General features: G+C 58.5%; 100 protein-coding genes, 1 tRNA gene and 2 pseudogenes (1 of these 103 running past the window's edge). 39 read left to right on the top strand and 64 right to left on the bottom strand.

The genetic code is table 11. From position 1 onward, the window contains the following. Positions 1-950, top strand: partial view of an FMN-binding glutamate synthase family protein gene (locus ACMXYH_RS06445; RefSeq protein WP_415766633.1) — the 3' portion only. Its footprint begins 670 nt before the window's first position; 950 of the gene's 1,620 nt are visible here — the last part of the coding sequence; its start codon lies off the left edge, out of view; the stop codon is at positions 948-950. A 25-nt stretch (positions 951-975) separates the two neighbouring features. Here the strand turns inward: ACMXYH_RS06445 and ACMXYH_RS06440 are convergent, their stop codons facing one another. The 3 genes from ACMXYH_RS06440 to ACMXYH_RS06430 are packed head-to-tail and all read right to left on the bottom strand — an operon-like array spanning position 976 to position 3,798. Beyond that, positions 976-2,484, bottom strand: a complete 1,509-nt coding sequence (locus tag ACMXYH_RS06440; protein WP_415766632.1) for a glucosyltransferase domain-containing protein — start codon at positions 2,482-2,484, stop codon at positions 976-978. A gap of 1 nt (position 2,485) precedes the next feature. Continuing rightward, positions 2,486-3,427 carry a glycosyltransferase family 2 protein gene (locus tag ACMXYH_RS06435; protein ID WP_415766631.1) on the bottom strand — a complete coding sequence of 314 codons (942 nt, stop codon included), beginning with the start codon at positions 3,425-3,427 and terminating at the stop codon, positions 2,486-2,488. Further along, positions 3,424-3,798, bottom strand: coding sequence for a GtrA family protein (locus ACMXYH_RS06430; protein WP_415766630.1), 375 nt, complete (start codon positions 3,796-3,798; stop codon positions 3,424-3,426). The genes ACMXYH_RS06435 and ACMXYH_RS06430 overlap by 4 nt, the downstream gene beginning before the upstream one ends. Before the next feature lie 240 nt (positions 3,799-4,038). Between ACMXYH_RS06430 and ACMXYH_RS06425 the strand changes: the two genes are divergently transcribed. After that, positions 4,039-5,163, top strand: coding sequence for an OpgC family protein (locus tag ACMXYH_RS06425; RefSeq protein WP_415766629.1), 1,125 nt, complete (start codon positions 4,039-4,041; stop codon positions 5,161-5,163). Positions 5,164-5,356: 193 nt separating this feature from the next. On the opposite strand, the gene ACMXYH_RS06420 is transcribed toward ACMXYH_RS06425, so the two are convergent. Then, positions 5,357-6,775 carry an amino acid permease gene (locus ACMXYH_RS06420; protein ID WP_129438101.1) on the bottom strand — a complete coding sequence of 473 codons (1,419 nt, stop codon included), beginning with the start codon at positions 6,773-6,775 and terminating at the stop codon, positions 5,357-5,359. Positions 6,776-7,408: 633 nt separating this feature from the next. On the opposite strand from ACMXYH_RS06420, the gene ACMXYH_RS06415 reads away from it, so the two are divergent. Next, positions 7,409-10,525, top strand: coding sequence for a transglycosylase domain-containing protein (locus tag ACMXYH_RS06415; protein ID WP_415766628.1), 3,117 nt, complete (start codon positions 7,409-7,411; stop codon positions 10,523-10,525). A 155-nt stretch (positions 10,526-10,680) separates the two neighbouring features. Continuing rightward, entirely contained in the window at positions 10,681-15,801 is a 5,121-nt protein-coding gene (locus ACMXYH_RS06410) for an NEL-type E3 ubiquitin ligase domain-containing protein (RefSeq protein WP_415766627.1), read from the top strand. Positions 15,802-15,933: 132 nt separating this feature from the next. Here the strand turns inward: ACMXYH_RS06410 and ACMXYH_RS06405 are convergent, their stop codons facing one another. The 5 genes from ACMXYH_RS06405 to ACMXYH_RS06385 form a co-directional block, all read right to left on the bottom strand. Beyond that, positions 15,934-16,434, bottom strand: a complete 501-nt coding sequence (locus ACMXYH_RS06405) for a CS1 type fimbrial major subunit (RefSeq protein ID WP_415766626.1) — start codon at positions 16,432-16,434, stop codon at positions 15,934-15,936. A gap of 33 nt (positions 16,435-16,467) precedes the next feature. Next, positions 16,468-17,211, bottom strand: coding sequence for a molecular chaperone (locus ACMXYH_RS06400; RefSeq protein WP_415766625.1), 744 nt, complete (start codon positions 17,209-17,211; stop codon positions 16,468-16,470). 43 nt (positions 17,212-17,254) lie between these two features. Next, positions 17,255-18,469: a hypothetical protein gene (locus ACMXYH_RS06395; RefSeq protein ID WP_415766624.1), complete on the bottom strand. Its 1,215-nt coding sequence runs from the start codon at positions 18,467-18,469 to the stop codon at positions 17,255-17,257. Between the two features lie 4 nt (positions 18,470-18,473). Continuing rightward, the gene (locus ACMXYH_RS06390) at positions 18,474-20,999 is read right to left on the bottom strand and encodes a CS1-pili formation C-terminal domain-containing protein (RefSeq protein ID WP_415766623.1); all 2,526 of its coding nucleotides are present in this window, start codon (positions 20,997-20,999) and stop codon (positions 18,474-18,476) included. Between the two features lie 85 nt (positions 21,000-21,084). Next, complete coding sequence (locus ACMXYH_RS06385; protein ID WP_415766622.1) at positions 21,085-21,579, bottom strand: CS1 type fimbrial major subunit; 495 nt, start codon at positions 21,577-21,579, stop codon at positions 21,085-21,087. Between the two features lie 514 nt (positions 21,580-22,093). Between ACMXYH_RS06385 and ACMXYH_RS06380 the strand changes: the two genes are divergently transcribed. Further along, a complete protein-coding gene (locus ACMXYH_RS06380) occupies positions 22,094-22,675 on the top strand; it encodes a PadR family transcriptional regulator (protein WP_415766621.1) in 582 nt (193 codons plus the stop codon). After that, complete coding sequence (locus tag ACMXYH_RS06375; RefSeq protein ID WP_415766620.1) at positions 22,672-23,457, top strand: siderophore-interacting protein; 786 nt, start codon at positions 22,672-22,674, stop codon at positions 23,455-23,457. The genes ACMXYH_RS06380 and ACMXYH_RS06375 overlap by 4 nt, the downstream gene beginning before the upstream one ends. Positions 23,458-23,546: 89 nt before the next feature. Here the strand turns inward: ACMXYH_RS06375 and ACMXYH_RS06370 are convergent, their stop codons facing one another. Both ACMXYH_RS06370 and ACMXYH_RS06365 read right to left on the bottom strand, forming a co-directional pair. Next, positions 23,547-24,197: a Pr6Pr family membrane protein gene (locus tag ACMXYH_RS06370; RefSeq protein ID WP_415766619.1), complete on the bottom strand. Its 651-nt coding sequence runs from the start codon at positions 24,195-24,197 to the stop codon at positions 23,547-23,549. 2 nt (positions 24,198-24,199) lie between these two features. Further along, positions 24,200-24,430 carry a VF530 family DNA-binding protein gene (locus ACMXYH_RS06365; RefSeq protein ID WP_007944895.1) on the bottom strand — a complete coding sequence of 77 codons (231 nt, stop codon included), beginning with the start codon at positions 24,428-24,430 and terminating at the stop codon, positions 24,200-24,202. A 361-nt stretch (positions 24,431-24,791) separates the two neighbouring features. Between ACMXYH_RS06365 and ACMXYH_RS06360 the strand changes: the two genes are divergently transcribed. From ACMXYH_RS06360 to cmoB, 7 genes are all read left to right on the top strand, one after another. Beyond that, entirely contained in the window at positions 24,792-26,174 is a 1,383-nt protein-coding gene (locus ACMXYH_RS06360; protein ID WP_415766618.1) for a carbohydrate porin, read from the top strand. A 211-nt stretch (positions 26,175-26,385) separates the two neighbouring features. After that, on the top strand, positions 26,386-28,797 hold the full coding sequence (locus ACMXYH_RS06355) for a glucose/quinate/shikimate family membrane-bound PQQ-dependent dehydrogenase (RefSeq protein ID WP_415766617.1): 2,412 nt from the start codon (positions 26,386-26,388) through the stop codon (positions 28,795-28,797). A 295-nt stretch (positions 28,798-29,092) separates the two neighbouring features. Then, positions 29,093-31,510 (top strand): endopeptidase La, encoded by a 2,418-nt coding sequence (gene lon, locus ACMXYH_RS06350; RefSeq protein ID WP_415766616.1) that lies wholly within the window; start codon positions 29,093-29,095, stop codon positions 31,508-31,510. 205 nt (positions 31,511-31,715) lie between these two features. Further along, a complete protein-coding gene (locus ACMXYH_RS06345) occupies positions 31,716-32,108 on the top strand; it encodes a protease inhibitor I42 family protein (RefSeq protein ID WP_415766615.1) in 393 nt (130 codons plus the stop codon). Between the two features lie 2 nt (positions 32,109-32,110). Beyond that, positions 32,111-32,746 carry a lysoplasmalogenase gene (locus ACMXYH_RS06340; protein WP_415766614.1) on the top strand — a complete coding sequence of 212 codons (636 nt, stop codon included), beginning with the start codon at positions 32,111-32,113 and terminating at the stop codon, positions 32,744-32,746. Between the two features lie 189 nt (positions 32,747-32,935). After that, a complete protein-coding gene (gene cmoA, locus ACMXYH_RS06335) occupies positions 32,936-33,679 on the top strand; it encodes a carboxy-S-adenosyl-L-methionine synthase CmoA (RefSeq protein WP_054613634.1) in 744 nt (247 codons plus the stop codon). Then, on the top strand, positions 33,676-34,632 hold the full coding sequence (gene cmoB, locus ACMXYH_RS06330) for a tRNA 5-methoxyuridine(34)/uridine 5-oxyacetic acid(34) synthase CmoB (RefSeq protein WP_415766613.1): 957 nt from the start codon (positions 33,676-33,678) through the stop codon (positions 34,630-34,632). The genes cmoA and cmoB overlap by 4 nt, the downstream gene beginning before the upstream one ends. 144 nt (positions 34,633-34,776) lie before the next feature. Here cmoB and tadA read toward each other — a convergent pair whose 3' ends face one another. Next, positions 34,777-35,274, bottom strand: a complete 498-nt coding sequence (tadA, locus tag ACMXYH_RS06325; RefSeq protein WP_415766612.1) for a tRNA adenosine(34) deaminase TadA — start codon at positions 35,272-35,274, stop codon at positions 34,777-34,779. Further along, a complete protein-coding gene (locus ACMXYH_RS06320; protein ID WP_129438138.1) occupies positions 35,274-36,650 on the bottom strand; it encodes a multicopper oxidase family protein in 1,377 nt (458 codons plus the stop codon). Before ACMXYH_RS06320 ends, tadA begins: the two co-directional genes overlap by 1 nt. Positions 36,651-36,897: 247 nt before the next feature. On the opposite strand from ACMXYH_RS06320, the gene ACMXYH_RS06315 reads away from it, so the two are divergent. The 3 genes from ACMXYH_RS06315 to ACMXYH_RS06305 are packed head-to-tail and all read left to right on the top strand — an operon-like array spanning position 36,898 to position 43,153. Next, entirely contained in the window at positions 36,898-40,023 is a 3,126-nt protein-coding gene (locus ACMXYH_RS06315) for a membrane-targeted effector domain-containing toxin (protein WP_415766611.1), read from the top strand. Between the two features lie 47 nt (positions 40,024-40,070). Continuing rightward, on the top strand, positions 40,071-42,572 hold the full coding sequence (locus ACMXYH_RS06310; RefSeq protein ID WP_415766610.1) for a membrane-targeted effector domain-containing toxin: 2,502 nt from the start codon (positions 40,071-40,073) through the stop codon (positions 42,570-42,572). Beyond that, the gene (locus ACMXYH_RS06305; RefSeq protein ID WP_415766609.1) at positions 42,569-43,153 is read left to right on the top strand and encodes a hypothetical protein; all 585 of its coding nucleotides are present in this window, start codon (positions 42,569-42,571) and stop codon (positions 43,151-43,153) included. The genes ACMXYH_RS06310 and ACMXYH_RS06305 overlap by 4 nt, the downstream gene beginning before the upstream one ends. 79 nt (positions 43,154-43,232) lie before the next feature. Here ACMXYH_RS06305 and guaA read toward each other — a convergent pair whose 3' ends face one another. The 4 genes from guaA to ACMXYH_RS06285 all read right to left on the bottom strand — a co-directional run bounded on the left by guaA (position 43,233) and on the right by ACMXYH_RS06285 (position 48,077). Further along, positions 43,233-44,810 carry a glutamine-hydrolyzing GMP synthase gene (gene guaA / locus ACMXYH_RS06300; RefSeq protein ID WP_046054681.1) on the bottom strand — a complete coding sequence of 526 codons (1,578 nt, stop codon included), beginning with the start codon at positions 44,808-44,810 and terminating at the stop codon, positions 43,233-43,235. A 93-nt stretch (positions 44,811-44,903) separates the two neighbouring features. After that, on the bottom strand, positions 44,904-46,373 hold the full coding sequence (guaB, locus tag ACMXYH_RS06295; protein WP_123368331.1) for an IMP dehydrogenase: 1,470 nt from the start codon (positions 46,371-46,373) through the stop codon (positions 44,904-44,906). Positions 46,374-46,598: 225 nt separating this feature from the next. Further along, complete coding sequence (locus ACMXYH_RS06290) at positions 46,599-47,147, bottom strand: sugar ABC transporter ATPase (protein WP_129438159.1); 549 nt, start codon at positions 47,145-47,147, stop codon at positions 46,599-46,601. A 162-nt stretch (positions 47,148-47,309) separates the two neighbouring features. Next, positions 47,310-48,077 (bottom strand): sulfite exporter TauE/SafE family protein, encoded by a 768-nt coding sequence (locus tag ACMXYH_RS06285; RefSeq protein ID WP_415766608.1) that lies wholly within the window; start codon positions 48,075-48,077, stop codon positions 47,310-47,312. A 157-nt stretch (positions 48,078-48,234) separates the two neighbouring features. On the opposite strand from ACMXYH_RS06285, the gene xseA reads away from it, so the two are divergent. Together xseA and ACMXYH_RS06275 are read left to right on the top strand one after the other, a co-directional pair. Then, positions 48,235-49,614, top strand: coding sequence for an exodeoxyribonuclease VII large subunit (xseA, locus tag ACMXYH_RS06280; protein WP_033061484.1), 1,380 nt, complete (start codon positions 48,235-48,237; stop codon positions 49,612-49,614). Between the two features lie 3 nt (positions 49,615-49,617). Continuing rightward, positions 49,618-50,439, top strand: coding sequence for a peptidoglycan DD-metalloendopeptidase family protein (locus ACMXYH_RS06275; RefSeq protein WP_415766607.1), 822 nt, complete (start codon positions 49,618-49,620; stop codon positions 50,437-50,439). Between the two features lie 136 nt (positions 50,440-50,575). Here the strand turns inward: ACMXYH_RS06275 and ACMXYH_RS06270 are convergent, their stop codons facing one another. Next, positions 50,576-50,932 (bottom strand): hypothetical protein, encoded by a 357-nt coding sequence (locus tag ACMXYH_RS06270; protein WP_129438172.1) that lies wholly within the window; start codon positions 50,930-50,932, stop codon positions 50,576-50,578. Positions 50,933-51,330: 398 nt separating this feature from the next. Between ACMXYH_RS06270 and leuA the strand changes: the two genes are divergently transcribed. Continuing rightward, entirely contained in the window at positions 51,331-53,010 is a 1,680-nt protein-coding gene (gene leuA, locus ACMXYH_RS06265) for a 2-isopropylmalate synthase (RefSeq protein WP_008147766.1), read from the top strand. Positions 53,011-53,215: 205 nt separating this feature from the next. On the opposite strand, the gene ACMXYH_RS06260 is transcribed toward leuA, so the two are convergent. The 21 genes from ACMXYH_RS06260 to trmJ form a co-directional block, all read right to left on the bottom strand. Continuing rightward, positions 53,216-54,007: an amidohydrolase gene (locus ACMXYH_RS06260; protein WP_095131624.1), complete on the bottom strand. Its 792-nt coding sequence runs from the start codon at positions 54,005-54,007 to the stop codon at positions 53,216-53,218. Then, the gene (locus ACMXYH_RS06255) at positions 53,995-55,143 is read right to left on the bottom strand and encodes a pyridoxal phosphate-dependent aminotransferase (RefSeq protein WP_415766606.1); all 1,149 of its coding nucleotides are present in this window, start codon (positions 55,141-55,143) and stop codon (positions 53,995-53,997) included. Before ACMXYH_RS06255 ends, ACMXYH_RS06260 begins: the two co-directional genes overlap by 13 nt. A gap of 113 nt (positions 55,144-55,256) precedes the next feature. Further along, a complete protein-coding gene (gene der / locus ACMXYH_RS06250) occupies positions 55,257-56,726 on the bottom strand; it encodes a ribosome biogenesis GTPase Der (protein ID WP_129438180.1) in 1,470 nt (489 codons plus the stop codon). 140 nt (positions 56,727-56,866) lie between these two features. After that, complete coding sequence (gene bamB, locus ACMXYH_RS06245) at positions 56,867-58,018, bottom strand: outer membrane protein assembly factor BamB (RefSeq protein WP_134417307.1); 1,152 nt, start codon at positions 58,016-58,018, stop codon at positions 56,867-56,869. After that, positions 58,011-58,652: a tetratricopeptide repeat protein gene (locus tag ACMXYH_RS06240; protein WP_129438184.1), complete on the bottom strand. Its 642-nt coding sequence runs from the start codon at positions 58,650-58,652 to the stop codon at positions 58,011-58,013. Before ACMXYH_RS06240 ends, bamB begins: the two co-directional genes overlap by 8 nt. Positions 58,653-58,692: 40 nt before the next feature. Beyond that, positions 58,693-59,982: a histidine--tRNA ligase gene (gene hisS, locus ACMXYH_RS06235; protein WP_282375262.1), complete on the bottom strand. Its 1,290-nt coding sequence runs from the start codon at positions 59,980-59,982 to the stop codon at positions 58,693-58,695. A 24-nt stretch (positions 59,983-60,006) separates the two neighbouring features. Continuing rightward, the gene (ispG, locus tag ACMXYH_RS06230; protein ID WP_008147751.1) at positions 60,007-61,116 is read right to left on the bottom strand and encodes a flavodoxin-dependent (E)-4-hydroxy-3-methylbut-2-enyl-diphosphate synthase; all 1,110 of its coding nucleotides are present in this window, start codon (positions 61,114-61,116) and stop codon (positions 60,007-60,009) included. 3 nt (positions 61,117-61,119) lie between these two features. Continuing rightward, entirely contained in the window at positions 61,120-62,145 is a 1,026-nt protein-coding gene (locus ACMXYH_RS06225) for a RodZ domain-containing protein (RefSeq protein ID WP_415766605.1), read from the bottom strand. Continuing rightward, positions 62,145-62,903 carry a type IV pilus biogenesis/stability protein PilW gene (gene pilW, locus ACMXYH_RS06220; protein ID WP_129438191.1) on the bottom strand — a complete coding sequence of 253 codons (759 nt, stop codon included), beginning with the start codon at positions 62,901-62,903 and terminating at the stop codon, positions 62,145-62,147. Before pilW ends, ACMXYH_RS06225 begins: the two co-directional genes overlap by 1 nt. A 12-nt stretch (positions 62,904-62,915) precedes the next feature. Further along, on the bottom strand, positions 62,916-64,064 hold the full coding sequence (gene rlmN / locus ACMXYH_RS06215; RefSeq protein WP_033061468.1) for a 23S rRNA (adenine(2503)-C(2))-methyltransferase RlmN: 1,149 nt from the start codon (positions 64,062-64,064) through the stop codon (positions 62,916-62,918). Between the two features lie 28 nt (positions 64,065-64,092). Continuing rightward, positions 64,093-64,518 carry a nucleoside-diphosphate kinase gene (ndk, locus tag ACMXYH_RS06210; RefSeq protein WP_007916882.1) on the bottom strand — a complete coding sequence of 142 codons (426 nt, stop codon included), beginning with the start codon at positions 64,516-64,518 and terminating at the stop codon, positions 64,093-64,095. 204 nt (positions 64,519-64,722) lie between these two features. Next, positions 64,723-64,923, bottom strand: a complete 201-nt coding sequence (gene iscX / locus ACMXYH_RS06205) for a Fe-S cluster assembly protein IscX (RefSeq protein ID WP_116581898.1) — start codon at positions 64,921-64,923, stop codon at positions 64,723-64,725. A gap of 14 nt (positions 64,924-64,937) precedes the next feature. Then, positions 64,938-65,279 carry an ISC system 2Fe-2S type ferredoxin gene (gene fdx, locus ACMXYH_RS06200; protein ID WP_033061467.1) on the bottom strand — a complete coding sequence of 114 codons (342 nt, stop codon included), beginning with the start codon at positions 65,277-65,279 and terminating at the stop codon, positions 64,938-64,940. Positions 65,280-65,281: 2 nt separating this feature from the next. Then, a complete protein-coding gene (gene hscA, locus ACMXYH_RS06195) occupies positions 65,282-67,144 on the bottom strand; it encodes a Fe-S protein assembly chaperone HscA (protein ID WP_415766604.1) in 1,863 nt (620 codons plus the stop codon). Between the two features lie 51 nt (positions 67,145-67,195). Next, on the bottom strand, positions 67,196-67,717 hold the full coding sequence (hscB, locus tag ACMXYH_RS06190; RefSeq protein ID WP_008070981.1) for a co-chaperone HscB: 522 nt from the start codon (positions 67,715-67,717) through the stop codon (positions 67,196-67,198). 8 nt (positions 67,718-67,725) lie between these two features. After that, positions 67,726-68,049: an iron-sulfur cluster assembly protein IscA gene (gene iscA / locus ACMXYH_RS06185; protein WP_007903589.1), complete on the bottom strand. Its 324-nt coding sequence runs from the start codon at positions 68,047-68,049 to the stop codon at positions 67,726-67,728. Positions 68,050-68,083: 34 nt separating this feature from the next. Continuing rightward, a complete protein-coding gene (iscU, locus tag ACMXYH_RS06180; protein ID WP_003443374.1) occupies positions 68,084-68,470 on the bottom strand; it encodes a Fe-S cluster assembly scaffold IscU in 387 nt (128 codons plus the stop codon). An 84-nt stretch (positions 68,471-68,554) separates the two neighbouring features. Next, complete coding sequence (locus ACMXYH_RS06175; protein ID WP_074873944.1) at positions 68,555-69,769, bottom strand: IscS subfamily cysteine desulfurase; 1,215 nt, start codon at positions 69,767-69,769, stop codon at positions 68,555-68,557. A 50-nt stretch (positions 69,770-69,819) separates the two neighbouring features. Further along, the gene (gene iscR, locus ACMXYH_RS06170) at positions 69,820-70,311 is read right to left on the bottom strand and encodes a Fe-S cluster assembly transcriptional regulator IscR (protein ID WP_007903581.1); all 492 of its coding nucleotides are present in this window, start codon (positions 70,309-70,311) and stop codon (positions 69,820-69,822) included. A 237-nt stretch (positions 70,312-70,548) separates the two neighbouring features. Then, positions 70,549-71,325, bottom strand: a complete 777-nt coding sequence (cysE, locus tag ACMXYH_RS06165; RefSeq protein ID WP_033061461.1) for a serine O-acetyltransferase — start codon at positions 71,323-71,325, stop codon at positions 70,549-70,551. A 2-nt stretch (positions 71,326-71,327) separates the two neighbouring features. Beyond that, complete coding sequence (gene trmJ / locus ACMXYH_RS06160; protein ID WP_415766603.1) at positions 71,328-72,098, bottom strand: tRNA (cytosine(32)/uridine(32)-2'-O)-methyltransferase TrmJ; 771 nt, start codon at positions 72,096-72,098, stop codon at positions 71,328-71,330. 146 nt (positions 72,099-72,244) lie between these two features. Here trmJ and suhB point away from each other — a divergent pair, with 146 nt between their 5' ends. After that, entirely contained in the window at positions 72,245-73,060 is an 816-nt protein-coding gene (gene suhB / locus ACMXYH_RS06155) for a type III secretion system regulator SuhB (protein ID WP_008147729.1), read from the top strand. Positions 73,061-73,346: 286 nt separating this feature from the next. Here suhB and ACMXYH_RS06150 read toward each other — a convergent pair. Further along, positions 73,347-73,847 (bottom strand): annotated as a pseudogene (locus ACMXYH_RS06150) (group II intron maturase-specific domain-containing protein); the annotation flags it as partial. Between ACMXYH_RS06150 and tnpC the strand changes: the two are divergent. Together tnpC and ACMXYH_RS06140 are read left to right on the top strand one after the other, a co-directional pair. Next, a pseudogene (gene tnpC / locus ACMXYH_RS06145) lies at positions 73,839-74,414 on the top strand (IS66 family transposase); the annotation flags it as partial. The pseudogenes ACMXYH_RS06150 and tnpC sit on opposite strands and share 9 nt — an antisense overlap. Next, entirely contained in the window at positions 74,411-74,725 is a 315-nt protein-coding gene (locus ACMXYH_RS06140) for a hypothetical protein (RefSeq protein ID WP_129444071.1), read from the top strand. The pseudogene tnpC and the gene ACMXYH_RS06140, both read left to right, overlap by 4 nt. A gap of 145 nt (positions 74,726-74,870) precedes the next feature. Here ACMXYH_RS06140 and ACMXYH_RS06135 read toward each other — a convergent pair whose 3' ends face one another. From ACMXYH_RS06135 to queA, 6 genes are all read right to left on the bottom strand, one after another. Next, positions 74,871-75,422: a glycine zipper 2TM domain-containing protein gene (locus ACMXYH_RS06135; RefSeq protein WP_415766602.1), complete on the bottom strand. Its 552-nt coding sequence runs from the start codon at positions 75,420-75,422 to the stop codon at positions 74,871-74,873. 120 nt (positions 75,423-75,542) lie between these two features. Further along, the gene (secF, locus tag ACMXYH_RS06130) at positions 75,543-76,457 is read right to left on the bottom strand and encodes a protein translocase subunit SecF (protein ID WP_415766601.1); all 915 of its coding nucleotides are present in this window, start codon (positions 76,455-76,457) and stop codon (positions 75,543-75,545) included. A gap of 9 nt (positions 76,458-76,466) precedes the next feature. After that, entirely contained in the window at positions 76,467-78,335 is a 1,869-nt protein-coding gene (gene secD, locus ACMXYH_RS06125; RefSeq protein ID WP_415766600.1) for a protein translocase subunit SecD, read from the bottom strand. A 63-nt stretch (positions 78,336-78,398) separates the two neighbouring features. Further along, entirely contained in the window at positions 78,399-78,737 is a 339-nt protein-coding gene (gene yajC, locus ACMXYH_RS06120; RefSeq protein WP_111450288.1) for a preprotein translocase subunit YajC, read from the bottom strand. Positions 78,738-78,780: 43 nt separating this feature from the next. After that, positions 78,781-79,896 carry a tRNA guanosine(34) transglycosylase Tgt gene (gene tgt / locus ACMXYH_RS06115; protein WP_161990833.1) on the bottom strand — a complete coding sequence of 372 codons (1,116 nt, stop codon included), beginning with the start codon at positions 79,894-79,896 and terminating at the stop codon, positions 78,781-78,783. 5 nt (positions 79,897-79,901) lie between these two features. Continuing rightward, the gene (gene queA / locus ACMXYH_RS06110; protein ID WP_064679573.1) at positions 79,902-80,951 is read right to left on the bottom strand and encodes a tRNA preQ1(34) S-adenosylmethionine ribosyltransferase-isomerase QueA; all 1,050 of its coding nucleotides are present in this window, start codon (positions 80,949-80,951) and stop codon (positions 79,902-79,904) included. 107 nt (positions 80,952-81,058) lie between these two features. On the opposite strand from queA, the gene ACMXYH_RS06105 reads away from it, so the two are divergent. From ACMXYH_RS06105 to ACMXYH_RS06095, 3 genes are all read left to right on the top strand, one after another. Further along, positions 81,059-81,143: transfer RNA gene (locus ACMXYH_RS06105), tRNA-Leu, on the top strand. 155 nt (positions 81,144-81,298) lie between these two features. Beyond that, positions 81,299-81,628 carry a hypothetical protein gene (locus tag ACMXYH_RS06100; protein WP_415766599.1) on the top strand — a complete coding sequence of 110 codons (330 nt, stop codon included), beginning with the start codon at positions 81,299-81,301 and terminating at the stop codon, positions 81,626-81,628. Between the two features lie 147 nt (positions 81,629-81,775). Then, a complete protein-coding gene (locus ACMXYH_RS06095) occupies positions 81,776-82,276 on the top strand; it encodes a DUF3916 domain-containing protein (RefSeq protein ID WP_415766598.1) in 501 nt (166 codons plus the stop codon). Positions 82,277-82,387: 111 nt separating this feature from the next. Here the strand turns inward: ACMXYH_RS06095 and ACMXYH_RS06090 are convergent, their stop codons facing one another. Next, positions 82,388-83,017, bottom strand: a complete 630-nt coding sequence (locus ACMXYH_RS06090) for a hypothetical protein (RefSeq protein ID WP_415766597.1) — start codon at positions 83,015-83,017, stop codon at positions 82,388-82,390. A gap of 102 nt (positions 83,018-83,119) precedes the next feature. Continuing rightward, positions 83,120-83,833 carry a hypothetical protein gene (locus tag ACMXYH_RS06085; RefSeq protein WP_415766596.1) on the bottom strand — a complete coding sequence of 238 codons (714 nt, stop codon included), beginning with the start codon at positions 83,831-83,833 and terminating at the stop codon, positions 83,120-83,122. Positions 83,834-84,511: 678 nt separating this feature from the next. Between ACMXYH_RS06085 and ACMXYH_RS06080 the strand changes: the two genes are divergently transcribed. The 7 genes from ACMXYH_RS06080 to ACMXYH_RS06050 all read left to right on the top strand — a co-directional run bounded on the left by ACMXYH_RS06080 (position 84,512) and on the right by ACMXYH_RS06050 (position 93,365). Further along, positions 84,512-84,823: a DUF3077 domain-containing protein gene (locus tag ACMXYH_RS06080; RefSeq protein ID WP_415766595.1), complete on the top strand. Its 312-nt coding sequence runs from the start codon at positions 84,512-84,514 to the stop codon at positions 84,821-84,823. 719 nt (positions 84,824-85,542) lie between these two features. Continuing rightward, complete coding sequence (locus tag ACMXYH_RS06075) at positions 85,543-86,019, top strand: formate dehydrogenase subunit gamma (RefSeq protein WP_415766594.1); 477 nt, start codon at positions 85,543-85,545, stop codon at positions 86,017-86,019. Continuing rightward, positions 86,019-87,578 carry a formate dehydrogenase beta subunit gene (locus ACMXYH_RS06070; RefSeq protein WP_415767659.1) on the top strand — a complete coding sequence of 520 codons (1,560 nt, stop codon included), beginning with the start codon at positions 86,019-86,021 and terminating at the stop codon, positions 87,576-87,578. The genes ACMXYH_RS06075 and ACMXYH_RS06070 overlap by 1 nt, the downstream gene beginning before the upstream one ends. Further along, entirely contained in the window at positions 87,575-90,457 is a 2,883-nt protein-coding gene (gene fdhF / locus ACMXYH_RS06065; protein ID WP_415766593.1) for a formate dehydrogenase subunit alpha, read from the top strand. Before ACMXYH_RS06070 ends, fdhF begins: the two co-directional genes overlap by 4 nt. Continuing rightward, a complete protein-coding gene (locus ACMXYH_RS06060) occupies positions 90,454-90,675 on the top strand; it encodes a formate dehydrogenase subunit delta (protein ID WP_095131521.1) in 222 nt (73 codons plus the stop codon). The genes fdhF and ACMXYH_RS06060 overlap by 4 nt, the downstream gene beginning before the upstream one ends. A gap of 249 nt (positions 90,676-90,924) precedes the next feature. Further along, complete coding sequence (locus ACMXYH_RS06055) at positions 90,925-92,847, top strand: alkaline phosphatase D family protein (RefSeq protein WP_415766592.1); 1,923 nt, start codon at positions 90,925-90,927, stop codon at positions 92,845-92,847. Between the two features lie 14 nt (positions 92,848-92,861). Next, complete coding sequence (locus ACMXYH_RS06050; RefSeq protein WP_415766591.1) at positions 92,862-93,365, top strand: adenylate kinase; 504 nt, start codon at positions 92,862-92,864, stop codon at positions 93,363-93,365. Between the two features lie 50 nt (positions 93,366-93,415). Here the strand turns inward: ACMXYH_RS06050 and ACMXYH_RS06045 are convergent, their stop codons facing one another. Beyond that, positions 93,416-94,591, bottom strand: a complete 1,176-nt coding sequence (locus tag ACMXYH_RS06045; RefSeq protein ID WP_415766590.1) for an aspartate aminotransferase family protein — start codon at positions 94,589-94,591, stop codon at positions 93,416-93,418. A 101-nt stretch (positions 94,592-94,692) separates the two neighbouring features. On the opposite strand from ACMXYH_RS06045, the gene ACMXYH_RS06040 reads away from it, so the two are divergent. Together ACMXYH_RS06040 and ACMXYH_RS06035 are read left to right on the top strand one after the other, a co-directional pair. Then, positions 94,693-95,598: a LysR family transcriptional regulator gene (locus ACMXYH_RS06040; RefSeq protein WP_415766589.1), complete on the top strand. Its 906-nt coding sequence runs from the start codon at positions 94,693-94,695 to the stop codon at positions 95,596-95,598. 75 nt (positions 95,599-95,673) lie between these two features. Further along, complete coding sequence (locus tag ACMXYH_RS06035; RefSeq protein ID WP_415766588.1) at positions 95,674-96,687, top strand: sensor domain-containing diguanylate cyclase; 1,014 nt, start codon at positions 95,674-95,676, stop codon at positions 96,685-96,687. 19 nt (positions 96,688-96,706) lie between these two features. Here ACMXYH_RS06035 and msrA read toward each other — a convergent pair whose 3' ends face one another. The 3 genes from msrA to msrB are packed head-to-tail and all read right to left on the bottom strand — an operon-like array spanning position 96,707 to position 99,782. Then, positions 96,707-97,414, bottom strand: coding sequence for a peptide-methionine (S)-S-oxide reductase MsrA (gene msrA, locus ACMXYH_RS06030; protein WP_129438249.1), 708 nt, complete (start codon positions 97,412-97,414; stop codon positions 96,707-96,709). 31 nt (positions 97,415-97,445) lie between these two features. Beyond that, the gene (locus tag ACMXYH_RS06025; protein ID WP_415766587.1) at positions 97,446-99,221 is read right to left on the bottom strand and encodes a cytochrome c biogenesis protein DipZ; all 1,776 of its coding nucleotides are present in this window, start codon (positions 99,219-99,221) and stop codon (positions 97,446-97,448) included. A gap of 42 nt (positions 99,222-99,263) precedes the next feature. Further along, positions 99,264-99,782, bottom strand: a complete 519-nt coding sequence (msrB, locus tag ACMXYH_RS06020; protein ID WP_415766586.1) for a peptide-methionine (R)-S-oxide reductase MsrB — start codon at positions 99,780-99,782, stop codon at positions 99,264-99,266. Between the two features lie 151 nt (positions 99,783-99,933). Here msrB and ACMXYH_RS06015 point away from each other — a divergent pair, with 151 nt between their 5' ends. The 4 genes from ACMXYH_RS06015 to ACMXYH_RS06000 all read left to right on the top strand — a co-directional run bounded on the left by ACMXYH_RS06015 (position 99,934) and on the right by ACMXYH_RS06000 (position 103,586). Continuing rightward, positions 99,934-100,650 (top strand): response regulator transcription factor, encoded by a 717-nt coding sequence (locus tag ACMXYH_RS06015; RefSeq protein ID WP_123365373.1) that lies wholly within the window; start codon positions 99,934-99,936, stop codon positions 100,648-100,650. Then, a complete protein-coding gene (locus tag ACMXYH_RS06010) occupies positions 100,647-102,164 on the top strand; it encodes a sensor histidine kinase (protein WP_129438255.1) in 1,518 nt (505 codons plus the stop codon). Before ACMXYH_RS06015 ends, ACMXYH_RS06010 begins: the two co-directional genes overlap by 4 nt. A gap of 64 nt (positions 102,165-102,228) precedes the next feature. Beyond that, positions 102,229-102,744, top strand: a complete 516-nt coding sequence (locus ACMXYH_RS06005) for a hypothetical protein (RefSeq protein ID WP_415766585.1) — start codon at positions 102,229-102,231, stop codon at positions 102,742-102,744. Between the two features lie 137 nt (positions 102,745-102,881). Then, the gene (locus ACMXYH_RS06000) at positions 102,882-103,586 is read left to right on the top strand and encodes a hypothetical protein (RefSeq protein WP_129438257.1); all 705 of its coding nucleotides are present in this window, start codon (positions 102,882-102,884) and stop codon (positions 103,584-103,586) included. A 74-nt stretch (positions 103,587-103,660) separates the two neighbouring features. On the opposite strand, the gene ACMXYH_RS05995 is transcribed toward ACMXYH_RS06000, so the two are convergent. Together ACMXYH_RS05995 and ACMXYH_RS05990 are read right to left on the bottom strand one after the other, a co-directional pair. Further along, complete coding sequence (locus ACMXYH_RS05995; RefSeq protein ID WP_129445070.1) at positions 103,661-104,155, bottom strand: RidA family protein; 495 nt, start codon at positions 104,153-104,155, stop codon at positions 103,661-103,663. A 185-nt stretch (positions 104,156-104,340) separates the two neighbouring features. Continuing rightward, positions 104,341-104,619: a DUF3077 domain-containing protein gene (locus ACMXYH_RS05990; RefSeq protein ID WP_415766584.1), complete on the bottom strand. Its 279-nt coding sequence runs from the start codon at positions 104,617-104,619 to the stop codon at positions 104,341-104,343. A 280-nt stretch (positions 104,620-104,899) separates the two neighbouring features. Here ACMXYH_RS05990 and ACMXYH_RS05985 point away from each other — a divergent pair, with 280 nt between their 5' ends. Further along, entirely contained in the window at positions 104,900-106,309 is a 1,410-nt protein-coding gene (locus tag ACMXYH_RS05985; protein WP_415767658.1) for a PLP-dependent aminotransferase family protein, read from the top strand. Positions 106,310-106,515: 206 nt separating this feature from the next. On the opposite strand, the gene cyoE is transcribed toward ACMXYH_RS05985, so the two are convergent. From cyoE to moaC, 10 genes are all read right to left on the bottom strand, one after another. Beyond that, positions 106,516-107,403 (bottom strand): heme o synthase, encoded by an 888-nt coding sequence (gene cyoE / locus ACMXYH_RS05980; protein WP_008147631.1) that lies wholly within the window; start codon positions 107,401-107,403, stop codon positions 106,516-106,518. Positions 107,404-107,414: 11 nt separating this feature from the next. Then, positions 107,415-107,750, bottom strand: a complete 336-nt coding sequence (gene cyoD / locus ACMXYH_RS05975) for a cytochrome o ubiquinol oxidase subunit IV (RefSeq protein ID WP_033061037.1) — start codon at positions 107,748-107,750, stop codon at positions 107,415-107,417. Continuing rightward, positions 107,751-108,377 (bottom strand): cytochrome o ubiquinol oxidase subunit III, encoded by a 627-nt coding sequence (locus ACMXYH_RS05970; protein WP_008147627.1) that lies wholly within the window; start codon positions 108,375-108,377, stop codon positions 107,751-107,753. Between the two features lie 3 nt (positions 108,378-108,380). Next, the gene (gene cyoB / locus ACMXYH_RS05965; RefSeq protein WP_129438263.1) at positions 108,381-110,411 is read right to left on the bottom strand and encodes a cytochrome o ubiquinol oxidase subunit I; all 2,031 of its coding nucleotides are present in this window, start codon (positions 110,409-110,411) and stop codon (positions 108,381-108,383) included. A 3-nt stretch (positions 110,412-110,414) separates the two neighbouring features. Beyond that, a complete protein-coding gene (cyoA, locus tag ACMXYH_RS05960) occupies positions 110,415-111,359 on the bottom strand; it encodes a ubiquinol oxidase subunit II (RefSeq protein WP_008147621.1) in 945 nt (314 codons plus the stop codon). 817 nt (positions 111,360-112,176) lie between these two features. Then, complete coding sequence (locus ACMXYH_RS05955; protein ID WP_129438267.1) at positions 112,177-112,686, bottom strand: disulfide bond formation protein B; 510 nt, start codon at positions 112,684-112,686, stop codon at positions 112,177-112,179. 190 nt (positions 112,687-112,876) lie between these two features. Then, positions 112,877-113,653 carry an ABC transporter substrate-binding protein gene (locus ACMXYH_RS05950; protein ID WP_415766583.1) on the bottom strand — a complete coding sequence of 259 codons (777 nt, stop codon included), beginning with the start codon at positions 113,651-113,653 and terminating at the stop codon, positions 112,877-112,879. Positions 113,654-113,972: 319 nt separating this feature from the next. Next, positions 113,973-114,425, bottom strand: coding sequence for a molybdopterin synthase catalytic subunit MoaE (gene moaE / locus ACMXYH_RS05945; RefSeq protein WP_415766582.1), 453 nt, complete (start codon positions 114,423-114,425; stop codon positions 113,973-113,975). Between the two features lie 3 nt (positions 114,426-114,428). Continuing rightward, a complete protein-coding gene (moaD, locus tag ACMXYH_RS05940; RefSeq protein ID WP_415766581.1) occupies positions 114,429-114,671 on the bottom strand; it encodes a molybdopterin converting factor subunit 1 in 243 nt (80 codons plus the stop codon). Beyond that, positions 114,668-115,141: a cyclic pyranopterin monophosphate synthase MoaC gene (gene moaC, locus ACMXYH_RS05935; RefSeq protein WP_129438276.1), complete on the bottom strand. Its 474-nt coding sequence runs from the start codon at positions 115,139-115,141 to the stop codon at positions 114,668-114,670. Before moaC ends, moaD begins: the two co-directional genes overlap by 4 nt. Between the last annotated feature and the right edge of the window lie 202 nt (positions 115,142-115,343).

The following is a 115,343-nucleotide window of genomic DNA, read 5'->3' as shown; positions in this document are numbered from 1 at the left end:
TCGACCCGGAACGCTTCGCCGCCCAAGCGCAGACACCCCAAGTGCGAATGATCGAAATCAAGATGAGCCAAGGCGCCAAGCCCGGTCATGGCGGGATCCTGCCCAAGCACAAAGTCACCAAGGAAATCGCCGAAACCCGCGGCATTCTGATGGGCGAAGATTGCATTTCGCCGTCGCGGCACAGTGCGTTTTCCACGCCGATCGAACTGATGCACTTCATCGCTCAACTGCGTGAACTGTCCGGTGGCAAACCGGTGGGCTTCAAGTTTTGCCTGGGCCACCCATGGGAATTCATGGGCATCGCCAAGGCCATGCTGGAAACCGGCATCCTCCCCGACTTCATCGTGGTGGATGGCAAGGAAGGCGGCACCGGCGCCGCGCCCGTGGAATTCACCGATCACATCGGCGTGCCAATGCGCGAAGGTTTGCTGTTCGTCCACAACACACTGGTGGGCCTGAACCTGCGGGACAAAATCAAACTCGGCGCCAGCGGCAAGATCGTCAGCGCCTTCGACATTGCCAGCGTCCTGGCCATCGGCGCCGACTGGGCCAACTCGGCACGCGGCTTCATGTTCGCTATCGGTTGCATCCAGTCGCAAAGCTGCCACACCAACAAATGCCCGACCGGTGTCGCCACCCAGGACACCCTGCGCCAACGCGCACTGGTGGTTCCGGACAAGGCCCAGCGCGTCTTCAACTTCCACCGCAACACGCTCAAGGCCCTGGCCGAAATGCTCGCCGCTGCCGGGTTGGAACATCCTTCGCAATTGTCGGCCAAGCATTTGGTACGGCGCATGTCGGCGACCGAGATCAAGTTGTTCTCGCAGTTGCATGTGTTCTTGAAACCGGGGGAGTTACTGACCGGAGAAGTGAGCGGCGAGTTTTACTCGCGGATGTGGAAGATGGCGCGGGCGGACAGTTTTGAGCCAAATGAAGTCGTAGCGGCCTGAACCCGACGGCCCCTGTCATCGCGCTTCACCAGTGAAGCGCCTTAATCGGGGCTGGCTCTTTCATGACAATAAAACCGTAATCGCCCAGCAGATAAATCCGGTAGTACAGGGTCTCCAGCACCGGTGGATAACCCTGATAACCCACCCGGGTCGCGTTAAGTCGCTCCTGCTCTGCCACCACGTTGGTGATGCCCACTTTTGGCAGGTTCTCGGCCAGCATGAAAAAGTCGATGTTCAGCAAATAGTGCAACACCGGCATCTGCTTGAACGAGCCTGCCGCCCCCAGCAGCCAGTGATCGGAATAGGTCACTGACATGTAAATGCGCTTGGCCTCGCGCAGCTGTCGATTCGACGCGATGTCGTGCTCAAGACTCAATAGCGCACTGGACGCGAAGGTTTTCTGCACGGTCAGCACGCGCCCATAGGCGTACGACAGCGACAGCATGGCCAGCAATGGAACCATCAACAACAGCGGCAGCCGCTCGTGGATTCGTGCCAGCGCCAGATGGCTCAAATAGAACAACAGCACCAACAGGACCGCGAAGCCCATCAGTGTCCTGGCCCCTTCATTGAAGTCCCGGAAAAACAGCGCCATACCCGACACCAGTAAGGTCACCACCGGTAGTGCCAGCACACAGATCAGGCCGATCAGCATTTTGTTCGCTGTGCTGTCCTGACGCGCCACGACGTTGAGCCCCAGGCGAACCACGCCGGCAAAGGCACACAGCAACAGTGCGGCGAACACCCAGGCAAATCCGCCGTGAAACAGCAGCACGACTTTTTCCAGCACCCTGGCGATGTTGACGTGCAATTGCAGCAACGGCTCCGCGGTCCAGTTCAGCAGCAGGGTGCGATTCTGTTGCGTGAACGGATAAGCACTGACGGCGTAAATCAGGCAGCCCAGAAAGGCCTGAGCGATTTTCCAGCCGATCAACTCGCACCACTTCGGCCAGGCCAGTTTGTCATTGGCGCCCCTGAGCACTTCCAGGCAACACAACCCGATAAACACATTGAAGGTCACTTGATACAGCCCTATCGCCAAGGCAACCAGGAAGGAAGGCACCAGCCACTGCAGAATGCGCGAAGGGTGATGAAACGTGATGGCGTAGATGACCGCCACCAGGCTCAACGCCATGGCGGGGCCGTCGTATTGATAGGACAGGTTTTGCAGAAAGAACGGGTTGTACCAGAGCGGCAACAGCACCAGGCAGCAAGCAATCGTCGGTTGCGGGTAGTAATGAAACGTCAAGCTCGTCAACGCCGCGGCCATGGCCAGCGTGGCGATCAACAGCGGCAACGGAAAGATGTTTGGCGCGGCATTGCTGAAGGTGAGCAGGTTGTAGAACAGCTCGGTGAATAACCGCCCCTGCCCCGCCCAGGCCGTACCGGCCGATAGGGATCGCCAGTTGTCATCGATATACGGGTAGTCCGCGAGGATGAGCGGCACGACATACACAAAGGTTGCCAACAGAAAAAACAGCCAGACCTGCCGACGCCCGAGTTCCTTGCTGAAAAAGTCGCTGAACCTGCCCATGCTAAAACCCGAGCCGGTCTTTGCCGCCGACGACGTCTTTGACGATATAGCGCGGCCGGTGTTTGGCTTCGATGTAGATGCGGCCGACGTACTCACCGAGGATGCCGATGCCGATCAGCTGTACGCCGCCGAGAAACAGGATCGCAGTCATCAACGACGGGTAACCGGGGACGCTGTTGCCGAAGAAAATCTTGTCCAGCACCATGTAAACGGCGTAGAGCACTGCGAAAATCGAAATGCCGCCGCCGACGTAAGTCCACAAGCGCAACGGCACCGTACTGAACGAGGTCACGCCTTCCAGCGCCAGGTTCCAGAGCTTCCAGCCATTGAACTTGCTGGTGCCCGCCACTCGCTCGGCTCGCTCGTATTCCACTACCACGGTGGTGAACCCGGCCCATGACAGCACGCCCTTCATGAACAACTGATGCTCGGGAAGCGCGCGAATCACGTTGACCACCTTACGGTCCATCAGCCGGAAGTCCCCGACGTTTTCTTCGATGCGGGTGTAAGCGATACGGTTCAGCACACGGTAGAACAGCGACGCGCTGTGGCGTTTCAGGTAACTGTCGGCGGTGCGATCCCGGCGTTTGGCGAGCACCACATCCGCGCCTTTTTGCCATTCGCCAATCAGCCGCGGGATGACGCTGATCGGGTCCTGCAAATCGACATCCATGGGAATCACCGCATCGCCGGAGGCATACTCCAGGCCGGCGAACAATGCCGGCTCCTTGCCGAAATTGCGCGAGAAGTTGATCAGCAATACCTGTTCATCGGCCTGCGCCAGGGCCTTGACCTCTTCAGCCGTCCGGTCGGAACTGCCATCGTTGATGAACACGATTTCGACCTCAGCCTGGTCAAGCCTCAACTCGCGACGCACTGCCTGATAAAACAGGCTGATCGCCTGTTCTTCATTGAATACCGGAACGATCAACGAGACTTTCATGCGTTACGCTCGCGAAAGACCACGTACTTTGAAAACAGAAAGCCAAGCACCAGGCTCAATGCCGAAAACAGGGCCACCGTCAGCAGGCCGTGAAGTCTCCACACGTCGCCTGCATGGCCGACGCCCAGACTCAGCGCCCCCATGGTTCCCAAGAATAGAAGATAGCCGCCGACCGACGCCTTGGTATCGAAGGTATACAGGGCGTTCATGTAGAAGGAAAACGAGGCGGCAACGCAGAAGGCAGCCAGGTTACTGACAGCCTGACTGAAGCCAGCCCCCACGCTTAGCAGGAAAAAAATTTGCCAGTGGATCAGCGTGTTGGCGACCCCGACCACCGTGTAGCTGGAAAATCCTTTCCACAAGAGCCTCATGGTGACTCTCCTGTTTCACGTCATAAAACTTTGAACCTGTCTACTGTCAGAAATCACAGGTCTGACGGCCTTTCAGACCAGCGGTCAGGGCTTGCCTCAACGCCAGGAGACATTCCGTAATACCCCGGTTTTGCAATTGCCTGCGAATCACGCCACCCTGCGCGCCGCCGATGTGCGGCGCGCAACCTTTGGCGCCTTCGGCTACTCCTTATCTCAACACCCGTTCACGAGCCCGCCGTCATGACGTTTGAGCGCGATCACCGAATCGACTTTTTTCGCGGCCTGGCACTGATCTTCATTTTTTGGGATCACGTGCCTCACAACCCCCTTGGCCAAATCACCCTGCGCAATGTCGGTTTCAGCGATGCCGCAGAAATATTCGTATTTCTCGCCGGCTACGCGGCCGTTCTGGCCTACGGCAAAATCCTTGCACGCGATGGTTACCTGATCGCCTGCGTGAAGATTCTGCGGCGCGCCTGGGTGCTCTACGTGGTGCATATTTTCCTGCTGGCCATGCTGATGGGCATCGTGTTCTTCGCCAACAGTCATGTGGAAACCCGCGATCTGGTGGAGGAAATGGGCCTGCATCACTTCATCACCAACCCCCAGCAAGCGTTGACGGATGAATTACTGCTGCGCTTCAAGCCGAACCTGATGGACCCGCTGCCGCTGTACATCGTGCTGCTGGCGGGATTGCCACTGGTCCTGCCGTTGCTGGTGCGCAAGCCGTGGGCGGTCGTAGCGGTGTCATTGGCGGTGTACCTGCTGGCACCGCGGTTTGGCTGGAACCTTGCGGCCATCAAGGACGGTGTGTGGTACTTCAACCCCGTCACCTGGCAACTGCTGTTTATCCTCGGCGGCTTTGCGGCAATTCACGGGCAGCGGCCACGGTTGCCCGACGCTCGCCCGCTGTTGCGCCAGCCCTTGTTTGTCAGCGCGGCGGTGTACGTGGTGGTGACCGGCGTGATTACTGTCTCCTGGCGCTGGCCGGAAATACACGATGCCGTGATGCCGGCCATCCTGAGCAATCTGCTGTACCCGATCAGCAAGACCGATCTGTCGCCGGTCCGTCTGCTGCACTTCCTGGCGCTGGCCTATGTCACCGCCAGGCTCTTGCCCGGCAACGGCTGGACGCAAAACTGGCTGGCGCAGCAATGCTGTCGCATGGGGCGCTACTCACTGGAAGTTTTCTGCCTCGGCGTGCTGTTGGCGCCCTTGGCGGACATGCTCAACGCCCTGACCGATGATGCGTTTGCCATGCAGGTTTTCACCGCATTGGTGGGTGCCGGGGTGATGGCGTTGCTGGGGGCGTGGCTGGATTTCAACAAGCGGTTGAATCGGCAAATGTCGGTGGCGGCCGCTTAAGATCAAAAGATCGCAGCCTCGTTTCACTCGACAGCTCCTACAGGAATTGCAATTGACGAACGTACACGGACGATCGGCAAACACATTTCCGTGTAGGAGCTGTCGAGTGAAACGAGGCTGCGATCTTTTGATCCTCCAAACCCAAAAGCCCCGATCATCACGACCGGGGCTTTTTCATTTCAGGCGTTACGTCTTACGAAGCCGAACGCACCGCACCCTGCGACACATTGGTCGGTTGCAGCTTGAACACGTAGAACAACACCGTCAGCAGGACCAGGAACGCCGGGCCCACATAGAGCGCCACGCGAGTGTCCGGGAAGTACGCCATCAGGCCGACCACCAGCACCAAAAACGCCAGCGCCAGGTACGAGCTGACCGGGTACAACCACATCTTGTATTTCAGGCCGGCACGTTCGCTGGCGCTCAGGCCTTTGCGGAACTTGAGCTGGGCCAGCAGGATCATCACCCAGGTCCAGATCGCGCCGAAGGTGGCAATCGCCGTCACCCAGACGAACACTTTCTCAGGCACCAGGTAGTTGAGCAGCACGCCCAGCAACAAGGCACCAATCGACAGCAGCAAGGCGCGACGCGGCACACCGTTGTTCGAGGTCTTGGCGAAGCCGGCCGGGGCCTGGCCATTCTGCGCCAGGCTGTACAACATGCGCCCGGTGCTGAAGATGCCGCCGTTGCAGGACGACAGTGCCGCGGTGATCACCACGAAGTTGATGATGCCGGCGGCGGTCTTGATGCCCAGGCGCTCGAAGGTCATCACGAACGGGCTGCCCTGAGTGCCGATTTCGTTCCACGGGTAGATCGACAGGATCACGAACAGCGCGCCGACGTAGAACAGCAGAATCCGCCAGAACACCGAGCCGATCGCATTGGGAATGGTCTTCTGCGGGTTCTTCGCTTCACCGGCGGTCAGGCCGATCATCTCGACACCGAGGTAGGCGAACATCACCATTTGCAGGGACATCAACACGCCTTGCACGCCGTTGGGCATGAAGCCGCCATGCGCCCAGAGATTGGAAATCCCCAGCGCCACGCCGTCGTTACCGAAGCCGAACGCGATCACGCCGATGCCGCCGACGACCATCGCAACGATGGTCACGATCTTGATCAGGGCGAACCAGAACTCGAACTCACCGAAGGCTTTCACCGCGATCAGGTTGATCGAGCCCATGCTGATCAACGCAGCGAGTGCCCAGATCCAGCGCGGCACATCGGGGAACCAGACGCCCATGTACACCGCCACCGCGGTGATTTCCGCAACGCAGGTCACCAGCCACAGGAACCAGTAGTTCCAACCGGTCAGGAAGCCCGCCAATGGGCCGAGGTAGTCTTGAGCATACCGACTGAAGGAGCCGGCGACCGGGTTGTGCACCGCCATTTCGCCGAGGGCGCGCATGATCACCAGGATCGCCAGACCGCCGATGATGTAGGAAAGCATGATTGCCGGGCCAGCCATCTCGATGGCCTTGGCCGAACCGAGGAACAAACCGACGCCGATACAGGCGCCGAGCGCCATCAAGCGAATATGCCGTTCGCCGAGTTCGCGTTTGAGCGGGCCGCCTTGAGCGGTCTCGCCATTGGGCAGGTGATTGCCTGGCATAGGGGTACAACCTCGTCTTGTTATTGGATATGACCACCGAGTGTCGAAGCGCTGACCGGTAAGCCAATGCTTTTCTGAAACCGGGCCTGCTTCGTGGGCAAACCCGTCTTGTAGGACAACACCTGCAAGATCAGCGGGGCGTGCAGTATAAAAAGCTTCCTACAGGGTTTTTCACTCTATAAACCACAACATTTAGCGAGAACTCTCGGGAAAAGTTAGGTTTACGGAGGGGCATTACCTGCCTTACGTAGGATTATTCGCTAATGAAACGGCGCGGAGTATTGCACGGTAGTGGTGCATCGTCATGTCCCCAACTTAGGCGGCATTTACGCTCCGATGGCTCTAATCCAAGTATCTCGGGCATACACACTGCCGCCCCCTGTAGCAGCTGCCGAAGGCTGCGTTCGGCTGCGCAGCAGACGTAAATCAGACACTGCGGTATGCCAGACAGGTCAAGGTCACAGAATTAGCGACTGCTGCGCAGTCGAACGCAGCCTTCGGCAGCTGCTACAGGGACCCACTTGGATCCGGAAAAAAACCGGGAGAACCCTGTTCACAATTTTTTCACCAAGGCCAACCACCGTCTAAGCTTCAGACAAGTCCTCTCAATCTGCGTGAATGGATCAGTCGACTATGGGCGTTTTGTGGCAAACCGATTCGAGAAAAAATGTGGTTCCGACTGAACGTGTGGATGAAACGCCTTTACCTGAAAAACCCCCTCGCAGTCGTACGAAGCACGGTTGGGGGGCGTTCTGGTTGTTGTTGCTGATAATTCTGATTGTCCTGGGGCTGGCCGCGGCCAAGGAAATGCGCACGTCGAAGTTTCAATCCCGGGAGCTCAGCCAATTCGCCGCCACCCTGAGCTACGAGCTGAAACCCGGTCCCAGCGATGCCATTCACTATCCCGGCGCCGGTCCTTTCGACCTGCGTCTGGGCTACAGCTCTCTGGATGAATTCCTGCCGCGTCTGATCAAGCGTGACTACGTTGTGGCGGCACAGACCCGGTTTTCCCAAAAATTGATGGACTATACCGACAAGGGCTTTTTCGTGCCCTACGCGGAGAAGATCCAGGCTGGATTGTCGATCACCGATTGCCGTGGTGCACCGCTTTACCAGTACAAATACCCACAACAACTGTATTCAAGCTTTGCGGCGATCCCCCCTGTGGTGGTCAACAGTTTGCTGTTCATCGAAAACCGCTTTCTGCTCGATCCCCTTCAGCCACGGGCCAACCCTGCCGTGGATTGGCCTCGGTTCGGCATGGCGGCGTGGTCCCAGGTCGCCAAGTTGTTGCACCTGCCGGGCCAGTCGGCGGGCGGCAGTACCCTGGCAACGCAACTTGAGAAGTACCGGCATTCGCCCGATGGCCTGACTGTGTCGGGCGCGGAAAAAATCCGTCAGATGATTTCTGCCAGCGTGCGCGCCTATCAGGCCGGGCCGGAGACCCTCGAAGCCCGGCAGAACGTGATTCGCGATTACCTCAACAGCGTGCCCCTGTCGGCAGTACCGGGCCACGGTGAAGTGCATGGCATGGCCGAAGGTTTGCGCGTCTGGTACGGCGCCGATTTCAACCAGGCCAACGAGCGGCTGGCCAGCAAGGAGACAGATCCGAAAAGCATGTCGGAAAAAGGTCTGGCCCTGCGTGAGATGCTGTCTTTGATGATTGCCCAGCGCCGTCCTTCCCACTACCTGACCAAGGGCCACGATGAACTTTCCGAACTCACCGACAGCCACATTCGTCTGCTGGCACTCAATAGCGTGATCGATGCGCCACTCGCGGCAGCGGCATTGGCCAGCAAAGTGACCTATCGCGACTGGCAGACACAGCCAACCATTCAGCCGATCGAAACCAACAAGGGCATCAGCGTGGCGCGCAGTCGTCTGGGCGGGTTGCTCAACCGTCCGCTGTACGACCTCGATCGCCTTGACCTTTCCGCCACCAGCACCCTGCAAGGCGAGTTGCAAGCCCAGGCTACCGAGTACCTCAAGCATCTGGCCGATCCTGTGTTTGCGGCGCAGATCGGCTTGATGGGCGAACGCCTGCTGACCCCCACCAGTACCGCCCAAGTACGCTACAGCTTCACGCTGTTCGAACTGACCCCGGACGGCTCGCGGGTGCGGGTGCAGACCGACAGCACCGACCAGCCCTTCGATATCAATGAAGGCAGCAAGCTGGAACTGGGCTCCACCGCCAAGATGCGTGTGCTGACCACCTATTTGCAGATCATCGCCGAGCTGCACGATAAGTACGCAACGATGACCGTCCCGGAACTGAAGAAGGTCGACGTCCCTGAACAGGACCGCCTGAGTCGCTGGGCCGTCGATTACCTGATCCAGAACAAAGACCGCAACTTGCCAGGCATGCTCGGCGCTGCGCTGGATCGCAAATACTCGGCCAGCCCCGGCGAAGCTTTTTTCACCGGTGGCGGGCTGCACACATTCGTTAACTTTCGCAAAGAAGACAACGGCCGCCTCCCTACCCTGCGTGATGCCCTGCGTGAGTCGATCAACCTGCCGTTCATTCGGCTGATGCGTGACCTGGTGCGTTACACCACGTATTCCGGCCCCAACAGCAGCGCCGAATTGCTCAAGGACGACCGCGACCCTCGCCGCCAGGAATACCTCGCCTCGTTTGCCGACCGCGAAGGCACGTCGTTCCTGCTCAAGTTCTGGAAGAAATACAAGAACAAGGACACCCAGGCGCGGCTCGAGACCTTCCTCGACAGCATGCGCCCGACACCGATCCGCATGGCCGCGGTGCATCGTTATCTGTTGCCACAGGCCAGTCAGGAAAGCTTCAACATGTTTGTGCGCGCGCACCTCAAAGGCGCCAAGCTCACCGAAAAACTGACCGACGAACGCCTCCAACGGCTCTACGAAAGCTACGGCCCTGGCGCCTACGACCTACCGGACCAGGGCTTCATCGCCAAGGTTCACCCGCTGGATCTTTGGCTGATGGGCTACTTGTTGAACAACCCCGACGCCAAGTTCAGCCAGATCGTCAAAGCCAGCCAGTTCGAACGCCAGGAAGTCTACAGCTGGTTATTCAAAAGCCGTCACAAGGGCGCCCGCGACAGTCGCATCCGCACCATGCTGGAGATCGAAGCGTTCCTCGACATTCACCAGCGCTGGCAGAAAGTCGGCTATCCGTTCGATCACCTGGTGCCGTCGCTGGCTACCGCCATCGGCAGTTCCGGCGACCGTCCGGCAGCATTGGCGGAGCTGATCGGTACCATCCTCAACGACGGCGTGCGCATGCCCACACTGCGCATCGACAGCCTGCACTTCGCGGCGAATACGCCGTATGAAACCAAACTGATCAATGACCCGGATGTCGGCAAGCGAGTCATGCCCTCCGAGGTCGCCACGGCCATGCGCGAAGCCTTGTCGCAAGTGGTCGATGCCGGTACGGCCAAACGTGTTTCTGGCAGTTTCATCACGCCGGATGGCAAACCGTTGGCCATGGGCGGCAAAACCGGTACGGGCGATAACCGCATCGAAGCCTTCGGTTCGGGTGGGCGAATTCTGAGTTCGAAATCCATTAACCGCACCGCGACCTTCGTGTTCTACATCGGCGATCGTCACTTCGGCACGATGACTGCGTTCGTGCCCGGGCAATCGGCCGAAACGTTCAAATTCACCTCGGCGTTGCCGGTGCAGGTGCTCAAGGGGATGGCGCCAATTCTGACGCCGTACCTGCAACCGGGTAGCAGTGTCGCGTGTCAGCCGGTTCCGACATCGCGACTGTGAGCTTTTGCGCAGCAGGTGGTATTTAATTATTTTTCAGATTTGAATACTTACCTGTTTACCGGCTGGAAGCGCCGGTTAAGCACAGATCTTTAGACTGTTGTTTTTAGCCCCGACAGATAGGCTGATCATTCTTAAAACGATCAAGGATGATTGCCATGTCTGACGCTCCCACGCTCGGCCAAAACATCAACAAGGGCCGGCACTACGAGTTCATCAAAAACACCATCAGCGACAACTTCAAAGACGCCACTGTCGGCAGAGGCCGGGCACTGGCGGCTGCTGGATTGAAGATTGAGCCGTGGTACACCACATCGCCCGCCACCCATCATGACAAGCTGAAAGCGGCCAACCTCAAGGCATGGCGCTCGCAGAATACGGTCGACAAACTGTTCGAAAAACTGGACCTCCATTCGTTCGCCGCGCCCCTGCTCCAGGCAGAGCTCAAAAAGCGTTACGGAGTCGAGCATGACGTCAAGCACACCTACTTGCGCCTGTACCTTCCCAAGGATTTGCCCTGGTATGTGATCGACCTGCGGGATGGTGTCACAGCCCGAACCGTGTCCATGCTGGATGCGGCGCTGCACAACTTTGCAAAGAGTGAACAGGTTGATACCGGCTCGGACTTCATCACCGAACCCGACCATCGCGGGCACTTCGATGTCCTGTCGATCAAGCGGAAAATGACCATCAGCCAGTTCCAGGCGCTGTGCCGGGAACTGGACATTGGCGCCCGATATAGAGCCTATCTCGAAGGCTACCTGCTCCCCGGCGACCCCGTGGCCAAAGCCTTCCTTCGAAAGACTGTGACTGAAAGCCAGAAAGACGCACTCGCCGTCGCCGCGCAACTGGCGCTGATGACCGAGGATATCCAATACGACGCCTACAAACTGATACTGGCGCTGGCAAAGGGCGAATCTCTACCGCTCCTCAATGGGAAACAAATGCTGTGTTGCGATTTCTCCATGATGGGGACGCGTATGACCGGCATTGTTCTTTTGCTTCCTGTCATGCAAGACAGCGGAGGTATTCGACGGCTCATTGCCTATGTTCCCCATGACCCGGATCACCCGCTCAAGGAATACGAATCAACAGATGCCTTCATGACGGAACTGGCGCGCCAATTGCGTGAAAACAACGTCGGCCCATCATCAAGGCAAAATTACCGACAATTCTTCAGCCAGTTTGTCGATCAACAGCAGCGCGGGCATTTTTTTGCCAATCTGGATCGAGGCCTCAGCACCATCGAATGGCATGACAAAGAAGATCGGACGGATCAACGTCCAACGTGGCGCGAAGAACCTGTGCCTCACCTTCGCTTGCAGTTCCTGTCCCTGCCAGTTCATCGGGATTACTGGACATATGCCTACCAGCAGAAATTCAACAAGGTCCTCAACGACGCGCGTGAAATCGCCGTGTCCACCGCCGACACAGATACCAAGGCGCGCTGGGCCTGGTGGGACAACTTCAAGAAAATCGTATCGGACCTTTTCAACGTCGCCCTGTTGATCGCCACGCCATTCGTGCCGGGTCTGGGCGAACTGATGATGGCCTACACCGCTTATCAACTGACGAATGACGTCATTGAAGGCATTGTCGATCTGGCCGAAGGTCTGGCAGTTGAAGCAACCGAACATGTGATCAGCGTGGTGACGGACGTCATTCAACTGGTGGCGTTTGGGGCGGGTGCAGCGATTGGCAGCACGCTTAGATTCAAATTGTCGGCGCTGGTCGAGGGCATGAACCCGGTCACGTTGCCCAACGGCAAACAGTCGCTGTGGCATTCCGATCTCAAGCCTTATGAACAAGCCAGCCTGAACCTGCCCACTGATTCGAAACCCGACGCCCTCGGCCTGCACCGACACCTCAATCAGAACATCCTGCCACTTGAAGGCAAACTCTACGCCGTTGAAACCACTTCGCGCGATCCGAGCACCACACACCGCCTCAAACACCCCACCCGACCGAATGCCTACTCGCCGAAGCTCAAACACAACGGCAGCGGCGCCTGGGTGTTCGAGGGCGAAAATCCGCTCGACTGGAAAGGTGAAATCCTGATGCGCCGCCTCGGCCAAAGCGTCGAGCGCTTTACACCAGCGGAGCGCGAACGGATCCGGATCAGCAGCGGAACCGACGAAGGGGAACTGCGGCGCATGCATGCCGAGCATGCGCCACCGCCGCCACTGCTGGTCGACGCGATCAAGCGCTTCGGCGCGTTTGACGATGTACAGATCGCCAGTGCGAACATCCGTGCCGGACGACCGCTCGACCCATCGTCCGTGTGGTTCGAACCACTGCTGACAAGGCTCCAGGGCTGGCCCGCCGAACGGGCGCTGAAGGTTTATGAACGGTCTGACTTGAGTGGTCAGTCACGCACCTACGGCAACGCCCACGCAAATGACGCCAATACCCTGAGCATCGGCCTGCCAGAACTCCTGTCCGGCCGACTGCCCGAACGGGTTTCTGTCTTTTTGAACGACACCGAAATCAACACCCTGCTGGGGCGCGACGTACCACGCGCCGAACGCACCCAAGCCGTGCGTGACCGATTGGCGGATGCCGTCGATCAGCAACAGGGCGAAATGTCCAAACGTGCGTACCAGGCAGGTGAACGGTCGAACAGGGCGCAAACCCGCGTGCTGAAACAGACGTTCCCGGACATGCCGCTCACGCTCACGGAAAAAGTCCTGACTGAAGCAAAGCCAGCCGAACTGCAACGAATAGCCGATGAAAGTCGCCTGCCCCTGAGGATCAAAACCCTGGCGCGCGAAGTGAATTTCGAAGCGTCCACCGCCCGCGCCTACGACGGTTTTTATCGCGACGAAATGATGGTGCCGAACACCGAGATGCTAGCGCTGAGAACCCTGACACTTCATAACGAGAGCCTGAGCGATTTGCGCATTGAGGTGCGAGATGGCGCATTTGACGGCCCGCTACGCTGTAGTGTCGGCCCCGATGATGCCTCGACGGTACGGCTACTGATCCGCGATGGGCTGGGCCGCTACGAGGTGCTCGACGGGGACAACCGGCAGCTGCACAAACCCGGCGACTTCTACGAAGCGATACTCAATGCCCTGCCCGACGACAAGCGCACGGCATTGGGTTACTCGCGCGGTCACGGTCACCTGCTCAAACTATGGATCATGGAAACCTCCGCGCCGTCGGGCGAACGCCGAACATTGCTGGCGGAACCGCCCATTCGCGCCGTTGCCACGACTGAAACCGTCAATCTGGTGCGTGGTCCGTTCTGGTTCTTTGGCGAAAAAACCCCGGAGCAGAGGATCAAGGAGCTGCATCCGCAATTGAGCGATCAGCAAGTCACCAGGTTTCTTCAGGCATTGCGTGCCAAGGGCGATCCCAACCAGGCCATCGACCGCATCAGGGATGACTTCAAGCAATTGCGCAACACCTTACAGGCGTGGCGGGAAAACCAGCCTACTCAATTCGACAGTGTCGGGGATCCCATCGCCGGGATTAACAGGGACTTCCTGCAAAACGGCGGAAGGCATATCGAGGAACGGCTGCTTGAGTGCTTCGAACGCAAGAGCGAAGCGTTCGGCGAGCGCAATATCCATCCGGACGGTGGCTATACGCTGGATCTTTCCGCCGAAATCATGGGCCCGGATCTCGAGCGCTGGTGGAAGCAAATACGCAAGCTGGCCGACATCGGAAAGTTCCTTGACCAGATCACCGTGCTGAACCTGGACAAAGCGCGTTTTTCGGTCGACAGCAACGGTCTCTTGAACGACTTCCCGAACCTTCGTCAGCTGAGCGCCCGCAACACAGGATTGACCACGGTGCCATCCGATATCGGCAAGCTGGGTCAACTGACAACCCTGGATTTGGCTGACAACCGAATCAGTCTGAGTGCCAATTCGCTCGAGCAGTTGAGCAACCTCTCCAACCTGGAAACGCTGAGGCTGGACGGCAATCCGCTGCGCCAGCCCCCGAATGTCGGTGGCATGGGCGACTTGAAAGTATTAGGTCTGGCAAATACCGGTATCGAAGACTGGCCGCAAGGTCTTTTCAGCGACGCGGCCGGCGAGAGAAACCGCCCGCGTGGCTTTGCTCTCGACATGCGCCAATGCCCGATCAAGACCGTACCGGAGGTCGCACCAGGGTCGGATCAAGCGTTCATCCTGGCACGTGCGCGATTCGGCACCCTGCGGCTTTCCGATGCCGACCGGATCCGTTTTGGCGACTACCGCGAATCCATGGGCTTTGCCCGTCAGCAGGCCTATTCAGGAGCTGTAGAGAATGAACTGAGCCATTGGAAGCCGTCCTCGAACGCACCATCGGTTTTCGATTTGTCCGAGGGTTACAAAGTACACAGGGAAGAGTCCTGGCACGATGTGATGGCCGAACCCGGCTCCACCGATTTTTTCAGGGTCATCAGTAAACAGAGAGAGAGCCGGGATTACCGGGACGTCGGAGCTCGCCAGCAGTTGACCAAGCGCGTCTGGCAAATGATCGATGCCATGGCGCTGGACTCCGATTTGCGCGAAGAACTGTTTAAACAGGCCAGTCAACCCGAGAGCTGCGCGGATGCCGGGTCGCAGCTGTTCAACAACATGGGGCTCAAAGTACTGGTGTCGCAAGCGTACACAGAATCGGCGTCCACCACGGTGCTCGACGACAAACTGGTCAGGCTGGCCCGTAGCGCCGCTCGCCTGGAAAAGGTCGGTGATGTCGCCAGAGCCGAAATCAGCAGCCAGCAGCAAAAGTTTCTGATCAATCCGGCAAACAACACCGCTCCGGATGATGTGGAAGTGCACCTGGCGTTTGAAACGGGACTGGCGAAACGCCTGGAGTTGCCGTGGCAGTCCGAGGGCATGCTGTTTGAACCGAGATCCGGTGTAGATCGGGCGAAAATCGACACAGCCTATGACACGATCATCGAACGGGAGAAAGGCGACGGGCTGGTCAATGGGATGGTCGATTCATTCGAGAACCCGTTCTGGGAGCAACATTTGCGTAAAACCTACCCTGAACAGTTCGAGTCGAACGATCAACTTTTCAAGGAAAAACAACGGCAGCTCGAAGAGCTGCGCGAGGTTCAAAACAAGTGGGCAAATAATCAGGATAGGGCTCAGACAACACCGCTTCAGAAAAAACTGGAAGCGTTGACCCGAGCGCTGAACGTTCCAGAGAAAGACGTGTTCAGTGGTGAAAAAATGAGCACATCGTTTTATAACAGGCTGGTGCAAGACATGGGCTATGCACGGAACGAGTTGGCCAGAAACCTGACCCGGGCAGCGATGGCACGAGCCGGACTTTGAAAATGTAATGCGCCTGGGGATCTTTTGATTGACCCTACGCCAGCGCCGAGTCTTATCACTCGGCGCTGCTTCTCGATCGACACATTGCTCAGCCCACTTCCGAATCCCGGATATCGAGGCGCCTGTTTCAACTCACTCCCCCGGCGCCCTGGCGTTGAACAACAACAGGACGTTGCCGCTGTAATCCCCCGGGCGGTATCCCCCGGGCGGCATCACCGGAGCGATTTCCAGCAACACCCGCTTGCCTGCCGCCGCGTCAGCCGCCGACACCACCAGCCATGGAGAAAGGTCCCGGCTCAACTCCACCCCGTTGAAACTGACCCGCAACGCAATGTTGTCAACCGGCCTGCCGTTCGACAGGTAGGGGGCGGCCTCCAGGCGCGCTTCAATGGCGCTGGTGTCATGCCGCACATCGAAGTGCTTGCGCACGCTGCTCAGGGTCGATGTCGAGGGGTTCCAGATCAACCGCTGGGGCCGGTGAATCCAGTCCGGTTCGGCCGGGATCACGTAGAACGAGCGCGTCGGGATGGTCACGGACACCTCGAAGGTGTGCTCTTCCCGGGCAGCCCATGTCAAAGAGCCCATCAGTGCGGTCATTGCCGTCAGCGCGACGGCGGCGCATTGCTTGATCATGTTCGATACCCGTTGCGTCAATGGAAAGCCGGCCTATCGGCTGGCAATCTTCAGGACTTTTTTACTGTCGCCTTCGATCAGGATGAAACGGTATTCACGCCCCTTTTCCTTGTCGAAGCCAAATGCCTTGCCGGCCATGACGTGGTGTTTGGTGGTCGCTCCACATTCGTTTTCATTACTTACTTTGCAGCTTTTGAACTCGTCGACGATGACCACGGTGTTGCCGTTATTGCGCAACTCGTAGCGATGGTCGGTGTCGCTGATGGTGCTCTCGAAACGGGCATTTTTTGGACGAACGAAGAAGACTGTGCCGAACCCGGTCATCACGTTGACCCCCGCCGACAGATTTTTTTTGTAATCCTCGCGCTCTTCGCTGCTGACCAGAAACTCATCTTCCTTTTCCGGCACCACCGGGGTAAAACGCACGCGGAAGTAGCGCTCTCGATCCCGCTCGCCCATGTACAACAGGCGTGTACCCTGCATGCCCTGGGCCGGAACGATCAGCCGAGCCGGGCTGGCCATGACGCCATTGCGCGAAGCGCCGTCAGCAGACGTTTCGACCGGGATTTCCTTCGGCGTGCCGTCGGCCTCATAGACGATTTCCAGTACGTTGACCTTGACGAAAGCGGTGCTGTCACCGCTGTTGAACACCCGTTTCAAGTAGGTACTTTTATCGGCATCCAGATAGTCATACACGGTGCCAACGTTAATCTGTGGTCCGGCTTGAACCGCCAAGGGATACACACAGAGCACACACAGCCATAACAGACGCTTCATCCCCTCAACCTCATGAAAAATAAAAGATGACCAACCCGAAAGGTCAGACTTCGGAATCCCAGATCACGGTGATGTTGCCCTTAAAGGGCCTGCCTTTAGAGTTGACGATCATCCAATTGGTGTCCCACTCACCCATTTCGAAATGCAGCGTTCCCGGCTTTCGATCGACATAGATGCCGAGCTGAAACGGGCTTGTAGCAGTGCGATTCAAAGGCAGCCGTCTGACCGGTCGCCCGGCACTGTCGGTCAGCCCGTTAGGCAAACTGACACTGACATTCACACGCCCCGCGTAACCCGTCCCGCGGTCAACAATCCCGCAACCAGTGTCCAGATCCAGCTCACATACGAGTCTCATCGTGAACTTCGACGAAGCGGAAATATTGAAAATCTGATCGCGATAAAGACGCACAGGTTTGCGTCCGTGCTCCAGCCAGGGTTGCCAACCGCCTTGGGGTTCCAATAAAACCCGATTGCCAACGGGCGGAATATCCACCTTCAAGGTGTGCTGTACGTCGAGGACGAAATCCAGGGTCAGGTTGGCGTCGTCCGGAACCATCAACGGTCCCAGATCGAAATCGGCACCGGGGCCCATGGTGTAGGAAATGGCACCGGTGTAGAGCCCACTCGACATGTTCAAGGGTTTGGGGGTTCGTAGTTCATAGGCAAAAACGAGAGTGTCAAAGGACATGGACGGAATGCTGAAAGCGGCTACCTTGACGCAGGCAGCCTCCACTGGCGCTTTCCAGAAAAAACGGTAGGTTGTGGGTGAGTAAGTCCCCTTACCGCTGTACTGACAGGGCTCTGGTGCATAGACCCAACTGCTGCTGGTCCATAGCTTTTGATGACCTTCAAGTGAGGCGGTCACCCCCACCAGCTTGGCCGCTGAATCGCTCAAAATGAATTTGGAGCCAACACCGGTGATGCGCACTTCAACAGTCTCCGTTTCACGGGTCTCGGCATTGGTCACCGTCAGCTGTCGCCAGTTGGCCGGCACCTTCAACGCAATACCTTGGCCCGGAACGATGGCTCGAGTGGAATCGAAACGAACCGGCAACTCGATACTGAACATATTGTTGTCAACACACTCACTAGGGTACTGAGCGCAATAGCCACTGTTCGGGGTTTTGTTGAGGAATACATTTTTGTTCGGCTGAGAAGAATCGGGCTGAAACAAGGCCCGGATTTCCCGACTCGCCGCCTCCGCCGAAGGCATGCTCAGTGCCGTCAACAGTCCCAGGCACCACATAGACTTTTTCATAGGATCATCCCGCCTTCTGTTCGGTGGACGTAACGTCAGCCAAAGTGTCCGGCGTGCAGCGCAGATCACCGATCATCAACACATTGTTTTCACTGCGATGACGGCTGGCGTCAAGCCGGAACTGGCACAGCAGCTGATTGCCCTGGCGCACTTCAAGCGTCGGCGAGCCGGCGTTCATTTCCATCGAGAAGAACCCGTCGACTTCCGTCACCCCGCGACTGGCGTGGTTGATCACGTGATGGCCCTTGAGCGGCCGACCCTGTTCATCGACCAGTCGCCCGAGTACGGTCAGTGTTTTCATCACCCGCACCTTGCGGTATTCCACCCCGCCCTTGTTCAGGTGATAGCGCGTGCGCGGCGGTTCGATGGTCGCTGCCGGCACGTGATTGCCTTCAAAATCGAAGCTCACCGAACTGTTCTGGTACGCGGTAATCGGGATGAAATGGCGCCCCGGCTTCAACGCCGCACCGCCGCCGCTGTAATCGTCGGCGCGCAGGGTGATGTCGTCGATGTCTGATTCCACGTCGACAATCATTCCCGCACCACGCATTTCGTAATGGCTGGTCATGAGCATTTGCTCGCCGCCGACAACCAGGGTGCTGTCCAGGTTAAGACCGCCGGTGAAGTTGCCGTTGTAGGACGAACGCTGGACGAAACCGTCGCCATTGACTGCGTCGGTACGAAAGTTGGCAAGGCTCGACACACCCACGCCGTAGGTGTCAGTGAGTGCAGTCACCGAGACGTTTTGCAGCACGTGATCTTTGAGATCCCGGCGCCAGCCGAGGGAACTATTGTTGTCGCGACTGCCGTCACGGGCCGTGCGCGAACCGATGCTGCCAGTGATCTGCTGGCCCGGCGTGCCCAAGGCCAGGTTAAGGCTCAGGTCGATCCCGCGGTTGCGTGCGTCGCCACTGCTGAAACTGCCCGGGCGATCAAATAACGACAGACGCCAACTCGCATCGCTGCCGAACAGCGTAGCGCGCTGGGTCCAACCCAGATCCATACCGATGCCATCGATGTTGCCCTCGCTGTGGGACACCCGTCCGCTGATCGAACTTTTACTGCTGACCCGATGGTTGATCGCCAGGGATGAATTGCTGGTTTCGCCAATGAACACATTGCGTTGGCGCACCCGTGTACCGTCTGGCAGGGTTTCGTACAGGTTGGTGGTGTCCAGCCAGCTGCGGTTGTGGCTGATCACCAGGCTACCGGAGCCATAGTTGTAAAGACTTTGCAGATCGAGACCGGTGCCATGATCCTGGGTCTGATACACGTTGGCATACAGGCTGATGTGATTGGCCAGGGTCCAGTCGATGGAACTGCCGTATTGCAGTTTTTCGCGAATCTGCCGCGCCGATAGCCCGAGAATTACCCGTGGGTGCATCAGGTAATTGACCGAGGCCCCTGCCGTCGGACTGCCACTGGACTGCTGGTTCCAGTTACTGAGCAGTTTGCTTTCTTCACCGGCAAACAGGTTGTAGCGCCAGCGCTCATCGAGGTTGCGCCAGTTGCTGGGCTTGTACACCAGCTCCTGGGTAGTGGAGGTGATCTGGCCATCTTCGATCAGGCGCACTTCCACTTCGTAGATCCCGCCTGGCAGCGGCCGGGTATCGAGGGTTTGCAATCCCGCGGGCACTGACTGTGTGTTGATCAACAGACCGTCGCGATAGATCTCCACCGACCCTTGGCGATTGGCCGTGACATAAATCGGGTAGACGCTGGGCATCGGACTGTTGATCGCCAGGCTGTCAGAGCTGCCGAACATGACGCCGACAGCGGTATCGGGGCTGGTGCCAAACGTACGAGGTTGGCGGGTCAGCCCTTCAGAACTGGGGGTGAAATACCCCAGGCGCAGGAAGCTGCCCTGCAGTTCGCGCTGGGTGTAGAGCTCATGAACCGCGTGATAAAGCTTATCGTCGGGACCGCCGAGGCGGGCCAATTGCATGTTGAATGTCTGGCTCCAGTTGCCCAGGCTCGCGCTGGCTTCAAGGCCATAGCGCCCACCCAGATCCTGATCCTGGCCGCCATTGAGGTTGAGCTGGTTGCGCACCATCAGGCCGCTACTGCCGCCATCCGGCTGCTCGTAATAACGCTTGGTCTCCAGATCGCGCTCGGCGTTTTCGGTGAGGATCGAAACCAACGAGTTTTCCAGGTTGTAGTGCACGGCCAGCACCTGATCCGGACATGACCCCGTGCAATTGCCCAGCGGCACACCCGGCTTGAGATAACTTGCCCATTTTTCCCGTTCAGCGGGGCCGAAACGGTTTTCGCTGGTGTCGGTAAATTCGAGCAGGGTGACGCGATCATCGCGAGACAACACCACCATGGCCTCTCCCAGAGGCTGTTGATCGAGTTCTACCCGGACAGCCAGAGGCACATCAAAGAAATGCTCCTCGAAATCCGCCGGAAGACCTTTGGCCTGCGCCAGGAGACTTCGCGGTGTCGTACCGGCGGAAGAAACGGGAGCCGCCGCTGCGCTGGCGCAAAACAACAGCGCAAGCGCAGCCGCGATGGGGGTCATCGGGAACATGAACTCTTACTCTGATTACAATCAAGTTGAAGTCCGACGGGACAAACAATGCTGTTTGCCCTGTCGGTTTGCGCGACTTTGAAAGTTAGCGCGAGCCGCCCACGGGAGGGACAGCGTCGAAGGTCATTGCCACGACACCGGTGTAGTCGCCCGACTGGAAGGTCGTACCTACCGCACTGATTTTCAGCGGTGCGCGGAAGTTCACGTCAGACTCGGCTTCACCTGCTATTAGTTGCGGGGTCAAGTTGAGTTCCTTGTTACTGAGTTCCACTTTCAAAGCAATGGTATTGGCACCAGAGATCAGTTTTGGCGCGCTGTCTAGGCTGGCGTGAACCGAACCGGCGTTGTTACGCACATCGAAGAACCCGTTCACTTCTCCCATTTTACCGGTGGTAGGCTGGAAGCTCATATCCTGATCCTTGTTGACGAGGTCAGGATTGGTAGGCACCACGTAGAAACCGTTAGTCGGCACGTGGGCGACGATGCTGATGGAGTGAGCAGCTTCACCTGCGGCAAATGCCCCAGAGGAACCCAGCGCCAAAATAGCCAATGGGGCAGCGATTGCGATTTTCTTGAACATTGTTAAGTACCTGTTTTCTTTATGGAATCGGTTCATTGAAAGTTAAAAACTGCTTACCCGTAACAGGTCGCTTTATTTGAACTTCCAACGCCAAAACATCTTCGGCTTCTTGTTCCAGAAAGTAAGCAGGCAACTTCCCATGAGCGCGTAGTTAAATAACCTCATGACCAGAAGGAAAAAGAAACAAAAAACTCAAATACCAAACAGCGACTGTAAGTTACAGCCTACATACAGTTTTACTAAAAAAACCATACAGCGGCTTCGCCTAGACAACAATGGACTTGCAGGATTTTTAGAACATAAGCTCAACTATTATTAGAGCAATAGCTTTAACTATTAACAATTCCTGTATCGGCGACAAAATCAGCTTATGTACGGTGATATTTCCTGGTGATTTGCATCATTGACCGCGCCGACCGCCCGTCGGCACCGATCAGCCCCTTGCAAAAAACGTCTTGCCCTGCGCTTAAGATATATCTTAAGTTGTATCTAAATACGACGAGAGCAGAGAAAAATGAGAGACCATCATTCCCAACACCGCGACCATAACGACGGCCGCGACGGCTTCGAAAAACGCCCAGGCCCCGGCCGCGAACGCGGTGGCCGTGGCCCACGGGTTTTCGCCCCAGGCGATCTGAAACTGCTGCTGCTGGCGCTGATCGCCGAGCAGCCGTGCCACGGCTATGACCTGATCCGCCAGATCGAAAGCATGTTCGACGGCGCCTACAGCCCCAGCCCCGGTGTGATCTACCCGACCCTGACCTTCCTTGAAGAAAGCGAAATGATCCTGGGCGACGCCGAGGGCGGGAAAAAACGCTACACCATCACCGATGCCGGACGTCTGTCGTTAAGCGATCAGTCGATTGCACTGGATGGTGTGCGGATGCGCATCGAAGTCAGCAAGCGCTCATTGCGCGGCCATGACCGCCCCGCCGAGATTCACGAAGCAGTGCACAACTTGCGTCATGCCCTGCAGATGCATCACGGCCGCTGGAGCCCGGAAGAAATCCTGCGAGTGCGCGACCTGCTTAACAACACCGCCAAAGCCATCGTCGATGGCCCTGTCGTTCAACCCGCTCAGGAGCAAGCCGAATGACTGAAGTGATCGTGCAAACCATTCACCGTGTCAGCCACGAGATCAAACGCCGTCGTCTGGAAGTGTTGCGGGTGGTCGACCTGACGCCGCGCATGCGCCGCATAACGCTGGGCGGCCCGGAGCTGGCAGGCTTCGTCAGCCTCGGCACGGACGACCACGTCAAACTGCTGTTCCCACAGAATGAAGCGCAGCAGGCGGCGCTGGAAACCCTGGTACTCGGTGCCGGCAAAGACAACGGCCCGATGCCCGCCATGCGTGATTACACCCCTCGGCGCATTGACCTCGACGCACTGGAACTGGACATCGACTTCGTACTGCACGGTGACGGCCCCGCCTCGACCTGGGCCGAACAGGCCAAACCCGGCCAGTTCCTGCACATCGGCGGGCCACGGGGTTCGATGATCGTGCCGGACATTTTCGACAGCTACCTGCTGATCGGCGATGAGACGGCCATCCCCGCGATTGCTCGTCGACTGGAAGGCCTGGCGGCCAATCGCCGGGCACTGGTGATCATCGAAGTGGAGAACGGTGCCGAGCAGCAAAAACTCGACAGCGTGGCGCAGGTCAATGTGATCTGGGTACTGCGCGAAGGCGGCAGCAATAACCTGCTGAACACCGTGAAGCAGCTGCAGGTGCCCAGCGGCAACCTATACGCCTGGGTGGCGACCGAGAGCAAAGTGTCGCGGCAGATACGTCAGGTATTGCTGGATGAGCACGGGCTTAACGAGCAGTCCGTCAAAGCCGTCGGCTACTGGCGGGCGGATGACAGCGACGACGAGTGAAACCTTAAAAGATCGCAGCCTGCGGCATCTCCTACAGGGTGTACGACGATCCATTGTAGGAGCTGCCGCAGGCTGCGATCCTGGCGATTTTATTGGCGACGACGTCTATCCAGCCCAACCACCAACAACGCTATCGCCACAAAACCCAATAGCAGCCCTCCGGCATTCACGAACACCTGTGAATAACCCAGTTTGCCGACATCAATGAACGGATAGGGATAAACCGCCAGCAGATGCCCGCGCCACAACGAGTACGCGAAATACACCACTGGATAGATCACCCACGCAGCGATATGCCGCAGTCGCAACGTGCCTTTCGGCACACAGCACCACCAATAAGTCAGAAACAGCAGGGGCATGACGTCATGCATCAGCTCATCGGCCAGCCATTGCCAGCCTTGCGGATGCCATAGATGGCGCAACAAGACGTTGTACGCCAGGCCGACCACGGCGATGCTCACAGCAATGCCGCTGCTTACCCACGGCTGCAAAAACCAGCGTCTCGCCGCCGACTCGCGGGACGTCAGCTCACACGTCAGCACGGTCGCCACCAGCGTATTGCTCAGCACGGTGAAATAGCTGAAGAAGCTGATCAGCCCGCCGAGCAGACTGGCCGCCAGCGTCCAGCGTGAGTAGAAAATCAGGTACAACTGAATGCTCAGTCCCGCCCAGCCAAGCACTGCAGCCACGGCGACAACATGACGCCGCGCGGCAGAACCTGGCGTCGGTGGGTTGACCATGTTCAGACCGGGCGCTTGGTGCGCATCAACTTCACGTACAAGCGCTCGACCTTCTCCCGCGCCCACGGGGTTTTGCGCAGAAACGTCAGGCTCGACTTGATGCTCGGATCACTCTTGAAACAGCGGATATCGATGCGCTCGGCCAGCCCCGACCATTCGTAGTGTTCAACCAGCGCGTTGAGGATTTGCTCCAGCGTCACGCCGTGCAGCGGGTTGTTGTTCTGTTCGGTCATGCCGGGCCTTCGAGCGGTGAAAGAATGGGAAGCCGCGCACCTTAGCCGAGGGCTTCGTTGGGGGGAAGCGATCTGTGTGCGGTCAGTTAAATGTAGGTGAAACACAAAAGATCGCAGCCTCGTTTCACTCGATGCTCCTACATTGGAATGCCTTCACCTGTAGGAGCTGTCGAGTGAAACGAGGCTGCGATCTTTTCCACTGACTGTTACCAAATCCGAAACGCTCCATGTCGTTAAAAGCGCTTTCTCTATTTGTAACAGGACATTATCCTTGCGCTCGTCAAGCTGAAACGCTTCCGCTGCCCGCGACATACTGCCGCTTCAGTTCACCCCCCAGAAAAGACCAAGAATTACTTCCCCTATGCCTTATCTTCAAACTCCGCGAGACAGCGCTGTCCGCACCACTATTGCTGGTCGAAAAGCCCTGAACCTGATTGGCGGATTCACCGCGTTGGGCCTCGCCACTTGCACCCAGGCGGCTCCGGCCTTCGATAGCGAGTCGCCGTGGATGCTCGGCGACTGGAACGGCACGCGCACCGAACTTTCGGAAAAAGGCTACGACTTCAAAGTCGATTACACCGGCGAAATGGGCAGCAATCTGCACGGCGGTTACGACCATGACCGCACCGCTCGCTACAGCGACCAGTTTGGCCTCGGCACCCACATGGACTTGCAGAAGATTCTGGGCTGGGACGACGCCGAATTTCAGCTGACCATCACCGAGCGCAACGGCAATAACATCAGCAACGACCGCATCAATGATCCGCGCGTGGGCGGGTTCACCTCGGCTCAGGAAGTCTGGGGCCGCGGGCAGACATGGCGCCTGACGCAGATGTGGTATCAGCAGAAATTCTTCGATCAAAAGCTCGACATCAAGGTCGGCCGTTTCGGCGAAGGCGAAGACTTCAACAGCTTCCCCTGCGACTTCCAGAACCTCGCGTTCTGCGGCTCGCAGGTGGGCAACTGGGTCGGCGGCATCTGGTACAACTGGCCGGTCAGCCAGTGGGCGATGCGCGTCAAATATCACCTGACGCCGGAGTTGTACGCGCAAGTCGGCGCGTATGAGCAGAACCCGTCGAACCTCGATCGCGGCAACGGCTTCAAGCTCAGCGGCAGCGGTACCCAGGGCGCGATCCTGCCGGTGGAACTGGTGTGGTCGCCGAAGCTCAATGGTCTACCGGGGGAATACCGCGCTGGCTATTACTACAGCAGTGCCAACGCCACCGACGCTTACAAGGACAGCAATGGTCAGCCGGCCGCCTTGAGTGGCGAGGCTTACCGCAGCGCGTCGAGCAAACACGGTGTGTGGCTCGGTGTGCAGCAGCAATTGACCAGCCGCGCCAGCGACAACTCCCGCGGCCTGAGCGTGTTCGCCAACGGCACGATGCACGACAAGAAGACCAACGCCATCGACAACTATGTCCAGGCGGGCGTCGTCTACAAAGGCTTGTTCGATGCACGCGCCAAGGACGACATCGGTTTCGCCCTGGCCCGCGTCCACGTCAACCCGGCTTACCGCAAGAACGCCGAGGCGACCAATCAGGCCCGCGCGGTCTTCGACTACAACGACCCGTCCTTCCTGCCACCGCAGGACACCGAATACAGCGCCGAACTCTATTACGGCGTGCACCTCACGAACTGGCTGACCGTGCGCCCGAACCTGCAATACATCCGCCACCCCGGTGGCGTGGACCAGGTCGATGACGCGCTGATTGGCGGGATCAAGGTCCAGTCGTCGTTCTAAGAATCACGCAAAACCTGTGGGAGCGAGCTTGCTCGCGATGGCGGAGTGTCAGTCGACATCAATGCTGAATGCGAGGCCGCCATCGCGAGCAAGCTCGCTCCCACAGGGAATGCGGCGTCCAAACACTTTTTACATGAACCCTGCCCGCACAGGATCGTCATCTACAGTGAACTTGCGCGGAACTACTTAAAACGTCACGGAGAACCACACTATGAGCACTGATGGTGCTTTGAGTCGAAGCCGTCTGCTGCCGAGCCTGCTCGGTATCCTGCTTCTGCTAATAGGCCTGGCCATGCTGGCCGGGGGGATCAAGCTGAGCATGCTCGGCGGCTCGCTGTATTACCTGCTGGCCGGTATCGGCCTGGCGCTGACCGGGGGGCTGCTGATTGCTGCCCGCCGCTCTGCGCTGGGCCTCTACGCGCTGGTGCTGTTCGCCAGCACCGTTTGGGCTTTGTGGGAAGTCGGCCTCGATTGGTGGCAACTGGTGCCGCGTCTGGCCATGCTGTTTGCGCTGGGCATCGTCATGTTGCTGCCGTGGTGCCGCCGTCCGCTGTTGCGTGAAGGCGCTGCGCCGATGGGCACCGGCGCGCTGAGCGTGGCCGTGGTGCTGGCGGGCGTTGCTGCGCTGGCCAGCCAATTCACCAATCCGGGTGAAATCAAAGGTCAACTGGACCGCGACAGCGTGCCGGGCATGACCAACACCGCCCCGGCCATGCCCGACGGTGACTGGAATTCCTACGGCCGTAGCGCCCATGGCGACCGTTACTCGCCACTGGCACAGATCACCCCGCAGAACGCGAACAAGCTCGTTCCAGCCTGGACCTACCGCACTGGCGACCTGCCAGGGCCGAACGACCCGGGTGAAACCACTGCCGAAAACACCCCGCTGAAAGTCAACGGCATGCTCTACGTCTGCACGCCGCACAGCCAGGTGATCGCGCTGGACCCGGACACTGGCAAGGAAATCTGGCGTTTCGATCCGAAGCTCTCCACGCAAAACGCGGCGAACTTCAAGGGTTGGGCGCACATGACCTGCCGTGGCGTGACGTATCACGATGACGCCGCTTACGCCTCCGAGCAAAGCCCGACCGGCACCGCCAACCCTGCGCCGGTCAGCAGCGTCTGCCCACGCCGGATCTTCCTGCCGACGGCCGACACCCGTCTGATCGCCCTCGACGCCGACACCGGCAAAATGTGCGAAGACTTTGGCGACAAGGGCCAGGTTGATCTGCGCGCCAACATCGGCGGCTTCACTGCGGGCGGTTACTACTCCACCTCACCTCCAGCGGTCACAAAAGACCTGGTGGTGATTGGCGGCCACGTCACCGATAACGTCTCCACCGACGAGCCAAGCGGCGTGATCCGCGCGTTCGACGTGCACACCGGCAAACTGGTGTGGAACTGGGACAGCGGCAACCCGGACGACACCACGCCGATTGCCGAAGGCAAGGTCTACACCCGCAACTCGCCGAACATGTGGTCCATGTTCGCCGTCGATGAAAAACTCGGCATGCTTTACCTGCCGATGGGCAACCAGACCCCGGACCAGTTCGGTGGCGATCGCACGCCAGAATCGGAACTGCATGCCGCCGGCCTGACCGCCCTCGACATCGCCACCGGCCAAGTGCGCTGGCACATGCAGTTCACCCACCATGACCTGTGGGACATGGACGTCGGTGGCCAGCCAACCCTGATGGACCTGAAAACCGCAGACGGTGTGAAACCAGCGGTACTCGCGTCCACCAAGCAAGGCAGCATCTACGTGCTGGACCGCAGCACCGGCAAGCCGATCGTGCCGATCAACGAAGTGCCTGTACCGCAGGGCTCGGTGGAAGGTGATCACACCTCGCCAACCCAACCGAAATCCGACCTGAACCTGATGCCGCCGCCGCTGCAAGAGCGCGACATGTGGGGCGTCACCCCGTTCGACCAACTGATCTGCCGGATCGACTTCAAATCCATGCGCTACGACGGCCCGTTCACGCCGCCATCGCTGCAAGGTTCGATCGTGTATCCAGGCAACTTCGGCGTGTTCGACTGGGGCGGCATCTCGGTTGACCCGGTGCGTCAGATTGCTTTCATGAACCCGGACTACATGGCGTTCAAATCGAAAATGATCCCGGCCGCCGAAATCGCTGCCCAAGGCCCGCGTAAAAGCGAAACCGAAGGCGTGCAGCCAAACAAAGGCGCGCCATACGGCGTCATCCTCGAACCCCTGCTCTCGCCATTGGGCCTGCCGTGCCAGGCGCCAGCCTGGGGTTATGTGGCGGCGGTCGACCTGACCACCAGCAAAATCATCTGGAAACACAAAAACGGCACCGTGCGCGACAGCTCGCCGGTTCCGATCCCGTTGAGCATGGGCGTGCCTAGCCTGGGCGGCACCTTCGTCACTGCTGGCGGCGTTGGTTTCCTGAGCGGCACCCTCGACCAATACCTGCGCGCCTACGACGTGAAAAACGGCAAGCAGTTGTGGGAAGGCCGCCTGCCAGCAGGCGCGCAAACCACGCCGATGACCTACACCGGCAAGGACGGCAAGCAATACGTGCTCGTTGTTGCCGGCGGTCACGGTTCGTTGGGCACCAAGCAGGGTGACTACGTGATTGCGTACAAACTGTCCGAGTAAGTTGTAGCGGCGGTTAAAGGAAAGGCGACTCCTGTGAGGGGGTCGCCTTTTTTATGGCCGCTGTCCCGTCACACCGCACATCCCCTGTGGGAGCGAGCTTGCTCGCGATGGCTGTTTAACACTCAACATCAATGTCGGCTGACACTCCGTCATCGCGAGCAAGCTCGCTCCCACAGGCCGCCAAGTCAAACACACCTGTCCAAACCCTGAACACACACCCAGAAATATCCCAAGCCATTGAAACCACCCCCCACCTGCCCCATCTAACACCCATACCCAATTGCGCAGGTGCCCCATGAGCGACCAGCAAGAATTCCCCGAAGACCCGAGCGAATACGCCGACCCAGAGAACGCCGAACACCCCTCCACCGGCAAAGGCCTCGCCCTGCCAGGCCAGAACCTGCCGGACAAGGTCTACATCATCCCGATCCACAACCGCCCGTTCTTCCCGGCCCAAGTGCTGCCGGTCATCGTCAATGAAGAACCGTGGGCTGAAACGCTGGATCTTGTGAGCAAATCCGATCACCACTCCCTGGCCCTGTTCTACATGGACACGCCCCAGGAAGATCCGCGCCATTTCGATACCTCCGCCCTGCCGCTCTACGGCACGCTGGTCAAGGTGCATCACGCCAGTCGCGAAAACGGCAAACTGCAATTCGTCGCCCAAGGCCTGACTCGCGTGCGCATCCGCACCTGGCTCAAACACCATCGCCCGCCGTACCTGGTAGAAGTCGAATACCCGCACCAGCCCACCGAGCCGACCGACGAGGTCAAGGCTTACGGCATGGCGCTGATCAATGCGATCAAGGAACTGCTGCCGCTCAACCCGCTGTACAGCGAAGAGCTGAAGAACTACCTCAACCGCTTCAGCCCCAACGATCCGTCGCCGCTGACCGACTTCGCCGCCGCACTGACTTCGGCCACCGGCAGCGACCTGCAAGAAGTGCTCGACTGCGTGCCAATGCTCAAGCGCATGGAAAAAGTCCTGCCGATGTTGCGCAAGGAAGTCGAAGTCGCGCGTTTGCAAAAAGAGATTTCCGCCGAAGTTAACCGCAAGATCGGCGAGCATCAGCGCGAGTTCTTCCTCAAGGAACAACTCAAGGTCATCCAGCAAGAGCTGGGCTTGACCAAGGACGACCGCAGCGCTGACATCGAGCAGTTCGAACAGCGCCTGGAAGGCAAGGTTCTGCCGCCCCAGGCGCAAAAACGCGTCGAAGAGGAAATGAACAAGCTGTCGATCCTCGAGACCGGTTCGCCGGAGTACGCGGTCACCCGCAACTACCTCGACTGGGCAACCTCGGTGCCGTGGGGCGTGTACGGCGAGGACAAACTAGACCTCAAGCACGCACGCAAGGTGTTGGACAAACACCATGCCGGCCTCGACGACATCAAGGACCGCATCCTCGAGTTCCTCGCCGTCGGGGCCTACAAAGGCGAGATCAGCGGCTCCATCGTGCTGCTGGTCGGCCCGCCGGGCGTAGGTAAAACCAGTGTCGGCAAATCCATCGCCGAATCCCTCGGTCGGCCATTCTACCGCTTCAGCCTCGGTGGCATGCGCGACGAAGCCGAGATCAAGGGCCACCGCCGCACCTACATCGGCGCGCAACCGGGCAAACTCGTCCATGCGTTGAAAGATGTCGAAGTGATGAACCCGGTGATCATGCTCGACGAGATCGACAAGATGGGCCAAAGCTACCAGGGCGACCCGGCCTCGGCGCTGCTGGAAACCCTCGACCCGGAACAGAACGTCGAATTCCTCGACCACTACCTGGACTTGCGTCTGGACCTGTCGAAAGTGCTGTTCATCTGCACCGCCAACACCCTGGACTCGATCCCCGGCCCGTTGCTGGACCGGATGGAAATTATTCGCCTGTCGGGTTACATCACCGAAGAAAAAATCGCCATCGCCAAACGTCACTTGTGGCCCAAGCAACTGGAAAAGGCCGGCGTGTCCAAAGGCAGCCTGAGCATCAGCGACAGCGCCCTCAAAGCGTTGATCGACGGTTACGCCCGTGAAGCGGGGGTGCGGCAGTTGGAAAAACAACTGGGCAAACTGGTGCGCAAAGCCGTTGTGAAACTGATCGACGAGCCGAAAGCGGTGATCAAGCTCGGCCCGAAAGACCTCGAGTCCTCACTCGGCCATCCGGTGTTCCGTAACGAGCAAGTGCTGTCAGGTACCGGGGTCATCACCGGGCTCGCCTGGACCAGCATGGGCGGCGCGACCTTGCCGATCGAAGCCACGCGCATTCACACCTTGAACCGTGGTTTCAAACTCACCGGGCAATTGGGTGACGTGATGAAAGAGTCGGCAGAAATCGCCTACAGCTACGTCAGCTCCAACCTGAAGTCGTTTGGCGGTGATCCGAAGTTCTTCGACGAAGCTTTCGTTCACTTGCACGTCCCGGAAGGCGCCACCCCAAAAGACGGCCCGAGTGCCGGCGTGACCATGGCCAGCGCCCTGCTCTCGCTCGCCCGAAACCAGGCGCCTAAAAAAGGCATCGCCATGACCGGCGAACTGACGCTGACCGGGCATGTACTGCCGATTGGCGGCGTGCGCGAAAAGGTAATTGCGGCGCGGCGGCAGAAGATCTTCGAATTGATTCTGCCGGAGCCAAACCGCGGTAGCTTTGAAGAATTGCCGGATTATCTGAAGGAAGGGATTACCGTGCATTTCGCCAAGCGCTTTGCGGATGTGGCGAAGATATTGTTCTGACGGTGATGTAGCGACAATACGACCGCCATCGCGAGCAAGCTCGCCCCCACAGGTTTATCACTGTCCCCTGTGGGAGCGAGCTTGCTCGCGAAGACGTCGGCACTGACGACGCTCAACTCTCGGCCACCTCAGGCGTTGCCGTCACACTTTGTCTCATCTTCAGTTATGCTCGCCGTTCGTCGTGAATGCCGGAGCCACTGACCTTATGTCCCCCACCCGCCTGTTTGTCCCCCTCGCCCTCTCCTTGCTGGCCGCGTGCGCCACGCAACCGAAACAGAACGTGACCGTGGAAAAACAAAGCGAATGCCCGATAAAACTGAACAGCGGGCAAAACCTGATTCTGACCCTGCCGAGCAACCCGACCACGGGTTATCGCTGGGCTATCCAGGATTCGGCCGGTGGCGTATTGCGCGCGCTCAGCCCCGAGGTCTACAGCAACCCGCAAGACGCGGGGATCGTTGGCAGCGCCGGCCTCTCGACCTGGCGCTTCCAGTCCTTCGCCGCTGGCACGGGCCGTTTGCGCCTGACCTACTCACAACCCTGGGCACCGGAAGTACCGGCAGTGGAAACCTTCGACTGCGCAATCTCGGTTAACTGATCGTGGGCTGGCTGATTCTGGCGCTGATGGGCGCGGTGACGTTCCTCTACGGCGTCAGCGTGCATGCTGCGTTGCTCTGCCTGCTGGTCAAGCCATTGCCGGTTCTGGCATTGCTCGGCTGGTTGCACGACGCACCGCCCAGCGAATATCGGCGCTGGATCAGCCTTGGATTGATTTTCTCCCTGCTCGGCGATGTGTTGCTGGCGTGGCCGGTGGATTTGTTTGTGTTCGGGCTTGGGGCGTTTTTGGTTGCCCACTTGGCGTATCTGAAGGCCTATTTGAGCGATTGCCGGCGGTTGGCGCTGTTGCCATTGGTGATTGCCTTGGGTGTTGGCGCGGTACTGTTGGGGATTTTGATTTCCCACGGACTGGGCCCGTTACTGATTCCGGTGATTGTTTACGGGTTGGCCATTAGCGCGATGCTCTGGCGGGCGCTGGCTCGGCTCGGGACCGAAGTGCCCAAACGTTCGACGCTGCTGGCGGCGGCAGGTGCGGTGGCGTTTGTGTTCTCTGACAGCGTGATTGGCATCAATCGATTCGTCGCGCCGTTTCATGCCGCGCCTTACGTGATAATCCTCAGCTATTGGTTGGGGCAATGGGGCATCACGGCGTCGGCGTTCGGCCAAAAACCGCGCTGAATTCATCGCGAGCAAGCTCGCTCCCACAGGGATAGCGCTGTACTTGTGGGAGCGAGCTTGCTCGCGATAGCGGTGTCACTGAAGAAGCAGACCTTGGATCCTGTCAGGTGGTTTATCAGACAACCCGCGCATCCCCCCGTCAATTTGGCTAAAATGCCAGCCTTTTCCACCTAAGCCGCTGGAACCGCCGTGAGCAAAGAACCCGATCGCCTTTTCGCCCAGCCTTTGGCCCAGGTGCCTGACTTCGCCTTCAACGAGGACGTGGTGCGGGTGTTCCCGGACATGATCAAGCGCTCGGTGCCGGGCTATCCGACCATCGTTGAAAACCTTGGCGTGCTCGCCGCGCAGTTCGCCCAGCCAAACAGCGTGCTTTACGACCTGGGTTCGTCCCTCGGCGCCGTGACCCAGGCCTTGCGCCGACACGTACGCACCGACGGCTGCCGCGTCATCGCTGTGGATAACTCGGCGGCGATGGTCGAACGCTGCCGCGAGTACCTCAACGGTCAGGACTCGATGTTCCAGGAGTTGCTGCCCGTTGAAGTGATCGAAGGCGACATCCTCGCTCTCGACTTCCAGCCCGCCTCGGTGGTGGCGCTGAACTTCACCCTGCAATTCATCGCCCCGGAGCAGCGCACCGCATTGCTCTCGCGTATCCGCCAGTCGCTGTTGCCCGGTGGCGCGCTGATTCTGTCGGAGAAGCTGCGCTTCAACGACCTCGAAGAACATGCGCTGCTCACTGACCTGCATGTCGCGTTCAAACGCGCCAACGGCTACAGCGAACTGGAAATCGCCCAGAAGCGCAGCGCCATCGAAAACGTCATGAAGCCCGACAGCCTCGAAGAACACCGCGAGCGCCTGCTGGCCGCCGGGTTCTCGAAAGTCGTGCCGTGGTTCCAGTGTCTTAACTTTGCCTCGTTGATTGCCTTGCCATGATTGATCTGTCCCCCCTCGCCCGCCGCTTGGCTGGCACACCGCTGGCCGATTGGGCCAACACTCTGCAGCGTCAACTCGACAAGAAAATGGAAAAGGGTCACGGCGATCTGGAGCGTTGGCAGAGTGCGCTGGACGCTTTGCCGAAGATTCAGCCGAGCGAAGTTGATTTGCTCAACGGTCTGACGCTGGACACCGATTGCGACGACGAAACCCGTGCTCAGATGCGCACCGCGCTGATGGGTTTGTCACCCTGGCGCAAAGGGCCGTTCGACCTGTTTGGCGTGCACGTCGACACCGAATGGCGTTCCGACTGGAAATGGTCGCGGGTTGCACCGCATCTGGATCTGAAGGGTAAACGCATCCTCGATGTCGGCTGCGGCAATGGCTATTACATGTGGCGCATGCTCGGTGCGGGTGCCGACAGTGTGATTGGTGTTGACCCGAACTGGCTGTTCTTCTGTCAGTTCCAGGCGGTGCAGCGTTACCTGTCCGAACCCAATGCCTGGCACCTGCCGTTTCCCTTCGAAGACCTGCCGTCGAACATGGAAGGCTTCGACACCGTATTTTCCATGGGCGTGTTTTATCACCGTCGTTCACCGATCGAGCATTTGCTGGCGCTGAAGGATTGCCTGGTCAAGGGCGGTGAATTGGTGCTGGAGACGCTGGTGATCGAGGGCGATCAGCAGCAGGTGCTGGTACCGGAAGACCGTTATGCGCAGATGCGCAACGTGTGGTTCCTGCCGTCGGTACCGGCGCTGGAGCTGTGGCTGCGTCGCGCCGGGTTCACGGATGTTCGCTGTGTGGACGTGAGCGTGACGACGGTCGAGGAACAGCGCGGGACGGAGTGGATGAAGTATCAGTCGTTGAGCGATTTCCTTGACCCGGAAGATCACAGCAAGACGGTTGAAGGGCTGCCGGCGCCGATGCGTGCCGTCATCGTGGCCCGCAAGTAAAACCCGATCTTCCAGACACCAGAAAAACCTGTGGGAGCGAGCTTGGTCCGGGCGGCGATCCGACGATAGCGGACCAACATTCAACATCATCGTTGACTGACACGCCGCCATCGCGAGCAAGCTCACTCCCACAGGGGACGGTGTTTAGTCTGTTGGTTTGGCTCTTCGGGCCTTGAAGAACTCGCTCAAGACCGCCCCGCACTCCTCGGCCAACACTCCGCCTTCGTACAGCACCCGGTGATTCAAAAATCCCTGGGTAAAAAACTGCCCCTGACTCTGCACAATCCCGGCCTTCGGCTCCAGCGCCCCATACACCACCCGCGCAATCCGCGAATGCACGATCAGCCCGGCGCACATGCTGCACGGCTCAAGCGTCACGTACAGCGTGCTGCCGGGCAGACGATAGTTGCTGGCGGCCAACGCCGCCGCGCGGATCGCGACCATCTCGGCGTGAGCACTCGGGTCATTGCCGCTGATCGGGCAGTTAAAACCCCTACCGATGATTTCACCGTCCTGTACCAGCACCGCGCCCACCGGCACTTCACCCAGCGCCGCGCCTTGGGCGGCCAGGGTCAGGGCTTCGCGCATGAAGTCACGATCTCGGCTGCGGTCGATGATCACTGCGGGACGTATCTGACGCATCAGGCCACCTCGATGGCGGCCATCAGGCCGGTTTCCATGTGATCGATCACATGGCAGTGGAACATCCAGATCCCAGGGTTATCCGCCACCAGCGCCACTTGCGCGCGTTCGTTCTTGCCCAGCAAGTAGGTGTCAGTGAAGTACGGTATGACCTTGTGCCGGTTCGAGGCGATGACCTTGAAGCTCATCCCGTGCAGATGAATCGGGTGTTGATACTGAGTCATGTTTTTCAATTCGAAAATGTAGCTCTTGCCCTTCTCGAGCTTGGCAATCGGGCGGTCGGCGCAGGTTTTATCGGTGATGTCCCAGGCCTTGCCGTTGATCTGCCACAGGCTCGGCGGCTTGCCATTGTCGACATTCACCGACACCGAGCCTACCCATTCGAAATTGAAGTTGAGTTTCTCGGCATTGGCCAGGTCCGGTTCGGCCACCGGGTTGGCGGGCAGCGCGGGCGGCCATTCGGTCGGTGCATCGGTGTTCGCCACCGAACGGAACGTGCCAAGGCGAACCGGTCCGTTGCGCAGGGACAGCTCTTCACCGGCCGGCGGGGCCTTGATCGCGAGACAAATGCGCATGCCCGGGCCGAGCCAGTACTCCTTGCCGAGTGGCCGCGGCTCGATGGGGTTACCGTCCAGCGCGTAGATCTGCGCTTCGACGCCAGGGATGTTGAGTCGGTAGGTCAGGGTGTTATCGAGGTTGAGCAGGCGCACCCGGGTGATCTGCCCGGCGGGCAATTCGATCACCGCTTGCGAGACGCCATTGATGGTCGACAGGCGCCCCGCCGTGCCACCACGGGCCGCTTCGCGAGGAATACTGAACGCGACAAAAGCGCCCTCTTCATCGACGTGCCAGCTCTTGAGGCTCACAGTCTTTTCGTACTTGAAGCCGGTAGGCTCGCGCTCTTCGATGATCAACGGGCCGACCAGCCCGCGACCGAGTTCTTCGCTGCTGTTCACATGCGGGTGATACCAGTAGCTGCCGGCGTCGGGCACGCGGAATTTGTAGTCGAAGTATTCGCCCGGCAGCACTGGAAGCTGCGAGACGTAGGGCACGCCGTCCATTTCCAGCGGCAGGCGAATGCCGTGCCAGTGAATGGTGGTCGCCACCGGCAGGTGGTTGATGAAACGTACCCGCAGCCATTCGCCCTGACGCACCCGCAACTCGGTGCCCGGCGCCGACGGGCCGAACGCCCAGGCTTCGGTCTTGTGCCCGGCTACCAGCTCGACGTCCAGCGGTGCGGCGATCAGCTCGTAGTCGTGGCCCGCATCGGCGTCGGCCATCTTGCCCAACCAATACCGCGACGCGCCCCCCGCTCCGACGCCAACGACAACAAGACCGGCCAGGCCACCGAGGATTTGGCGACGGGTAAAGGACATGAACGCGACTACCTCACTTGAAAGCGGCAGGCCTGAGCCCGCAAAAGGCGAATACGATACACCTGCAACTGCGAAACAGTAAGAGCAACGCGACCATGGGCCGCAGGGCGGGGGCTACCTGACAAGGCTCGATGTCCTACTCAACGCCTGCGCAAACAGCCACGGCTATCGTCCCGACGGCCTACAGATCGAGCTGACCTTTCTTGAGATAGTGAGCGACCTTCCACCCGCTTTCAAAGAGTGAATCATGGACGATCCCAACGACACATTCGTGCCCGACGCCACCGACGTATTGGCGCTCCACGCCCTGATCCCCGGCCTGGTCGCCGACTGCCCCGATATGTACGCCATGGCGTATCAGGTTGCCAAAGACATTCTGCTCCAGCACAACATCACCGACATCGAACCCGACAAGATCTACTGGCACCGATTCCGTGCCGCGCAAAGCAGCTCGAAGACCTTCACCGGCTGGCAGCACGTATTTGAAAAACCCAGGGAGTCGATGACCTTCCCGCAACTGGTCATACAGCGTTTCAGTGTGCACGACCAGGACAACGCTGACCTTCTGGATGCTGACAGCGGCTTCTATTGCGCCGATGGCAATGCCGGAAACTACGATGAAACCAATGAAGTCCGTCTGCACGCCAGGGATGCGCTGAAAGCCTTCTGGGACATAAACTTCAGCGACCGCTACAAGACTGCCATCGCCACGTTCTGGGAACAGCACAGTGCCGATTTTCGAGCCATGGCCAAATGCACTTTCATCGCCAAAGCCATTGAAAGCTATGAGAGCGGCTATTTGTCCGGTGATCAACTCACCTTGGTCATGCGAGCCGCCGCCAGCAACGCTAGCCGGCCACTGACTCGAACAATGCTGACGGACGAGGCGCAACCGGGAAGCGGTCTGACCATCCGCAAATTCTGCATCGATCAATTCGAGTCGACCGACATCCTCAGCTTTACCGACGAGCACGACCTGAACATCCTCTACCTTCCGGGAGAACCCAGGGGGTTTTACTGCTTCAACAAGGTCGAGGAGTTGCACCAATGGCTGGTCGATGAGGTCAAGGACGCCGAAGGCCGTGAACGCATGTTCATGCACTTCAAACAGCAAGAGCGCGACATTTTGCAGGAACGGCCGACCTCGCTGGGGCACAAGCTCGCCAACTTCACCGGCATTGGCCTGATCATCCACGCGTTCGAGGAAACGCCGATTGATAACGTCGGCCTCACCCATGCCTATGACGTTTTGCCCGGCGAACATGACGTCGCGGATTATCATTTGCTGCACTACCGTGGCGAAAAAATCGTCGGTGATGCCTTCAGCCATCTCAGTCAGTCCACCCACGAGCGCATGCTCAGCGACGCCAATTTCCTCCTGCGCTCCAACGGCGAGATCAGGAAAAAACTATGGATTGGCTATCTCAACGCCTTCAACCACACCTTCGGGCCAATGGCCGCGCTCGCATGGCCGGCGGCGCTGGTGGTTATCGGTGCCGGCATCGCCAATGTCGGATTGCAGATCGACCAGGCCATCAACGCCCCCACTCCGATGGAGCGCAAGGCCGCCGTCACCGCTGCAATATTTGGCAGTGTGGATGTCCTGTTCAATTTGCCGTTCCTGTGGGGTGCCGCTGAACTGGCAGACGCGGCCGAACTGGGCGAGTCCGCCGAGACCGAAGAGGCGCTTGCTGCCAAGACAGACACCGCACTGACGCCACCGCCCAGGCTGCCTGTGCCGATTGCCAAAGCACGGCCGACCGACACCCAGATCCTCGCCCCGTTTGACACCAATGAGGTACTTGACGGTTATTTCCCGATCAGTAACGACGGTAAGTACAAGGGCATCTATCAACCCAGTAGCGGAGGTAATTACATCCTCATGGAGGACCGTTTTTTCCAGGTGAGCTACAACAATCCACTGAAGTGCTGGGCAATCATCGACCCCTCCAATCCCTATTCGTTTTACCGCAACATCCCCGTTCGCCTGAATGAACAGAACGAGTGGGAAATGATCCTGCGCGGCGGTTTGAGGGGCGGGGGTAAAAACCTCTCCAAACCGGCGACACCGAAACCCGGACCGAGCAGCGGCGATTCCGCGCAAACAGGAAACACCTCCGGGGGAGCTACGCCACAGGCAGGCACCTCGACAGGAGCCCGCGTACCGGCGCGCCTGCGCCCCGTGGTAACGCTTTACGATGCGGATCCTCACTCCAATCGCGCGCTGAGAGCCTGGGCGCTGAATCTGCAAAACACTCATGTGCGCATGGTGCGCATTAACAACATAGTGACAATAGAAGATTCCTACACCCGTTACTTCAGCCGCAAACTCGGAAATCTGCGATACAACTCCGGTCGGTTCTTCAATGAGTTGAAGTGGAGCGAACTGCCACCTCGGCCAATGTTATTTACCGTCGACGAGCCCACTAGCATTGCCGAACTGATTAGACGCGTGTTCGAGGTGAGCCCTGGGTTGGTCGTGGGTGAAACCCTGGACCGCATTACCAGCCTGCGTTTCATGATTGAAAACATGCACGAGTTCGCTCAACGAGGGGTGAACACGATTTACATGCGAGGCTTGCTCAACGATTTTGCCCAGCAGGATCTGAACAGCTTTTTCGAATCGGGGGACATGTCCGAAGATCTGAAAAACTACCTGATCAGTATCGGTCAGGACCCTGCCGGACGTTTCAACGAACTGGAACTGATCAAGAGCGCAAAACAGAACAATATCCGGGTCCAGGCAATCGATAACTCGGTAACCCTTAAAAAACCAATCCCCGACCGGCTGATTGAAGAGCAAATGATGAGCAACAGCCTGACGAACCAGATCATGCAGGCTGACACCACGTTGAACCATCCTGGGAAATGGGTGGTTTTAACGGGAGTGGAAAATACCAATACCTTCCGGGGGATGGCAGGCATCAGTGAGCTGCGCGGGGGGATCGGCTTGCGAATAGAAGAGGTCGATCCTGGCCAAAGCCTGGGCATTACCCTGGATCCCGGCATCGAGATCGATCGTGGCCCCATCCTCCAGCACGAAACAATGCGCGGTACTTCCGAGATGTTTTATGCAGACCTTCGCCTACAAATTGAAGCACCACCGGTAATCAGAACTGAGCGGCAAACGGAAAAGCTTCTCAATGTACCCGGCAAGTATCTGTTCGAGAAGAACGCAGGCGACTACACCCTGCTCCACCAAAACAGACAAAAACTGATCACCCGTACGCCCGTCCAGCGACTTGCCAATGGCGACTATGTAGTACACCGGTCAACCTGGCCGCAAAACGGTGTGCCTTTCCCCAGCATTGACGCGCTGTCGCGCTCACTCAACAACTCAGGACTGAGGCTGGCAACGCGTATTCCCACTTGACCCGTTTTGTAGCAGCAATTGCACTCACTTAATTCAAGGAAGACATCATGGACGATACTCAAGACACGCTCCTGCCCGACGCCGCCGATGCCTTGGCGCTCGCGGCCCTGATCCCCGATCTGATTACCGATTGTCCCGATATGTACGCCATGGCGTATCAGGTCGCCAAAGATATTCTGCTCCAGCACAACATCACCGACATCGAGCCCGACAAGGTCTACTGGCACCGATTCCGTGCCGCGCAAAGCAGTTCGAAGACCTTTACCGGTTGGCAACACGTGTTTGAAAAACCCAGGGAGTCGATGACCTTCCCGCAACTGGTCATGCAGCGTTTCAGTGTGCACGACCAGGACAACGCCGACCTTCTGGACGCCGACAGCGGCTTCTATTGCGCCGATGGCAATGCCGAAAACTACGACGAAACCAACGAAGTTCGCCTGCACGCCAGGGATGCGCTGAAAGCCTTCTGGGACATCAACTTCAGCGACCGTTACAAGACGGCTGTCACGGCGTTCTGGGAAAAACACAGCGCCAACTTCCGCGCACTGGCCAAGTGCACCTTCATCGCCAAGGCCATCGACGACTACGAGAAGGGACACCTGACACGCGAACACTTCACTATCGTGCTCAGGGCTGTCGTCGGAAATGTGAACCGACCGTTCACCCGCCAAATGCTGATGGACGAAGTTCCCACGGGGCACGGTTTATCCACTCGCAAGTTTTGCATTGACCACTTCGAGTCGACAGACATCCTGAGCATCACCGACGACAGTGACCTGAACATTCTTTACATTCCGGGCCAACCCAGAGGATTTTACTGCTTTAACAATGTCGAGGAGTTGCACCAATGGCTGGTCGATGAGGTCAAGGACGCTGAAGGCCGCGAACGCATGCTGATGCACTTCAAACAGGAGGAGCGCGACATTCTTCAGGAAAGGCCAACCTCACTGGGACATAAGCTCGCCAACTTTAGCGGCATCGGCCTGATCATCCACGCGTTTGAAGAAACGCCAATTGATAATGTCGGACTCACCCATGCGTATGACGTTTTGCCCAGCGAACATAACGTCGCCGACTATCATCTGTTGCACTACCGAGGCGAAAAGATTTCCGGTGATGCGTTCACCCACCTGAACCAATCGACCCATGAGCGCATGGGCAGCGACGCCGACTTCCTGCTGCACACCAATGGCGAGATCAGGAAAAAGCTGTGGATAGGCTATCTCAATGCCTTCAACCACACCTTCGGGCCGATGGCCGCCCTTGCATGGCCGGCAGCGCTTGTCGTCATCGGCGCTGGCATCGCCAATGTAGGGCTTCACATCGACCAGGCCATCAACGGCACTACTCCAATGGAACGCAAGGCGGCTGTCAAAGCTGCCATTTTTGGCAGTGTGGATGTGCTGTTTAATTTGCCATTTCTGCGTGGCGCAGCTGAACTGGCAGAGGCCGCCGAGATTGCAGAGGCCGCCGAGACAGAAGAGGCGCTTGCCTCCGGGGAAGCGTCCAAGACAGAAGTAGAAACACCCGCGATGCCCTCCCTCTCCGTCGACGCCGATGCTACCGGCCCCTCCGATATGGACATACTGGCGCCCTTTGAAACCAATGAGGTTCTCGACGGCGACTTCCCGGTGAGTGATGAAGGTAAATTTCAGGGCATTTATCAACCCGCAACCGGCGGTAACTACATTGCCATGGGTGACAGTTTCTACCTGGTGCGCTACATCAACGAACTGAAGACTTGGGTAATCATTGACCCGGGCAACCCTTACTCTTTCTACCGCAACATACCCGTGCGTCTGAACGAAGCCGGTGAATGGATCCCCGTTACACGCCCCGGTCTGGCCGGTGGTGGCTTGTTTACCGAATTGTTTTCCAGAGCCGAGCCGCCACTCCCGGACTTCGATGCACCGGCGACTGCATACGATGTTCCACCGGACATCAGGCCCGCCCTCAAACGTGCGGCCAACGGGACGGCCATGAAAGGGGACTTGAAGGACGGCTTTGTCAATCCAAACAGTACGGACGATGAACTGGAAGCCTTCAAAAAACTGCGCCGAACGCTGCACGACGACGCCGTGAGCTTCTATTCGCTACCGCAACCACAGCTGCCACCCAGGCCAAACATTCCATCCTTCCTCCCGAATGCAAAGCTCAAGGACATCATCAAGACCCTTTTCAAGCGGTCACAGAGCCTGGTCATCGGTGAAAGTCACGATAGCGTGGGCAGCAAACAGTTTCTGGTCGAGAACATGAGCGTGCTGCGCAAACAAAAAGTCAAAACCCTGTACATGGAGCATCTGTTGACCGATTTCCATCAGGCTGACCTGGATGTATTCAACAGGACCGGAGTGATGTCCGAGGATCTGGAAAGCTATCTCAAGGACCTTGACGCAGGTTTTTCGACTGACCCCAGCGAACAATTCACCTTTGAGCAAGTGGTCAGGACGGCGCAAAAAAACCATATTCGCGTTCAGGCCATCGACTGTCTGGCCAGTTACCGCAGCGCCGGCATTCAGGGGCAGCTAATAATTTTCGACAAAAAATGATGAATTTTTTCGCCCGACAAGTCATCGGCGCCGACCAGACAGCCAGAGGCGCGCATCGCTGGGTGGCGTTGGTCGGGAACAGCCACGCCAATACCTATGCCGGCGTGGAGGGTGTCAGCGAACTTGAAGGCAGCATCGGGCTGCGTATTGAAAGCGTGAGCCCGGATGAGCTCGGCAGTATCAAGGTCGACCCGGGGGTGGCCGACGAGGCGCGCCCGGGGCAAGCGGCCGGTTTTGCCAAAAATGACTTGTTGCTGCAAATCCCGACGCCGAAAAGCGTGATCCTGGCGCAAAGGCTGGAGGATGGGCTACCCAGTTCTGGCATGTACACCCTCAGCACCAGTACCGGCGAACCATTGCTGGTGCACCGCAGCAGAACCCTCACCAACAGAGTCATCACCAGTAACGGCATCATCACCCGTGGCAAACTCGTTCGAACGCCCATCAAGCATGATGCAGGTGGGTACTACGTCGAACGGGATGCCTGGCAGATCAGCGGTCGACGCTTTCCAACCACAGCGAGCTTGAGTTCAGCGCTGCACAGAATGGGCATGACCCCCGTCCGACTACCCGGCGTCTAAAACGCAAAAAGGCCGTGTGAACAGTGTTCACACGGCCTTTTCAGTTACCTGCGATCAAGCCATCAAGGCTAGCGCGGGATCACTCCCACTCAATCGTCGCTGGCGGCTTGCTCGACACGTCGTAAGTGACGCGGGAGATGCCTTCGATTTCGTTGATGATGCGGCCGCTGACGGTTTCCAGCAGTTCGTAAGGCAGGTGCGCCCAACGAGCGGTCATGAAGTCGATGGTTTCCACGGCACGCAGGGCAACTACCCAGGCGTAACGACGGCCATCGCCGACCACTCCAACCGATTTCACCGGCTGGAACACCACGAATGCCTGGCTGACTTTGTGGTACCAGTCCGCTTTACGCAGTTCTTCGATGAAGATGTGGTCAGCGCGACGCAGCAGGTCGGCGTATTCCTTCTTCACTTCACCGAGGATCCGCACGCCCAGACCCGGGCCCGGGAACGGGTGACGGTAGACCATGTCGTACGGCAGGCCGAGTTCCAGGCCCAGACGACGGACTTCGTCCTTGAACAGCTCGCGCAGGGGTTCAACCAGCTTGAGGTTCATTTCTTCCGGCAGGCCACCCACGTTGTGGTGCGACTTGATCACGTGAGCCTTGCCGCTTTTGGCGCCAGCCGACTCGATCACGTCCGGGTAGATGGTGCCTTGGGCGAGGTACTTGATGTTGTCCAGTTTGTTGGACTGGGCATCGAATACGTCGATGAAGGTACGGCCGATGATCTTGCGCTTCTTCTCTGGGTCGCTTTCGCCAGCCAGGTTGTTCAGGAACTGGTCTTCAGCGTTGGCGCGGATCACCTTGACGCCCATGTTCTCGGCGAACATGGCCATCACTTGCTCGCCTTCGTGCAGACGCAGCAGGCCGTTGTCGACGAAGACGCAGGTCAGCTGGTCGCCAATGGCTTTGTGCAGCAGCGCGGCAACCACCGAGGAGTCCACACCGCCGGACAGGCCGAGCAGTACGTTGTCGGTGCCGACCTGGGCGCGAATGTTGGCGATGGCGTCTTCAGCAATCTTCGAAGGCGTCCACAAGGCTTCGCAGCCGCAGATGTCGAGGATAAAGCGCGACAGGATGCGACCGCCCTGCTTGGTGTGGGTCACTTCCGGGTGGAACTGCACGCCGTAGTAGCCACGAGCATCGTCGAACATGCCAGCGATCGGGCAGCTTGGGGTGCTGGCCAGGATGTGGAATTCCTGAGGCATCTTGGTGACCTTGTCACCGTGACTCATCCAGACGTCGAGGCCGAACAGGCCGTCGGCGTCTATGTGGTCTTCGATGCCGTCGAGCAGGCGGCTTTTGCCGACCACGTCAACACGGGCGTAACCGAACTCACGCAGTTCGGAACCTTCAACCTTGCCACCCAGCTGTTCAGCCATGGTCTGCATGCCGTAGCAGATACCGAAGACCGGTACGCCCAGGTCGAACACCGCTTGCGGGCAGCGAGGGCTGTTGGCTTCGTGCACGGACTCGGGGCCGCCGGCGAGAATGACGCCTTTTGGAGCGAATTCGCGAATCGCGTCTTCATCCATATCGAACGGATGCAGTTCGCAGTACACGCCGATTTCACGCACGCGGCGGGCGATCAGCTGGGTGTACTGGGAACCGAAGTCGAGGATCAGGATGCGGTGAGCGTGAATGTCGAGGGCCATGTGGTCAGTCTCGTCTATGCAGTTCGGTGAAGAGAATCAGAAACAACTCGGGGCTGAAAACAGCCCCGGTTACTTAACTTATTGCTGGAAGGCTCAACCTACGCGGTAGTTTGGCGCTTCTTTGGTGATCTGTACGTCGTGAACGTGGGACTCGGCCATACCGGCGCCTGTGATCCGCACGAACTCAGGCTTGGTGCGCATTTCTTCGATGTCGGCACTGCCGGTGTAACCCATCGAGGAACGCAGGCCGCCCATCAGTTGATGGATGATGGCGCTCAGGGTGCCCTTGTAAGGAACACGCCCTTCGATACCTTCCGGAACCAGTTTCTCGGCGCCTGCCGAAGAGTCCTGGAAGTAACGGTCGGAGGAGCCTTGAGCCTGGGACATGGCGCCCAGCGAACCCATGCCACGGTAAGCCTTGTACGAACGACCCTGGAACAGTTCGATCTCGCCCGGTGCTTCTTCAGTACCGGCGAACATCGAGCCCATCATCACGCAGGAAGCACCGGCAACGATGGCCTTGGACAGGTCACCGGAGAAACGGATGCCGCCGTCGGCGATCAACGGAACGCCAGTGCCTTCAAGGGCAGCGGCGACGTTGGCGATGGCGCTGATTTGCGGGACGCCGACACCGGCGACGATACGGGTGGTGCAGATAGAGCCTGGGCCGATACCGACCTTGACTGCATCGGCGCCTGCTTCGGCCAAAGCCTTGGCGGCAGCGCCGGTGGCGATGTTGCCGCCGATGACCTGCACTTCAGGGAAATTCTGTTTGACCCAGCGAACGCGGTCGATCACACCTTTGGAGTGACCGTGAGCGGTGTCGACCACCACCACGTCAACGCCGGCATTGACCAGGGCGGCTACGCGATCACCGGTGTCTTTACCGGTACCGACAGCAGCGCCAACACGCAGACGACCTTGGTCGTCCTTGCTGGCCAGCGGGTAAGCCTTGGCTTTTTCGATGTCGTTGACGGTCATCATGCCTTTGAGGGCGAATTTGTCGTCGACGATCAGCACGCGTTCGATGCGGTTTTTGTGCAACAACTCGCGGACGTCGTTCTTGTCGGCGCCTTCCTTGACCGTGACCAGACGCTCTTTAGGCGTCATCACTTCACGGACGGTGGCGTCCAGACGGTTTTCGAAACGCACGTCACGGGAAGTGACGATGCCGACCAGGTCGCCATCGTGCAAAACCGGAACGCCGGAGATGTTGTGCATGCGGGTCAGTTCGAACAGTTCACGAACCGTGGCGTCAGCCTCGATGGTGATCGGGTCCTTGACCACGCCGGCCTCATAACGCTTGACCTTGCGCACTTCGGCAGCTTGCTGCTCGATGGTCATGTTCTTGTGGATAATGCCGATGCCACCTTCCTGAGCCATGGCAATTGCCAGACGGGCTTCAGTAACGGTGTCCATGGCGGCAGAAACCAGAGGAATATTCAGCTCGATGCCACGGGTTAGGCGGGTCTTGAGACTGACTTCGTTAGGAAGCACCTCGGAATAACCGGGCACTAGGAGAATGTCGTCGAATGTCAGAGCTTCTTGGCTGATACGCAGCATCGCGGGGGCTCCCGAGCGGGAAAATGGAAGCGCGCCATTATAGTCAGACACCCCCTCGGGTTCAATGTAAAACTCTGTCTATTATTAGCATTACTGATATACGGGGGTTATTGCCGCGTAGGAGCTGCCGAAGGCTGCGATCTTTTGATCTTGATTTTCGGCGCGGCTAAAAATTTCAAGATCAAAAGATCGCAGCCTTCGGCAGCTCCTACACGGGTATCGCATTCACAGTTCGACCTTGACCCAACTGACAGGCTGATCGAGCCAATCGGCAAATTCGTCGATAAAGCTCTGTTTGAACCCGGCCTCGGCCCAGTTGTTGAAGATAAAGCCCAGGTTGGAAAAGCCGCAATCCTGCAGGAAAAGAAAGCCGTTGATGTCATCTTCATGCCCGCACTCCGGACAAGTGAAGTTATCGGTGCGCCCCGGCATCCAGTCTTCCAGGCTGTCGAACAGCGCTTCGCCGACTTCCTTGCGGCACTCGGCGCAACCCGCCTCTTCAAGGAAACCCTTGGCCGGCGTATAGATGCAGCGCTTGGTGATGATTTCCAGGCCATTGATCGGTTCGCCGAACGGCAGCGCTTCAGGATGCAGCACGACAGCGCGGGCACCGTCGCCGATGGCATGAGCCATGCGGTTGCCAGTGCGGCCACAGGTGGTCAGTTCTTCTTTGACGATGTTCTTGCGCACCAGCCAACGCACGACCGCCCGGGCCCGGGGTTCGTGCACCGGCAGTGTGGAGATTTTCGGGACGATGATGCTTTGGGAGTTCATGGCACAGCCCTGCAAATCCTGAGTGATCACCCTTGTGGGAGCGAGCTTGCTCGCGATGGCAATCTTTCAGTCAACGATGATATCGACTGCCAGTTCGCTATCGCGAGCAAGCTCGCTCCCACAGGGTTTGCGGCCGGCAGCTTAATCCCTGACACACTCAGGTCAAGCACTCAAATAACGTCCGATCAAGGCAATTCCGCTGGCCAGCACCAACCAGGTCACCAGCCGCACAAACGCCTCGCGGGATAATCTCATGGTCAACCGCCGGCCGATCCACAGCCCCAATGCCATGGCCGGCAATAAACACAGCGCCAATACCAACAAGGGTAGCTCGGCATACACACCCGCGACAGCAAACAGGCTCAAGCGCACCACCGTGCTGCAACTGATCAGCGCACTCTGGGTCGCCCGGGCTGCCTCTTTGGGCAGGCGACTGTTCAAATAGATCGCATATAAAAAGCCGCCACTGCCAAACAATGCCCCGAACATCCCGCCCACGGTGCCCATCGGCACGGCCCAAGCGGCGGGCAATTGCGTCGGACGGGTTTTGACCCACAAGCTGTAAATCGCATAGGCGCTGATAAACAGGCCCATCAACAGCAACAACACATCGGATTTCAGATTCAGTAGAAAAATAACCCCCAGCGTGCAGCCCACCGCCATGCACGGCAGCAGCCGCAACAACTCAGGCTTCGCCACATCCCGTCGCGAAGGCAGCAGATTGCCGAACGCCGCGACGAAATCCAGCAGCACCAATAGCGGCACGATTTTCGACAGCGGCATGAACAGGATCAATATCGGCCCCGCCACCAACGCAGTGCCGAAACCGGCAATACCGAACACGATGTAGGCCAGGGCAATGCCCAACGCGATTACCAGCCAATCCGTAGCGCCGAAGGGCCATTGGCTCAACAACTCAAGCACGTTCATCTGCACGTCTTCCCTGATTACCGTTGATCACCGTAGGAGCTGCCGCAGGCTGCGATCTTTTGATCTTAAAAATCAAGGTCAAAAGATCGCAGCCTTCGGCAGCTCCTACAAGTGTGCGGGGTGTCAGGTGGAACGCATTGCCTTTATCATGCGCCCCATGATTAAAGATCCCTTTGCAAGACTCGGCCTGGACCGTGAAGTACTGACTGTCAGCCAGCTCAACGGCCGCGCGCGGGTGTTGCTTGAAGACGTGTTCAGCAACATCTGGGTCGAAGGCGAAATCTCCAACCTCGCCCGCCCGGCGTCCGGCCACGTGTATTTCACCCTCAAGGACAGCGGTGCCCAGGTGCGTTGCGCACTGTTCCGGCAGAACGCGGCGCGGGTTCGTCAGGCATTGAAGGATGGCTTGGCGGTGAAGGTCCGCGGCAAGGTTTCGCTGTTCGAGGGCCGCGGCGACTATCAGTTGATCCTCGATACCGTGGAGCCGGCCGGTGACGGTGCGCTGCGTCTGGCGTTCGATGCGTTGAAGGAAAAACTCAGCGCCGAAGGCCTGTTCAGCGCCGAACGCAAAGTGCCGCTGCCGGCGCATCCACAACGCATCGGCATCATCAGTTCACCCACCGGCGCGGTGATTCGCGACATCATCAGCGTATTCCGCCGCCGTGCACCGCAGATCCAACTGACGCTGATCCCCACTGCCGTGCAGGGCCGCGAAGCCACTGCGCAGATTGTCCGCGCATTGAAACTGGCGGACGCCCGTGGTTTCGACGCGTTGATCCTGGCCCGTGGCGGCGGTTCACTGGAAGACCTCTGGTGCTTCAACGAAGAAGCCGTAGCCCGCGCCGTGGATGCCTGCGTGACGCCAATTGTCAGTGCCGTCGGCCATGAAACCGACGTGTCGATCAGTGACTTCGTGGCCGACGTCCGCGCCCCGACGCCGTCCGCCGCCGCCGAACTGCTCGCGCCGGATTCCAGTGACCTGGTCCGTCGGGTCGAAAGCCTGCATCGACGTCTGGTGATGCGTATCCGCGACCGCTTGATGCGTGACCGTCTGCGCCTGGAAGGCATGTCCCGCCGCCTGCGCCATCCCGGCGAACGTCTGCGCCAGCAAGCGCAACGCCTGGATGATCTGGACATGCGCATGCGCCGCGCGTTCGAGCGCAGCCTCAATACCCGTCGCGAACGGTTGATCCGTCTGGAAACCCGCCTCGCCGGGCAACATCCGGGACGGCAACTGGCGATGCTCCGTCAGCGCCTCGACAGCCTTGCCGAACGCCTGCCCCGTGCCATGCGCGAAGGGCTCAAATCCCGTCGCCTGCAACTGCAAAGCCAGATGCAGACGCTGCATGTGGTCAGCCCTTTGGCGACCCTTGGCCGTGGCTACAGCATTTTGCTGGACGAACGCGGCAACGCGATCCGCAACGCCGCGCAAACCCACAATGGTCAGCGCCTGAAAGCCAGACTTGGCGAAGGCGAACTGCAAGTGCGGGTCGAAGACAATCACCTGACGCCTGTCACCCTTTCTTTACTGGATTGATCCATGCCGCGTTTTTTAGCTCCGCTGCTGTTGCTGTGCCTGACCTTCAACGCCCACGCCGACAGTTACATCACCCGCCTGTTGAACAAACCGGTGCCGGGCGGCGTGGCCGTGGTGGATCTGGGTGTCTCTGCGCAGGCGCCGAAGGCCAGTTATCAAGGCAAACCCGTATTGGTGGTCAAGGAACAGAACAATTGGCTGGCGATTGTCGGCGTGCCGTTGACGGTAAAACCGGGCACGCAGCAGGTCAGTAGTGACGGTCGTCATCTGAATTTCAACGTTGGTAACAAGAAATACCCGGAACAGCACATCACGTTGAAGAACACGCAGCAGGTCAATCCGAACCCGGAGAATCTCAAGCGCATCGAGGGTGAGTTGGCCGAACAGATCCAGGCTTACCGCAGCTTCAGCCCGAACACCCCGAGCAACCTGCTGCTGGACAAACCGGTCAACGGCCCGCTATCGAGCAAGTTCGGCGTGCGCCGCTTCTTCAATGGTGAAGAGCGTAATCCGCATGCGGGACTGGATTTCGCCGTGCCTGCCGGTACGCCGATCAAGACCCCGGCTGCCGGCAAGGTGATCCTGATCGGTAACTACTTTTTTAACGGCAACACGGTGTTTGTCGACCATGGGCAGGGGTTTATCAGCATGTTCTGCCACATGTCGAAAATTGACGTGAAGGTTGGCCAGCAATTGGCCCGTGGCGGAGTGGTCGGGAAAGTCGGTTCCACCGGGCGGGCGACCGGGCCGCATATGCATTGGAACATCAGCCTGAATGATGCGCGGGTGGATCCAGCGATTTTCATTGGGGCGTTTCAGCCATAAATAGTTGTTGAGGCTGATGGCCCCTTCGCGAGCAAGCCCGCTCCCACATTAGATTTTCAGCGTGCACAGAATATGTGTTCACGCCGATCAAATGTGGGAGCGGGCTTGCTCGCGAAGGCGGTCTCATTGGCGCCGCTTATTCCGCCTCAAGGTCCTCAATCCCATGGATTTCCCTGTGCGCCAGGCACTCTTTGATCCAGGTCTGAGTTTCCGCCGAGAAGCCCGCCAACTCTTCAGCGCTGACCAACTCATGAGTACACAGCCCCAGTAAGTGAGCAGGCGCCTCATTGCGTGAGTGCCTGAACACGCCGAACGCCCAATACAGTTCCTGTTGACCGGCCTTCAGCCTTTCTTCACTGGCTTCAATCCGCTCATAAGCCACCAGGCTTTTATCCAGCACTATGCGCTCGACCTCCTCCATGATCCGGATGCATAGCCGCTCATGGGCCAACGGACGCAGCGCACTATAAAGCTTCCAATCCGACTCGTTCATTGCCGACTCCTGCCTGCCAGTAGTCCTTGGTGAGGCTTTAAGAATAGCCGCGCTGACACGCCCCATCACCGAAAGCCTTCAATTGCGCATCGCTCAAACCTCGCGCAAACATAAAAACAATCACCACTCTTCACCGCAATAAAATCTCGATAACCACGACTTTTCGAGGATTTCTCTCAATTTTTTTCGACCGCTTGCCATCCTTCACCCTCGCGGTTAGGGTTGAAGGCATGAAAACCTCTCACACCCTCATTCAGCTTCGCCAGCACCGCAGCCTGTGCCTTGTCAGTGCACGACTGCCAGGCTGAATCGCGGTGCCTCCTCTTACGCTTTATCCCCAGAACATTTGATCCACCGGCAGGCCGCCTTTTTTCGGCCCACACAATAAGGATTCCCCGATGAGCATGCTCAAAGACCCGTCTTCGAAATACCGCGCGTTCCCGACCATCGACATCCCGGACCGCACCTGGCCGTCGAAGACCATTACTGCCGCGCCGATCTGGTGCAGCTCCGACCTTCGTGATGGTAACCAGTCGCTGATCGAGCCAATGGACGCGGTCAAGAAGCTGCGTTTCTGGAAAACCCTGGTGTCGGTCGGCGTTAAAGAAATCGAAGCGTCGTTCCCGGCGGCTTCGCAAACCGACTTCGACTTCGTGCGCACCCTGATCGAAGGCAACCACATCCCGGACGACACCACCATTCAGGTGCTGACCCAGGGCCGTGAAGATTTGATCGAGCGCACCTTCGAATCCCTGCGCGGGGCGAAGAAAGCCATCGTTCACCTGTACAACGCCACCTCCCCTTCCTTCCGTCGCATTGTCTTCAATCAGGACAAGGAAGGGGTCAAGGCCATCGCCGTGAACGCGGCCAAGCTGTTCGTCAAATATGCCGCCCAGCAGCCAAACACCGAGTGGACCTTCGAATACTCGCCAGAAACCTTCAGCGCCACTGAGCTCGAGTTCGCCAAAGAAGTCTGCGACGCAGTCATCGAAGTCTGGAACCCGACGCCTGAGCACAAGGTGATTCTCAACCTGCCAGCCACCGTCGAATGCGCGACCCCGAACATCTATGCCGACCAGATCGAATGGTTCGGCCGTCACATCAACCGTCGTGACAGCGTGATCATCAGCCTGCACACCCACAACGACCGTGGCACTGGCGTTGCGGCTACCGAACTGGGCCTGATGGCCGGTGCCGACCGTGTCGAAGGTTGCCTGTTCGGCAACGGCGAACGTACCGGTAACGTCGACCTCGTGACCGTGGCGCTGAACCTCTACACCCAGGGCATTCACCCTGAGCTGGACTTCTCCGACATCGACGGCGTGCGCAAAGTCGTCGAAGAATGCAACCAGATCCAGGTGCACCCACGCCACCCGTACGTCGGTGACCTGGTTCACACCGCGTTCTCCGGCTCCCACCAGGACGCCATCCGCAAGGGCTTCGCCCAGCAGAAACCGGACGCCCTGTGGGAAGTGCCGTACTTGCCGATCGACCCGGCCGACATCGGCCGCAGCTACGAGGCGGTGATCCGCGTCAACAGCCAGTCGGGCAAGGGCGGTATCGCTTACCTGCTGGAACAGGAATACGGCATCAGCTTGCCGCGTCGCATGCAGATCGAGTTCAGCCAGGTTGTGCAGCGTGAAACCGATCGCCTGGGCCTCGAGATGACGGCTCAGCAGATCCACGCGCTGCTGCACAGCGAGTACTTGCAGGCCAACACCCCGTACGCGCTGGTCAGCCATCGCCTGCAGGAAGAAAACGGTCACAGCGCCGTCGAAGTGGAAGTCTCTGGTAAAGGTCAGGGCGAAACCAACCTGCACTGGCGTGGCAAGGGCAACGGCGCCCTGGAAGCGCTGGTGGCCGGTCTGCCGATTCCGGTTGAGATCATGGACTACAACGAACACGCCATCGGTTCGGGCACCAATGCCAAGGCTGCGGCCTACATCGAGCTGCGTGTGAATGGTGAACGTGCGGTGCACGGCGTTGGTATCGATGAAAACATCACCACCGCCAGCTTCAAGGCCCTGTTCAGCGCGCTGAACCGCTCGCTGAGCCAGCCGGAAGCGAAAGCGGCGTAAGTCATCGCTGAAACGCAAAAGGCCCCGAGGTGCGGACCTCGGGGCCTTTTTGTTTGCCTGCCTGTTTTTGCGCTGCCTGTCCCGGCCTCTTCGCGAGCAAGCCCGCTCCCACAGTGGATTTGGGTGTACACATAATCTGTGCTCACATTGATCAACTGTGGGAGCGGGCTTGCTCGCGAAAAGGCCGGTTCAGGCCGCCGAGATCTCAGGTGAACTCGAAGGTATCCGCATCCAGGTTCGCTGGAAAGCGTGTTCGATAAGCCTGAAGATCTGCAGCGTTCAGAACAACCTGGAACACGCCATCGGCTTCGCCCGCACTGAGTAACGTCTCACCCTGGAAGTCCAGCACCTGGCTGTCACCGGTGTAAGCAAAACCTTTGCCGTCAGTACCAATGCGATTCACCGCCGCCACGTAGCAAAGGTTTTCGATCGCCCGCGCTGGCAGCAAACGGTTCCAGTGCTGACGCCGTGCACCCGGCCAGTTGGCGGTGTACAGCAGCAAATCGGTGTCCTGAGCATCGCGACTCCAGACCGGGAAGCGCAGGTCATAGCAAATCAACGGACGCACTCGCCAGCCCTTGAGTTCGAACTGCACCTGTCGCTCGCCGGGGGTGAAGTGGTTGTGCTCGCCGGCCATGCGGAACAGATGGCGCTTGTCGTAGTGCCACACCTCCCCGTCCGGCCGCGCCCACAACAGGCGATTGCGATGGCTGCCGTCAGCTGCCTGGACGATCACGCTGCCGGTGATCACTGCATCCAGTTTCGCGGCCTGAACCCGCAGCCATTTGCTGGTCGGACCGTTTTCCGACTCGGCGAGGGTCTCGGACTCCATCGAGAAACCGGTAGTGAACATCTCCGGCAGGATGATCAGGTCAGCCCCGCGAGCCTGTTCCAGCAACGGCTCAAAATGCTCCAGATTGGCCTGACGATCGTGCCAGGCCAGGGTGGTCTGGATCAGCGCGATGTTCAGATTGGGCAGTGCACTCAGATCACGCATAGTTTTGCCGCTGCTTCACGCAGGGTCTCCTCGCGTTTGGCGAAGCACAGGCGCACCAGGCGCTGGCCTTCGGGCGGAGTCTGGTAGAACACCGAGATCGGGATGCTCGCCACGCCATGTTCGCGGGTCATCCACAACGCCATCTCGACATCATTGAGGTCCGGGCGAATCTGCGAGTAATCGACCAATTGGAAATACGTGCCGGCCACTCGGGTGAAGCTGAAGCGCGACGGCGTCAGCAGATCGCAGAACAGATCGCGCTTGGCCTGATAGAACGCCGGCAGCTCTTCGATGTGTTCCGGGTGTTCGGCCATGTAGTCGGCCAAGGCATATTGCAGCGGTGTTACGCCGCAGAAACTGACGTATTGGTGAACCTTGCGCAGCTCGGCGGTGAGGGCCGGCGGTGCGACCACGTAGCCGGTTTTCCAGCCAGTGACGTGATAAGTCTTGCCGAAGGAGCTGACCACGAATGCACGCTGATACAGCTCTTCGTGATTCAGCACGCTGACGTGGGGTACACCATCGAACACCAGGTGTTCGTAGACCTCATCGCTGATGACATAGATGTCGCGGTCGCGAATCAACGCCGCCAACTGATCCAGCTCGGCACGACTGATCAGCGCGCCGCTTGGGTTATGTGGGGTGTTGAGGATGATCATCCTCGTGCGCGGCGTAATGGCTTCACCCAGCTTCTGGAAGTCGATGGCGAAGTCATTCAGGCCCAACTGCACATGAACGCAGCGACCACCGGCCAGCTCAACCGAAGGTTCATAACTGTCGTAGGCCGGATCGAACACGATCACTTCGTCGCCGCTGTGGATAACCGCTTGAATGGCGCAAAAGATCGCCTGGGTTGCACCGGGCGTGACTGTCACTTCATGGTCAGCATCAACATTGACGCCGTAGCTGCGGGCGATCTTCGCCGCAATCTGCTGACGCAATGCAGGAAGGCCGGTCATCGGCGAATACTGGTTGTGGCCATTGGCGATATGCCGACCGACCGCATCGCACAGGGCCTGCGGCGCATCGAAATCGGGAAAACCCTGGGACAGATTCAGCGCCCCGGTTTGCGCCGCGAGCTGAGACATCTGAGTGAAGATAGTGATGCCGACATTCGGCAGCTTACTGGTGATCATCGGTGATTCCCTGCTCTACACCCGGCTCTACGGCGGCGCGGGAGAGCCCGAGGATAGCCCAAACGGCAGGCATGAAAAAGGGCGCCATGGGCGCCCTCTTCCGCTTGCCTGAATCAGCGCTTGTCGCGGCGCTTTTTGTCGGCTTTCTTGTGGTGCGACATCATCCGACGCTTCTTGTTGACCTGACGGTCGGTGAGCGAGTTCTTGTTGCCTTCGTACGGGTTCTCGCCGCCCTTGAACTCGATGCGGATAGGCGTACCGACCAGCTTCAAGACACGACGATAAGTGTTTTCCAGATAGCGCACGTAAGACTTCGGTACTTTCTCGATCTGGTTACCGTGAATCACGATGATCGGCGGGTTAGCACCACCCAAGTGGGCATAACGCAGCTTGATCCGACGGTTGTTGACCATCGGTGGCGCGTGCTCACCAACTGCATCTTCCAGAATCGTGGTCAGGCGGTTGGTTGGCCAGCGGGTGACCGCAGACTTGAACGAGTTCTGTACGGAGGCGTAGAGGTTGCCCACGCCGGTGCCGTGCAGGGCCGAGATGAAGTGAATGTCGGCGTAGTCAACGAAGAACAGTCGACGTTGCAGCTCGACCTTCACGAAGTCGCGCTCGCTCGGCGTCATGCCGTCCCACTTGTTGATCGCGATCACCAGCGCACGACCCGACTCAATGGCGAAGCCCAGCAGGTTGAGATCGTGATCGACCACGCCTTCGCGGGCGTCCATCACGAAGATCACCACGTTGGCGTCTTTGATCGCTTGCAGGGTTTTGACCACGGAGAATTTTTCAACTTCTTCGTGGATCTTGCCGCGCTTGCGCACACCGGCGGTGTCGATCAGCGTGTACTTCTCGTCGTTACGCTCGAACGGGATGTAGATACTGTCGCGGGTGGTGCCGGGCTCGTCATAAACGATTACCCGGTCTTCACCGAGCATGCGATTGACCAGGGTCGACTTGCCGACGTTCGGGCGGCCGATGATCGCGATCTTGATCCCGTCTTTTTCGCTTGGGCCAGGAATGCGCTTGGCTTCCTCGCCTTCGGCAACGATCTCCTCTTCGCCATCTTCCGGCTCTTCTTCGTCTTTCGGGAAGGAGCTCAGAGCGATTTCAAGCATCTGGGTGATGCCACGACCATGCGCACCGGCGATCGGGATCGCGTGGCCCATGCCCAACGGGGCGAATTCAGCGCGGGCCATTTCAGGGTCGATGTTGTCGACCTTGTTGGCAACCACGTAAGAACGCTTGTTACGTTTGCGCAAATGCTCGGCGATCATCTGGTCGGCGGCGGTGAAACCGGCCTTGGCATCTACCAGGAACAGAACGACATCCGCTTCTTCAATGGCCAGCAGCGACTGCTCGGCCATTTTTTCGTCCATACCGTGCTCGTCACCGGAGATACCGCCGGTGTCGACCAGAATGTAGGAACGCCCTTGCCACTTGGCCTCACCGTATTGGCGATCACGGGTCAGACCGGACAAGTCGCCGACGATGGCGTCGCGAGTCCTGGTCAGGCGGTTGAACAAGGTGGACTTGCCGACGTTCGGTCGGCCCACCAGGGCGATTACGGGAACCATGCGGCTCTCCACTTCGTTATTTCAGAAAATACAAAAGCCGCTGCGAGGCAGCGGCTGGTGCTCGGGGCAGCGCCTGTAAGCGCTGCGAGCCCCGCAAAACGGGGCCGCTTGGGGAACTAACCCCAAGCATAGTCAAACCTTTACTTAATGGTCAGGGCTTCCAGTTTGCCACTGTTGCCATACACATAAATCGTGTCACCCACCACCAGCGGACGGGCACGCAGGCCGTCGCTGTCGATGCGCTCGCGGCCGACGAAACGACCGTCCACCTGGCTCAGCAGATGCAGGTAACCTTCCATATCACCGACGGCAACGTAGCTGGAGAACACCTCCGGAGCCGACAGTTGACGACGGGCCAGCGAATCGTTGCTCCACAAGGCTGTGGTGGAACGTTCGTCGACGCCTTCAACGGTGCCCGAAGACAGGCTCACATAGACGCTGCCAAAACCCTGGGCGACACCGGCATAGCTGGAAGCATCACGCTGCCAGAGCTGACGACCGCTTTCCAGATCCAGTGCCGCAACGCGACCCTGATAGCTGGCGACATACAGCGTACCGCCGGACAGCAGCAGGCCACCGTCGATATCGACAACGCGCTCCAATTCCGAACGACCTTGTGGAATCGCTACACGTTGTTCCCACACCGGCACGCCGTTGGAAATATCGAGAGCGACCACTTTACCGGTCGACAGGCCAGCCACCGCGAGGCGGTTGGTGACGATCGGCGCACTGGTGCCGCGCAGGGTCAATACCGCCGGAGTGCTGTCATACAACCAGCGCTGGGTGCCGGTAGCGGCATCCAGACCGATCAGACGGTCATCCTGAGTCTGAACGACAACGACATCACCGTTGTTGGCCGGCGGTGCGAGGACTTCACTGGACACGCGAGCGCGCCATTTCTCTTCACCGTTGATGGCGTCCAGGGCAACGATTTCACCCTTGATCGTACCGATCAGGAGCAGACCGTAACTGACGCCGACAGCGCCGGAAACAGGCAGTTCGAGATCTTTCTTCCATTTGACGTCGCCATTGTTGCGATCCATCGCCATCACCACACCGGTGACGTCGGCGGCATAGATGGTATCGCCATCGATCGCCGGAACCAGCATGTTGTACGATTCGCCCTGACCGTCACCGATCGAACGACTCCACTGCTTGTGCAGAACCACTTCTTCTTTGAAGTCGGTCAACTCGGCCGGTGGCAGTTCTTTTTTGCTGTTGCTGCTGCAACCCGCGGCCAATATGGCCAGAGCCAGCAATGCTGCATGTTTCCAACGAATCACGTCACGCATCCCCTTTGGCCAGGTCGTCCAGCTTGATTTGTAGGCCACCCACTGCCGCTTCATCCGACAGTGCCGCCTTGGCTTTTTGATACGCCGTGTTCGCTTCGTCGGTACGACCCAACTGCACCAGCAGGTCGCCTTTGAGTTCTTCGCGAGTGGCCAGGAATGCTTTATCGGCATCGCCTTCGAGCAATTTCAGGGCTTCATCGGCCTTGTTCTGCGCGGCCAGCACCTGCGCCAGGCGCTGACGAGCAATTTCGCCCAGCGCCGGGTTGGCCGGTTTGGCGACGATGGCTTTCAGCTCGCTGGCTGCGTCATCCAGCTTGCCGCTGTCGACCGCAACTTTTGCCACGAACAGGCTGCCGTACTGCGCGTAAGCGCTACCGCCGAACTCGCTGTTGAGCTTGCCGGCCAGGTCCGCAACACGGGCGGCATCAGGCTTGCCGTCTGGCGTCAGCGTGGTTTCCAGCAGTTGCTGATAAAGCATCGAGGCGCCTTGCGACTGATTGCTCTGATACTTGTGAAAAGCCTGCCAGCCGAACACGATGACCAGCGCCAACAGGCCGCCAGTGACCAGGGGCTTGCCGTTGCGTGTCCACCAGTCCTTCAAATCCGCCAGATGTTCGTCTTCGGTACTCGACACCCCAATACTCCTTAATCGCTAAATCGGCTGTTTGACAGCTTCAACCCTGCACGACGCAGGTGGCCAGGTGTGCAGCAAGCGCATCCCAGGCAATGCTTTGTTGCTCGCCCTGGCCACGCAGGGGTTTGAAACCTACCACTTGCTGGGCCATTTCGTCGTCACCGAGGATCAGCGCGTACAACGCACCGCTCTTGTCGGCTTTCTTGAACTGGCTTTTGAAGCTGCCGGCGCCGGCATTCACTTGCAGGCGCAGGTTGGGCAACTGATCACGAACACGTTCACTCAGGGCCAGACCGGCCAGCTCGGCGGCTTCACCGAAGGCGCAGAGGTAAACGTCGACCTGACGGGAAATCTCTTCCGGGATCTGCTCCAGGGTTTCAAGCAACAGCACCAGGCGCTCGATGCCCATGGCGAAACCAACGCCAGGAGTCGGCTTGCCGCCCATCTGTTCCACCAGACCATCGTAACGACCACCGGCACACACGGTGCCTTGGGCGCCCAACTGGTCGGTGACCCATTCGAAAACGGTCTTGCTGTAGTAATCCAGCCCGCGAACCAGCTTCGGGTTGATCACGTAAGGAATGCCGGCGGTGTCCAGACGAGCCTTGAGACCCTCGAAGTGCACACGAGACTCTTCGTCGAGGTAGTCGGCCATTTTCGGCGCGTCGACCAGTACGGCTTGAGTGTCAGCGTTCTTGGTATCCAGAACCCGCAAAGGGTTGGTCTTCAGGCGACGCTGGCTGTCTTCGTCCAGCTTGTCCAGGCGGGCCGAAAGGAACTCGACCAGCGCTTCGCGATAACGACCGCGGGACTCGGCAGTGCCCAGACTGTTGAGTTCGAGCTTGACCGCATCACGGATGCCCAGCTCGCCCCACAGGCGCCAGGTCAGCACGATCAGCTCGGCATCGATGTCCGGACCGTCGAGGTTGAAGACTTCGCAACCAATCTGGTGGAACTGGCGATAACGGCCTTTCTGCGGACGTTCGTGGCGGAACATCGGGCCGATGTACCAGAGTTTCTGCACCTGGCCACCGCCGGTGATGCCGTGCTCGAGCACCGCACGCACGCAGGCCGCTGTGCCTTCGGGGCGCAGGGTCAGGGAGTCGCCGTTGCGGTCGTCGAAGGTGTACATCTCTTTCTCGACGATGTCGGTCACTTCACCGATCGAGCGCTTGAACAGCTCGGTGAACTCGACGATCGGCATGCGGATCTGCTTGTAACCGTAGTTATCCAGCAAACGCGAGACGGTGCCCTCGAAATGACGCCACAGGGGAGTCTGCTCGGGCAGGATGTCGTTCATGCCACGTATGGCTTGCAGAGACTTGCTCACTATAAATCCTTAAATTCGTTCGACTTAGCCGCGGGCGATTACTGCCGCGTCGGCTTCGACCTTTTCGGCCGCTTTCTGGCGGATCAAGCGTTCAAGCTCATCCACCAGATTGTCATTCGTCAGTTTCTGCGACGGCTTGCCGTCGATGTAAATCAGGTTTGGCGTGCCGCCGGTCAAGCCGATATGGGCTTCCTTGGCTTCGCCCGGCCCGTTGACCACGCAACCGATGACCGCGACATCCAGCGGCACCAGCAGGTCTTCGAGGCGCCCTTCCAGCTCGTTCATGGTTTTGACCACATCGAAGTTCTGCCGCGAGCAGCTCGGGCAGGCGATGAAGTTGATGCCACGGGAACGCAGATGCAGGGATTTGAGAATGTCGTAGCCGACTTTCACTTCCTCGACCGGGTCGGCCGCCAACGAGATGCGAATAGTATCGCCAATCCCTTCGGCGAGCAGCATACCGAGGCCCACGGCGGATTTCACCGTGCCTGAACGCAAACCACCGGCTTCGGTGATGCCCAGGTGTAGCGGCTGGACGATTTCCTTGGCCAGCAAGCGGTAAGCGGCGACGGCCATGAATACGTCAGAAGCTTTCACGCTGACCTTGAAGTCCTGGAAATTCAGGCGTTCAAGGTGCTCGACGTGACGCAGGGCCGACTCAACCAGCGCAGCCGGGGTCGGCTCGCCGTATTTCTTTTGCAGGTCTTTTTCCAGGGAACCGGCGTTCACGCCGATGCGGATCGGAATCCCGCGATCACGGGCGGCATCGACTACCGCACGCACGCGGTCTTCGCGACCGATGTTGCCCGGGTTGATTCGCAGGCAGTCAACGCCCAGTTCGGCTACGCGCAGAGCAATCTTGTAGTCGAAGTGGATGTCGGCAACCAAAGGCACTTTGACCAGTTTCTTGATCTTGCCGAAGGCTTCAGCGGCATCCATGTCGGGCACGGAAATTCGCACGATATCGACGCCAGCCGCTTCCAGACGATTGATCTGGGCCACGGTAGCGGCTACGTCATTGGTGTCGCTGTTGGTCATGCTCTGCACAGCGATAGGCGCATCGCCGCCAACGGGCACATTACCGACCCAGATCTTGCGGGATTCGCGACGTTTGATTGGAGATTCGCCGTGCATGACTTATTGACCCAACTTCAGGCGAGCAGTCTCGCCACTGGTGAACGGAGCGACATCAACCACCTGCCCGTTGTAGCTGACCTGCGCACCACGGGCGAAGCCCAGACGCACGGAGAAAGGTGGCTTGCCGCTCACGGAAATGTTTTCGCCTTTACGCTTGAGACCGCTCAACAGCACCTTGCCGGTGCCATCGGTCACTTGCGTCCAGCAATCAGCAGTGAATTGCAGTTGAACCTGACCCTGGCCGGCAACCGGAGCAGCCGCTGCTGGAGCGGGAATGGTCGGAGTAACCGAGGCGCTCGCAGGCGGGGCTGATACAACAGGAGCAGTCGGGGATGGCGTGGTCAGAGTCGCGACAACCGGAGCGATGCTGTGCGTCGGTGCAACGGGCGCTGGCGCAGCAGGTGCAGTCGGAGGCGCGGTCGCTTCAGCTTCGGCCGGTGCTTCAGAGGAATTTTCGGCTTGTGGCAACGCCAGCGACGTCGAGCCTTCAGCCTGACCTTCCGCGACGGCCTGGTCTTCCGGCTCGTCCAGCGGATGGATCTGGGTGGTGCCGTCAGCGCCTTCGACTTCAACGTGTTCCGGGCTCAGGCTAGTCAGGTCTTTGGTGCGCAATGAGGTTTGATCCTGCCACCAGACAAAACCACCACCAATCACTGCCAACAGCAACAGCAGGCTGACAACTCGCAAAATGGTGTGGGAAACCCGAACCGGCTCTTCGATACGTCCCAGGCTATGAACGTTGCTGCCCTGGGAGTCGGTGCCGGTGGATTGGTCGAACTGTTGGACCAGTACGGTTTGATCCATACCGAGCAATTTCGCGTAGGCGCGAATATAACCGCGAGCAAAGGTATGCCCAGGCAGCTTGTCGAAAGCGCCGGCTTCCAGATTGCTCAGGGAATTGACGGTGAGGTTGAGCTTGAGGGCCACTTCGGCCAGCGACCAGCCATTGCTTTCGCGGGCCTGGCGCAAGGTCTCACCGGGATTAACGCGATTCGCTGCTACAACTTCGGGATGCGCCGCTTTCATCATTGCTCCGACAGGTATTGCTGATATTCCGGCGTACCGGGATAGAGTCGTTTTAGTTGCAGGCCAAAACTGGCGGCCTTGTCGCGATCATCAAACACTTTTGCCAGCCGAACGCCGAGCAATAGACTACGTGCATTTTGCTCGGTGAGCAGGCTAAAACGATCGTAATAGTCACGCGCGGGCACATAATGCCTGTCTTCGAAGGACAACTCAGCCATTTCCAGCAATGCACGTGGCTGTTGGCGATTCAAACGCAGGGATTTTTCCAGCTGCTGCTGCGCCAGATCGCGCTGCCCCAGCTTCGAAGCGGTCATGCCGAGGTTCTCGAACACCCGTGAGCGCTCAGGATACAAGGTATCGGCGGCGGCCTGTTCAAAGCGCTCGTAAGCTTCTTTGTACCGTTTCTCTTCGAAAAGAAAACTGCCGTAGTTGTTCAGGATTCGCGCATCGTTGGGGCGAGAAGACAGCGCCTTGCGAAAATGCTGATCCGCCAGCTCCGGCTCCATCTCGGCCTGGAATACCAGGCCCAGCGCAGCGTTGGCATCCGGATCCGAGTCATCCAGGTCCAGCGCTTTCTTCAACGGTACTTTCGCCCGTTCGGTCATACCCTGCTGCAAGTACCCCAAGCCCAGCTGCACATAGGCAACGCGCGCCTCATCGCGGCCCTTGCTGGTCTTCATCGGGTTGAAATCGCCCGACAGGACACAACCAGCACACAGGCTGGCCAACAGCAAAAGCAGCGCTAAGCGCAGGGACATAGAGATCCTCTCTTAATTATTGTTCGCAGCGTTCTGTGCGATATCGTTTTCGGCGCTTAACTCACGCACGGCGATATAACGCTCGCTGCGACGGGTGCGATCCAGCACCTGCCCTACCAATTGGCCACACGCGGCATCGATGTCTTCACCGCGGGTGGTGCGTACGGTGACATTGAAGCCGGCATGGTGAAGCTGATCCTGAAAACGACGAATCGCGTTGTTGCTCGGGCGCTCGTAACCGGAATGCGGGAACGGGTTGAACGGAATCAGGTTGATCTTGCACGGGATGTTCTTGAGCAACTCGATCATCTCGACCGCGTGTTCGACCTTGTCGTTGATGTCTTTGAGCAAGGTGTACTCAATGGTCAGTACGCGCTTCTCGCCCAGGGACGACATGTAGCGCTGGCACGACTCGAGCAGCATCTTAAGCGGATACTTCTTGTTGATCGGCACCAATTGGTTACGCAATGCGTCGTTTGGTGCATGCAGGGACAACGCCAGGGAGACGTCGATGTGCTTGGACAGCTCATCGATCATCGGCACCACACCCGAGGTAGACAGGGTTACGCGGCGCTTGGAGATCCCGTAGCCCAGGTCATCCATCATCAGATGCATGGCAGCCACGACGTTGTCGAAGTTCAGCAGCGGCTCACCCATGCCCATCATCACCACGTTGGTGATGGCACGGTCGGCGGTCGCCGGGATGCTGCCGAACGATTTATTGGCAATCCACACCTGGCCGATGACTTCGGCGGCAGTGAGGTTGCTGTTGAATCCTTGCTTGCCGGTGGAGCAGAAACTGCAATCCAGGGCACAGCCTGCCTGGGACGAAACGCACAAAGTGCCGCGTTTGCCCTGGGGAATGTACACGGTCTCGACGCAGCTGCCGGACGCCACGCGCACCACCCACTTGCGGGTGCCGTCGGTGGAGATGTCCTCGCTGACAACTTCAGGACCGCGAACCTCGGCAATAACCTTGAGCTTGTCGCGCAAGGCCTTGCTGACGTTCGTCATGGCGTCGAAATCATCGACGCCAAGGTGGTGAATCCATTTCATTACCTGACCGGCACGGAAACGCTTCTCCCCGATTGAGTCGAAGAATTTTTCCATTTCCAGCTGAGTCAGACCCAGCAGGTTGGTTTTTACAGTCGATGTAGTCATGGATTCACCTTCACTCTTAAGCCAATGCTTAGCGAGTGGTTACTTCAGTAGCTGCGAAGAAGTACGAGATTTCGCGAGCAGCAGCGGCTTCGGAGTCCGAACCGTGTACAGCGTTGGCGTCGATGGAATCAGCGAAGTCAGCGCGGATGGTACCGGCAGCAGCTTCTTTAGGGTTGGTAGCGCCCATCAGCTCACGGTTCAGAGCGATAGCGTTTTCGCCTTCCAGAACCTGAACGACAACCGGACCGGAGATCATGAAAGCAACCAGGTCGCCGAAGAAACCACGAGCGCTGTGCTCAGCGTAGAAGCCTTCAGCTTCAGCTTTGGACAATTGCTTCAGTTTCGAAGCTACAACGCGCAGGCCAGCTTTTTCAAAACGAGTGGTGATCTCGCCGATAACGTTTTTTGCAACAGCGTCAGGCTTGATGATGGAGAAAGTACGTTGAACAGCCATGGTGTAACTCCAGAAACGGTAATTTGCGAAAAATTAAACCCGCGAATTATACGCGGGTTCTTTGGTATTGCCTAACGGCTTACAGGTCGCGACCCTCCGCCTTCTGTAGGAGCTGCCGAAGGCTGCGATCCTTTGATCCTGGTCTTGCACTTGAGATTCAAGTGGCATCGGAAAAGATCGCAGCCTCGCTTCGCTCGTCAGCTCCTACTCTGCTTCTTCGATCCAGGCGGCCTGAATGGCTTCAAGCACCTTCTCGCCACCGCGGGTCGGATCATCACTGAACTCCGGCAATGCCAGCACCCATTTGTGCAGATCGACGAAGTTCACGTAACGCGGGTCCACATCCGGCTTGGATTCAGCCAGCTGGATCGCGATTTCCAGCACATCAACCCATTTCAGACTCATTTCAATTCCTTGAATCAGTGCGGCGCTTCAGCCGCATGGTTGACCGAGTATTTCGGAATTTCGACAGTCAGATCTTCATTCCCGACGATCGCCTGACAGCCTAGACGCGATTGCGCCTCCAGACCCCAGGCACGATCCAGAAAATCTTCTTCCAGCTCATCCGCTTCTTCCAGCGAGTCAAAGCCTTCACGAATGATGCAATGACAGGTGGTGCAGGCGCAGACGCCGCCACAGGCGCTTTCCATCTCGATATGGTGCTCGTGGGCCAGCTCGAGAATGGATGTGCCAGGCTCAGCCTCCACAACCATACCTTCCGGGCAGAACTTCTCGTGTGGCAGAAAAATGACCTGCGGCATCGTTATTCCTCAATCTCATTCAGGTTGCGCCCCGCCAGCGCGGCTTTCACCGTCGAGTCCAGGCGGCGGGCAGCAAAGGCATCGGTCACTTGCGACAGACGCTTGGTCTGCTGCTCGATGGCGTAACCATCAGTACCTTTCATCAATTCGGTCAGTTCCTGCATCTGCAATTCGATGACCATGCGCTCTTCGGCGTCGAGCAAACGCTCGCCATCGACATCGAGGGCGCCCTGCACCGCTTCGATCAGGCGCTGGGCATCGACCTGCTGTTCACGCAACACCCGAGCGACCTTGTCGTCGTTGGCGTGCTGGAACGAGTCCTTGAGCATTTTGGCGATTTCGCCATCCGTCAGACCGTAGGACGGCTTGACCTGGATGCTGGCCTCAATGCCCGAGCCCAGTTCGCGGGCAGATACACTGAGCAGACCGTCGGCATCGACCTGGAAGGTCACGCGAATCTTCGCCGCACCGGCCACCATCACCGGAATGCCGCGCAATTCGAAGCGTGCCAGGGAGCGGCAGTCGCTGATCAGCTCGCGCTCACCCTGCAATACGTGGATCGCCATGGCCGACTGGCCATCTTTATAAGTCGTGAAGTCCTGAGCTCGGGCGACAGGGATGGTGGTGTTGCGTGGAATCACCTTCTCCATCAGTCCGCCCATGGTTTCCAGCCCCAGGGACAACGGAATCACGTCAAGCAACAGCAACTCATCGCCATCACGCTTGTTGCCAGCCAGGGTATCGGCCTGGATCGCGGCACCGAGGGCCACCACTTGATCCGGATCGATTTCGGTCAACGGTTCGCGACCGAAGGCTTCAGCGACGGCTTCGCGGACGCGAGGCACGCGTGTCGAACCGCCCACCATGACCACCGCGTGCACTTCGTCCAGCTCGATGCCGGAATCACGCACAGCGCGGCGACAGGCTTTCAGGCTGCGAGCAACCATCGGCTCGATCAGCGCATTGAAGGCTTCACGGGTCAGCTCGGCTTTCCAGTCGCCATAAGCAACTTCAACGGACGAGGCATTGGTCAGGGCTTCTTTGGCCGCACAAGCGGTTTGCAGCAGATGGCGTTGCGCACCCGGATCGAGGTCGGCGGACAGACCGGCGCAATCGATGATCCAGCCAGCGATTGCGTGGTCGAAGTCATCGCCGCCCAGCGCGCTGTCGCCGCCGGTAGCCAAAACCTCAAACACGCCGCCGGTCAGACGCAGAATCGAAATATCGAAGGTGCCACCACCCAGGTCATAAATCGCGACCAGGCCTTCAGCTTGTTGATCCAGACCGTAAGCCACAGCAGCGGCGGTCGGCTCATTGAGCAGACGCAGCACATTAAGACCGGCCAGTTTGGCGGCATCCTTGGTGGCTTGACGCTGAGCATCGTCGAAATAGGCCGGAACGGTGATCACCGCGCCTACCAGTTCGCCACCCAACGTCGCTTCGGCGCGCTGACGCAGCACTTTCAGGATATCGGCGGAAACTTCGACCGGGCTTTTCGGGCCCTGAATCGTGTCGATGAACGGCATGTGCGATTCGCCGCCGACAAAGCGGTACGGCAGTTGATCGCCCAATTGCTTGACGTCGGACAGACCACGACCCATCAAGCGCTTGACCGACAGCACGGTGTTCAAAGGATCGGTGGCGGCAGCCAGCTTGGCCGACTCGCCGACTTCGACGCGATCAGCGTGATAGCGCACGGCAGACGGCAGGATGACCTGCCCGTCAGCGTCAGCCAGAGGTTCGGAAAGACCACTGCGCAACGCAGCGACCAGCGAATTGGTAGTGCCCAAGTCGATCCCCACAGCCAGACGACGCTGGTGCGGTTGAGGACTTTGGCCGGGTTCGGCGATCTGCAGTAGGGCCATCGTTATCAGGACTTATCTGTATATCAGGCGTGCGACCGGAGCGGCACTGGGTTAATCGTCGAGGCGCTCTTCTAACTGGCGCACTTCGTAGGTGAGCTTGTCGAGGAACTGCATGCGCCGCATCAGGCGTTCGGCCTGTTCACGTTGCGCTGCATCATCCCAACAGGCAGCGAAGCTTTCGTTCAGTTCATCCTGCGCAGTTTTCAGGCGACGCTTGAACACTGCAACACCCGCCAGGTCGGCGCTGTCTTGCAGGTCTTCGAGCTCTTCACGCAGCTCCATCTGCTGCAGAAGAAACTCCGGATCATGCACCGTGACCTCCAGCGGCAGCTCGCGACCGCCCATGGCGAGCAAGTAACGCGCGCGCTTTGGGGGACTTTTGAGCGTCTGGTAGGCCTCGTTGAGGCTCGCGGATTGCTCTAGCGCCAGCCGCTGCTCGCGCTCGGAAGCGTCTGCAAAGCGGTCCGGATGAACACCGCGCGCCAACTCACGGTAGCGCGTGGCCAACTGATCGAGATCCAGACGGAAGCTCGGTTTCAGCTCAAATAAAGCGAAATGACAAGGAGTACCCACAAGCAGCCTCAGATGTTGAAGCTTTCGCCGCAGCCACATTCACCGCGCACGTTGGGGTTGTTGAACTTGAAGCCTTCGTTCAACCCTTCCTTGACGAAATCGAGTTCGGTGCCGTCCAGGTAGGCCAGGCTTTTCGGGTCGATGATCACTTTCTCGCCGTGACTTTCGAACACCTGATCCTCTGCAACCACCTCGTCGACAAACTCCAGCACGTAGGCAAGGCCGGAACAGCCTGTGGTGCGAACACCCAGACGAATTCCTTCACCTTTGCCGCGCCCGTTGAGGGAGCGTCGCACGTGTTGAGCAGCCGCTTCTGTCATGCTGATAGCCATCGGTGACTCCTTACTCGTCGCCAAAACTTGAAAGTCAGATCAAGCCTTTCTTCTGCTTGTAGTCGCGAACGGCCGCTTTGATAGCGTCTTCAGCAAGTACGGAGCAGTGAATTTTTACTGGCGGCAGAGCCAGCTCTTCAGCCAGCTGAGTGTTTTTGATGGTCTCTGCTTCATCCAGAGTCTTGCCTTTCATCCACTCGGTCGCCAGGGAGCTGGAGGCGATAGCCGAACCGCAACCGTAGGTCTTGAACTTGGCGTCTTCGATGATGCCTTGCTCGTTGACCTTGATCTGCAGACGCATCACGTCGCCGCACGCCGGAGCGCCGACCATGCCGGTGCCGACATCAGGGTCTTCCGCGTCCATCTTGCCGACGTTGCGCGGGTTCTCGTAGTGGTCGATGACCTTTTCGCTGTAAGCCATGATTCTTAATCCTCACTCATCAGAGAGTCGCTCTTAAGCCCTGAAAACCTGCGTCTTACAGGGCCGGTTTGCGGCGACTTGAAATCAGTGTGCCGCCCACTCGATTTTCGAAATGTCGACACCGTCTTTGTACATGTCCCACAGCGGCGACAGAGTGCGCAGCTTGGTAACGGCCTCGCAGACTTTCTGCGCGGCGTAGTCGATTTCTTCTTCGGTGGTGAAACGGCCGAAGGTGAAGCGAATCGAGCTGTGTGCCAGTTCGTCGTTGCGGCCCAGGGCGCGCAGTACGTACGAAGGCTCAAGGGAAGCCGAGGTGCAGGCCGAACCGGACGAAACCGCCAGATCCTTGAGCGCCATGATCAGCGACTCGCCTTCAACGTAGTTGAAGCTCAGGTTCAGGTTGTGCGGTACGCGGGCGGTCATGCTGCCGTTGATGTACAGCTCTTCCAGGCCTTCGACCTGTTTGAAGAAACGGTCACTCAGGGCCTTGATGCGGATGTTCTCGGCAACCATGTCTTCCTTGGCTACGCGAAAGGCTTCGCCCATGCCGACGATCTGGTGGGTCGCCAGGGTGCCCGAACGCATACCGCGTTCGTGACCGCCGCCGTGCATGGTCGCTTCGATGCGAACACGCGGCTTGCGGCTCACGTACAGTGCGCCGATGCCTTTAGGGCCGTAGGTTTTGTGGGCAGAGAACGACATCATGTCGACTTTCAGCTTCGACAGGTCGATATCGACCTTGCCGGTGGACTGAGCAGCGTCGACGTGGAACAGGATGCCCTTGGAACGGGTCAGTTCGCCGATGGCTGCGATGTCGTTGATGGTGCCGATTTCGTTGTTCACGTGCATGACCGAAACCAGGATGGTGTCGTCGCGCAGGGCAGCTTCGATCATCTCCGGGGTGACCAGACCATCAGTGCGAGGCTCGATGTAAGTGACTTCGAAGCCTTCACGCTCCAGTTGGCGCATGGTGTCGAGGACAGCCTTGTGCTCAATCTTGGTGGTGATCAGGTGTTTGCCTTTAGTGGCATAGAAATGCGCCGCACCCTTGATTGCCAGGTTGTCGGACTCGGTGGCACCGGAGGTCCAGACGATTTCACGCGGGTCGGCATTGACCAGGTCAGCGACCTGACGACGAGCGTTTTCGACGGACTCTTCAGCTTTCCAGCCGAACACGTGGGAACGGGACGCCGGGTTACCGAAGTTTCCGTCGACCAGCAGGCATTCACTCATCTTTTGCGCTACACGCGGATCAACCGGGGTGGTCGCAGAGTAATCAAGGTAAATCGGCAATTTCATGGACTATCTCCTAAATCAGGCTGGCTGGCGTGCCGCTAGCTCTTTGGCTGTCATTCGACGGCGGACGCTTCAATCTTGTCCAGGCGCGGCGCTTTGCTGTTGCAACGGCGCTGATCCTGACGCTGGGCTACTTCTTGTACCTCACGGCGAGTGACAAGGTCAGCCAAGCTGATACCGCTCAGAAACTCGTGAATCTGCAGGCTCAGATCGCACCACAAGTGGTGGGTCAGACAGGTGTCGCCTTGATGGCAATCGCCCTGGCCCTGGCATTTGGTGGCATCGACCGATTCGTTAACCGCATCGATCACCTGGGCGACCTGGATACCCTGCATGTCGCGCGACAGCTGATAGCCGCCGCCTGGACCACGGACGCTGGACACCAGATTGCTGCGGCGCAATTTGGCGAAGAGCTGTTCGAGGTAGGACAGGGAGATGCCTTGGCGCTCGGAGATATCGGCCAGGGACACCGGCCCGTGCTGCGCGTGCAACGCCAGGTCAAGCATGGCGGTTACGGCGTATCGGCCTTTTGTAGTCAGTCGCATGGACAATTACCACGGAGTTCAGAATGGGGCGAGTATGCAATTCCCGAGTATTTAAGTCAACTATAAGACCTAGTACTTTAGTCAGGATTACCCGCAAAAGAGCGGCCGCATCATAGCAAAGGCGGGCCGCTTACAGCCAGCAGTACCGCGTTATCGTTCTTCGCGAGCAAGCCCGCTCCCACAAGGACGATGAGCATCCTGTGGGAGCGGGCTTGCTCGCGAAGGGGCCAACTCGGTTTAACTGGCCTGACTCTGATCCTTGTCCTTCACACAGGCAAAGTCTTCTTCACGCAGCTCAGGAAGATCCTTGGCGCAGTAGTTACTGCCCAGATCCTTCAACGCACCGCACATACCCTCCAGACGACCATCAACCGCCTGCAAATGATCGAGCAACTGATTGATGGCACGCGCCACCGGGTCTGGCATGTCTTCGCCAACACCGTAGGCATCGAAACCGATCTTCTCGGCCATGGCCTTGCGCTTGGCGTCCTGCTCTTCATCGGATTTGACGATGATCCGCCCCGGAATACCGACCACTGTCGCCCCGGCCGGCACAGCCTTGGTCACCACAGCATTGGAACCGACCTTGGCCCCGGCGCCGACCGTGAACGGGCCAAGCACCTTGGCGCCCGCCCCTACCACTACACCATCTTCCAGAGTCGGGTGACGCTTGCCCTTGTTCCAACTGGTGCCGCCCAGGGTCACGCCCTGATAAAGGGTGACGTCGTTGCCGATCTCAGCGGTTTCACCGATGACGATGCCCATGCCATGGTCGATAAAGAAGCGACGACCGACCTTGGCACCCGGATGAATCTCGATCCCGGTCAACCACCGACCGAAGTTCGACACCAGTCGCGCCAGCCACTTCCAGCCCATACCCCACAGAGCCGACGACAGGCGATGGATCCAGATGGCGTGCATGCCCGGGTAGCACGTCAGAACTTCAAAGGCGTTGCGCGCTGCCGGATCACGATGGAAAACACTCTGGATATCTTCACGCAAACGCTCGAACATTTTTAATCCTTCCGCTTAAGAAGCTCACCACGGGCCGCTTTCTGGGTTTCCGTGAGGATGCCACGCAATATATTCATTTCCGCCCGGCTGACCGAGCTGCGTCCGTACAACCGGCGCAGGCGCGCCATCAAGTGCCGTGGCTTTTCCGGATCGAGGAATTCAATGGCCACCAGGGTTTGCTCCAGGTGCTCATAGAATCGCTCCAGCTCATCCATGGTCGCCAGCTCACCACTTTTGGTGGACGCCACTTCATCCTTCTCGACCTTGCTCGGCTGGCCTTGGGCCGCGAGCCAGGACATGCGCACTTCATAACTCAACACCTGCACCGCCGCCCCAAGGTTCAGCGAACTGAACTCAGGGTCTGATGGGATGTGCACGTGATAATGACATCGCTGCAGCTCTTCATTGGTCAGACCGGAATCTTCACGACCAAAGACCAAGGCAATCTCGGCACCCTGCGAGGCTTCCTCCACAACCTTCACTCCGCATTCGCGGGGATCGAGCAACGGCCAGGGAATGCGACGGTCACGGGCGCTGGTGCCGAGCACCAGATTGCAGCCAACCAAGGCATCTTCCAAGGTGGCGACGACTTGCGCGTTTTCAAGGATGTCACCGGCACCGGAAGCACGAGCATCGGCTTCGTGATGCGGGAACAACCGCGGTTCGACCAGCACCAGCCGCGACAGGCCCATGTTCTTCATGGCACGCGCAGCCCCGCCGATATTCCCGGGATGGCTGGTATTGACCAGGACGACACGAATGTTATGCAGCAAGGGAGGCGCTCTCGAACACAGAAATGGGGAGCAGAATCTTACAGTTCATCCTACCGTTAAGCTACGAAACCGAACACCGACCTTCACCTGTAGAAAAGTTCTGATAGAATGCCCGGCTTTCTTTAACAACCTTAGGTGACACATCCATGCAGCCCATGCTGAATATCGCGCTGCGCGCCGCCCGCAGCGCCAGTGAATTGATCTTCCGCTCCATCGAGCGCCTGGATACCATCAAGGTCGACGAAAAAGACGCCAAGGATTACGTATCCGAGGTGGATCGCGCCGCCGAACAGAAAATCATCGACGCGCTGCGCAAGGCCTACCCTACCCACGGCATTCTCGGTGAAGAAACCGGCATGCACCCTGGTAGCGGCGAAGGCGAAGAATACCTGTGGATCATCGATCCACTGGACGGCACCACCAACTTCCTGCGCGGCATTCCTCACTTCGCCGTCAGCATCGCCTGCAAATACCGCGGTCGCCTGGAACACGCAGTTGTTCTGGACCCGGTTCGCCAGGAAGAATTCACCGCCAGCCGTGGTCGCGGCGCTCAACTGAACGGTCGTCGTCTGCGCGTCAGCGGCCGTACCAGCCTGGACGGCGCCCTGCTGGGTACCGGCTTCCCGTTCCGCGATGACCAGATGGACAACCTCGACAACTACCTGGGCATGTTCCGCGCCTTGGTTGGCCAGACTGCCGGCATCCGCCGCGCTGGCTCGGCGAGCCTGGACCTGGCTTACGTAGCGGCCGGCCGTTTCGACGCATTCTGGGAGTCGGGCCTGTCCGAGTGGGACATGGCTGCAGGCGCACTGCTGATTCAGGAAGCAGGCGGCCTGGTGAGCGACTTCACCGGCGGTCACGACTTCCTTGAGAAAGGCCACGTCGTTGCCGGTAACACCAAATGCTTCAAAGCAGTACTGACGGCCATCCAGCCGCACCTGCCGGCCTCGCTGAAACGCTAAGCGAGCAGCCAGAAAAGGCACCCCTCGGGGTGCTTTTTTTATGCCTGAAATCCAATCGCCGAAAACACCACAGATCCAATGTGTGCGGGCTTGCTCGCGAAAGCGGTGCGTCATCCAACATAAATGCTGAATGTTACATCGCCTTCGCGAGCAAGCCCGCTCCCACAAGGGATTAGCGGCGGTACATAAATCTCAGGCATCGGCATAGGGGACGACCTTCACAGGCCGCTCCCCTGCCACACCACCCGGCATGCGGGTCCGCACCGGGCGGTTCGAGAGATGGAGGTTATGAGAGACGTACTAATCCCAGCCTGTCGAACCACGCAATAGTAAGCACGCGGTTCAGCTCCAGACGACTGTTATGCCACCAGCGGCAGGTGTTTCCTGCCACCTTCTGTGCCACCTGATTACTCGCGCCAAGTGCTCGCAGCTCACGATACGTCGTCGTTCCGCGCTTCCATTGTTTAAGCTGGATCGCTCGCAACCGGTGTCGTATCCATTCGTCCAGCTCACGCCAGACGGCTGGAGTTTGCGACAACCCGAAGTAAGCTTTCCAACCCAAAATGTAAGGTCGCAGGTCGTCGACAATCAGCTGCAAGCTACGGCCACATGAGCGTCGGGTGTACCAGCGTATTCGTTGCTTGAACTGCTTCTGCGCTTTATAGGACGCATCACGTTTGACCTCACCGCGGGCCGACCACAACTCGTAGCCCAGAAACTTGCGGCCGAACGCACTCGCCACCGCACTCTTGTTCTCGTTGACGCTCAAGTGCAGCTTTTCGTACAGCGTTTGGCCTGCATGGCCCATGTACGGCGCAAGTTAGTCGATGCGCAAAAAGTGCAGCCCAAGGGCAAAGCCGGTCGAGCCGATGTGGCGCTGACGATGATCAACAAGTTGTACGGCATCGAGCGTGGGTTGAAAGAGATGACCGATGAACAGCGTTTTGCCGGTCGCCAGGAACAGAGCTTGCCGGTGCTCAGCCAGTTAAAAAACTGGCTGGAGAAAACTCATCCCCAGGTCACATCACAAAGTGCCTTGGGCAAGGCCGTGGGTTATTTGGCCAGTAACTGGAGCCGGCTGGAGCGTTATATAGAGGCTGGCTTTTTACCAATCGACAACAATGCCGCCGAAAGAGCAATCAAACCGTTTGTGATCGGTCGCAAAGCATGGCTATTCAGCGATACGCCCAAGGGCGCCGCAGCCAGTGCGCAGATCTACAGTCTGGTCGAGACCGCCAAGGCAAACGGCCAGGAGCCCTATACGTGGCTGCGCCATGTACTGGAGCGATTACCGCAGGCTGAGTCGGGTGAAGACGTTGAAGCGCTACTACCCTGGAATTGGAGGGCATCATGAGTATCAATATTGATCATCTGAGTGTCGATGAGTTAGTGACATTGAATCATCACATTATCGAACGGCTGAAGATGCTGGAGTCGTTGGAAGCTCATAAATCGATGATGCAGTTCCATCCAGGAGCACGGGTAAGCTTCGACTCACCCAGTGGTGAGCGCCTGTCCGGTACCGTCATGAAGTTCAACCGCAAGACCGTCACAGTGGTAACCGACACCAGCCAACGCTGGAATATTTCGCCGCACTTGCTTTCACCGATCAAAAACGTACAAGCGGGCACGGTGGTGGATATCAAGCCACAAAAAATGAAGTAGCTGCGCCGCGAATGGCCTCCGCGCCAGCATGATTTGATTCCTCCCCCACCTCAGACGCCGCCTGTTTGGATAGGTGGGGTTTATGGATCAGTTACAAAAAAAGCACCCCGCAGGGTGCTTCTTTTTGAATCTGAATTTCAGCTATTTACTGAGCCGGCTCGTTCTGCCCCAGGATCAGCTTGCCTTCCTTGTCGACCGGAATCTGGTTGCCCGGATCGCGATCCATCCGCACTTTGCCTTCCTTGCCATCCAGTGAATAACGGACGTCATACCCTACGACCTTGTCACTGATGTCATTCACGGTATTACACCGCGTCTGAGTCGTGGTGTAGGTGTCGCGCTCCTGCATGCCTTCCTGAACCTTGTTACCCGCATAACCGCCGCCGACCGCACCGGCCACTGTGGCGATCTTCTTGCCAGTACCGCCGCCGATCTGATTACCCAACAGACCACCAGCCAGCGCACCGACCACCGTACCGGCGATCTGGTGTTGATCTTTCACCGGCGCTTGCCGGGTTACTGCAACGTCCTTGCATACTTCACGTGGCGTCTTGATTTGTGTCTTGACCGGTTCAACGGCCAGAACTTGCGCATACTCAGGGCCGCTTTTTTTAACCAGGCTGTAGGTGGCAACAGCACCCCCGGCCGTCACACCAACAGCACCCAATACTGCACCAACCAGCATCGACTTGTTCACATGAACCTCCTGACCATCACATGCGGGACAAGCCCGCGCTTCTCCCAGCCTTGGAGCATAAAAAAAGGCGCGAGTTCAATACTCGCGCCTTTTCGGCCGACAGCTGGAAAACGATAGCCGTTATGGGCGGTCGTCGACTTCCTTATCGGTAGCCACTGTAGGAATCAGATCCTCAGTGCTCAGGTTCAGCCAGATCAGCACGACGTTGGCGATGTAGATCGACGAGTACGTACCCGCCAACACACCGATAAACAGCGCGATGGAGAAGCCGAACAGGTTGTCGCCACCAAAGAACAACAGGGCCGCGATCGCCAGCAAGGTGGAGATCGACGTCGCCATGGTCCGCAGCAGGGTCTGGGTGGTCGAGATGTTGATGTTCTCGATCAGGGTCGCCTTGCGCAGTACGCGGAAGTTCTCACGAACCCGGTCGAATACCACGATGGTGTCGTTGAGCGAGTAACCAATGATCGCCAGTACCGCCGCCAGCACCGTCAGGTCGAAGGTGATCTGGAAGAATGACAGGATACCGACGGTCACGATCACGTCGTGAATCAACGAAACGATGGCACCGACCGCGAACTTCCACTGAAAGCGGAAAGCCAGGTAGATCAGGATGCCGCCCAACGCCATCAGCATGCCGAGGCCGCCTTGATCGCGCAGCTCTTCACCGACCTGAGGGCCGACGAATTCGACGCGCTTGACCACCGCAGGGTTGTCGCCACCGACCTTTTGCAAGGCCTCGGCCACCTGGTGACCCAACTGCGGGTCTTCACCTGGCATACGTACCAGCAAATCGGTAGTCGCACCGAAGCTCTGTACGATCGCCTCGTGATAACCCGATGCAACCAGCTGCTCACGCACCTTGGTGACATCGGCCGGACGCTCGTAGGTCAGCTCGATGAGCGTACCGCCGGTGAAGTCCAGACCCCAGTTCATGCCCTTGGTGGCGACGCTGAACAAAGCCAGCGCGGTAAGGAACAATGTGACGCCGAACGCAAAGTTGCGAACGCCCATGAAGTTGATTGTACGTAACATGGCAGCCCCTTAAATCCACAACTTCTTGAAGTCACGACCGCCGAAGATCAGGTTGACCATCGCGCGGGTCACCATGATGGCCGTGAACATCGAGGTAAAGATCCCGAGGGACATGGTCACTGCGAAACCTTTGACCGGGCCGGTGCCCATCGCAAAGAGAATCCCGCCGACCAACAAGGTTGTCAGGTTGGCGTCGAGAATCGCGGTGAATGCCCGGCCGAAGCCTTCGTTGATTGCCCGTTGTACGGTCATGCCAGCCGCAATCTCTTCACGTATCCGCGAGAAGATCAGAACGTTGGCGTCGACGGCCATACCCATGGTCAACACGATACCGGCGATACCCGGCAGGGTCAGCGTTGCACCCAGCAGCGACATCAGGGCCAGCAGCAGCACCATGTTCACCGCCAGCGCGACGGTGGCGATGATGCCGAAGAAGCGGTAGATGGCCATGATAAACAGCGAGACAAACAGCATGCCCCACAGCGATGCATCGATACCTTTGACGATGTTGTCGGCACCCAGGCTCGGGCCAATGGTACGTTCTTCAGCGAAGTACATCGGGGCAGCCAGACCACCGGCACGCAGCAGCAGCGCCAGTTCGGACGACTCGCCCTGGCCGTTCAGGCCGGTAATACGGAACTGAGCACCCAGCGGCGACTGGATGGTCGCCAGGCTGATGATCTTTTTCTCTTCCTTGAACGTCTGGACCGGCACGTCTTTCTCGACGCCATTGACCACTTGCTTGACGTAAGTGGTAACCGGACGTTGCTCGATAAAGATCACTGCCATGCTGCGACCAACGTTGCTGCGAGTCGCACGACTCATCAGCTCACCACCATGGCCATCCAGACGGATGTTCACTTCTGGCGTGCCGTGCTCGCCGAAGCCAGCCTTGGCGTCAGTCACCTGGTCGCCAGTGATGATCAGGCCACGCTCAATCTGAGCAGGCGGACGCTTGCCTTCACGGAACTCGAAGGTCTCGGAAGAGGCTTTCGAAGCACCCGGCTCAGCAGCCAGACGAAACTCAAGGTTGGCCGTCTTGCCGAGGATACGCTTGGCTTCGGCGGTGTCCTGCACGCCCGGCAGCTCAACCACGATGCGGTTGGCGCCCTGACGCTGAACAATCGGTTCGGCAACACCCAGCTCGTTGACGCGGTTACGTACCGTGGTCAAGTTCTGCTTGATGGAGTATTCGCGGATTTCCGCCAGCTTGGCCGGGGTCATCGCCAGACGCAGCACCGGTTGGCCATTGAGGTCGGCCGGAACAATGTCGAAATCGTTGAAGCTCTTGCGGATCAGCGTACGGGCTTGTTCGCGGGTTGCTTCATCAGTGAAGCCCAGCTGAATGGCACCGTTGAGTTGCGGCAGGCTGCGATAGCGCAGTTTCTCTTTACGCAACAGGCTCTTGACGTCGCCTTCGTACACTTTCAAGCGCGCGTCGAGGGCTTTGTCCATGTCCACTTCCAGCAGGAAGTGCACACCACCGGACAAGTCCAGACCCAGCTTCATCGGGTGCGCGGCCAGGCTGCGCAGCCATTGCGGGGTGGTTTGTGCCAGGTTCAGTGCAACGACGTAGTCATCACCCAATGCCTTGCGCACGACGTCCTTGGCAGGTAGCTGATCTTCAGCCTTGGTCAGACGAATCAAACCGCCCTTGCCGTTGGCGGCCAAAGTGGCAGCCTTGACGTTGATCCCGGACTCCTTGAGCGCAGCGCTCACACGGTCCAGATCAGCCTGATTGACCAACAGTGCGGTACTTGCACCGCTGACCTGAATAGCCGGGTCATCAGGATATAGATTGGGAGCGGAATAAATCAGACCGACCGCCAGCACCGCCAGGATCAGAATGTATTTCCACAGAGGGTATTTGTTCAGCATCACGCCGCCCGCTTATGACGCGGGGCGCCTTGCGCGCCCCGTCGATTGAGTAGAAGTTGAAACTTAGATCGCTTTCAGCGTGCCTTTTGGCAGCGTGGCGGCAATGGCGCCTTTCTGGAACTTCATTTCGATGGTGTCGGAAACTTCCAGAACAACGAAGTCGTCTGCCACTTTAGTGATCTTGCCGGCGATACCACCGGTGGTCACAACTTCGTCGCCTTTCTGCAGGCTGCTCAGCAGGTTTTTCTGCTCTTTGGCGCGCTTGGCCTGTGGACGCCAGATCATCAGGTAGAAGATGACCAGGAAACCGACCAGGAAAATCCACTCAAAACCACCACCCATAGGGCCGGCAGCAGCCGGTGCAGCAGCGTCAGCCATGGCATTAGAGATAAAAAAGCTCATTTAGCACTCCAGTTGCAAATGTTGAATCTTGGGGTCAGAAAACTCAGTCCAAAGGCGGAACAGGTAACCCGCGTTTGGCGTAGAAGGCATCGACAAAGGCGGCCAATGTACCCTGTTGAATAGCCTCGCGCAAACCAGCCATAAGCACCTGGTAATGGCGCAAATTGTGGATGGTATTCAACATGCTACCCAGCATTTCGCCGCACTTGTCCAGATGGTGCAGATAAGCACGGGAGAAGTTCTGGCAAGTGTAGCAATCGCAGGTCGGATCCAGCGGCGAATCATCATGGCGATGGAACGCGTTACGGATCTTCAGCACGCCTGTATCAATGAACAGATGCCCATTGCGGGCATTACGGGTTGGCATCACGCAATCGAACATGTCCACACCGCGGCGCACACCCTCAACCAGATCTTCCGGTTTGCCAACGCCCATAAGGTAACGAGGTTTGTCAGCCGGCATCTGACCCGGCAGGTAATCCAGGACCTTGATCATCTCGTGTTTCGGCTCGCCCACCGACAGACCGCCAATGGCCAGACCATCGAAACCGATATTGTCGAGACCTTCCAGGGAGCGCATGCGCAAATCCTGGTGCATACCGCCCTGAACGATGCCGAACAGCGCCGCCGTATTGTCGCCATGGGCTTCTTTCGAACGCTTGGCCCAACGCAACGACAGCTCCATCGATACCCGCGCGACGTCTTCGTCAGCCGGGTACGGGGTGCATTCGTCAAAGATCATCACGATGTCCGAGCCCAGATCACGCTGGACCTGCATCGACTCTTCCGGGCCCATGAACACTTTGGCGCCGTCGACAGGAGAAGCGAAGGTCACGCCCTCCTCCTTGATCTTGCGCATCGCGCCCAGGCTGAACACCTGGAAACCGCCGGAGTCGGTCAGAATCGGGCCTTTCCACTGCATGAAATCGTGCAGGTCGCCGTGTTTCTTGATCACTTCGGTGCCAGGACGCAGCCACAAGTGGAAGGTGTTACCCAGAATGATTTCCGCGCCGGTCGCGGTGATATCCCGCGGCAGCATGCCCTTGACGGTGCCATACGTGCCTACTGGCATGAACGCCGGGGTCTCGACGGTACCGCGCGGGAAGGTCAAACGACCGCGACGAGCCTTGCCGTCAGTGGCCAGCAGTTCAAACGACATACGACTCATACTGTTTCCTCAGGGCCGCGTGGCGCCGGATTACGGGTGATAAACATCGCATCACCGTAGCTGAAAAAGCGGTAACCATGCTCCACCGCTGCTTTATAGGCAGCCATGGCTTCGGGATAACCGGCGAACGCCGAAACCAGCATCAACAGCGTGGATTCGGGCAAATGGAAGTTGGTGACCAGGGCATCGACCACATGAAACGGCCGGCCTGGGTAGATAAAGATGTCGGTGTCGCCACTGAACGGCTTGAGCACGCCATCGCGTGCGGCACTTTCCAGGGAACGCACGCTGGTGGTCCCCACAGCCACCACACGACCACCGCGAGCACGGCAAGCCGCAACTGCATCGACCACGTCCTGGCCGACTTCCAGCCATTCGCTGTGCATGTGGTGATCTTCGATCTTCTCGACGCGCACCGGCTGGAAGGTGCCAGCGCCGACGTGCAAGGTCACGAACGCCGTCTCGACGCCCTTGGCGGCAATCGCCTCCATCAGCGGCTGATCGAAATGCAGCCCCGCCGTCGGCGCCGCTACCGCGCCCAAACGCTCGGCGTAGACCGTCTGATAACGCTCGCGGTCCGAGCCTTCATCCGGGCGGTCTATATAAGGAGGCAACGGCATGTGCCCGACGCGATCGAGCAGCGGCAACACCTCTTCGGCGAACCCCAACTCGAACAACGCATCATGACGCGCCAGCATCTCGGCTTCGCCACCGCCATCAATCAGGATCTTCGACCCCGGCTTCGGCGACTTGCTGGAACGCACATGGGCCAGCACGCGATGACTGTCCAGCACCCGCTCCACCAGGATTTCCAGCTTTCCGCCGGAAGCCTTCTGGCCAAACAGCCGCGCCGGAATCACCCGGGTATTGTTGAACACCATCAAATCGCCCGGGCGCAAATGCTCGAGCAAATCAGTGAATTGACGGTGTGCCAGGGCGCCGCTGACCCCATCAAGGGTCAACAGGCGACTGTTGCGACGCTCGGCCAAAGGGTGGCGAGCGATCAGCGAATCAGGGAGTTCGAAAGTAAAGTCAGCAACGCGCATGATGGGGTTCGTCTAGCAGGGGCCGGAAGTCTAGCCGAAATAGTGAAAATTCTCTATGTACCTGATTGACCGACGGTAATCTCATCTCTATACTTCGCCGCCATTGAGCCCTGATGGCGGAATTGGTAGACGCGGCGGATTCAAAATCCGTTTTCGCAAGAAGTGGGAGTTCGAGTCTCCCTCGGGGCACCAAAATTAAGAAAGGTCTTGCTTAGCAAGGCCTTTTTTTTCGCCTACAGAAAAGCCACCCCGCCCCCGTAGGAGCTGCCGAAGGCTGCGATCTTTTGATCTTGCTCTTCAACGCCACAACCCGAAACCGCTCGGCTAACGAATCAAGGATTCACACAATGGAATTGCCACTGGAAACCGTTGCCCTTTTCGCCCTCAAGCTGGCTTATGAGCGGGAAGGAGAAAGTCCGATTCTGCGGGATGATCCGATCATGAGTGATTATGAGCGGGAGGTGTTTGGGTTGTTGGTGCGGCGGGGGGATGTTGAGGGGATTCAGTTTAGGGTGGCGCACTGTGTAGGTTTGGCGCTGGACGCTATAGGCGGGGCTGAGACGCCGCTAGGGCGAGAGCTGCAACGGTTGTCAGCTGATTTCAGCAGTGCGCGGACAATGAAGCAGCTTAATGCGCCGCTCATTGCGCTTAAGGATTACCTAAAAGACATTCAATGAGTGAGCGGGTCAGGGCAAATTTGGTAACCCTTTACACCGACTAGTAGTGGCTGGGGTCTTGGCTGATATGGAAATATATCTGCCCACTTTTCAATTGCGTCAGAAGACAGCAACGAAAGACTTTTTCGGCATCACAAGGACGTATCAATGCGGCAAATCGCCCTTAGCAACAAGCCACTCAGAGGCATTCCCCGCCGCCTTCGCGCTCTGGAACGCTGGGCCTCCAGTTTTCGCGACGAGTTTCACCCGCGATCTGGGCACAAGGAGTGCTACACACATTGGAAGATCCCGGTGCACGCGGCATTGGTTGAAGGCCCTCAAGCCAGGATCGAAGTTCAGGCCTTCTGCATTCAGCAACTGCTCGAAGCCGCTGGCCACCTGTCCAACGCTGCAGACCACTCACAAGGCTACTACCGCGTCGCTTGTTTGCTGGTGTGGCCATGGGTTCATCAGAGCGAGATCACCCTCTTCTATGACCGGGACTATTATCTGGGTTTTCTCGGTGAAACTAACGCTCTCATGCCAGAGCGGATCAGTCATGCTCTTGCGCTGCACAAGCCAGTGAATTTCATCGAGCACGGGCATGACGTAACTCAACCTGACGATGAAGTCGCAGTACAGTGGTGGTGCATCGGGGAACCGGCCTGACGGCTTTGGCGAGCTGGCTCGCTCCCACACGGATTGTGGTGAGCTGACAGGCATTGCTTGACCCGAGTGCGTGAATAATAAATCTGTCCCCTTTTCCACGCCTTTTCCTCGCTAGCTGTACCGCCTGACAAACAGATTTACTCCCTCAAGCATCAATGAAATTCTCTTCCGATCACTTACCTCATCCCAAGTCCCATGAGCCGCGGCATTACGAACGCCACCCCAAGACTCAATATCTTTCACATCTTGTTTCGATACCTCTTCAGCTGTACGAAGTGCCTGTGCGTATGTGCTGATGCTCGGTTTTTTTCCATTTAGGTCTATACCCTTATCTTCGACCCAGGTGCGAAGAAACTCTTCGAGCGTCGCGCCAATCAACACGGCTGCGGCTGCAGGATGGCAATCAGCTCTTTCCAGTAGAGCATGTGCCTGTTGCAGAAAGTCGGACACAACATCTATTTCAGCCTGCCTCTTGGGCGATAGCTCGTCATGAAGCCCCGCTTCTATGTACGAAATGAAAGCATTGAGAACGGCCCTTGCTCCACGAATTCCGGAATCCGGGCTGAATCCAGCAAGAGCACATGCTTGTTTGTAAAACTCGCTGTCCTGTCCAGCGTAAGCCCGAAAAAACTCGCGTATCGCGGAAAGTACACCCAAGAAATGCATTTGCGACTGAGCGGGGATCTCGTCGACCAACTCTATGAGCAGTCGTGCCTTTTCAACTAGCTGCTCTGATGTCATGTATTATCTCCTCCTGCGTTCAGTTTTTTCATTTTGGTTCAAGTGGAGCGCCCTTAAATAATAAATCTGAACCCTTTCCAGATAATAAAAGTAAAACTCCTTTCATAGTTGTGCATAGGCCTTATCGAAATTCTCAAAAGCTTGCTCGACCTTGTATCGAAGCATTAAAGACGCAGAAAGTTTCACCATCGCCTCGAATAGCATGTGCCCTGATGGAACCTCACACTGACCAACGCAACGACCGGAAAAATCGCCGGGCTCATACGCATAGACCGTGTAGAAAACACCGCGAGGCTCTCGATTTAATCCGACGATGATATGCGTAACCGAGCTATCCCTAACGCTGGACTCAGGCAGTGAAAACTCCAATACATCTTCAAACGGAATTAACAAAGCAGAAGCAGACATTACAAAAAGACTCGCAACATCTAGCGACTCTTCTACGGACTTAAGGTCAGGGGCTTTGTATTCGTGCTCAAGAATATTTCGAATGTCGACTACTTTGCGCAAAAGGCTTGGTGCCAAAAGACCGAGCGCCCGCAATCGCTCTATTTTCTTCGGAACATTCCATCTGAGTGACGGATAACCAAAAGAAATCAGCAATTGATCAAGCTGACAGACAATCGCTCGTTTCGCATTGGTCGTTGCGTTAAAAAGCGCAGATAGACCGCCCCGCTCAAAATCGTCTTCTGCCAAGCTCAAGAAGTCGACAGGCGAAGTTTTGAACTCCGTCATCGTGAAACTGCCACCACCTGACGCTACTGCACACTTGCTCATATCGAATTCATGAGCGAGGCAAAACTCTTTGATATCCATCTTATGACCGAGCTGATGGGCAGCCCTAAGGGCCGCAGAAAAAATAGTCTATCAGTGACGCTACCGGGATGGTCGTACTGGCGATTTTGATAAGCGAACGATCATCAAGATTGCATAACAGCACCTACTTATGCGGTAGCTACTTGCCGGTTAGACCATAGCCGGTTTTGGCTTCAACCCAGTTGTTATTGAAGGAGACTGCAACGTCGTTGAGAACCGTAATAGCGTCCTCAAGCCGGAAATGAGGAGGAATCTCATTTTTCAGCTCGGGTGGTTAGGAATGACGTCGTCGAGGTTGCAGGAACAGAATCTGCACGATACCCTCCCACCGTCGCTGCCAATTCAGCGACCGGGTGTGGAAACCCGTGTAATTCAAGGCGCAACAGCGCCCCCATCACGTCTGCCGGCGCTTTTTTTATGCCTGCGGCGTGAGTTATGGCGGCTGTGCGTGGGACGTCTTCGGGCGTGCCGGTTTCCTTGATTCCCGGTTTTCCACCCTGCGCACAGCTGTCACCCATTCGTGTGGAAACGAATGCGGCAGCTTCACATATCAAGGAGTCTGATAATGCGCAGCATCAATCCGTACAAAATTTGGCTGTTCCCTCTACGCAATTCCCAATCGCGTAACGCCCCACCATCCACCCTCTCCCACCGCCTCTCCGTCCTCGGAGGTGGCCAATGACCGATCAACCCGAACTCAAAACCATCGGCTTAACCCCCGCCATCTACTGCTCCGATCAACCACTATTCCATGTCACTCGCGGCGTCCCCCTCGGCGATGCGTTATCGATGGCTTCTGACTTCCTGTTCCTAGCCAAGAAGCTGAACGAAGATGCCGCCTACACCACAGACACCGACCGTCACTCCTGGGCCGCGCATTATTTGACGGCGATGAGTAAGGCGGTGGTGGATGATGCGGTGAAGGTGCTGAATCGGGATCGGGACAATGAGATGGCGTCTAAGCGGGCGGGGGCGAAGGCTGAAGCTTAGTGTTTGAGGCCTGTGGGGTGTGGGTGGCTTGCGATAGTGGCAGCTGATTCAGCATTTGTGTTGGTTGGGCTGGCGCTATCGCGAGCAGGCTCGCTCCCACAGGGATTGCAGTGAGCTACAGGCATTATTTGGCCCGACTAGGTGGCTGGGTTGTCATTGCGGGGCATCTTCAGCATTGATGGTGGCTGATCCGGCGCTTTCGCGAGCAAGCTCGCTCCCACAGGGGGGGGTTGTGGGGTGATTGGGATTTTGGATTTGGCCTCGAGGTTTTTCGGGTTTTTTTATTATTTGGCTCGGGGTGAATGGCTTTCGGTTTACAGCGGGATAGATCAACGCATCTGCACCCTGGAATGCTCACGGATCTGATGCTGTTTCTTGCCTGTAATGCTTGCTATACATCAGGCATCGACAGGCCCTCAGGGCATTAGGCCGGTGAGTGAACGCCCGCACCCCACTCATCTAGACTTAATGGATAGTCGTAGGCAGAACCGAACACGTCGCTTTGGTGCAGTTCGATCAATAGCAGCGTGGCAAGCTGCCTTAATGCCCTTATAGAGGTGCGGCAAAGACCGCGCCGGGCACAACAAGATGCCCGCTCAGGGTGCCCTGGCCAACGGCCTGAAATTGCCACGATACCGTGACGTGGTGTGAGTGCCGCAGCCGACACTTTCGGACGACCGACAACCCTCTGGTTTGTCCGTGACCGTGAGGAATGCTGAATGCCTGATGAGATGTTGCAATTGCCTATGGTCAACAGCGTGCTGGAGCGCCACAAGGGCTCTGCGGGTGCACTGTTGCCGATTCTTCATGAGATTCAGGCGGGCATCGGTTATATCCCCGATGCCGCCATCCCCGAGATTGCCCACGCGCTGAACCTGAGTCAGGCCGAGGTTCGCGGGGTGATCAGCTTTTACCATGACTTCCGTACCGCGCCTCCGGCCCGGCATATCCTGCGTCTGTGCCGGGCTGAGTCCTGCAAGAGTCGCGGCGCCGAGCAGTTGGCCGCGCAGTTACGCGAACGTCTGCAGCTGGACGACCATGGCAGCAGCGCCGACGGCAGCATCAGTTTGCGCCCGGTGTATTGCCTCGGCGCCTGCGCCTGTTCGCCCGCGCTGGAGCTGGATGGTCAGGTGCATGCGCGGCTCAGTGCCGAGCGTCTGGATGCCCTGCTTGATGCTTGCCGGGAGGACGCATGATGTCGCGCCTCTATCTGCCCAGTGATTCTCTGGCCCGCGCCGTGGGTGCCGACGAAGTGGCGGTCGCCCTTGCCGCGAAGGCCCAGGAACACAATCTGCCGCTGGACCTGCAACGCACCAGCTCGCGCGGCCTGTATTGGCTTGAACCGCTGCTGGAAATGGACACCCCGCAAGGCCGGATCGGCTTTGGCCCGCTGACTGCGGCCGATGTGCCATCCGTGCTCGAAGCGCTGCAGGGCGAGCCGTCTGCTCATCCGCTGGCCTTGGGGTTGGTGGAGGAATTGCCTTATCTGAAGACGCAACAACGCCTGCTGTTTGCCCGCGCCGGCATCACCCGGCCGCTTTACCTCGACGATTACCGGGATCACGGCGGTTTCGAGGGGTTGAAAAGGGCCGTCGCCATCGGTGGCGAACAGACCGCGACCGCGGTGTTCGATTCAGGCCTGCGTGGCCGTGGCGGCGCAGCCTTCCCCGCCGGGATCAAATGGCGCACGGTGCGCGCCACCCAGGCTGCTCAGAAGTACATTGTGTGCAACGCCGACGAAGGCGACTCAGGCACCTTCGCCGATCGCATGTTGATGGAAGGCGACCCCTTCCTGCTGATCGAAGGCATGGCCATTGCCGGCATCACCGTCGGCGCCAGTTACGGCTACATCTATGTGCGCTCGGAATACCCGGATGCCGTGGCGACACTGCGTGCGGCACTGGACATCGCCCGGACCGCCGGTTACCTCGGCGCCAATATCGGCGGCAGCGGCCAGGCCTTCGATATGGAAGTGCGGGTCGGTGCCGGCGCTTACATCTGCGGTGAGGAAACCGCGCTGCTGGACTCGCTCGAAGGCAAGCGCGGAATCGTCCGCGCCAAACCACCGATCCCCGCTTTGAAGGGTTTGTTTGGCCTGCCGACGCTGGTGCACAACGTGCTGACCCTGGCCTCGGTGCCGCTGATTCTGGCCAAAGGTGCGCAGTTCTATCGCGATTACGGCATGGGCCGCTCCCTGGGCACCATGCCTTTCCAGCTGGCGGGCAATATTCGTCGCGGTGGCCTGGTGGAACGGGCTTTTGGCCTGACCCTGCGGGAACTGGTGGAAGACTACGGCGGTGGTACCGCCAGTGGCCGGCCGCTGAAAGCCGCTCAGGTTGGCGGCCCGCTCGGTGCCTGGGTGCCACCGTCGCAATTCGACACGCCGCTGGATTACGAAGCCTTCGCGGGCATCGGCGCGATGCTCGGTCACGGCGGTGTGGTGGTGGCTGACGACAGCCTGGACATGGCCCACATGGCGCGCTTCGCCATGCAGTTCTGCGCCGAGGAATCCTGTGGCAAATGCACCCCGTGCCGCATCGGCTCGACCCGGGGCGTGGAGGTGATCGACCGCCTGCTGGCTGCGCCTGACCAGAGCGGTCGTGATGAGCAGGTGATCATCCTCAAGGACCTGTGCGACACCCTGCAATACGGTTCGCTGTGCGCGTTGGGCGGCATGGTCTCCTTTCCGGTAGCCAGCGCCCTCAAGCACTTCCCCGCCGACTTCGGTCTGCAAGCCTCGGAGGCCGACCAATGATCACCCTCTTCGACCCGAACACCGATATCGATCTTGGCACTCCGGCCCGCGACAGCCAGGTGCAGGTCACCCTGAACATCGATGGCCGCAGCATCAGCGTGCCCGAAGGCACTTCGGTGATGCGCGCCGCCGCGCTGCTGGGCACCACCATTCCTAAACTGTGCGCCACCGACAGCCTGGAAGCCTTCGGCTCCTGCCGCATGTGCTTGGTGGAGATCGATGGCATGCGCGGCTACCCGGCGTCCTGCACCACGCCGGTCAGCGAAGGCATGAGCGTGCACACCCAGACGCCAAAACTCGCGACCCTGCGCCGCAACGTCATGGAGCTGTACATCTCCGATCACCCGCTGGACTGCCTGACCTGCTCGGCCAACGGCAACTGCGAGCTGCAAACCGTCGCCGGTCAGGTTGGCCTGCGGGAGGTGCGTTACGGCTATGAAGGCGACAACCATCTGGCCGACACGAAGGACACCTCCAACCCCTACTTCGACTTCGACCCGAGCAAGTGCATCGTCTGCAACCGTTGCGTGCGCGCCTGCGAGGAAACCCAAGGCACCTTCGCCCTGACCATTACCGGGCGCGGGTTTGAATCCCGGGTTGCGGCCGCCGGTGGCGAGAACTTCCTCGATTCGGAATGTGTGTCCTGCGGCGCCTGTGTACAGGCCTGTCCGACCGCAACCCTGATGGAAAAAAGCGTGGTCGAACTGGGTCAGCCCGAACGCAGCGTGATCACCACCTGTGCCTATTGCGGCGTGGGCTGCTCGTTCCGCGCCGAGATGAAAGGCGACAAGCTGGTGCGCATGGTTCCCGACAAGAATGGCCAGGCCAACCACGGCCACTCCTGCGTCAAAGGACGCTTTGCCTGGGGCTACGCCACCCACCCGGATCGCATCACCAAGCCGATGATCCGCAAACACATCAACGATCCCTGGCAGGAAGTCAGCTGGGATGAAGCGGTGACCTACGCCGCCAGCGAATTCCGCCGGTTGCAGCAAAAATATGGCCGCGACTCCATTGGTGGCATCACCTCCAGCCGTTGCACCAACGAAGAAACCTACCTGGTGCAAAAACTGGTGCGCGCCGCGTTCGGCAACAACAACGTCGACACCTGTGCGCGGGTTTGCCACTCGCCGACCGGCTATGGCCTGAAACAAACCCTTGGCGAGTCCGCCGGCACCCAGAGTTTCGATTCGGTGATGCAGGCCGACGTGATCCTGGTGATGGGCGCCAACCCCAGTGACGCCCACCCGGTGTTCGCCTCCCAGCTCAAACGCCGCCTGCGTGAAGGCGCGCGACTGATTGTCATCGATCCGCGACGCATTGATCTGGTGGACTCGGTGCATGCCCGCGCCGAACTGCACCTGGCCCTGCGCCCGGGCACCAACGTCGCCATGCTCAACGCCCTGGCCCACGTCATCGTCACCGAAGGCCTGTTGAACCAAGCCTTTATCGACGCCCGTTGCGAGGATAACGAATTCGCCCACTGGCGCGAGTTCGTCAGCCGCGCGGAAAACTCGCCGGAAGTCCTTGGCGCCATCTGCGGCGTAGAACCCGCCGACATCCGCGCCGCCGCCCGTTTGTATGCCACGGGAGGCAACGCGGCGATCTACTACGGCCTGGGCGTCACCGAACACAGCCAGGGCAGCACCGCGGTCATGGGCATCGCCAACCTGGCCATGGCCACCGGCAACATCGGCCGCGAAGGCGTGGGCGTGAACCCGCTGCGTGGTCAGAACAACGTTCAGGGCTCCTGCGACATGGGTTCTTTCCCCCACGAGCTGCCCGGCTACCGACACATCTCCAACGAGGTGGTACGGACGCAGTTCGAACAGGCCTGGAATGTCACCCTGCAACCCGACCCGGGCCTGCGCATCCCCAACATGTTCGAAGCCGCCCTCAGCGGCAGCTTCAAGGGCCTGTATTGCCAGGGCGAGGACATCGCCCAGAGCGACCCGAATACCCAACACGTCACCGCAGCCCTGTCCGCCATGGAGTGCATCGTGGTGCAGGACATTTTCCTCAACGAAACCGCCAAGTTCGCCCACGTGTTCCTGCCGGGCTGCTCGTTCCTGGAAAAAGACGGCACCTTCACCAACGCCGAGCGACGCATCTCCCGGGTGCGCAAAGTCATGGAGCCTCTGGGCGGCAAGGCCGACTGGGAAGGCACCGTGGCCCTGGCCAACGCTCTGGGCTACCCGATGAACTACAAGCACCCGTCGGAAATCATGGATGAAATCGCCAGCCTGACGCCGACCTTCACCAACGTCAGCTACACCGAACTGGACCGCCACGGCAGCCTGCAATGGCCGTGCAACGCCGCGGCACCGGACGGCACGCCGACCATGCACATCGAGGAATTCGTGCGCGGCAAGGGGCGTTTCATGCTCACCGGCTACGTGCCTACCGAGGAGAAGGTCAACAATCGCTATCCGCTTCTGCTGACTACCGGGCGCATCCTCAGCCAGTACAACGTCGGCGCCCAGACACGGCGTACCGACAACGTCGCCTGGCACGATGAAGACCGCCTGGAAATCCACCCCACCGACGCCGAAAGCCGTGGCATCAACGAAGGTGACTGGGTCGGCATCGGCAGCCGCGCCGGACAGACCGTACTGCGTGCGCGGGTCACCGAACGGGTCGCCCCGGGCGTGGTGTACACCACGTTCCACTTCCCGGAATCGGGGGCCAACGTCATCACCACCGACAACTCCGACTGGGCGACCAACTGTCCGGAGTACAAGGTCACCGCCGTGGAAGTCAGCCGCGTCTACCACCCTTCCGAGTGGCAAAAACGCTATCAGGAGTTCAGCGACAACCAGCACCGTCTGCTCAACGAACGCCGTCAGGCGCGTGGCACTAAAGCCGAGGTACGCCGATGAGCACTGAAAATCTGATCAAAATGGCCAACCAGATCGCCCAGTACTTCGCCAGCCAACCGGACCAGCAACAGGCCGTGCTCGGCGTGCGTAATCACCTGCAGATGTACTGGACGCCCGGCATGCGCAAGGAATTGCTGGCCTGGCAGACCGAGCATCAGGGGGCAGACTTGCACCCACTGGCGCAGGCTGCGGTCAGTGGGGCGGGCTGGGAGGCTTAGGTTCACACGATCCCTTGGAATTGCCCCTTGGGCGAAGGGGCTAATACCGGTCAGTTAAGGGGGTAAACACCGCAACCTGTGGGAGGAGCGAGCTTGCTCCGGGCGGCGTTCCGACGATAGCGGCAGTTCAGTCTGCATTGATGTTGAATGTAGCGCCGCCATCGCGAGCAAGCTCGCTCCCACAACCATGCCTTTACGCCAGCTGCGCTATCATCGCCCGCTCCTCTGCGCCCGGTGTCTTGAACCTGCATGTCTATTTCTTCACCATTACCTGATGATCAACACTCACTGCCACCGGTCCTGGTCGGGCCGCTGTTGCGGCGTCTGGAACCCACGCGGCTGGTGATGTGGCTGGTGGGGTCGCGGGCATTGTCGCTGAGGTTGCGCCTGCAAGATCGCGACGCTATCCACCTCGACGCGAGTCAGTGCACGGTCATTGCGGTGGGCACCCAGGCCTTTGTTCATTTGATCGATGTGTCGCTGGACACCGCCCTGCCCTGCGACACGTTAATCGAATACGACCTGTTGATTGACGACGCTGGCGCAGGCATCGCCGATTGGGCTCCGCACTTGCTGTACGGCGACGCCCGTTGCCCAAACTTCGTCCTGCGTAAACGGGCCGATCATCTGTTGCACGGTTCTTGCCGCAAACCTCACCATCCGGCCCCGGACGGTTTGCTGTGCGTCGATCGTTTGCTGGAGGCGGAGCCGGATGCACACAAACGTCCGGCGCTGTTGATGATGAGTGGTGATCAGGTTTATGCCGACGATGTCGCGGGCCCAATGCTGCGAGCCATCCATGCCTTGATCAAGCGCTTGGGGCTGTTCGAAGAGCACCTCGAAGGCGCGGTGGTCAGTGACAGCGCCAAACTCTACGAGCACCCCGCCAGCTACTACCATCGTGCGGATTTGTTACCGGCGCTGGAAAGCAACGAAACCCTGCGCGAACGATTTTTCGGTGGAGCGCGTAAGCCGATTTTCACCAGCAGCAGTGCCGACAACCATCTGGTGACGTTCGCCGAAGTCATGGCCATGTACCTGCTGGTCTGGTCGCCGACCCCCTGGACATTGATCGCCCCGCAACCACCGGCACTGACGCCTGAAAGACGCGAGCGTTATGCGCTTGAGCAGACACGCATCGATGGCTTCAAGGCCGGTCTGGAAGGTGTCGCCCGAGCATTCGCTCACCTGCCGTGCCTGATGATTTTTGACGATCACGATATTACCGATGACTGGAATCTTTCCGCGCAATGGGAGGAAACGGCCTACGGCCATCCGTTCTCCAGACGCATCATCGGCAACGCGCTGATTGCTTATATGCTGTGCCAAGGCTGGGGCAACAACCCGGATGCGTTCGGCGCTGTGCTGAAGAAGGCCGACGGATTGAGCGCGACCGGGCATGACCGCTACCTCGACAGTGACATTCAGGACGAGTTGATTGACGAACTGCTGAGATTTCAGAACTGGCATTACGTGCTGCCCACCAGCCCGGCCATCGTGGTCCTCGACACCCGCACCCGACGCTGGCGCAGCGAGATGAACCTCAAGCAGCCCTCGGGTCTACTGGACTGGGAAGCCCTCAGCGAACTGCAACAGGAACTGCTCGATCACCCTTCGGCCATCATCGTTTCGCCGGCGCCGATCTTCGGCGTCAAACTGATCGAAACCGTGCAGCGCGTTTTCAGCTGGTGCGGTTATCCCCTGCTGGTGGACGCCGAAAACTGGATGGCCCATCGCGGCGCGGCCCAGGTGATCCTGAACATTTTCCGACACTCGCGTACACCCGGTAATTACGTGGTGCTATCAGGCGATGTGCATTATTCCTTCGTCTACGAAGTATTGATCCGACACCGCAAGGCCGGCCCGCGCATCTGGCAGATCACCAGCAGTGGCATCAAAAACGAATTCCCGCCCGCCCTGCTCGAGTGGTTCGACCGCCTCAACCGCTGGCTCTACTCGCCCCGCTCGCCACTGAACTGGCTGACCAAACGCCGACGCATGCGCATTGTTCCGCATGTCCCGGAACATGCTGAAGCGGGTGAACGGCTGTGGAATTCGGCGGGGATCGGGCAAGTGTTCTTTAATGAAAAAGGACAGCCGCAGGAAATCTATCAGCACAACTCGAACGGTTCGCCGAAGACGCGGATGGTTGCGCCTGCAAACGAAGACTGAAATGGCGAGTGACCATGAACCTCACCCGAACCCTGATCATCGGCAACTCTGGCTCAGGCAAAAGTTGGTTGGCTAAACGCTTGGCTGAACAACTTCACGCGCCGTGGACTGATCTCGACTTGATTCACTGGGAATCAGACGAAGCCAGCATCGCCCGTCCAAGCGCCGAAGCGCTGGGAATGGCACGGCTCGCGGCAGATGAAGAGCGCTGGGTGATCGAAGGCGTTTACGGCGGGATCATCAGCGAACTCTTGCCCCGGGCGACAGCACTGATCTGGCTGTGTGTTGAAGATGAGGAATGTGTTGCCAATATTCGTCAGCGAGAGGCGCAGCGGGACAAGAATGACGAGTTGTTGATTGCGTTGCTCGACTGGGCCGGCAGCTATCGTATGCGCGAAGATTCCAGTGGATTTTCCGCGCATCAGCAACTGTTCGAAGGATTTAGCGGTTCGAAACTCAAACTCAGGGATCGAGCCGAAATCACAACATTCGCGAACACCGTGTTACAAGCCGAATGACTCACACTGTTCGATCGTCCCCACGCGGAGTGGGAACGATCAATTGTGTATCAGGCCACTTTCACCGCTCGGCAAACCCCTCTGACAATCATCTCCACTTCCCGCTCATCAATCGTCAGCGGCGGCAGCAAGCGAATGGTTTTGCCCCGTGTCACGTTGATCAGCAAGCCGTGATCCCGCGCCGCGATCCGGGTCAGGTCGCGAATCGGCTGTTTGAGTTCGATGCCGATCATTAAACCCTGGCCGCGGATCTCCAGGATGTTCGGGTCGTCCGCCAATTCGATGCGCAATCTGGCCAGCAAACGCTCGCCCTGAAGTTTGGCGTTGTCCAGCAGTCCTTGTTCTTCGATGATCTCCAGCACGGTGCAACCCACGCGGCAGGCCAGTGGATTGCCGCCGAAGGTGCTGCCGTGACTGCCAGGGGTGAAGAGATCGGCCGCTTTGCCTCGGGCCAGGCAGGCGCCGATGGGAATGCCGTTGCCCAGGCCTTTGGCCAGGGTCATGACGTCGGGAACGATGCCTTCGTGCTGAAAGGCAAACCACTGGCCAGTGCGGCCAATGCCGGTCTGGATTTCGTCGAGCATCAGCAACCACGAGCGCCGAGTGCAGAGTTCGCGAATAGCTTTCAGGTAACCGGGCGGGGCCATTTGGACACCGCTTTCACCCTGAATCGGCTCCATCAGGATCGCCACGATGCGCGGGCCGTGGGCTTGCTGCACCTTGTCGAGTGCCTTGAGGTCGCCGAATGGCACTTTGACGAAATCCCCCGGCAACTCGTTGAAGCCCAGGCGCACGGCCGGGCCATCGCTGGCGGACAAAGTGCCCAAGGTCCGCCCGTGAAAGGCGTTCTCCATGACCACCACCAGCGGTTGTTCGATGCCTTTGTGCCAGCCATACAGCCGCGCCAGTTTCAGCGCGGTCTCGTTGGCTTCAGCACCGGAGTTGTTGAAGAAGGCTCGCCCCATGCCCGCCAATTGCGTCAGTTTCTGCGCCAGCCGCTGTTGCCAGTCGATGCTGTAAAGATTGGAGGTGTGCAGCAACAGGCCAGCCTGTTCACTGATGGCGGAGACGATTCTGGGGTGGGAGTGGCCGACATTGGTCACCGCCACGCCCGCCACCGCGTCCAGGTATTCACGACCGGCCTGATCCCACAGGCGCGTGCCCAGACCCTTGCTGAAACTCAAGGCCAAGGGTTGGTAAGTGGTCATCAGGCAGGCGGCGGTCATGACATCAAGCTCCATCAACGGTCGGTGTTTTGCAGTATGGTTAGCCACCTGAGCTAGATAAACGCTGCAACACTTCAATCATTTTAAAGCTGAGCTTGATAATGGATTTATTCCAGGCAATGACTGTTTACGTCCAGGTGGTGGAAACCGGCAGCATGACCGCCGCCGCGTTGCAGTGCGAAATGTCCACCACCATGGTCGGCAATCACCTGCGGGCGCTGGAGCAACGCCTGGGTGTTCGCCTGCTCAACCGTACGACGCGACGCCAGCGGTTAACGGAATTCGGCACCGCTTATTACCAGCGTTGCCTCGAAGTGCTGGGGCTGGTGGCCGATTCCGAACGGTTGGCCGAGCAGGCTCTCGATGAACCGAGCGGCACCTTGCGCATCACCGCACCGCTGACGTTCGGCACCGAAAAACTGGCACCCGCCCTGAGTGAATTCGCCCTGCTGTGTCCACGCGTCAAATTGGATGTGGTCCTCACCAATCGCCGTCCGGACCTGCTCGAAAACGGTTTCGACGTGGCATTTCGCCTGGGCAATACCGAGGAGGCCCAACTGATCGCCCGTCCACTCCTCGACTACAGCCTGACCATGTGTGCATCACCGGAGTATCTGGCGCGCAAAGGCACACCGCAGAAACCTGATGATCTGCAACACCACGACTGTCTATCCTTTGCCTATCCGGCCGGGGATGACTGGCAGTCGGTGGAAAAACATTGGCGCCTGACCGGTCCCGAGGGAGAAGTGGCGGTCGCGGTCAATGGACCGATGTTGATCAACAGTTCGGCAGGACTGCATCAAGCGGCGCGAACAGGTATGGGCATCGTGGTGTTGCCTGATGCGTTGATGGAGCAAGATCTCAAGGACGGAAAACTGGTGGCATTGATGCAGAATTACCTGCCGCCGAGCCGACCGATGAACCTGATGTATGCCCAGGATCGCTACCGTTTGCCAAAACTGCGTAGTTTCGTCGACTTTGCCTTGCAGAGATGGGGCAAGCACTAGCCGACCGAATACCCCATGCACTAATCTCCTCGACAGGCGGGTCACTTAGATATCAGGGCGGCAGGGAGTGCGGAGATGGGTGAAGCGTCGAATATCGAGCCGTTGAAGTTCAATCTGTCGGATTTGAACGAAGACATGCTGCACACCATTCTGGAACTGGTGAGCGATGGCATCTGGGACTGGAATGCCAACACCGGGTTCGTCTATCGCAACCCCGGGTGGTACGAGATGCTCGGCTACCCGCCTCATTCCCTGGATAACAACGTGTTGACCTGGGAAAACGTGATCCATCCCGACGATTACCAGCAGGTCATGGCACTGTTCGATGACTACCTGAATCAGCGCGCCCCCGGCTATCAGGCCGAGTATCGATGCCGCATGCAGGATGGCAGCTATACCTGGATCGAAGACCGTGGCTACGTACTGGCACGCAATGCCGACGGTTCGGTGGCGCGGATGGTCGGCGCGCACCGCAGCATCGACGACAAAAAGCGCCTGTTCGAAGCGCTTGAACAACGCAACCAATCCCTTGAAGCGATCGTTGAAGAACGCACCCGAGAGTTGTCTCGCGTCAATCAGCAACTGCAAATCCAACTCGAAGAAAACCGCAAACTGGCGGAAACCGACACACTGACCTCAATCGCCAATCGCTATCTTCTGGAAAAAGCCCTGCCCCAGGAATGCGAACGCGCCCAGCGCTTTCGACAACCGTTGTCGTTGATAGCCATGGACATCGACGACTTCAAGAACATCAACGATCACTATGGCCATGCGCTGGGTGATGCGGCGTTGGTGCAGGTAGTCGAGAGCGTGAAGCACTGCGTGCGTGAAGGCGATCTGCTCGCGCGTTGGGGCGGCGACGAGTTCATCCTGATCCTGCCCAATACACCATTCGTCGATGCCCGGGCCCTCGCTGAACGTATCCGCCATGGCCTCGCAAGCCTGCTACCCGTGGGGGACTTTCAAGTGACCATGAGTTTTGGCGTGGTTCAGCGCTTTGACGAAGAACAACAGACCGGACTGCTGGCCAGGGCTGATCAAGCGCTGTATCGGTCGAAGATCGCGGGCAAGAATGTGATTTCGGGGTAAGGGCTATGCCCTTCACTTCTCACATCCCCGCCTTCACCAACACCGGTTTCTCCTGATACCGATCCGCATACAGCTTTTTCAACTGCGCGACCTTCGGTAGATCGTTGATCACGATGTAGGGATAGGTCGGGTGCTCGGTCAGAAAGTCCTGATGTTCCTCCTCGGCCGGGTAAAAACCGTTGTAGGTCTCCAACTTGGTGACAATGGGTTTGTTGAACGAATGGGCGGCGTCGAGCTGGGCGATGTAGGCCTGAGCGATACGCTGCTGTTCGCTGTTTTCCGGGAAAAGCGCCGAGCGATACTGAGTGCCGCGGTCAGGTCCCTGACGGTTGAGTTCGGTAGGATTGTGAGCCACCGAAAAGTAGATTTGCAGCAAGGTGCCGTAGCTGACCTGACGGGGGTCGAAGGTGACTTCGACGGATTCCGCATGACCGGTATCGCCATTGCTGACCCGTTCGTACTGAGCGGTGTTGACTGCACCGCCGGCGTAACCGGAGACCGCTTTCTTCACTCCTTTGACATGCTGGAACACACCTTGGACGCCCCAGAAGCAACCGCCGGCGAAGACCGCCTTTTCGCTGTCGGCCTGGGTGGTTTCGTCGAGGGTGGGTGGAGGAATGATGACCGCGTCTTCCGCCGCACCGAAAGAGAACGCCAGGCATTGGCCGATGACGCCGGCAGCGGCCAGGCCCAACAGGGTGCGGCGCCAGGTGAATAGGGTTTTCATGAGACTGATTCCTGAATGAATGGAATGACGATCAACCGAACGTAAACGCATACGCCGACACTTCGGGATCGAGAAACTCGATGCTGAAAATCCGATCCGTCACGCCACCGGATTGGCGCACCAACTGGTACAAGCGTTGTTCAGTCACGCTGCCGCTGCCGTCGGGCGCCACGTCGGTACCGTGGTCTACGCCGGGGGCTTTTCCGTCAATCAACACTTTGAAACGCACCGGTTTACCGTGAGTGCCAGGCCCCAGCACCAGGTGCAGATCGCGGGCATGGAAGCGGTAGACGATGCGACTGGCCGGGCCGCTTGAAGTCGCCCGCTCCGAGCCGACATTCCATTGACCGTCCAGGCTCCAGTCGTTGAGTGCTAATTGCGATGGAGCGCTATAGGCCGACACCTTGTCCGGCATCAGGCTGGTTTCAGGCACGAAATGCTCGGCACGCTGGTAGCCGACATAGGTTTCCGGTGATTGCACTTCGTTCATGTCCGGGGCCAGTTGAACACCCTCGGCGCTGGCATTGATCAGACCGTCCGCGACCTTCACGGCACCTGCTTCGCGCAGCAGTTGCTGGATCACCCGCTCCGATTCGGCGTACTCGCCTTCGCCAAAGTGGTGATAACGAATGCGACCCTGAGCGTCGGCAAAATAGTGAGCCGGCCAGTATTCGTTGTTGAAAGCTCGCCAGATCTTGAAGTCATTATCGATGGCCACTGGGTAGTTGATGCCCAGGTCCTTCATCGCTTTGGTGACATTGCCTACGTCTCGTTCGAAAGCAAACTCGGGCGCATGGACGCCAATCACCACCAATCCCTGATCGCGGTACTTCTCGGCCCAAGCCTTCACATACGGCAGTGTGCGCAGACAGTTGATGCAGGAGTAAGTCCAGAAATCCACCAGCACGACTTTGCCCTTCAAGGCCTGCACTGTGAGCGGTGGCGAGTTGAGCCATTGCACCGCGCCGTCCAGCGATGGAAGGTTGCCTTCAATCGTCAGTGCGCCCGGCGCTTTGTCAGCCACTTTCATTGCACTTCCCGAGGCCGGAACCTGCGCCATCATCGCCCCGCTACCGTTCGGTGATTTTCCGGCCAGCCGTCCAACCAAAGCCTGCTCGATACCGCCGGTGGACGCCGTCGAAACCCGCGCCAGGATCCCGGTATCGAGCCCCAGAGCAATCGCCGCGACACCGGCCAGCATCGCGGCGCCCAGGCCTCGACGCAGCCACTCGCCAGCGCCGATGGAACGCTTCATCGCCGCGAAGACTTTCCCGCCCAGTAGCAGCGCCACCGCGAGGGAAGTTGCGGCACCCGCGGCGTAGGCCAGCAACAACAAGGTGGTTGCGATGCTTGCCCCTTGCAGCGCGGCTCCGGTCAGCAACAGACCCAGAATCGGCCCGGCACACGGTGCCCAGAGCAGGCCCGTGGCGACGCCGATCAGGAACGAAGCGCCGGGACGCGGCCGGGCATCGGCGCCCGCGGCTTCCGACAACCGGCTGCCCGCTGCCACCAGTGGCCGCGTCAGGCGCTCGGCCAGTCGCGGCAGCAACAGCGTCAGCCCGAACAGTGCAACGAACAGCAACGCGAGCCAGCGACCGTACTGATTGACTTGCACCACCCAACCGCCACCCACCGCCGCCAACGAGGCGACGAGCGCAAAGGTCAGCGCCATTCCCGCCAATAGCGGCAACCCGCTCTTCATGAACGGCTGCCCGGTGCGAGCGAAGACAAAGGGCAGTACCGGCAGGATGCACGGGCTGACAATCGTCAACACACCACCGAGATAAGCGAGGACTAGAAGCCACATAACGTCGACCTGCAAAAATGAGTGAAAGGGAGTACCCGCGGATCAAGCTGTCTTCGGCACAAAAGTCATCGCCAGGCCGTTCATGCAGTAACGCAGGCCGGTGGGTTTGGGCCCATCGTCGAAGACATGGCCCAGATGACCGCCACAACGCCGGCAGTGGACTTCTTCGCGCAGCACCCCGAAGGAACGGTCCTGACGAGTGGCCACAGCCTTGTCCAGCGGTGTCCAGAAACTCGGCCAACCGGTGCGGCTGTCGAACTTGGTCGCGGAAGAAAACAGCGGCAGGTCGCAACCGGCACAGGCAAACGTACCTTCACGGTGCTCGTTGTTCAGCGGGCTGCTGTAGGCCCGTTCGGTGCCCTCTTCGCGCAGGATTTCGTACTGCTCGGCGCTGAGCATGGCGCGCCATTCGTTGTCGCTGTGAGTCACCTCGAACACCTCTGCCGCGCTGGCATCACTGACCAGTGCAGAGCTCGCGGCAAATTTTGGCAATACACCGATGACCAGGGCTGCAGCGCCTAGCCCGCCGCTTGCTACGAGAAACTGTCGCCGTGAAATCATGGTCGTCTCCGAAAATTCCAGGTGCCTGTCATGGAACACAGCCTAGGCTTGGGTTGATCGCCAAATCCTCACGGAGAGTTAAATAATTCGTGATAACTCCGGCCCCGGAAAACCCGCACAATGCGCTCATTGCGCCGAAGGATTGAGCTTGATGGAACAGACCAAACGCGTCCTCGTGGTCGAGGACGACCTGCATATCGCCGACCTTATCTGCCTGCATCTACGCGATGAGCAGTTCGAGGTGGTGCACTGCGCCGATGGCGATGAAGGCATGCGACTGCTGCAGCAAGGAAGCTGGGACGCACTGATCCTCGACCTGATGCTGCCCGGCGTCGACGGCCTGGAAATCTGCCGCCGGGCCCGCGCCATGGCCCGCTACACACCGATCATCATTACCAGCGCGCGCTCCAGCGAAGTGCACCGGATTCTCGGGCTCGAACTCGGCGCCGACGATTACCTGGCCAAACCCTTCTCGATGCTCGAGCTGGTGGCCCGGGTCAAAGCGCTGTTGCGACGGGTCGACGCCATGGCCCGCAACCTGAAAATGGACGCCGGCAGCCTGATCACGGACGGCCTCTCCATCGACCCGATCACGCGCGATGTGTCCCTTGACGGTCGCCGCCTCGACCTCACGCCACGGGAGTTCGACCTGTTGTATTTCTTCGCCCGTCAGCCCGGCAAAGTGTTCTCGCGCATGGACCTGCTCAACGCCGTCTGGGGTTACAGCCATGAAGGCTACGAGCACACCGTCAACACTCACATCAACCGCCTGCGGGCAAAGATCGAGGCCGATCCGGCGCAACCGGCGCGCATCCTCACCGTGTGGGGACGCGGCTACAAATTCGCGGCCAGGGAGGAGCAGCCGTGAGACTGACCCTGACTCAACGCCTGTCTCTGGTGTTCGCCGTGTTGCTGCTCGTGTGCTGCGGCACGTCGGCCTGGTTGCAGGTGCGGTCCAACCAGATGCATGAGCTGGAAGTGGTGCAAGGGTTGTCGCGGGATCTGGCCCGGCACATCGCCCATGACACCGTGCTGATGGACACCAAAGGCCTGATGCCCGACGCCGTGCGCGACCTGTTCAGTCAACTGATGCTGGTAAATCCCAGTGTTGAGGTCTATCTGCTCGACACCGAGGGCCGGATTGTCGGCAGTGCTGCGCCCGAGGGTCGGATACACCGGGAGCGGGTCGATCTGGCGCCGATCCAGCGCCTGCTCAAGGGCGATGCCCTGCCGATTCTCGGCGACGATCCGCGCAGCATTGATGGCCGCAAAGTGTTCAGCGCCGCGCCATTACAGGTCAACGGCAAATCGGTGGGCTATCTCTATGTGGTGCTGCTCAGCGAAGAGCACGACCGCTTCGCCGAACGCGGCGCCACCAGCGCCGCCCTGAATACCGCGCTGTTGTCCATCGGGCTGGTGGCGTTGCTGTGCCTGATTGCCGGTCTCACGGCATTCGCCCTCATCACCCGACCTTTGCGCCGTTTGACCGAAACTGTCAGCCGCTTCGACATTGATGGCACTCCGGTAACGCCGCCGGCATCCGTCCCGGTGGAACAAGCCGCCAGCCACGATGAAATTGCCATACTCGATGCCGCCTTCCGGCAGATGCAAGCTCGCCTCGGTGAGCAATGGCGTTCATTGACCCGCCAGGATCAGGAACGCCGCGAACTGGTGGCTAACATCTCCCACGACCTGCGCACGCCTCTGGCCTCGCTGCACGGTTACCTGGAAACCTTGTCGCTCAAAGACGCCACGTTGTCCCCCACCGATCGCCGCCGTTACCTGGGCATCGCACTGGATCAAAGCCGCAAGGTGGGTGGACTGGCGCAATCGCTACTGGAACTTGTGCGCCTGGAACATGGTTTCGTGCAACCGGTGCTGGAACGTTTTTCGCTGACCGATCTGGTGCAGGACATTTTCCAGAAATTCGAACTGACGGCCGAGGCGCGTCACGTCGAACTCAAGGCCACCTTTGCACCCAATGTTTCAGCGGCCTGCGCCGACCTTGGGTTGATCGAGCGGGTGCTCACCAACCTGTTCGACAACGCCCTGCGCCACACCCCGCAAGGGGGAGAAATCGAGCTCAGCCTGCGCCGTCAAGGACCTTTTATTGAAGTCACCGTCAGCGACACCGGCCCCGGCATCACTGCCGAACTGCGCGAAGGTCTGTTCCTGCGCCCGTTCAACATTGGTGGCGCACGGCGTGACGGTGGACTGGGGTTGCGGATCGTGCACCGGATCCTGCAATTGCACGGCCGCGAGATCCAGCTGATTGACGTTCCCGGCCGCGGCGCGACCTTCCGCTTTTCGTTGCCGGTGGACCAGCAAACGGCTGAGCAATTGGCGGTTCGGTCGATGAATCTGAATACCCTGGGGAAATAGTCGACTGCCTGGGCTACAGCAACGGCTAATATCCTCGCACCCATTTCGGCAAGGACGCTGCACGATGCTCAACACCCTGCAAAATACCCCATTGTGGGTTTACGCGATTTTTCTGCTGCTGTGCTACTACGGTGTCAAAGCCCTGTCCCCGACCCGTGAAAGCAAAACTTCATTGCTCGTCACAGCGCCGATATTGCTGGGCTGGTCACTCTATTCGCTGAACCTGACGCTGAATCCGCAGCTATCGGTCAGTTGCTGGTTGGCCGCCGTCATCCTGGGCAGCCTCGCGGCGCTGCTGATTTTCCCACGCAAGGGCATTGAGCTGGATGATCCGCAAACCGGCCTGGTCGTACCGGGCACGCTAAAAACCTTGGTGCTCTATCTGCTGTTTTTTGCGGTGAACTATTACTTCGGCTACCAGGATGACGTTCACCCGGAAATGGCCACCACCCTTGAGATGTTGTTGCTCAAGGCGTCAGCTTCCGGTTTTGTCTGTGGACTGATCAGCGGTCGGGCGTTGACGTTTTACCGGCTGCTGCTGACACTTCAGGCAAAACGTCCCCCGATAGCCGCCGGTTAAAAGCCGCTGTGCCAAAAATGATGACCAGCCGCCTGTTCATCCGTGACAACGCCGCCTCGGTCCAATAGATTAGGCGGCCTGAAAAGGCCCTGTGCTTTCTCGCCTCAACCCAAGTTAAAAGAAGTAGTGAAATTTCAATGTCCGATTCCAATACCGCTGAATCCGTAGTCACCTTGTCGTCCAAAGCGGAATACGAAAACTCCATCAATCTTTCACAGCACGTGCCCCAGGCCAAGACCATCAGCGAGATGGTCCTGGACGCTTTCCAGTCCACCCGGGAAAGCGACCAGATCCGTGAGCTGCGCGCCGCGATTCGCCAGGCTCACGACAGCTTCGACGACGATAAAGCCTACGACTTGATGGGCGAACTCAAGCAGCTCAAGGACGCCGAGGCTGCCGACATCGCAGCCCTGGAAGACTTGAGCAGCAAATTCCCGATCAGCCGGATTCTCTCCAGTTTCAAGGACGACCCGGCATTTCAGGAATTGGTCTATGGCCTCGCACTGAAAGTGCTGAACCAGACCCACCAGGCCATCAGCAACCCGAGCAGTGGCAAAAGCAAGGCTGCTCGCGCCAAGAAAGATGTCGAAGTGTTCACCATCAGCAAAGACGGGATCAGCGTGACGCTGCCGCTGCGCACCCCGCGTTCGCGACTGAACGTTGACCGTGAAGCGCTGGAGTTCCTGGGTTTCACCTTCGTCGGTGAAGGCGAAGAAGCGGAACTGGAAAGCGAGACGTTCCTGGACAATGCCGGGGCCGAACAAGCGGTTAACCGCAAGAACATCATCACCGCGCTTCAGCAGCAAACCGCGTTCGATGGCTACAGCATCGCCGCGCAGTAACATACGCCGTCGATGACTGAAAAGGCCCGCACTGAGATTCAACGCGGGCCTTTCTATTGCCAGCAGGTTCATCGTTAGAGCGTTGATGGCCGTATCGCCACGATCATGTCAACTTCAATGGCTGCGTCTTTCGGCAGTTGATAAACGCCGATCGTGGTTCGTGTATGTTTACCGGCATCGCCCAGTACATGACTGAAAACGTCCGACGCACCGTTGGCCACTTCGCTCAAATCGACAAAATCCGCGGTGGACTTTATGTATACCGTGACGCGCAATAGCGACTTGATTTTGTCCAGCGAACCGATGGAATCAACAATCAATGCCAGACCGCGCAACGCACTGATGCTGGCAGCGCTCTGTGCATCTGCCAGCGTCAGATCCAGGCCTACCCTGCCCGGATACTGAATTTCACCATTCATCCGCGGCACCAGACCGCTGATATAAAGCTGATCGTGATGCCGCACCAACAGCGCGTAATGCCCGCCGGCCGTATTCTCACCGTAGATGTCGTAACCGAGCTCTTTTGCCAGCGCGATGAATCGTTCATCACAGGTCATGTGTTCAGTCATCTCTCCCCCTCGATCAAAAATTGGATCCATTTTTTTGACAGATTAGCCCAAAGATCTCGATTCGGGGGCCGGCCTATGAAAATCAGCTTGGATCAAATTGATGTCCCTTAGATTCCAAAACGATTGAACTGACGAGCGAACACCTGAATGCCCCGCCCTCGAAAGAAGTGCGGGGCTTTTTTTGTTCACGCGCGGTTGCTACCCGGTGCGTCGAGCACCTTTAGCACGTCATCGATGATCGCTTTGCTCATATCCTGCAAAAAATGCGACGCCCAGGCATGGCGGTCTGTATCGCGAACCATGGCGGCGTCTGATGCAAGGTGTTTGGCGACGTGGAGCAGATCAGAGGCGTGGGAGAGGGCTTGAATCACCGGGACGCCGGCGTTTATGCGGAATAGTGGTTTGTTAGCGTGATAGGAAAAGGGGGTGAGGCCAATGGTTGTTAGGTCTTGGGGATTGGTCATTGGGCACCTCCTGTGATTGGACGGAGGTGGGTTATTACCTTTGGATCTGAGGTGCAAGTTTCGAACGTATCGATTGCGTACATTTTGGGAACTCCTTTTAGTAGCGATTTTGCGACCGGATTCACTAACCCGGTCACAGAGCGGAAAGCAACGGTTTTAAGGGCTTAAAGCACTAACATTCCGCAATACCTGTAAGCCGATGGCAGTGAGAAACGTCCGTCTTGATCAGAGCAAGTTTGTATAGAATCGAACGAACTTTATTGCCGGAGAGACCAGTAAAATTCAGATTCAACGCGCAGTCATCGCCACCATCGAGTTCCAGCCTGGCGTGCCGCTGGTCCAGCAGATCGTCGATCAGTTGTCGGTGGCGATCAGCCAGGGCGGGCTGTCTCACGGGACCAAACTACCGTCAATCCGCGAACTTTCCGAGTTGATGAACGTGGGCAAATCCACGGTGGTGGATGCTCTGGACCGCTTGCGGGCCAAGGGTTTGGTGGTTTCACGCCAGGGCTCGGGGCATTACGTGCACCGTTTCAGCACCCCGATCAAGACCGATGCCGGCCCGGACCTGCAACCTCAAGACACGCTCAGCGTGGTCCGCCGCGCGGTGCTGCTGGACAATGGCGCGCTGCGCCCTGGGGGCGGTTTCCTGCCGTCCTCGTGGCTGCCGGCTGAAGAGTTGCTTAAAGCCGTGCGCGGCACGTTGCGCGCAACCTCCCTGCGCATGGGCGAATACGGCGTCGCCGGCGGTTACCTGCCGCTACGCGAGGCGTTGCGGGTCAAGTTGTCGGCCTTGGGTATCGAAGTGCCGGTGGACCAGATCATCACCACGGCCAACACCGTGCAGGCCATCGACATGCTGATGCGCCTGCTGGTCAAACCCGGCGACACCGTGCTGCTCGACGATCCGTGTTACTTCACCATGCACACCAACCTGGCGTTGCATGGTGCCAAGGTCATCACCATCCCCCGCGGGAGTGACGGCATGGACCTTGAGGCCTTCGAGCGACTGCTGATTGCCCATCGTCCCGTGCTCTACATGACCAACAATACCTTGCACAACCCGACCGGGCATTCGTTCTCCCCGGCGCAGGTTTATCGCTTGCTGGAGTTGAGCCACCGCTATGGTTTCCACATCGTCGAAGACGATTTGTATTGCGACTTGCAGCAACGAAGCACGCCGCGTCTGGCAGCGGGCGGGCTGGACAATGTCAGTTACGTATCCGGTTTCTCCAAAACCCTGACGGCTAACAGCCGCGTCAGCTACGCGGTACTGTCACCGCAACTGGCTGCGCGGCTGGTTGCGCTCAAAATGGCCTGCGGTGGCATGACGTCGGAACTGGCGGAGCAGATTATCTGCACGATGCTCAGTGATGGCAGCTATGCCAAACATACCCGGCGCACGGTGGATCGGCTTTACGAGTCGAGCAGTCGGGTGACGAGTTGGCTGGAGGAGGCAGGTTGCTCGGTGTCTTCGCTGCCGGGAGAAGGGTTGTTTATCTGGACGCGTCTGCCCGAAGGGCTGCATGCCGAAACACTGGCAAGGAAAGGCCTGGAAATCGACCTTGTACTGGCGCCCGGCACCCTGCTCAGCAAAGCGCCGAGCGCTAGCCACTTCCTGCGTTTCAACGTGGCGCATAGCGATAACACCCAGGTGCGGGAACGGTTTTTTCGGTTGCTTGATAGCTGAGCATTCTTGATACACCGCGGTGAGGCCTTCGCGAGCAAGCCCGCTCCCACATTTGATCGGCGTTGCCAGCACTTTTGTGACCGGCGCCAAACTAATGTGGGAGCGGGCTTGCTCGCGAAAGCGGCGACACGGTCCACCAGACAATCCCCAACAAAAAGCCCCGCACTTCTCTCGAAGGCGGGGCTTTTCTTTGCAGCCTCTAAACCTTAAGGCGCGTACGTCAGCAACAGCTCACTCGGCACTTTAAAGTCCAGCGACATCATCACGCTCAACGCGGTAATGGTGAAGATCGAGAACACGAACAGCTTGCGTGCCCAGACCGTGTCATCCACTGCCTTGTAACCGGTCCAGGCCATGTACAACCAGTACATGCCCATGGCCGCGGCGACGGCGAGGTAGCTCATGCCGGCGTAGCCGCTGAAGGTCAGCATCAAGGTCGCCACGAGGAACGCCAGGATGTAGAGCAGGATGTGCTTCTTCGCCACTTCAATCCCGCGCTTCACCGGCAACACCGGAATCGATGCAGCCAGGTAATCGTTGAAGCGGAAGATTGCGATGGCGTAGGAATGCGGCATCTGCCACAGGCTGAACATCACCAGCAACGTCAGTGCGGCCATGTCGAAGCTGTTCGTCACAGCGACGTAGCCAATCACCGGCGGCATGGCGCCCGACAGACTGCCCACCAGCGTGCCGTGAACCGACTTGCGCTTGAGGTACAGGCTGTAGAAACCGACGTAGATGACAAAGCCAATCACCGCGAACAAAGCGGCCAATGGGTTGGCCACTTTGTACAACAGTGCAACGCCGAAAACACCCAGGACGGTCGCAAACGCCAGGGCCAGTTTCAGGGAGATCAAGCCCTGGACCAGCGCCCGGTTTTTGGTGCGTTCCATCTTCAGGTCGATGTCGCGGTCGATGCAGTTGTTGAACACGCAACCGGAAGCCACCACCAGCGACGTGCCGATCATGGCGGCCAGGAAAATGGCCAGATCGACATGCCCTTTCGAGGCCAGGAAAAATCCGCCCGCCACAGAAAGCACGTTACCGAAAATGATCCCCGGTTTGGTGATTTGGATAAAGTGCTTAAAGGACATCCGGACTTTCCTCAGTGCGCCATCATGTTGGTGTGGATGCTGTACATGATCCACAGCGACAGGCCTACCAACAGAACGATTACCAGTGCAGCGAAGACAAACGCGATCACGTTGTTACGCTGGGCAGCGGAGCGGTCCAGGTGGAGGAAGTACACCAGGTGCACGAGCACCTGGATCACTGCGAAGGCCAGTACGATCCACAGGGTCAGGGCTTTCGGCAGCGATGGGTACATCACCAGGCCGAAAGGAATGACCGTCAGGATCACCGACAGAATGAAACCGATAGCGTAAGACTTGACGCTGCCGTGGCTGGCGTCGTGGCTATCGTGGGAATGAGCGTTAGCCATTTACATAGTCCCCATCAGATAAACAACGGTGAATACGCAGATCCACACCACGTCCAGGAAGTGCCAGAACAGGCTCAGACAGCTCAGACGGGTCTTGTTGGTCGCCGTCAGGCCGTTTTTCTGCACCTGATACATCATGATCGCCATCCAGATCAGACCGCTGGTCACGTGCAGACCGTGGGTGCCGACCAGGGTGAAGAACCCGGACAGGAAGCCGCTGCGGCTAGGACCGAAGCCCTCGGAGATCAGCATGTGGAACTCGTTGATCTCCATGCCGATGAAGCCGGCACCGAACAGGAAGGTCATGCCCAGCCAGCCCAGGACCTGGTTCTTCTTGCCCTTGAACAACGCCAGCATGGCGAAGCCGTAGGTGATCGAACTGAACAGCAGCAGAGCGGTTTCGCCCAGTACGTACGGCAGTTCGAAGATGTCGTGGCCCGACGGGCCACCCGCTACGTTGTTAACCAGTACCGCGTACGCCGCGAAGATCGACGCAAACAGAATGCAGTCGGTCATCAGGTAGAGCCAGAAACCGAATACGGTCATCTCGCCCGAGTCGTGGTGATGGTCGTCGTGCCCATGGTCCGTGCCATGGGCGTGTCCAGCAGTGGTCACTAAGTTCGACATGGTTTAAGCCTGTTCCAACGAGGTTTCAACACGGGTGGCAGTGGCTGGAACTTTCCCGGCCGCTACCAGACGCTTGTGCTGCTCGGCTTCGATGCGCTCGATCACGTCGACCGGCACCATATAGCCCTGATCATCGCGGGCAGCGTGGATCACGAAGTAGCCCACGGTGCCAACCAGGCCAACGATGGCCAACCACCAGATGTGCCAGATCATCGCGAAACCGAACACGGTCAACAGAGCACCCATGACCACACCGGTCGCGGTGTTGTTTGGCATATGGATCGGTTCGTAACGGGCCGGAGCCTTGTACGCGGTACCGTTTTCCTTGGCTTCGGTGAACGGATCGATGGTGTCCGCTTTTGGCAGCACGGCAAAGTTGTAGAACGGTGGTGGCGACGAGGTCGACCATTCCAGCGTGTGCGCATTCCACGGGTCACCGTGATCGCACATGTTTTCCGGCTTGTTGCGATCACGCACGCTGACGTACAGCTGAATCAGCTGGCAGGCGATACCGGCCGCGATCATCACCGCACCGAACATGGCGACGTACAGGTACGGCACCCACTCAGGGTTGGTGGTGGCGTTCAGACGACGGGTCATGCCCATGAAGCCCAGTGCATAGAGCGGCATGAACGCGACGAAGAAGCCAGAAATCCAGAACCAGAACGCTGCCTTGCCCCAACCTTCGTGCAGCTTGAAGCCGAACGCTTTAGGGAAGTAGAAGCCGAAGCCTGCGATGTAGCCGAATACCGCGCCGCCGATGATCACGTTGTGGAAGTGAGCGATCACGAACAGGCTGTTGTGCAGGACGAAGTCCGCACCCGGAATGGCCAGCAGTACGCCGGTCATGCCGCCGATGGCGAAGGTCACCATGAAGCCCAGGGTCCACAGAACCTGGCTGGTGAAACGCAGACGCCCTTGGTAAATGGTGAACAGCCAGTTGAATAGCTTCACCCCCGTCGGGATCGAAATCAGCATCGTCGCCAGACCGAAGAAGGCGTTGACGCTGGCACCCGAACCCATGGTGAAGAAGTGGTGCAGCCAGACCATGAAGCCCAGGATCGAGATCGCGCCCGATGCGTAGACCATCGAGTGGTGGCCGAACAGACGCTTGCCGGTGAAGGTCGAGATGACTTCGGAGAAGATCCCGAACGCCGGCAGAATCAGGATGTAAACCTCGGGGTGACCCCAGGCCCAGAACAGGTTGACGTACATCATCGGATTGCCACCAAGTTCATTGGTGAAAATGTGGAAATCCATGTAACGGTCAAGCGTCAGCAGTGCCAGGGTAGCGGTCAGGATCGGGAACGAGGCCACGATCAGGACGTTGGCCCAGGTGCAGGTCCAGGTGAAGATCGGCATGTCCATCAGCTTCATGCCCGGGGTACGCATTTTCAGCACGGTGGCCAGGAAGTTGACCCCCGTCAGCGTCGTACCCAACCCGGATAGCTGTAGCGCCCAGATGTAGTAATCCATCCCCACGCCAGGGCTGTATTGCAGGCCCGACAGCGGCGGATAGGCAACCCAGCCGGTCTTGGCGAATTCGCCGACGCCCAGGGACAGGTTGATCAGCACCACGCCAGACACCAGCAGCCAGAAGCTCAGGGAGTTCAGGAACGGGAAGGCCACGTCACGCGCGCCGATCTGCAGCGGCACTGCAAGGTTCATCAGGCCGGTGAAGAATGGCATCGCCATGAAGATGATCATGATCACACCGTGAGCGGTGAAGATCTGGTCATAGTGTTCAGGCGGCAGGTAGCCAGGCGAACCCTCGGTGGCCATGGCCAACTGGGTACGCATCATCATGGCGTCGGCAAAACCGCGCAGCAGCATGACCATGGCAACGATGATGTACATCACGCCGATTTTCTTGTGGTCGACCGAGGTCAGCCACTCGGACCACAGATAGGTCCACTTCTTGAAATAGGTGATTGCAGCGAACAGCGCCAGACCACCGAGCGCGATCATGGCGATGGTTATCATCACGATCGGTTCGTGGAACGGGACCGCTTCCCAACTTAATTTACCAAACATCGTTTACTCCTCTGCCCCGGCAGCTGAATGCGAACTCATGTCCATCCCTTCCATGGCGGCCATTTCGTGCTCTTTTTTCTCGTGGTGCATCGGCTTGCCCGGATTCATGCCTTCGTACTTGTCGACGATGATCTGGAACAGGTTTGGCGTAACCGAGGAGTAGAGCTCGACTGGGTTGTTCTGGCTTGGCTTGGAAAGGGCTTCGTATTCAGCTTTTTCAAGCTGTTTAGGTGCCTTTTTGACTTCGCTGACCCAGGCGTCGAAATCTTCCTGAGAGGTGGCGATAGCTTTGAATTTCATGCCGGTGAAACCAGCGCCGCTGTAGTTGGCGGAGATACCGTCCATTTCAGCGTTCTGGTTGGCGATCAGGTGCAGTTTGGTCTGCATGCCGGCCATCGCGTAGATCTGGCCGCCCAGGGCCGGGATGAAGAACGAGTTCATCACGGAGTCCGAAGTCACCTTGAAGTTGATCGGCGTGTGCGCCGGGAACACGATCTTGTTGACGGTGGCGATGCCTTGTTCCGGGTAGATGAACATCCACTTCCAGTCCAGGGCGACTACTTCAATGGTGATCGGCTTGACGTCGGATTCCAGCGGCTTGTAAGGATCCAGCGCGTGGGTCGACTTGTAGGTGACATAACCCAGGGCAATGATGATCAGCACTGGAACAGCCCACACCGCGATTTCGATCTTGGTGGAGTGCGACCATTTCGGCGTGTAGACAGCGTCGGTGTTGGACGCGCGGTATTTCCAGGCGAACAGGAAGGTCATGACGATGACCGGAACCACGACCAACAGCATCAGCAGCGTTGCGGTGATGATCAGGTTTCGCTCGTCCAGGCCGACCTGGCCCTTGGGATCGAGCAAGGTCATGTTGCAGCCTGACAGCAACAACGTGCCGATCAGCGGCAATAAGCCTAGTAGTCTGGGGTACCTGTTTTTACTCATCTCACGACCTCTAAAGCAGCTTGCGCAATGCAGTTGGGTTTTGATCGCCAACACTTCACCCTGCCAAGGGTTGGCATTTTTCTTGGATTGAATAAGTGGCTGCCCGTCGCGCGTCAGACGCTGTTCGACAAATCCTGGGCTAGCGTTGCGTTCTTATTCGAATTCGTGGTCAAAGGCCTTGTTACAGACCAATTCCATTTGGTGCGGATAATTGGAAGGCACCGACACCTGGGAGTCGCATGAAGCCATTCGGCCTCTCGACGCCCTATTCCTGCTCAGGGATGAGCAGTGCCGGGATTTCAGTGCGGGCGATTGTAGATATGTAACGTTTTATAAACCATGTCTCATCCCGAAATAATTTTTATCCATTCCAGCAACAATCATTAACGGTATTTGCAAAAGTGCGCCATGGTATCGAAATTCATTCTCAACAAAAACACCAAAAATTGTAGGTCTACCTCAGGTAGTTCAGACAGTATCGAAGGCTCTGCGCCCTCCTTCGACCCTGCCAAAGCCCCCACGTGACAAGGGCTCTGGCAATTCACCAAGGCCTGTTAAAACTGCCTGTTCCGGATTGTTGGGGCTGAAATCGCCAGACGCTAAAACAGGCCAGTTTTGTTGCGTGTTCATGTACCAATTCGGCGCCTTGAAATGCCTTGCGACACTCCTGCTGTGACAACATGTCGCACACGTGCCGCACCCATACTTGTCACGCATCAAGGTCATTTTACCTGCGCCCTGAAATGCAAAACGCCCCGGCCCCCTCAACGAGGGCCGGGGCGTTTTTTTGTAGGACGTAGCGATACGGCGGATGACTTCAGCGCAGCGCTTTGCGGTTACGTGAAGTGAGCAGCGGCACCAGCACCACGACCAGCACAAAGGCTAACAACGCCCATTGTGCGAGCGACAGTCCGAGGATCGGCGGGTACGGCGTGGAGCAGAAACCGTCGACCTGGAAGCCCAGCGGGAAGATCTTCGCCAGTGGCAAACCGTCGACTATCGGTTGCAGTACATCGATGCCGCAACTGACCGCCGGATAGAACTGGGTGTAGACGTGATGCCCGGCCACCCCGACGCCTGCCAGGGCGCAGATCACCACCAGGGTTTCAAATACCGTGATGCTGCGGCGGGTGCGCATGGCCGCGCCGATGAACGCGAAGAGCGCGATCAGCAGCAACGCATAACGTTGCAGTATGCACAGCGGGCATGGCGCCTCGCCCAGAACAATTTGCATGTACAGCGCGCCACCGATCAGCGCTAGGCAGATGATGCCCAGCAACACCAGATAGCGCCGTTCACGGCCCAATCGCATCGTTTCCTCGCTCATTGCGTTTCCCTTCTAAATATCGATTGCCCAGAAGTCTACACGCTGGCCCTGACCTTTGAGAGTCCGGCGCGCACAGCGGGGTATCGGGGAATAGACGACAAGCCGGTTAAGAAGGGATTAACTTTCAAGCGTTTCTCAGGAATCGGAACCGCGCAGAGGCTTTCACGAGAAAGCCCCTGCAAGCGATTGATCAGTCGCCGTAAATATCGGATTTGAAGTACTTCTCTGAAATCTTCTGGTATTCGCCACTGGAGCGAATGCCATCGATGGCCGTGTTCAGCTCGGAGACCAACTCAATGTTGCCCTTGCGCACCGCAATCCCGGCGCCCTCGCCCACGTATTTCGGATCCTTGAGCTCCGGTCCGACAAAGGCATAACCCTTGCCACGAGGCATCGTCAGGAAGTCATTCAGCGGGATGGTGTCAGCAAAAATGGCATCGAGGCGACCGGCAGCCAGATCCATGTAGATCTCTTCGTTGTTGCCGTAACGCTTGACGTTGATACCCTTCGGTTCGAAAACCTCAGAGGCGTAACGGTCAGTGGTGGTTGCGCGTTGCACGCCGACCGTCTTGCCCTTGAGGCTGGCGTACTGGTCATCCACGACCGCTCCGTCCTTCATCACCAGACGCGATGAGGTGAAGTAGTACTTGTGGGTGAAATCCACCGACTTCTTGCGGTCTTCGTTGATGGTCATGGACGACAGCGCCATGTCGATTTTCTTCACTTTAAGCGAAGGAATCAGACCGTCGAACTCACCTTCGACCCAGACGCACTTGACCTTCATCTGCGCGCACAGGGCATTGCCGATGTCGTAGTCGAAACCGACAATCTCGCCTTTATCGGTTTTGGACGCGAACGGCGGATAAGCCGCTTCGATGCCGATGCGCAGGGTTTTATCGGCGGCGAACAGGCTGCTGCACGCCAACAGGCTCAGAGCCAGACCGGTGATGAGGGGGAATTTCTTCATGTTCGTTCTCTCGCGGGTTGTTGTTGGTTTGGCAAGACAGAAGAAAGAGCAGAAACGGAGAAGCGCTTTTTTGTACTTATAATTCCATACTGGACTTTTATGTATTATTCGTCAATCGGGGCCCTTAAAGATGTGGCCGCCGATGGTCGGGAGGTGAATCAGTGGGAAATTGGGTGATGCGGATGGCCTCTTCGCGAGCAAGCCCGCTCCCACATTGGTTCTGAGTCGAACACAAAACTAGTGTTTGATGGAGATCTAATGTGGGAGCGGGCTTGCTCGCGAAGGCGGACTGACAGTCAATGAAGAACTAACTGGCTGTCTACTGCTTCCAGCGATCCGCCGCCGCATGATCACTGTCGCGCCCTTCAACCCAACGCGACCCGTCAGGGGTGTTTTCTTTCTTCCAGAACGGTGCGCGGGTTTTCAGGTAGTCCATGACAAAGGCGCAGGCATCGAACGCGGCCTGGCGATGGGCGCTGGCGGCGCCGACGAAGACGATCGGTTCACCCGGTTCCAGGGTACCGATGCGATGCAGCACTTCAAGTTTGAGCAGCGGCCAGCGTTGCTCGGCCTCTGTGGCGATCTTGGCGAGGGCTTTTTCGGTCATGCCCGGGTAGTGCTCAAGGAACATCCCGGCGACGTCGAGTCCGTCATTGAAGTCGCGAACATAGCCGACAAAACTCACCACCGCACCGACGCCCACATTGGCGGCGTGCATGGCGTTGACTTCAGCACCCGGATCGAACGCCGTGGACTGCACGCGAATCGCCATGGCTCAGCCTCCGGTCACGGTCGGGAAAAAGGCCACTTCATCGCCATCGCTCACCGGCTCATCGAGCTGGCACAGGTCTTCGTTGCGGGCGCACATCAGGTTCTGTTCGCTCAGCACATCGGCACCGTCACGCTGGGCCAGCAGCGCGCGCACATCGTCGACTGTGGCGAAGTCACCTTCAACCTTCACCGAGTCCACGCCTATCGCTTCACGGTAACGGGCAAAAAACTTCACGGTGAGGTTCATGGCTGGTCCGCCTGGAAATGGCCGCTCTTGCCGCCGAGTTTCTCCAGCAGGCGCACGCTTTCAATAGTCATGCCGCGATCCACGGCTTTGCACATGTCGTAGATAGTCAGCGCCGCGACGCTGGCGGCGGTCAGGGCTTCCATTTCTACGCCGGTCTGCCCGGACAATTTGCAGCGCGCGACGATGCGCACGGTGTCGTCACCTTCGGCATTGAGTTCGACCTTGACGCCGGTGAGCAGCAGCGGATGGCACAGAGGGATCAGATCGCTGGTTTTCTTCGCGGCCTGAATGCCGGCGATACGCGCCACGGCGAACACATCACCCTTGGGGTGACCGCCGCTGACGATCATCTGCAGGGTTTCGGGCAGCATGCGCACCAGCGCTTGGGCCGTTGCTTCACGGAACGTCACGGCTTTTTCAGTGACGTCGACCATATTGGCGCGACCTTGGGAATCGAGATGAGTCAGCACAGGGATACTCCTGATCAGGAGCACCGATTGTAAACCTGTGGGTCAAAATTCCGCACGTTTGATTGCATGATTGCCACGATCCAATGTGCGGGCTTGCTCGCGAATGCGGTGTGTCAGTCGACATAGATACTGACTGTCACACCGCATTCGCGAGCAAGCCCGCTCCCACATTTAATTTGTGTCGGGCATAAAAAACCGGGCG

The sequence above is a fragment of the Pseudomonas frigoris genome (assembly GCF_047758635.1).
Classification (GTDB): Bacteria; Pseudomonadota; Gammaproteobacteria; order Pseudomonadales; family Pseudomonadaceae; genus Aquipseudomonas; species Aquipseudomonas frigoris.
This window is presented reverse-complemented; position numbering and strand designations above follow the sequence as displayed.

What these genes read in the sequence shown, in the direction of transcription:
- ACMXYH_RS06440 (WP_415766632.1), bottom strand. Translation starts at nt 2,484, where the DNA reads ATGGGCAGGTTCAGCGACTTTTTCAGCAAGGAACTCGGGCGTCGGCAG.
- ACMXYH_RS06435 (WP_415766631.1), bottom strand. Translation starts at nt 3,427, where the DNA reads ATGAAAGTCTCGTTGATCGTTCCGGTATTCAATGAAGAACAGGCGATC.
- ACMXYH_RS06430 (WP_415766630.1), bottom strand. Translation starts at nt 3,798, where the DNA reads ATGAGGCTCTTGTGGAAAGGATTTTCCAGCTACACGGTGGTCGGGGTC.
- ACMXYH_RS06425 (WP_415766629.1), top strand. Translation starts at nt 4,039, where the DNA reads ATGACGTTTGAGCGCGATCACCGAATCGACTTTTTTCGCGGCCTGGCA.
- ACMXYH_RS06420 (WP_129438101.1), bottom strand. Translation starts at nt 6,775, where the DNA reads ATGCCAGGCAATCACCTGCCCAATGGCGAGACCGCTCAAGGCGGCCCG.
- ACMXYH_RS06415 (WP_415766628.1), top strand. Translation starts at nt 7,409, where the DNA reads ATGGGCGTTTTGTGGCAAACCGATTCGAGAAAAAATGTGGTTCCGACT.
- ACMXYH_RS06410 (WP_415766627.1), top strand. Translation starts at nt 10,681, where the DNA reads ATGTCTGACGCTCCCACGCTCGGCCAAAACATCAACAAGGGCCGGCAC.
- ACMXYH_RS06405 (WP_415766626.1), bottom strand. Translation starts at nt 16,434, where the DNA reads ATGATCAAGCAATGCGCCGCCGTCGCGCTGACGGCAATGACCGCACTG.
- ACMXYH_RS06400 (WP_415766625.1), bottom strand. Translation starts at nt 17,211, where the DNA reads ATGAAGCGTCTGTTATGGCTGTGTGTGCTCTGTGTGTATCCCTTGGCG.
- ACMXYH_RS06395 (WP_415766624.1), bottom strand. Translation starts at nt 18,469, where the DNA reads ATGAAAAAGTCTATGTGGTGCCTGGGACTGTTGACGGCACTGAGCATG.
- ACMXYH_RS06390 (WP_415766623.1), bottom strand. Translation starts at nt 20,999, where the DNA reads ATGTTCCCGATGACCCCCATCGCGGCTGCGCTTGCGCTGTTGTTTTGC.
- ACMXYH_RS06385 (WP_415766622.1), bottom strand. Translation starts at nt 21,579, where the DNA reads ATGTTCAAGAAAATCGCAATCGCTGCCCCATTGGCTATTTTGGCGCTG.
- ACMXYH_RS06380 (WP_415766621.1), top strand. Translation starts at nt 22,094, where the DNA reads ATGAGAGACCATCATTCCCAACACCGCGACCATAACGACGGCCGCGAC.
- ACMXYH_RS06375 (WP_415766620.1), top strand. Translation starts at nt 22,672, where the DNA reads ATGACTGAAGTGATCGTGCAAACCATTCACCGTGTCAGCCACGAGATC.
- ACMXYH_RS06370 (WP_415766619.1), bottom strand. Translation starts at nt 24,197, where the DNA reads ATGGTCAACCCACCGACGCCAGGTTCTGCCGCGCGGCGTCATGTTGTC.
- ACMXYH_RS06365 (WP_007944895.1), bottom strand. Translation starts at nt 24,430, where the DNA reads ATGACCGAACAGAACAACAACCCGCTGCACGGCGTGACGCTGGAGCAA.
- ACMXYH_RS06360 (WP_415766618.1), top strand. Translation starts at nt 24,792, where the DNA reads ATGCCTTATCTTCAAACTCCGCGAGACAGCGCTGTCCGCACCACTATT.
- ACMXYH_RS06355 (WP_415766617.1), top strand. Translation starts at nt 26,386, where the DNA reads ATGAGCACTGATGGTGCTTTGAGTCGAAGCCGTCTGCTGCCGAGCCTG.
- lon (WP_415766616.1), top strand. Translation starts at nt 29,093, where the DNA reads ATGAGCGACCAGCAAGAATTCCCCGAAGACCCGAGCGAATACGCCGAC.
- ACMXYH_RS06345 (WP_415766615.1), top strand. Translation starts at nt 31,716, where the DNA reads ATGTCCCCCACCCGCCTGTTTGTCCCCCTCGCCCTCTCCTTGCTGGCC.
- cmoB (WP_415766613.1), top strand. Translation starts at nt 33,676, where the DNA reads ATGATTGATCTGTCCCCCCTCGCCCGCCGCTTGGCTGGCACACCGCTG.
- tadA (WP_415766612.1), bottom strand. Translation starts at nt 35,274, where the DNA reads ATGCGTCAGATACGTCCCGCAGTGATCATCGACCGCAGCCGAGATCGT.
- ACMXYH_RS06320 (WP_129438138.1), bottom strand. Translation starts at nt 36,650, where the DNA reads ATGTCCTTTACCCGTCGCCAAATCCTCGGTGGCCTGGCCGGTCTTGTT.
- ACMXYH_RS06315 (WP_415766611.1), top strand. Translation starts at nt 36,898, where the DNA reads ATGGACGATCCCAACGACACATTCGTGCCCGACGCCACCGACGTATTG.
- ACMXYH_RS06310 (WP_415766610.1), top strand. Translation starts at nt 40,071, where the DNA reads ATGGACGATACTCAAGACACGCTCCTGCCCGACGCCGCCGATGCCTTG.
- ACMXYH_RS06305 (WP_415766609.1), top strand. Translation starts at nt 42,569, where the DNA reads ATGATGAATTTTTTCGCCCGACAAGTCATCGGCGCCGACCAGACAGCC.
- guaA (WP_046054681.1), bottom strand. Translation starts at nt 44,810, where the DNA reads ATGGCCCTCGACATTCACGCTCACCGCATCCTGATCCTCGACTTCGGT.
- guaB (WP_123368331.1), bottom strand. Translation starts at nt 46,373, where the DNA reads ATGCTGCGTATCAGCCAAGAAGCTCTGACATTCGACGACATTCTCCTA.
- ACMXYH_RS06290 (WP_129438159.1), bottom strand. Translation starts at nt 47,147, where the DNA reads ATGAACTCCCAAAGCATCATCGTCCCGAAAATCTCCACACTGCCGGTG.
- ACMXYH_RS06285 (WP_415766608.1), bottom strand. Translation starts at nt 48,077, where the DNA reads ATGAACGTGCTTGAGTTGTTGAGCCAATGGCCCTTCGGCGCTACGGAT.
- xseA (WP_033061484.1), top strand. Translation starts at nt 48,235, where the DNA reads ATGATTAAAGATCCCTTTGCAAGACTCGGCCTGGACCGTGAAGTACTG.
- ACMXYH_RS06275 (WP_415766607.1), top strand. Translation starts at nt 49,618, where the DNA reads ATGCCGCGTTTTTTAGCTCCGCTGCTGTTGCTGTGCCTGACCTTCAAC.
- ACMXYH_RS06270 (WP_129438172.1), bottom strand. Translation starts at nt 50,932, where the DNA reads ATGAACGAGTCGGATTGGAAGCTTTATAGTGCGCTGCGTCCGTTGGCC.
- leuA (WP_008147766.1), top strand. Translation starts at nt 51,331, where the DNA reads ATGAGCATGCTCAAAGACCCGTCTTCGAAATACCGCGCGTTCCCGACC.
- ACMXYH_RS06260 (WP_095131624.1), bottom strand. Translation starts at nt 54,007, where the DNA reads ATGCGTGATCTGAGTGCACTGCCCAATCTGAACATCGCGCTGATCCAG.
- ACMXYH_RS06255 (WP_415766606.1), bottom strand. Translation starts at nt 55,143, where the DNA reads ATGATCACCAGTAAGCTGCCGAATGTCGGCATCACTATCTTCACTCAG.
- der (WP_129438180.1), bottom strand. Translation starts at nt 56,726, where the DNA reads ATGGTTCCCGTAATCGCCCTGGTGGGCCGACCGAACGTCGGCAAGTCC.
- bamB (WP_134417307.1), bottom strand. Translation starts at nt 58,018, where the DNA reads ATGCGTGACGTGATTCGTTGGAAACATGCAGCATTGCTGGCTCTGGCC.
- ispG (WP_008147751.1), bottom strand. Translation starts at nt 61,116, where the DNA reads ATGCACGGCGAATCTCCAATCAAACGTCGCGAATCCCGCAAGATCTGG.
- ACMXYH_RS06225 (WP_415766605.1), bottom strand. Translation starts at nt 62,145, where the DNA reads ATGAAAGCGGCGCATCCCGAAGTTGTAGCAGCGAATCGCGTTAATCCC.
- pilW (WP_129438191.1), bottom strand. Translation starts at nt 62,903, where the DNA reads ATGTCCCTGCGCTTAGCGCTGCTTTTGCTGTTGGCCAGCCTGTGTGCT.
- rlmN (WP_033061468.1), bottom strand. Translation starts at nt 64,064, where the DNA reads ATGACTACATCGACTGTAAAAACCAACCTGCTGGGTCTGACTCAGCTG.
- ndk (WP_007916882.1), bottom strand. Translation starts at nt 64,518, where the DNA reads ATGGCTGTTCAACGTACTTTCTCCATCATCAAGCCTGACGCTGTTGCA.
- iscX (WP_116581898.1), bottom strand. Translation starts at nt 64,923, where the DNA reads ATGAGTCTGAAATGGGTTGATGTGCTGGAAATCGCGATCCAGCTGGCT.
- fdx (WP_033061467.1), bottom strand. Translation starts at nt 65,279, where the DNA reads ATGCCGCAGGTCATTTTTCTGCCACACGAGAAGTTCTGCCCGGAAGGT.
- hscA (WP_415766604.1), bottom strand. Translation starts at nt 67,144, where the DNA reads ATGGCCCTACTGCAGATCGCCGAACCCGGCCAAAGTCCTCAACCGCAC.
- iscA (WP_007903589.1), bottom strand. Translation starts at nt 68,049, where the DNA reads ATGGCTATCAGCATGACAGAAGCGGCTGCTCAACACGTGCGACGCTCC.
- iscU (WP_003443374.1), bottom strand. Translation starts at nt 68,470, where the DNA reads ATGGCTTACAGCGAAAAGGTCATCGACCACTACGAGAACCCGCGCAAC.
- ACMXYH_RS06175 (WP_074873944.1), bottom strand. Translation starts at nt 69,769, where the DNA reads ATGAAATTGCCGATTTACCTTGATTACTCTGCGACCACCCCGGTTGAT.
- iscR (WP_007903581.1), bottom strand. Translation starts at nt 70,311, where the DNA reads ATGCGACTGACTACAAAAGGCCGATACGCCGTAACCGCCATGCTTGAC.
- cysE (WP_033061461.1), bottom strand. Translation starts at nt 71,325, where the DNA reads ATGTTCGAGCGTTTGCGTGAAGATATCCAGAGTGTTTTCCATCGTGAT.
- suhB (WP_008147729.1), top strand. Translation starts at nt 72,245, where the DNA reads ATGCAGCCCATGCTGAATATCGCGCTGCGCGCCGCCCGCAGCGCCAGT.
- ACMXYH_RS06140 (WP_129444071.1), top strand. Translation starts at nt 74,411, where the DNA reads ATGAGTATCAATATTGATCATCTGAGTGTCGATGAGTTAGTGACATTG.
- secF (WP_415766601.1), bottom strand. Translation starts at nt 76,457, where the DNA reads ATGTTACGTACAATCAACTTCATGGGCGTTCGCAACTTTGCGTTCGGC.
- secD (WP_415766600.1), bottom strand. Translation starts at nt 78,335, where the DNA reads ATGCTGAACAAATACCCTCTGTGGAAATACATTCTGATCCTGGCGGTG.
- yajC (WP_111450288.1), bottom strand. Translation starts at nt 78,737, where the DNA reads ATGAGCTTTTTTATCTCTAATGCCATGGCTGACGCTGCTGCACCGGCT.
- tgt (WP_161990833.1), bottom strand. Translation starts at nt 79,896, where the DNA reads ATGTCGTTTGAACTGCTGGCCACTGACGGCAAGGCTCGTCGCGGTCGT.
- queA (WP_064679573.1), bottom strand. Translation starts at nt 80,951, where the DNA reads ATGCGCGTTGCTGACTTTACTTTCGAACTCCCTGATTCGCTGATCGCT.
- ACMXYH_RS06100 (WP_415766599.1), top strand. Translation starts at nt 81,299, where the DNA reads ATGGAATTGCCACTGGAAACCGTTGCCCTTTTCGCCCTCAAGCTGGCT.
- ACMXYH_RS06095 (WP_415766598.1), top strand. Translation starts at nt 81,776, where the DNA reads ATGCGGCAAATCGCCCTTAGCAACAAGCCACTCAGAGGCATTCCCCGC.
- ACMXYH_RS06090 (WP_415766597.1), bottom strand. Translation starts at nt 83,017, where the DNA reads ATGACATCAGAGCAGCTAGTTGAAAAGGCACGACTGCTCATAGAGTTG.
- ACMXYH_RS06085 (WP_415766596.1), bottom strand. Translation starts at nt 83,833, where the DNA reads ATGGATATCAAAGAGTTTTGCCTCGCTCATGAATTCGATATGAGCAAG.
- ACMXYH_RS06080 (WP_415766595.1), top strand. Translation starts at nt 84,512, where the DNA reads ATGACCGATCAACCCGAACTCAAAACCATCGGCTTAACCCCCGCCATC.
- ACMXYH_RS06075 (WP_415766594.1), top strand. Translation starts at nt 85,543, where the DNA reads ATGCCTGATGAGATGTTGCAATTGCCTATGGTCAACAGCGTGCTGGAG.
- ACMXYH_RS06070 (WP_415767659.1), top strand. Translation starts at nt 86,019, where the DNA reads ATGTCGCGCCTCTATCTGCCCAGTGATTCTCTGGCCCGCGCCGTGGGT.
- fdhF (WP_415766593.1), top strand. Translation starts at nt 87,575, where the DNA reads ATGATCACCCTCTTCGACCCGAACACCGATATCGATCTTGGCACTCCG.
- ACMXYH_RS06060 (WP_095131521.1), top strand. Translation starts at nt 90,454, where the DNA reads ATGAGCACTGAAAATCTGATCAAAATGGCCAACCAGATCGCCCAGTAC.
- ACMXYH_RS06055 (WP_415766592.1), top strand. Translation starts at nt 90,925, where the DNA reads ATGTCTATTTCTTCACCATTACCTGATGATCAACACTCACTGCCACCG.
- ACMXYH_RS06050 (WP_415766591.1), top strand. Translation starts at nt 92,862, where the DNA reads ATGAACCTCACCCGAACCCTGATCATCGGCAACTCTGGCTCAGGCAAA.
- ACMXYH_RS06045 (WP_415766590.1), bottom strand. Translation starts at nt 94,591, where the DNA reads ATGACCGCCGCCTGCCTGATGACCACTTACCAACCCTTGGCCTTGAGT.
- ACMXYH_RS06040 (WP_415766589.1), top strand. Translation starts at nt 94,693, where the DNA reads ATGGATTTATTCCAGGCAATGACTGTTTACGTCCAGGTGGTGGAAACC.
- ACMXYH_RS06035 (WP_415766588.1), top strand. Translation starts at nt 95,674, where the DNA reads ATGGGTGAAGCGTCGAATATCGAGCCGTTGAAGTTCAATCTGTCGGAT.
- msrA (WP_129438249.1), bottom strand. Translation starts at nt 97,414, where the DNA reads ATGAAAACCCTATTCACCTGGCGCCGCACCCTGTTGGGCCTGGCCGCT.
- ACMXYH_RS06025 (WP_415766587.1), bottom strand. Translation starts at nt 99,221, where the DNA reads ATGTGGCTTCTAGTCCTCGCTTATCTCGGTGGTGTGTTGACGATTGTC.
- msrB (WP_415766586.1), bottom strand. Translation starts at nt 99,782, where the DNA reads ATGATTTCACGGCGACAGTTTCTCGTAGCAAGCGGCGGGCTAGGCGCT.
- ACMXYH_RS06015 (WP_123365373.1), top strand. Translation starts at nt 99,934, where the DNA reads ATGGAACAGACCAAACGCGTCCTCGTGGTCGAGGACGACCTGCATATC.
- ACMXYH_RS06005 (WP_415766585.1), top strand. Translation starts at nt 102,229, where the DNA reads ATGCTCAACACCCTGCAAAATACCCCATTGTGGGTTTACGCGATTTTT.
- ACMXYH_RS06000 (WP_129438257.1), top strand. Translation starts at nt 102,882, where the DNA reads ATGTCCGATTCCAATACCGCTGAATCCGTAGTCACCTTGTCGTCCAAA.
- ACMXYH_RS05995 (WP_129445070.1), bottom strand. Translation starts at nt 104,155, where the DNA reads ATGACTGAACACATGACCTGTGATGAACGATTCATCGCGCTGGCAAAA.
- ACMXYH_RS05990 (WP_415766584.1), bottom strand. Translation starts at nt 104,619, where the DNA reads ATGACCAATCCCCAAGACCTAACAACCATTGGCCTCACCCCCTTTTCC.
- cyoE (WP_008147631.1), bottom strand. Translation starts at nt 107,403, where the DNA reads ATGTCCTTTAAGCACTTTATCCAAATCACCAAACCGGGGATCATTTTC.
- cyoD (WP_033061037.1), bottom strand. Translation starts at nt 107,750, where the DNA reads ATGGCTAACGCTCATTCCCACGATAGCCACGACGCCAGCCACGGCAGC.
- ACMXYH_RS05970 (WP_008147627.1), bottom strand. Translation starts at nt 108,377, where the DNA reads ATGTCGAACTTAGTGACCACTGCTGGACACGCCCATGGCACGGACCAT.
- cyoB (WP_129438263.1), bottom strand. Translation starts at nt 110,411, where the DNA reads ATGTTTGGTAAATTAAGTTGGGAAGCGGTCCCGTTCCACGAACCGATC.
- cyoA (WP_008147621.1), bottom strand. Translation starts at nt 111,359, where the DNA reads ATGAGTAAAAACAGGTACCCCAGACTACTAGGCTTATTGCCGCTGATC.
- ACMXYH_RS05955 (WP_129438267.1), bottom strand. Translation starts at nt 112,686, where the DNA reads ATGAGCGAGGAAACGATGCGATTGGGCCGTGAACGGCGCTATCTGGTG.
- ACMXYH_RS05950 (WP_415766583.1), bottom strand. Translation starts at nt 113,653, where the DNA reads ATGAAGAAATTCCCCCTCATCACCGGTCTGGCTCTGAGCCTGTTGGCG.
- moaE (WP_415766582.1), bottom strand. Translation starts at nt 114,425, where the DNA reads ATGGCGATTCGCGTGCAGTCCACGGCGTTCGATCCGGGTGCTGAAGTC.
- moaD (WP_415766581.1), bottom strand. Translation starts at nt 114,671, where the DNA reads ATGAACCTCACCGTGAAGTTTTTTGCCCGTTACCGTGAAGCGATAGGC.